General features: G+C 37.0%; 112 protein-coding genes and 3 pseudogenes (2 of these 115 cut by a window edge). 63 read left to right on the top strand and 52 right to left on the bottom strand.

Annotation, left to right across the window (positions count from 1 at the left end):
* The 4 genes from C1A06_RS02950 to C1A06_RS02935 form a co-directional block, all read right to left on the bottom strand.
* Positions 1-51: the start of a sensor histidine kinase gene (locus C1A06_RS02950; protein WP_101688737.1), read on the bottom strand. It extends 1,095 nt beyond the left edge of the window; 51 of the gene's 1,146 nt are visible here — the first part of the coding sequence; the start codon lies at positions 49-51; its stop codon lies beyond the left edge, outside the window.
* Between the two features lie 123 nt (positions 52-174).
* Positions 175-630 carry a GatB/YqeY domain-containing protein gene (locus C1A06_RS02945; RefSeq protein ID WP_101688736.1) on the bottom strand — a complete coding sequence of 152 codons (456 nt, stop codon included), beginning with the start codon at positions 628-630 and terminating at the stop codon, positions 175-177.
* Between the two features lie 100 nt (positions 631-730).
* Positions 731-3,424 carry an outer membrane beta-barrel protein gene (locus C1A06_RS02940; protein WP_101688735.1) on the bottom strand — a complete coding sequence of 898 codons (2,694 nt, stop codon included), beginning with the start codon at positions 3,422-3,424 and terminating at the stop codon, positions 731-733.
* A 93-nt stretch (positions 3,425-3,517) separates the two neighbouring features.
* Positions 3,518-4,639, bottom strand: a complete 1,122-nt coding sequence (locus C1A06_RS02935) for a hypothetical protein (protein WP_101688734.1) — start codon at positions 4,637-4,639, stop codon at positions 3,518-3,520.
* 142 nt (positions 4,640-4,781) lie between these two features.
* Here C1A06_RS02935 and C1A06_RS02930 point away from each other — a divergent pair, with 142 nt between their 5' ends.
* The 4 genes from C1A06_RS02930 to C1A06_RS02915 are packed head-to-tail and all read left to right on the top strand — an operon-like array spanning position 4,782 to position 7,768.
* Positions 4,782-5,324 carry an RNA polymerase sigma factor gene (locus C1A06_RS02930; RefSeq protein WP_101688733.1) on the top strand — a complete coding sequence of 181 codons (543 nt, stop codon included), beginning with the start codon at positions 4,782-4,784 and terminating at the stop codon, positions 5,322-5,324.
* A complete protein-coding gene (locus C1A06_RS02925) occupies positions 5,321-5,839 on the top strand; it encodes a hypothetical protein (RefSeq protein ID WP_101688732.1) in 519 nt (172 codons plus the stop codon). Before C1A06_RS02930 ends, C1A06_RS02925 begins: the two co-directional genes overlap by 4 nt.
* 5 nt (positions 5,840-5,844) lie before the next feature.
* Entirely contained in the window at positions 5,845-7,056 is a 1,212-nt protein-coding gene (locus tag C1A06_RS02920) for a DUF4097 family beta strand repeat-containing protein (RefSeq protein ID WP_145996329.1), read from the top strand.
* A gap of 1 nt (position 7,057) precedes the next feature.
* Positions 7,058-7,768 carry a GIN domain-containing protein gene (locus C1A06_RS02915; protein ID WP_101688730.1) on the top strand — a complete coding sequence of 237 codons (711 nt, stop codon included), beginning with the start codon at positions 7,058-7,060 and terminating at the stop codon, positions 7,766-7,768.
* A 105-nt stretch (positions 7,769-7,873) separates the two neighbouring features.
* Here C1A06_RS02915 and C1A06_RS02910 read toward each other — a convergent pair whose 3' ends face one another.
* Positions 7,874-8,482: a bifunctional nuclease family protein gene (locus C1A06_RS02910; protein ID WP_101688729.1), complete on the bottom strand. Its 609-nt coding sequence runs from the start codon at positions 8,480-8,482 to the stop codon at positions 7,874-7,876.
* 209 nt (positions 8,483-8,691) lie between these two features.
* Here C1A06_RS02910 and C1A06_RS02905 point away from each other — a divergent pair, with 209 nt between their 5' ends.
* Together C1A06_RS02905 and C1A06_RS15000 are read left to right on the top strand one after the other, a co-directional pair.
* Complete coding sequence (locus C1A06_RS02905) at positions 8,692-9,174, top strand: GtrA family protein (RefSeq protein WP_101688728.1); 483 nt, start codon at positions 8,692-8,694, stop codon at positions 9,172-9,174.
* A 168-nt stretch (positions 9,175-9,342) separates the two neighbouring features.
* On the top strand, positions 9,343-10,470 hold the full coding sequence (locus tag C1A06_RS15000) for an NUDIX hydrolase (RefSeq protein WP_145996328.1): 1,128 nt from the start codon (positions 9,343-9,345) through the stop codon (positions 10,468-10,470).
* Positions 10,471-10,477: 7 nt separating this feature from the next.
* Here C1A06_RS15000 and C1A06_RS02895 read toward each other — a convergent pair whose 3' ends face one another.
* A complete protein-coding gene (locus tag C1A06_RS02895; RefSeq protein WP_245871989.1) occupies positions 10,478-11,362 on the bottom strand; it encodes a transporter in 885 nt (294 codons plus the stop codon).
* Positions 11,363-11,431: 69 nt separating this feature from the next.
* Positions 11,432-12,619: a class I SAM-dependent rRNA methyltransferase gene (locus C1A06_RS02890; RefSeq protein ID WP_101688725.1), complete on the bottom strand. Its 1,188-nt coding sequence runs from the start codon at positions 12,617-12,619 to the stop codon at positions 11,432-11,434.
* A gap of 429 nt (positions 12,620-13,048) precedes the next feature.
* Here C1A06_RS02890 and C1A06_RS02885 point away from each other — a divergent pair, with 429 nt between their 5' ends.
* A complete protein-coding gene (locus tag C1A06_RS02885) occupies positions 13,049-13,276 on the top strand; it encodes a DUF2059 domain-containing protein (RefSeq protein ID WP_101688724.1) in 228 nt (75 codons plus the stop codon).
* A gap of 150 nt (positions 13,277-13,426) precedes the next feature.
* Here the strand turns inward: C1A06_RS02885 and C1A06_RS02880 are convergent, their stop codons facing one another.
* Together C1A06_RS02880 and pgeF are read right to left on the bottom strand one after the other, a co-directional pair.
* Complete coding sequence (locus tag C1A06_RS02880; RefSeq protein ID WP_101688868.1) at positions 13,427-15,805, bottom strand: TonB-dependent receptor; 2,379 nt, start codon at positions 15,803-15,805, stop codon at positions 13,427-13,429.
* A 100-nt stretch (positions 15,806-15,905) separates the two neighbouring features.
* Positions 15,906-16,721: a peptidoglycan editing factor PgeF gene (pgeF, locus tag C1A06_RS02875; RefSeq protein WP_101688723.1), complete on the bottom strand. Its 816-nt coding sequence runs from the start codon at positions 16,719-16,721 to the stop codon at positions 15,906-15,908.
* 120 nt (positions 16,722-16,841) lie between these two features.
* On the opposite strand from pgeF, the gene C1A06_RS02870 reads away from it, so the two are divergent.
* From C1A06_RS02870 to C1A06_RS02845, 6 genes and pseudogenes are all read left to right on the top strand, one after another.
* On the top strand, positions 16,842-17,372 hold the full coding sequence (locus C1A06_RS02870) for an SXP/RAL-2 family ANIS5 domain-containing protein (RefSeq protein WP_101688722.1): 531 nt from the start codon (positions 16,842-16,844) through the stop codon (positions 17,370-17,372).
* Positions 17,373-17,525: 153 nt separating this feature from the next.
* Entirely contained in the window at positions 17,526-18,941 is a 1,416-nt protein-coding gene (locus C1A06_RS02865; protein WP_101688721.1) for an FISUMP domain-containing protein, read from the top strand.
* 114 nt (positions 18,942-19,055) lie between these two features.
* Complete coding sequence (locus tag C1A06_RS02860) at positions 19,056-19,289, top strand: putative signal transducing protein (protein ID WP_101688720.1); 234 nt, start codon at positions 19,056-19,058, stop codon at positions 19,287-19,289.
* A 181-nt stretch (positions 19,290-19,470) separates the two neighbouring features.
* Positions 19,471-20,490: a branched-chain amino acid aminotransferase gene (locus C1A06_RS02855; RefSeq protein WP_101688719.1), complete on the top strand. Its 1,020-nt coding sequence runs from the start codon at positions 19,471-19,473 to the stop codon at positions 20,488-20,490.
* A gap of 8 nt (positions 20,491-20,498) precedes the next feature.
* Positions 20,499-21,278: an LPS export ABC transporter ATP-binding protein gene (gene lptB, locus C1A06_RS02850; RefSeq protein ID WP_101688718.1), complete on the top strand. Its 780-nt coding sequence runs from the start codon at positions 20,499-20,501 to the stop codon at positions 21,276-21,278.
* 73 nt (positions 21,279-21,351) lie between these two features.
* A pseudogene (locus C1A06_RS02845) lies at positions 21,352-21,942 on the top strand (GNAT family N-acetyltransferase); the annotation flags it as partial.
* Positions 21,943-22,157: 215 nt separating this feature from the next.
* Here C1A06_RS02845 and C1A06_RS02840 read toward each other — a convergent pair.
* Positions 22,158-22,598, bottom strand: a complete 441-nt coding sequence (locus C1A06_RS02840; RefSeq protein WP_101688716.1) for a hypothetical protein — start codon at positions 22,596-22,598, stop codon at positions 22,158-22,160.
* Positions 22,599-22,622: 24 nt separating this feature from the next.
* On the bottom strand, positions 22,623-22,754 hold the full coding sequence (locus C1A06_RS15285) for a hypothetical protein (RefSeq protein WP_281253915.1): 132 nt from the start codon (positions 22,752-22,754) through the stop codon (positions 22,623-22,625).
* Between the two features lie 461 nt (positions 22,755-23,215).
* Here C1A06_RS15285 and C1A06_RS02835 point away from each other — a divergent pair.
* A pseudogene (locus C1A06_RS02835) lies at positions 23,216-23,359 on the top strand (YoaP domain-containing protein); the annotation flags it as partial.
* Positions 23,360-23,371: 12 nt separating this feature from the next.
* Here the strand turns inward: C1A06_RS02835 and C1A06_RS02830 are convergent.
* The 7 genes and pseudogenes from C1A06_RS02830 to sppA form a co-directional block, all read right to left on the bottom strand.
* Positions 23,372-23,719, bottom strand: a pseudogene (locus tag C1A06_RS02830) (DUF423 domain-containing protein).
* 46 nt (positions 23,720-23,765) lie between these two features.
* The gene (locus tag C1A06_RS02825) at positions 23,766-24,827 is read right to left on the bottom strand and encodes a CDP-glycerol glycerophosphotransferase family protein (protein WP_101688714.1); all 1,062 of its coding nucleotides are present in this window, start codon (positions 24,825-24,827) and stop codon (positions 23,766-23,768) included.
* Between the two features lie 98 nt (positions 24,828-24,925).
* Positions 24,926-26,503: an MAC/perforin domain-containing protein gene (locus tag C1A06_RS02820; protein ID WP_101688713.1), complete on the bottom strand. Its 1,578-nt coding sequence runs from the start codon at positions 26,501-26,503 to the stop codon at positions 24,926-24,928.
* A gap of 204 nt (positions 26,504-26,707) precedes the next feature.
* Positions 26,708-27,523: a purine-nucleoside phosphorylase gene (locus C1A06_RS02815; RefSeq protein WP_101688712.1), complete on the bottom strand. Its 816-nt coding sequence runs from the start codon at positions 27,521-27,523 to the stop codon at positions 26,708-26,710.
* On the bottom strand, positions 27,495-28,583 hold the full coding sequence (gene lpxK / locus C1A06_RS02810; protein ID WP_101688867.1) for a tetraacyldisaccharide 4'-kinase: 1,089 nt from the start codon (positions 28,581-28,583) through the stop codon (positions 27,495-27,497). The genes C1A06_RS02815 and lpxK overlap by 29 nt, the downstream gene beginning before the upstream one ends.
* Before the next feature lie 166 nt (positions 28,584-28,749).
* Positions 28,750-30,246 (bottom strand): catalase, encoded by a 1,497-nt coding sequence (locus tag C1A06_RS02805; RefSeq protein WP_101688711.1) that lies wholly within the window; start codon positions 30,244-30,246, stop codon positions 28,750-28,752.
* Between the two features lie 269 nt (positions 30,247-30,515).
* A complete protein-coding gene (sppA, locus tag C1A06_RS02800; RefSeq protein ID WP_101688710.1) occupies positions 30,516-32,282 on the bottom strand; it encodes a signal peptide peptidase SppA in 1,767 nt (588 codons plus the stop codon).
* Positions 32,283-32,897: 615 nt separating this feature from the next.
* Between sppA and C1A06_RS02795 the strand changes: the two genes are divergently transcribed.
* From C1A06_RS02795 to C1A06_RS02785, 3 genes are all read left to right on the top strand, one after another.
* Positions 32,898-33,272, top strand: a complete 375-nt coding sequence (locus C1A06_RS02795; protein ID WP_101688709.1) for a hypothetical protein — start codon at positions 32,898-32,900, stop codon at positions 33,270-33,272.
* A 68-nt stretch (positions 33,273-33,340) separates the two neighbouring features.
* Positions 33,341-33,829 carry a sigma-70 family RNA polymerase sigma factor gene (locus C1A06_RS02790; RefSeq protein WP_101688708.1) on the top strand — a complete coding sequence of 163 codons (489 nt, stop codon included), beginning with the start codon at positions 33,341-33,343 and terminating at the stop codon, positions 33,827-33,829.
* Positions 33,830-33,840: 11 nt separating this feature from the next.
* Entirely contained in the window at positions 33,841-34,434 is a 594-nt protein-coding gene (locus C1A06_RS02785) for a hypothetical protein (protein ID WP_101688707.1), read from the top strand.
* Between the two features lie 89 nt (positions 34,435-34,523).
* On the opposite strand, the gene C1A06_RS02780 is transcribed toward C1A06_RS02785, so the two are convergent.
* Complete coding sequence (locus C1A06_RS02780) at positions 34,524-36,182, bottom strand: alkaline phosphatase (RefSeq protein ID WP_101688706.1); 1,659 nt, start codon at positions 36,180-36,182, stop codon at positions 34,524-34,526.
* Positions 36,183-36,226: 44 nt separating this feature from the next.
* Positions 36,227-37,201: a tyrosine-protein phosphatase gene (locus C1A06_RS02775; protein ID WP_245871988.1), complete on the bottom strand. Its 975-nt coding sequence runs from the start codon at positions 37,199-37,201 to the stop codon at positions 36,227-36,229.
* Positions 37,202-37,634: 433 nt separating this feature from the next.
* Here C1A06_RS02775 and hpt point away from each other — a divergent pair, with 433 nt between their 5' ends.
* The 5 genes from hpt to C1A06_RS02750 all read left to right on the top strand — a co-directional run bounded on the left by hpt (position 37,635) and on the right by C1A06_RS02750 (position 43,029).
* Positions 37,635-38,171: a hypoxanthine phosphoribosyltransferase gene (gene hpt, locus C1A06_RS02770; RefSeq protein WP_101688704.1), complete on the top strand. Its 537-nt coding sequence runs from the start codon at positions 37,635-37,637 to the stop codon at positions 38,169-38,171.
* Between the two features lie 34 nt (positions 38,172-38,205).
* The gene (locus tag C1A06_RS02765) at positions 38,206-38,784 is read left to right on the top strand and encodes an adenylate kinase (protein WP_101688703.1); all 579 of its coding nucleotides are present in this window, start codon (positions 38,206-38,208) and stop codon (positions 38,782-38,784) included.
* A 27-nt stretch (positions 38,785-38,811) separates the two neighbouring features.
* Positions 38,812-39,984, top strand: a complete 1,173-nt coding sequence (gene obgE, locus C1A06_RS02760) for a GTPase ObgE (RefSeq protein WP_101688702.1) — start codon at positions 38,812-38,814, stop codon at positions 39,982-39,984.
* Between the two features lie 188 nt (positions 39,985-40,172).
* Entirely contained in the window at positions 40,173-42,197 is a 2,025-nt protein-coding gene (locus C1A06_RS02755; RefSeq protein ID WP_159461375.1) for an Ig-like domain-containing protein, read from the top strand.
* 76 nt (positions 42,198-42,273) lie between these two features.
* Complete coding sequence (locus C1A06_RS02750) at positions 42,274-43,029, top strand: DUF3108 domain-containing protein (RefSeq protein ID WP_245871987.1); 756 nt, start codon at positions 42,274-42,276, stop codon at positions 43,027-43,029.
* On the opposite strand, the gene C1A06_RS02745 is transcribed toward C1A06_RS02750, so the two are convergent.
* The 4 genes from C1A06_RS02745 to C1A06_RS02730 are packed head-to-tail and all read right to left on the bottom strand — an operon-like array spanning position 43,030 to position 46,939.
* Entirely contained in the window at positions 43,030-44,208 is a 1,179-nt protein-coding gene (locus C1A06_RS02745) for an endonuclease/exonuclease/phosphatase family protein (protein WP_101688699.1), read from the bottom strand.
* Positions 44,209-44,210: 2 nt separating this feature from the next.
* Positions 44,211-45,350, bottom strand: a complete 1,140-nt coding sequence (locus tag C1A06_RS02740; protein ID WP_101688698.1) for an endonuclease/exonuclease/phosphatase family protein — start codon at positions 45,348-45,350, stop codon at positions 44,211-44,213.
* The gene (locus tag C1A06_RS02735; RefSeq protein WP_101688697.1) at positions 45,334-46,224 is read right to left on the bottom strand and encodes a rhomboid family intramembrane serine protease; all 891 of its coding nucleotides are present in this window, start codon (positions 46,222-46,224) and stop codon (positions 45,334-45,336) included. Before C1A06_RS02735 ends, C1A06_RS02740 begins: the two co-directional genes overlap by 17 nt.
* Entirely contained in the window at positions 46,208-46,939 is a 732-nt protein-coding gene (locus C1A06_RS02730) for a rhomboid family intramembrane serine protease (RefSeq protein ID WP_185116809.1), read from the bottom strand. Before C1A06_RS02730 ends, C1A06_RS02735 begins: the two co-directional genes overlap by 17 nt.
* A gap of 269 nt (positions 46,940-47,208) precedes the next feature.
* On the opposite strand from C1A06_RS02730, the gene C1A06_RS02725 reads away from it, so the two are divergent.
* The gene (locus C1A06_RS02725; protein WP_101688695.1) at positions 47,209-47,475 is read left to right on the top strand and encodes an HU family DNA-binding protein; all 267 of its coding nucleotides are present in this window, start codon (positions 47,209-47,211) and stop codon (positions 47,473-47,475) included.
* Between the two features lie 166 nt (positions 47,476-47,641).
* Positions 47,642-49,435, top strand: coding sequence for an arginine--tRNA ligase (argS, locus tag C1A06_RS02720; RefSeq protein ID WP_101688694.1), 1,794 nt, complete (start codon positions 47,642-47,644; stop codon positions 49,433-49,435).
* A 71-nt stretch (positions 49,436-49,506) separates the two neighbouring features.
* On the opposite strand, the gene C1A06_RS02715 is transcribed toward argS, so the two are convergent.
* The 6 genes from C1A06_RS02715 to C1A06_RS02690 all read right to left on the bottom strand — a co-directional run bounded on the left by C1A06_RS02715 (position 49,507) and on the right by C1A06_RS02690 (position 56,640).
* Positions 49,507-50,286, bottom strand: coding sequence for a radical SAM protein (locus C1A06_RS02715; protein WP_101688693.1), 780 nt, complete (start codon positions 50,284-50,286; stop codon positions 49,507-49,509).
* A gap of 47 nt (positions 50,287-50,333) precedes the next feature.
* Positions 50,334-50,981, bottom strand: a complete 648-nt coding sequence (locus tag C1A06_RS02710) for a hypothetical protein (protein ID WP_145996327.1) — start codon at positions 50,979-50,981, stop codon at positions 50,334-50,336.
* Positions 50,978-51,433, bottom strand: coding sequence for a YqaA family protein (locus C1A06_RS02705; protein ID WP_101688691.1), 456 nt, complete (start codon positions 51,431-51,433; stop codon positions 50,978-50,980). Before C1A06_RS02705 ends, C1A06_RS02710 begins: the two co-directional genes overlap by 4 nt.
* The gene (locus tag C1A06_RS02700; RefSeq protein WP_101688690.1) at positions 51,426-53,087 is read right to left on the bottom strand and encodes a putative glycosyltransferase family protein; all 1,662 of its coding nucleotides are present in this window, start codon (positions 53,085-53,087) and stop codon (positions 51,426-51,428) included. The genes C1A06_RS02705 and C1A06_RS02700 overlap by 8 nt, the downstream gene beginning before the upstream one ends.
* Before the next feature lie 21 nt (positions 53,088-53,108).
* Positions 53,109-55,895 carry a DNA polymerase I gene (gene polA / locus C1A06_RS02695; protein WP_101688689.1) on the bottom strand — a complete coding sequence of 929 codons (2,787 nt, stop codon included), beginning with the start codon at positions 55,893-55,895 and terminating at the stop codon, positions 53,109-53,111.
* Positions 55,896-55,971: 76 nt separating this feature from the next.
* A complete protein-coding gene (locus C1A06_RS02690; RefSeq protein ID WP_101688688.1) occupies positions 55,972-56,640 on the bottom strand; it encodes a hypothetical protein in 669 nt (222 codons plus the stop codon).
* A 100-nt stretch (positions 56,641-56,740) separates the two neighbouring features.
* Here C1A06_RS02690 and C1A06_RS02685 point away from each other — a divergent pair, with 100 nt between their 5' ends.
* Complete coding sequence (locus C1A06_RS02685; protein WP_101688687.1) at positions 56,741-57,712, top strand: polyprenyl synthetase family protein; 972 nt, start codon at positions 56,741-56,743, stop codon at positions 57,710-57,712.
* A gap of 50 nt (positions 57,713-57,762) precedes the next feature.
* On the opposite strand, the gene deoC is transcribed toward C1A06_RS02685, so the two are convergent.
* From deoC to mnmG, 7 genes are all read right to left on the bottom strand, one after another.
* Entirely contained in the window at positions 57,763-58,629 is an 867-nt protein-coding gene (deoC, locus tag C1A06_RS02680) for a deoxyribose-phosphate aldolase (RefSeq protein WP_101688686.1), read from the bottom strand.
* Between the two features lies 1 nt (position 58,630).
* Entirely contained in the window at positions 58,631-58,957 is a 327-nt protein-coding gene (locus C1A06_RS02675) for a nucleotide pyrophosphohydrolase (protein WP_101688685.1), read from the bottom strand.
* On the bottom strand, positions 58,957-59,409 hold the full coding sequence (dtd, locus tag C1A06_RS02670) for a D-aminoacyl-tRNA deacylase (RefSeq protein WP_101688684.1): 453 nt from the start codon (positions 59,407-59,409) through the stop codon (positions 58,957-58,959). The genes C1A06_RS02675 and dtd overlap by 1 nt, the downstream gene beginning before the upstream one ends.
* A gap of 95 nt (positions 59,410-59,504) precedes the next feature.
* Positions 59,505-60,074 carry an HdeD family acid-resistance protein gene (locus C1A06_RS02665; protein WP_101688683.1) on the bottom strand — a complete coding sequence of 190 codons (570 nt, stop codon included), beginning with the start codon at positions 60,072-60,074 and terminating at the stop codon, positions 59,505-59,507.
* 103 nt (positions 60,075-60,177) lie between these two features.
* Positions 60,178-61,983, bottom strand: coding sequence for an excinuclease ABC subunit UvrC (gene uvrC / locus C1A06_RS02660; RefSeq protein WP_101688682.1), 1,806 nt, complete (start codon positions 61,981-61,983; stop codon positions 60,178-60,180).
* 14 nt (positions 61,984-61,997) lie between these two features.
* Positions 61,998-62,546 (bottom strand): adenine phosphoribosyltransferase, encoded by a 549-nt coding sequence (locus C1A06_RS02655; protein WP_245871997.1) that lies wholly within the window; start codon positions 62,544-62,546, stop codon positions 61,998-62,000.
* Positions 62,547-62,638: 92 nt separating this feature from the next.
* The gene (mnmG, locus tag C1A06_RS02650) at positions 62,639-64,513 is read right to left on the bottom strand and encodes a tRNA uridine-5-carboxymethylaminomethyl(34) synthesis enzyme MnmG (RefSeq protein ID WP_101688681.1); all 1,875 of its coding nucleotides are present in this window, start codon (positions 64,511-64,513) and stop codon (positions 62,639-62,641) included.
* Positions 64,514-64,866: 353 nt separating this feature from the next.
* Here mnmG and dapB point away from each other — a divergent pair, with 353 nt between their 5' ends.
* Genes dapB through C1A06_RS02635 form a run of 3 tightly spaced genes read left to right on the top strand, consistent with a single transcriptional unit; the run spans position 64,867 to position 67,739 of the window.
* On the top strand, positions 64,867-65,586 hold the full coding sequence (dapB, locus tag C1A06_RS02645) for a 4-hydroxy-tetrahydrodipicolinate reductase (protein ID WP_101688680.1): 720 nt from the start codon (positions 64,867-64,869) through the stop codon (positions 65,584-65,586).
* Between the two features lie 11 nt (positions 65,587-65,597).
* Positions 65,598-67,076 carry a signal peptidase I gene (gene lepB / locus C1A06_RS02640; protein WP_101688679.1) on the top strand — a complete coding sequence of 493 codons (1,479 nt, stop codon included), beginning with the start codon at positions 65,598-65,600 and terminating at the stop codon, positions 67,074-67,076.
* A gap of 27 nt (positions 67,077-67,103) precedes the next feature.
* Complete coding sequence (locus C1A06_RS02635; protein WP_101688678.1) at positions 67,104-67,739, top strand: WbqC family protein; 636 nt, start codon at positions 67,104-67,106, stop codon at positions 67,737-67,739.
* A gap of 59 nt (positions 67,740-67,798) precedes the next feature.
* Here C1A06_RS02635 and C1A06_RS02630 read toward each other — a convergent pair whose 3' ends face one another.
* The 3 genes from C1A06_RS02630 to C1A06_RS02620 form a co-directional block, all read right to left on the bottom strand.
* Complete coding sequence (locus C1A06_RS02630; protein WP_101688677.1) at positions 67,799-68,800, bottom strand: acyltransferase family protein; 1,002 nt, start codon at positions 68,798-68,800, stop codon at positions 67,799-67,801.
* 225 nt (positions 68,801-69,025) lie between these two features.
* Complete coding sequence (locus tag C1A06_RS02625; RefSeq protein ID WP_101688676.1) at positions 69,026-69,733, bottom strand: hemerythrin domain-containing protein; 708 nt, start codon at positions 69,731-69,733, stop codon at positions 69,026-69,028.
* Between the two features lie 23 nt (positions 69,734-69,756).
* Positions 69,757-70,359: a LuxR C-terminal-related transcriptional regulator gene (locus C1A06_RS02620; protein ID WP_101688675.1), complete on the bottom strand. Its 603-nt coding sequence runs from the start codon at positions 70,357-70,359 to the stop codon at positions 69,757-69,759.
* A gap of 168 nt (positions 70,360-70,527) precedes the next feature.
* Between C1A06_RS02620 and C1A06_RS02615 the strand changes: the two genes are divergently transcribed.
* From C1A06_RS02615 to C1A06_RS02605, 3 genes are all read left to right on the top strand, one after another.
* Positions 70,528-71,430 carry a DUF2156 domain-containing protein gene (locus C1A06_RS02615; protein ID WP_101688674.1) on the top strand — a complete coding sequence of 301 codons (903 nt, stop codon included), beginning with the start codon at positions 70,528-70,530 and terminating at the stop codon, positions 71,428-71,430.
* Positions 71,427-72,284, top strand: coding sequence for a GNAT family N-acetyltransferase (locus C1A06_RS02610; RefSeq protein WP_101688673.1), 858 nt, complete (start codon positions 71,427-71,429; stop codon positions 72,282-72,284). The genes C1A06_RS02615 and C1A06_RS02610 overlap by 4 nt, the downstream gene beginning before the upstream one ends.
* Positions 72,285-72,486: 202 nt before the next feature.
* On the top strand, positions 72,487-73,896 hold the full coding sequence (locus C1A06_RS02605; protein ID WP_245871986.1) for a glycosyltransferase family 39 protein: 1,410 nt from the start codon (positions 72,487-72,489) through the stop codon (positions 73,894-73,896).
* 69 nt (positions 73,897-73,965) lie between these two features.
* On the opposite strand, the gene groL is transcribed toward C1A06_RS02605, so the two are convergent.
* Both groL and C1A06_RS02595 read right to left on the bottom strand, forming a co-directional pair.
* Positions 73,966-75,597, bottom strand: coding sequence for a chaperonin GroEL (groL, locus tag C1A06_RS02600; protein ID WP_101688671.1), 1,632 nt, complete (start codon positions 75,595-75,597; stop codon positions 73,966-73,968).
* A gap of 28 nt (positions 75,598-75,625) precedes the next feature.
* Complete coding sequence (locus C1A06_RS02595; protein WP_101688670.1) at positions 75,626-75,895, bottom strand: co-chaperone GroES; 270 nt, start codon at positions 75,893-75,895, stop codon at positions 75,626-75,628.
* A 490-nt stretch (positions 75,896-76,385) separates the two neighbouring features.
* Here C1A06_RS02595 and C1A06_RS02590 point away from each other — a divergent pair, with 490 nt between their 5' ends.
* Positions 76,386-77,558 (top strand): TlpA disulfide reductase family protein, encoded by a 1,173-nt coding sequence (locus tag C1A06_RS02590; protein ID WP_101688669.1) that lies wholly within the window; start codon positions 76,386-76,388, stop codon positions 77,556-77,558.
* Positions 77,559-77,581: 23 nt separating this feature from the next.
* Positions 77,582-78,631: a TlpA disulfide reductase family protein gene (locus C1A06_RS02585; RefSeq protein ID WP_159461374.1), complete on the top strand. Its 1,050-nt coding sequence runs from the start codon at positions 77,582-77,584 to the stop codon at positions 78,629-78,631.
* A gap of 39 nt (positions 78,632-78,670) precedes the next feature.
* On the opposite strand, the gene C1A06_RS02580 is transcribed toward C1A06_RS02585, so the two are convergent.
* Both C1A06_RS02580 and C1A06_RS02575 read right to left on the bottom strand, forming a co-directional pair.
* Positions 78,671-79,030: a hypothetical protein gene (locus C1A06_RS02580; protein ID WP_101688865.1), complete on the bottom strand. Its 360-nt coding sequence runs from the start codon at positions 79,028-79,030 to the stop codon at positions 78,671-78,673.
* A gap of 10 nt (positions 79,031-79,040) precedes the next feature.
* A complete protein-coding gene (locus C1A06_RS02575; RefSeq protein WP_101688864.1) occupies positions 79,041-79,343 on the bottom strand; it encodes an FtsB family cell division protein in 303 nt (100 codons plus the stop codon).
* Positions 79,344-79,404: 61 nt separating this feature from the next.
* Here C1A06_RS02575 and xerD point away from each other — a divergent pair, with 61 nt between their 5' ends.
* The 4 genes from xerD (at position 79,405) to C1A06_RS02555 (ending at position 82,316) form a co-directional block, all read left to right on the top strand.
* Entirely contained in the window at positions 79,405-80,310 is a 906-nt protein-coding gene (gene xerD / locus C1A06_RS02570) for a site-specific tyrosine recombinase XerD (RefSeq protein WP_101688863.1), read from the top strand.
* Positions 80,311-80,357: 47 nt separating this feature from the next.
* The gene (locus C1A06_RS02565) at positions 80,358-80,903 is read left to right on the top strand and encodes a DUF3332 domain-containing protein (RefSeq protein ID WP_101688667.1); all 546 of its coding nucleotides are present in this window, start codon (positions 80,358-80,360) and stop codon (positions 80,901-80,903) included.
* Positions 80,904-81,180: 277 nt separating this feature from the next.
* Positions 81,181-81,660: a low molecular weight protein-tyrosine-phosphatase gene (locus C1A06_RS02560; RefSeq protein ID WP_185116804.1), complete on the top strand. Its 480-nt coding sequence runs from the start codon at positions 81,181-81,183 to the stop codon at positions 81,658-81,660.
* A 119-nt stretch (positions 81,661-81,779) separates the two neighbouring features.
* A complete protein-coding gene (locus tag C1A06_RS02555; RefSeq protein WP_101688666.1) occupies positions 81,780-82,316 on the top strand; it encodes a hypothetical protein in 537 nt (178 codons plus the stop codon).
* Positions 82,317-82,397: 81 nt separating this feature from the next.
* Here C1A06_RS02555 and C1A06_RS02550 read toward each other — a convergent pair whose 3' ends face one another.
* The 3 genes from C1A06_RS02550 to uvrB form a co-directional block, all read right to left on the bottom strand.
* The gene (locus C1A06_RS02550) at positions 82,398-82,775 is read right to left on the bottom strand and encodes a hypothetical protein (RefSeq protein WP_101688665.1); all 378 of its coding nucleotides are present in this window, start codon (positions 82,773-82,775) and stop codon (positions 82,398-82,400) included.
* 205 nt (positions 82,776-82,980) lie between these two features.
* Positions 82,981-83,931, bottom strand: a complete 951-nt coding sequence (locus C1A06_RS02545) for an NAD(P)-dependent oxidoreductase (RefSeq protein WP_101688664.1) — start codon at positions 83,929-83,931, stop codon at positions 82,981-82,983.
* Positions 83,932-83,950: 19 nt separating this feature from the next.
* Positions 83,951-85,969 carry an excinuclease ABC subunit UvrB gene (uvrB, locus tag C1A06_RS02540; protein WP_101688663.1) on the bottom strand — a complete coding sequence of 673 codons (2,019 nt, stop codon included), beginning with the start codon at positions 85,967-85,969 and terminating at the stop codon, positions 83,951-83,953.
* A 142-nt stretch (positions 85,970-86,111) separates the two neighbouring features.
* Between uvrB and C1A06_RS02535 the strand changes: the two genes are divergently transcribed.
* From C1A06_RS02535 to C1A06_RS02510, 6 genes are all read left to right on the top strand, one after another.
* Positions 86,112-86,843: a lysophospholipid acyltransferase family protein gene (locus C1A06_RS02535; RefSeq protein WP_101688662.1), complete on the top strand. Its 732-nt coding sequence runs from the start codon at positions 86,112-86,114 to the stop codon at positions 86,841-86,843.
* Between the two features lie 87 nt (positions 86,844-86,930).
* Positions 86,931-88,709 (top strand): LysM peptidoglycan-binding domain-containing protein, encoded by a 1,779-nt coding sequence (locus C1A06_RS02530; protein ID WP_101688661.1) that lies wholly within the window; start codon positions 86,931-86,933, stop codon positions 88,707-88,709.
* A gap of 2 nt (positions 88,710-88,711) precedes the next feature.
* Positions 88,712-89,425: a porin family protein gene (locus tag C1A06_RS02525; protein ID WP_101688660.1), complete on the top strand. Its 714-nt coding sequence runs from the start codon at positions 88,712-88,714 to the stop codon at positions 89,423-89,425.
* Positions 89,426-89,437: 12 nt separating this feature from the next.
* The gene (locus tag C1A06_RS02520) at positions 89,438-90,124 is read left to right on the top strand and encodes a hypothetical protein (protein ID WP_101688659.1); all 687 of its coding nucleotides are present in this window, start codon (positions 89,438-89,440) and stop codon (positions 90,122-90,124) included.
* Positions 90,125-90,135: 11 nt separating this feature from the next.
* On the top strand, positions 90,136-90,690 hold the full coding sequence (locus C1A06_RS02515; protein ID WP_101688861.1) for a cob(I)yrinic acid a,c-diamide adenosyltransferase: 555 nt from the start codon (positions 90,136-90,138) through the stop codon (positions 90,688-90,690).
* Between the two features lie 78 nt (positions 90,691-90,768).
* A complete protein-coding gene (locus tag C1A06_RS02510; RefSeq protein ID WP_101688658.1) occupies positions 90,769-90,990 on the top strand; it encodes a DUF2795 domain-containing protein in 222 nt (73 codons plus the stop codon).
* A 91-nt stretch (positions 90,991-91,081) separates the two neighbouring features.
* Here C1A06_RS02510 and C1A06_RS02505 read toward each other — a convergent pair whose 3' ends face one another.
* Positions 91,082-91,759, bottom strand: a complete 678-nt coding sequence (locus C1A06_RS02505; RefSeq protein ID WP_101688657.1) for a hypothetical protein — start codon at positions 91,757-91,759, stop codon at positions 91,082-91,084.
* A 65-nt stretch (positions 91,760-91,824) separates the two neighbouring features.
* Positions 91,825-92,586 (bottom strand): hypothetical protein, encoded by a 762-nt coding sequence (locus tag C1A06_RS02500; protein ID WP_101688656.1) that lies wholly within the window; start codon positions 92,584-92,586, stop codon positions 91,825-91,827.
* Between the two features lie 210 nt (positions 92,587-92,796).
* On the opposite strand from C1A06_RS02500, the gene C1A06_RS02495 reads away from it, so the two are divergent.
* The gene (locus C1A06_RS02495) at positions 92,797-94,716 is read left to right on the top strand and encodes a DUF4139 domain-containing protein (protein WP_101688655.1); all 1,920 of its coding nucleotides are present in this window, start codon (positions 92,797-92,799) and stop codon (positions 94,714-94,716) included.
* A gap of 68 nt (positions 94,717-94,784) precedes the next feature.
* Here C1A06_RS02495 and C1A06_RS02490 read toward each other — a convergent pair whose 3' ends face one another.
* Complete coding sequence (locus tag C1A06_RS02490; RefSeq protein ID WP_245871985.1) at positions 94,785-95,147, bottom strand: DUF493 family protein; 363 nt, start codon at positions 95,145-95,147, stop codon at positions 94,785-94,787.
* Between the two features lie 74 nt (positions 95,148-95,221).
* Here C1A06_RS02490 and C1A06_RS02485 point away from each other — a divergent pair, with 74 nt between their 5' ends.
* Both C1A06_RS02485 and C1A06_RS02480 read left to right on the top strand, forming a co-directional pair.
* Complete coding sequence (locus C1A06_RS02485) at positions 95,222-95,986, top strand: SDR family NAD(P)-dependent oxidoreductase (protein ID WP_101688654.1); 765 nt, start codon at positions 95,222-95,224, stop codon at positions 95,984-95,986.
* Between the two features lie 35 nt (positions 95,987-96,021).
* A complete protein-coding gene (locus tag C1A06_RS02480) occupies positions 96,022-96,600 on the top strand; it encodes a hypothetical protein (protein WP_101688653.1) in 579 nt (192 codons plus the stop codon).
* A gap of 96 nt (positions 96,601-96,696) precedes the next feature.
* Here the strand turns inward: C1A06_RS02480 and C1A06_RS02475 are convergent, their stop codons facing one another.
* Together C1A06_RS02475 and C1A06_RS02470 are read right to left on the bottom strand one after the other, a co-directional pair.
* On the bottom strand, positions 96,697-98,118 hold the full coding sequence (locus C1A06_RS02475) for a TldD/PmbA family protein (protein WP_101688652.1): 1,422 nt from the start codon (positions 98,116-98,118) through the stop codon (positions 96,697-96,699).
* The gene (locus C1A06_RS02470) at positions 98,115-99,500 is read right to left on the bottom strand and encodes an MATE family efflux transporter (RefSeq protein ID WP_101688651.1); all 1,386 of its coding nucleotides are present in this window, start codon (positions 99,498-99,500) and stop codon (positions 98,115-98,117) included. Before C1A06_RS02470 ends, C1A06_RS02475 begins: the two co-directional genes overlap by 4 nt.
* Before the next feature lie 201 nt (positions 99,501-99,701).
* Between C1A06_RS02470 and C1A06_RS02465 the strand changes: the two genes are divergently transcribed.
* From C1A06_RS02465 to C1A06_RS02385, 17 genes are all read left to right on the top strand, one after another.
* Positions 99,702-100,646 carry a glycosyltransferase family 2 protein gene (locus C1A06_RS02465; RefSeq protein WP_101688650.1) on the top strand — a complete coding sequence of 315 codons (945 nt, stop codon included), beginning with the start codon at positions 99,702-99,704 and terminating at the stop codon, positions 100,644-100,646.
* Positions 100,647-100,821: 175 nt separating this feature from the next.
* Complete coding sequence (locus C1A06_RS02460) at positions 100,822-101,172, top strand: NADH-quinone oxidoreductase subunit A (RefSeq protein ID WP_101688649.1); 351 nt, start codon at positions 100,822-100,824, stop codon at positions 101,170-101,172.
* Complete coding sequence (locus tag C1A06_RS02455) at positions 101,163-101,753, top strand: NADH-quinone oxidoreductase subunit B (RefSeq protein WP_101688648.1); 591 nt, start codon at positions 101,163-101,165, stop codon at positions 101,751-101,753. Before C1A06_RS02460 ends, C1A06_RS02455 begins: the two co-directional genes overlap by 10 nt.
* Positions 101,754-101,772: 19 nt before the next feature.
* A complete protein-coding gene (locus C1A06_RS02450; RefSeq protein ID WP_101688647.1) occupies positions 101,773-103,398 on the top strand; it encodes an NADH-quinone oxidoreductase subunit D in 1,626 nt (541 codons plus the stop codon).
* Positions 103,399-103,437: 39 nt separating this feature from the next.
* Positions 103,438-104,550: an NADH-quinone oxidoreductase subunit NuoH gene (nuoH, locus tag C1A06_RS02445; RefSeq protein ID WP_101688646.1), complete on the top strand. Its 1,113-nt coding sequence runs from the start codon at positions 103,438-103,440 to the stop codon at positions 104,548-104,550.
* A gap of 37 nt (positions 104,551-104,587) precedes the next feature.
* Entirely contained in the window at positions 104,588-105,202 is a 615-nt protein-coding gene (locus tag C1A06_RS02440; RefSeq protein WP_101688645.1) for a 4Fe-4S dicluster domain-containing protein, read from the top strand.
* Positions 105,203-105,231: 29 nt separating this feature from the next.
* Positions 105,232-105,735, top strand: coding sequence for an NADH-quinone oxidoreductase subunit J family protein (locus C1A06_RS02435; protein ID WP_101688644.1), 504 nt, complete (start codon positions 105,232-105,234; stop codon positions 105,733-105,735).
* A 26-nt stretch (positions 105,736-105,761) separates the two neighbouring features.
* Entirely contained in the window at positions 105,762-106,079 is a 318-nt protein-coding gene (gene nuoK, locus C1A06_RS02430) for an NADH-quinone oxidoreductase subunit NuoK (RefSeq protein WP_101688643.1), read from the top strand.
* A gap of 26 nt (positions 106,080-106,105) precedes the next feature.
* Positions 106,106-108,064, top strand: a complete 1,959-nt coding sequence (gene nuoL, locus C1A06_RS02425) for an NADH-quinone oxidoreductase subunit L (protein WP_185116803.1) — start codon at positions 106,106-106,108, stop codon at positions 108,062-108,064.
* Between the two features lie 26 nt (positions 108,065-108,090).
* Positions 108,091-109,593 carry a complex I subunit 4 family protein gene (locus tag C1A06_RS02420; RefSeq protein WP_101688641.1) on the top strand — a complete coding sequence of 501 codons (1,503 nt, stop codon included), beginning with the start codon at positions 108,091-108,093 and terminating at the stop codon, positions 109,591-109,593.
* Positions 109,594-109,642: 49 nt separating this feature from the next.
* Positions 109,643-111,076: an NADH-quinone oxidoreductase subunit N gene (locus C1A06_RS02415; RefSeq protein ID WP_101688640.1), complete on the top strand. Its 1,434-nt coding sequence runs from the start codon at positions 109,643-109,645 to the stop codon at positions 111,074-111,076.
* 111 nt (positions 111,077-111,187) lie between these two features.
* A complete protein-coding gene (locus tag C1A06_RS02410) occupies positions 111,188-111,901 on the top strand; it encodes a MotA/TolQ/ExbB proton channel family protein (RefSeq protein ID WP_101688639.1) in 714 nt (237 codons plus the stop codon).
* A gap of 19 nt (positions 111,902-111,920) precedes the next feature.
* The gene (locus C1A06_RS02405; protein WP_101688638.1) at positions 111,921-112,331 is read left to right on the top strand and encodes an ExbD/TolR family protein; all 411 of its coding nucleotides are present in this window, start codon (positions 111,921-111,923) and stop codon (positions 112,329-112,331) included.
* Positions 112,332-112,427: 96 nt separating this feature from the next.
* On the top strand, positions 112,428-112,973 hold the full coding sequence (locus C1A06_RS02400) for an RNA polymerase sigma factor (RefSeq protein ID WP_101688859.1): 546 nt from the start codon (positions 112,428-112,430) through the stop codon (positions 112,971-112,973).
* A gap of 1 nt (position 112,974) precedes the next feature.
* Complete coding sequence (locus tag C1A06_RS02395) at positions 112,975-114,282, top strand: putative outer membrane beta-barrel protein (protein ID WP_101688637.1); 1,308 nt, start codon at positions 112,975-112,977, stop codon at positions 114,280-114,282.
* 38 nt (positions 114,283-114,320) lie between these two features.
* On the top strand, positions 114,321-115,229 hold the full coding sequence (locus C1A06_RS02390) for a hypothetical protein (RefSeq protein WP_101688636.1): 909 nt from the start codon (positions 114,321-114,323) through the stop codon (positions 115,227-115,229).
* 99 nt (positions 115,230-115,328) lie between these two features.
* Positions 115,329-115,343, top strand: the start of a protein-coding gene (locus C1A06_RS02385; protein WP_101688635.1) for a mechanosensitive ion channel domain-containing protein. It continues 501 nt past the right edge of the window; only the first 15 of its 516 coding nucleotides appear in the window; its start codon is at positions 115,329-115,331; the stop codon falls past the right edge of the window.

Raw genomic sequence — 115,343 nt, 5'->3', positions numbered from 1 at the left:
TACAAGGATAAATAAGTATTTAAAAAGTACCTTATTTTCCGATAGTCTCATCCATGAATTCTTTTATCTGTTAATTGATAACGCAAATTAAGTGTAATTCGTATAAAATGCAAAGGCAGAGTACACAAGATTATGTAGCTCTGCCCTATTTATAGAGTATAACTCTTGATGATATTATTTTTCTGACAGCAATTTTTTCACTGTATCCGAGATATCGCGTCCGGCTGCAATACCTGCCAATTTACGAGCTGCTGAACCCATCACTTTACCCATATCAGCCGGAGAGGTAGCTCCTACTTCTTCTATGATCTTACGTACTTCGACAGTAAGTTCTTCGGGTGTTAATTGTTTTGGTAAGTAAACTTCTAAAACAGCAACCTCAGCAAGCTCTTGATCGGCTAATTCGGGGCGACCTTGTCCACGATAAATAGTAGCACTATCCTTACGTTGTTTTACCATTTTCTGGATAATAAGCAATGCTGCGTCGTCAGTCAGGTCATGACTGGCTCCTTTTGCTGTTTTTGCCTCAATAAATTCTTTTTTTATACCACGCAGTGCTTCCAGACGTATTTTGTCTTTTGCGCGCATAGCATCCTTAATATCTTCGCTTACTCGATCAAATAGGTTCATATAATTGCTTTTTTATATTCGTCTCTCAAATTTACACATTATTCTTACAAATAGAGAAAATATGTAAGCAAACATTTAGCAAATGGCCTCTATTCTCTCGTTACATCATGGGATAACCCATCATCGATGGATCCGAGCCGCCTCCACCAAAGCTATTGAAGCGATAACTAAACGTAAGCATCATATACCGGTTTATAGATTTGGTATACGAATCGGAAGAATAATTGCTGTTTGTCGTACGTCTTAGGCTATTCCGATCATTCAATATATCAAATACTTGCAAACGGATAGTTCCTTTCTTATCTTTCAGCAGATTTTTTTCGATATAAGCATTCCATACAAACTCCGATTTCTTGAAATCTTCGCCAAATCCCGCATAATAGTTGAATTGAATATCGCTTCGAATCGAAAAATCGTACGGCAATTTGAACGTCAGGTTATTTGTCAACCTATACGTTGATGTCGATCTGTCATTGGCCTTCGATAGGCTATTTCTAGCCAAATTGTAAGAGTAAGCTCCACTGAGTCGTCCAGTGAATTTCTTATCTTTATAATTGAATGCCAATCCTTCGGTCAGATAAATGCTATTTGTTATAGCTTTCTTTGTATTCGTAAAACCTACATAACGCGTGTAATTTGCATTGGTGTAGGTACTGATCGTTATCTTCTTGTTTTTCAGTGGCGTGTTATACATAAAATAAGCATTCGCACCCATATTTCCATTCACATTCCGATAGCTATTCTCGGTATTTCCTTTTGCGTCTATCAAGGTATAATTGGCAATGCTGTTCAGCGTATAGTCAAACCCTGCCGAAATCATCATAAAACGACCAATCTCGTAATCCGATTTCTGATAATTCAGATTCAATCTATTTGAATAGCTGGGTTTCAGGTCGGGATTACCATAATATTTATTCGATGCATTCAAGATAGTAGTATCGGCAGAAAGTTGATTGGTAGAAGCCTGACTGGTTCGCCCATTATATGTTATATCGAAACTGCTATTATCATTAGGACGATACGAGAATCTTAAATCAGGCGAGTAATTTACTACGTTCTGCTTCACTTCGTCCACCAACGAATCGAGCATCCAGATAGAGCTTCTTGAATATGACGGATCGACACTGAAACCGAGTGTAAGGTCGTATTTTTCGCGTGTACGCTGAAACTCGAGGCTTATACTCTGATTTGTATTTCTATTATCAGTTTCACGTGTATAAGCGCTATCCAGAATTAAATAATCACCATTCAGGTTGGGTTTCCATGTATTACGATCACGATTCATCTTATTGTTATTGATCGAATAAGACAGTCTCAAACGATTATCTTTTCCTAAGGGTTCGATATACGAGAATGTTATTCCGTATGTATCATTCTTGTCATGCGCTTTAGACTGTTGATCGAGGTCTATGGCAGTTGTGTCATTGGTATATTCGGTCAACGAATTATTTGTGCCTTTATCACGTCCTCGCCTGGTGCTGTGCTGCAATGATAAACTTATCGAGCGACCATCTTCGCTGAAACGTCGGCCAAAAGTCAACGAGCTATTGATTGTATGACTTTTCGAACGATTCCAACTATCGTAATTTGCCGAGGTAGTATCTGTCAAATTCTCAACATACGAGATATTTGAACTCCGATTTTGCGATATATTATCTCCCAGCTGTACTGATGAATTTGCATAAATATAAGTCAGCGAATCGATATCCCAACTTAAATTGAAGCCGAAATTAAAACTCTGCTGTTTACTCAGATTTGACGATACACTTTTCGACCAACGATCGCCATCCTCCAGATATGTCTGCATTGTAGATGTTGTAACAGATTGGTTCTGATCGTTTCCGAAACGGCCAAAAGTACCAATCTTCATATCTTTCACCGGTTCGAAATAAATATTCGTTCCTAGATTTTGATTCTTGGATTCTCCATTATCATAGAATCCGGGAAACTCGCTGACATTGCCTAAATTCCCAACTAACGCTGCCTGCGTTTCACCTCGCATATAGTTTGCTACCAGATTGGATGTATATCTTCCACTAGATCCATAGCCGGCTTTTATATTGCCAAAAAGACTTTGTTTCAATTCGTCTTTTACAACCAGATTCAGTGTCTGGTCCTGATCTTGCTCTTTAAAACCGGTAATCTTTGCTGTCTTCGAATCCTCTTTAAAAATCTGCAATTTCTTGATCATATTGGCCGGCAGATTAGCCAAAGCCAAGGGAATATCATTCCCGAAAAATTCTTTACCATCAACCAATATTTTATTAACAGGCTTTCCGTTTGCTGTAATCCTACCTTCATCGTCTACCTCAAGACCCGGTATTTCGTTTATAAGATCACGTAAAACTGCATTCTCTTCCGATGCAAAAGAATTTGCATTGTATTCGATAGTATCTCCTTTGTTGACTATTGAGGGGACTTCAGCTGTGATCACAGCCTCTCCCAGATGAATTACTTTATCCTGAATATAAATTGTGTCGAGCGACAATATCTCATTTTTCAATCCTATCGACACTCGTTTCGAAAAGCCATCGTATCCGACTAACGAAATATCTAAGGCATAATCTCCTTTGGGAGCGCCAATACGAAAATAGCCAATCGTATCGGTCATAATACCATTCAACAGAGTACTATCTGCTACACTGCGCAAAGAAACTACAGCGGAATAAACTGGTTCCTTTGTTTTCTTATCCATAACAACGCCTTCTACATAGCCCGAAGTCGGACTACTTTTCTGAGCAAAAGTAGTTGTCGATATTAGTAGTGTTAGTAATATGAAAAGGTATTTCTTCATTCTTGATTTATGACCGTACTAAGTTAATGCATTTATAGAATAAATGCTCAAACTTGCGAAAATCCACAAATCGAGATGTTAAATCGTACAGATTTATATTTTCTCAACCGATTGTACCAGCTTATTTTTATTCAGCTTAATTCTAAGATTGAAATATTCGTTAGCTGGCTTTTTCTTTGACGAGATGTAAGTTATCTTCTTCTGAACACGAATTTCAACAATATATATTCCTTTGTCATCTACCTTTACAGATAACGATTTAGGGAATATATAAAAACCTTGCGCCTTGATACCTTTCTTATACATGTCATTTTTAAATTCGGAGAATATAGACGTTGTAGTCTTTTTCCTCAGTCCGAAATAACTATCAAGTGTCGGAATCATTAACTTTTTAGCCTTTTCGAATCGATAGCTGGAAATATGATCGGCCAAATCATAAATACGTTTTTCAACATCTTTCAGGTCTTGCCCAGTAACAGCTACCGGTGCAGGTTTTTCCTCAACTACCGGCTTTTCTTCTACCGGTTGTGGCTCACCTGCGGCATAAAGTGCTTGAGCCTGCTCTTTATATTTCCCTGGATAAACCCCCAGATCCGAATTTTCGATATAAAATAAATAAGCGGTCTTAGTTCCTTCAGTTGTAGCTTTCAACCAAGCCAACGAATCAATCTTCTCGCTGATCTCATCCTGATAAGTCGTACCAAGATTTGCTTTCGAATAGCCAATCAGATCGGCAATATTATTGATTGATCGTATTTGTTCCCATTCATCCTTTTCAACCTGATGAAATTCTTCGATCTTTGATTCGGCCTGCGCAGCAAAAGTTCCTTCAGGATATTTGACTAAGTATTTCGAATATGCCAACAAAGTATTTTCTTCAAGCGTATTTTCCCAGATTATTGCTTCAGTCTGATCAAAAGCCTTTGTTTCTACTACGCGACTTGCACTATACCAGCCTATAGCTAGAAGTAGTGCAGCCAAAATAATAAACAATATTGTATTTCGAACTTTCCGAGTTTTTTTCTTCGCCGGAAAAGCTTGATCGATAACATACTCTAGATCTACTTCTTTCGGAATTTCAGTTTCTTCCCCATCTCCTTTTTTATCGTAAAAAGCTTCCGGTAGCTCATCTTGAGCTATCTGCCTACAGTCGTCGCAGAAAGCTTTATCATCTTGAATATCTTTACCACATAGTGGACATTTCTTCTCTTCCATAACTATTATCTAATCCTTATTACAAAGATAACTTTTCGCTTCGTTATATGTACCTTTATAAAAATAAACATTATTAATCGAGATAAGTTGTAACTCTCGATATTTTTTTTCGTCATATATAATGAAACCGAAATAAAAAAGAATGAATTTGGCCGAGACTGAAATAGTCACACGTTGTTGTAAAGGCGAGCGAAATGCTCAGCTCGAGCTATACAGCATGTACAGCCGGCAAATTTATAATAGTTGTTTTAGAATATTGCAAAATCAGATGGATGCCGAGGATGCAATGCAAGAGAGTTTTTTGAAAATTTTTGCCAAAATGGAACAGTACAACGAAAGTGTTCCTCTAGGTGCATGGATAACGCGTATAGCAGTGAATACGTCTATCGACAAACTCAGGCAGAAAAATATTGATTTGGTAGCGATCAATGAAAATATCAAGTATGATATCATCGAGGACGATACTGATGATTGGGAAGCAACGACCGAAATGGTAAAAGCCATAAAACAAGCTATAACTGAGCTACCGGATAACCTTCGAGTTATCATCACGTTATATCTCATTGAAGGCTACGATCATAAAGAGATTTCGGACATACTGAATATTAAAGTAGGTACATCACGTGTACAATATATGAGAGCAAAGCAAAAAGTATTAAACATTTTAGAAACATACAGACAATGAAGAGTATAAGAAATAACAAAGATCTGTTCGATGATATGGAATTGCCAGATGGGCATCTCGAACGATTCGAAGCTCTTCTGCAAAAACAGGATAAGAGCAAACGACGTGCAACGCGAGTACGATTAATCACTACCATAGCATCAATAGCTGCTTGTATAGCTATCGTCATTTTTATAGGGACTAAGTTTAGTCACATGGGGAACGAGTACAGTAATGTTGCTCCTGACTTGATGCAGTCAAAAGAATTTGTCGATCTCAACAATTTCTACAAACATCAAATGGATGAGCAGATCAATAATATTATGTGTAAGCTGGAACATGCCGACAGCGAAACATCGATGGCAATGAAGCGTGATATTGATAAAATAATTGCAGAAAACAGAAAATTCGTCGCAGATATATCTAAAAGCGAAGATCAGGAATTAGCCCTATTTTATGTCACACAACATTACGACCGCAATCTTGAGGTTCTAAACTTTATAAATACCACTTTAGGTTCACATTTTAAATGCTAAACATTATGAAAATATTAAGAATACTTATCATCGCAGCCTTATCTCTTACTCTTCCTCTACAGATGAGTAGTCAAAATAGAGATATAATAGTAACTCCGGACTGGTTAGATTCCTCCGATATATCAATTCTTTCCGAACTAGATAAACTCAAGGACTTAGCGCCACTTTCAGATCTAGCAAATCTAGCAGATCTAGATATTTATAAGGATGTGAATAATCTGCTAAAATCCGAAAACGGCAAGCAAGTTATCGTTGTACAGAGTAACAAATCTGACAAAGAGAGAACTCCGAATAGAATCGAAGAAAAATCGTTTGATAATGTTTCCAAGGTTAATATTTATCAGAACGGAGGAAATGTGACTATAAAAGAGTCCAATAGCCGCAAGATTAACGTCACAATACAATACTTCGATATAAAAATGCAAAAAGCGGAAGCTAATGTTTTCATGAAAAATGGAGAATTGAATATCGAAACTTCAGAATCATCTAGAGAAATGGGATACTACATCAACTATATCATTTCTCTGCCCAAAGGGATCCCGGTAGATGCAAAGCTTAACTATGCAAATATTAGTATAGATAAAGCACAAGCGCTATACAATTTAAGATTATCTTATGGCAATGCATCTATTGCAAATTCAGATAAAGACACACCAAAAGTCACTATAAAATATGGTTCTCTAAAAATGGATAATGCTAAGGATGTATCAGTCGATGCCATGTATTCTAAAATAAGTATTAAAAATAGCAACACTCTGAATTTGAATGGTAAGTATAACTCATTATCACTAGGAAAAGTAAATACAATACACTTCGATAAACAGTCGATGTATAATAAATATCAGATAGAAAGCATCAATAATCTGACCGCAAGCATAAAATACGACAAAATAGAAATTGGAGAATTAGTACAAAACATAGACTTAAAAGCTGCTTACTCAAAAATTAATATTGGAAAGGTTTCATCTAAATCGAAAAACATTACTGTAAATGGGTCCTACTCTACAGTGAGCCTATCATTTGACGAATCAATATCGGCTTCAGTAGAAGCGAACATAAAATATGGCGATTTATTTGTATCGAAGAAATACAATACTAAAACCATATCGGACGAGAGCGATTCGTTCAGCGTTTCGAAAAAGGTATTGATTGGCAATTCATCGCCATCATTATCAGTGAAGGTATCTAATTCTTATTCAAACGTAAATATAAAATAATATGAAATTAAACAAGACAATCCTGCTAATTACCCTCTCTGTATTAGGGATAGCAACAGCTTTTGCACAAGTAAATGAAGACAGAAAAATATCTTCTTTCGACAAGATAAGTATCAGCAGTGGAATACATGTCAAATACGTAGAAAGTAGTAAACTAAGTCTAAAAGTAGAGGCAGAGAATCAGAAAATATTGGATGCCGTTGAAACTTCGATAAATGGTAAAACACTCAATATTGCTGTTAAAAAGAAAACTAATATTAAGACAAATAAAAGTATAACAGTGTATATTTCCTCTCCGTCGCTTAGTGCAATAACAACTTCGAGTGGAAGTAAATTTACGGCCGAAAAAGTCACTGCCAAGAAAGAGCTATCTATATCTACTACATCCGGCTCTTCATGCAATATCCAGTCTATAAATGCTCCGGAAGCAGTTTTTATTGATATTAGCAGTGGAGCTAGTTCTGAGATTGCAAATCTGAAAACTCCGACATTGAATCTATCAACGTCGAGTGGATCTTCAAGTAAACTTACGGCAGTCGATATAGCTAATGACATCAATATATCAAGCAGCAGCGGATCTAGCTCAAAGATAGAAGGCAAAGCTAAAAATGTAAACATAGATGCAACTAGCGGCTCTTCTGTAAATGTGAGAAAGCTGACACACGACACTATTAATATTGCTAAAGACAAAAGCGCATCTGTTAGCAAATAATTGATATAGACATCAACCTATAGGTGATAATTAAATTAAAATAAACAATAAAAAGAGAGGGACTTGTGAAAGCCCCTCTCTTTATGTCTTATCTAAATCTATAGTTCAATTATCCTTGTTATTCAGAGCATCACGAATAATGGATGCCAGCTCGTAGTTTTCCTTAGCAACAGCTTCATCCAAAAGCTTTTCAAGTTCACTCTTGCTCAGCGATGAATAGTCTTGATCTTCGGGCTTTGCAAACCCCATATAACTATCAATTGTATCTTTCGAGCCTTCTTGACTGCGTTTTGCATTTGCTTCGTCAAAAACAACGCTCAGTTCTTGCATTATATCTTCTGTTGTATATATTGGCGATCCAGTACGTAGAGCTATTCCAACTGCATCTGATGTACGTGATTCTATTTCCGTAATATTATCGCCCTGTTTCAATATCAACCGCGAGAAAAATACACCATCACTATATTTATAGATATTTACTTCGATAAGATCGATGGAATAATAGGTAAAAATATTACATATCAAATCGTGTGTCAATGGACGTGGTGGTGTCGATCCTTGCAATTCGAATGCAATAGACTGTGCCTCCGGCGTGCCAACTATTACCATCAGACGACGAAGACCATTTTCTTCAGCCAAAACAAGCCCATAGGCTCCGGTTCTGTTCTGATTGAACGAAAACCCTAAAACCGATAATTTTACTTTATTAATCATTATAATCCTTACGTACAAGCTAATTCTTATTCAAAAATAACGAATAAATTCTCTTTACAGCCCTATTTAGTAAATAAAAAGCATATAACACCATATCCAAATCAAACTAACAACATATAAAACTGCCGTTTATAAAAGGTCGATAGATAGATATTTTATTGTACTTTTGTCAAAAAATTTCAGTTTATCATTTTATCATCATATTTTTAATGCAACTCAACTTTACAGAATTATTACATCGAAAAGGGATCAGAGAACTAATAAAATATGGTATCGTTGGTGTAATAGGACTAGTCATTGATATGGGTATTTACTATCTGCTAGTGCCTAAACTCAACGTCCATTATCCTTTCTCTTACCTTATATCTGGATTGCTAGCTGGAAATATGTCGATAAAAATGATAGATATCCTTGTTTCGAACACCATCAGTCAAACGCTAGCTGTAGTCAATAATTTTGTACTCAATAGCTATTTCACATTCAAAGTTACCGATAGGAAGTTAAAGCGATTCTTAACTTTCGTTTCCATTGCCATCGGTGGAATGTGTATCAGTTCTATGTTACTTACATTGTTTATAGGTGTTTGGGGATTAAACGAAATGTTAGCAAAAACCATATCAATAGTGATAGTTGCAATGATACAATTTGTAATCAATAAGTTTGTAACTTTCAAAGCAGCAAAACAACAATAAAACAATCATCCTAAAAACATATACTTTTTTCAAAACAATAAGACTACATACATTGTTATAATATCAAACTAAAGATAAATGAGATCCTTCTTGATGAATATTATAACCTAAGATGCACGAATACTGTCCGAAAAACAGTTATAATAGAACAAAATCACATATCAACCTATGAATAATAATAGTAATTTTACATTAATTCCTATTATAGCTATATTCCCCTGTATTGTATATACGCTAATGTATTTTTTCGGCATACACCAACCCTATGCCATCTGCACTGCGTTGCTTCTTACTTTGGTTGGCGATCAGATAAACAGACGCGTCCTGAAAGTCAATATATACAACAAGATATTTGGTCTCATTATGCTGAGCTTGACTGTAACCTTGTTATCTTGGTTCTTCACGCAGGATTATATTTCGAATCATCATTTTTGCTTCATTGTATTCGAAATAACAACATTGTTGCTTTTCATGATTCTCAGATCGAGTCGAACACTTATCAAAGTACGCTATCTCAGAAAATGCAATATCGGCCAGAAGCTTCTCTTTCATGGATTTGTCCAGTTAATATCGCTTATAAATTACTTTTTCATCCTGCATATATCAGTCATTATCATATATTTATATTTCAGAAATGCCGGCGCTATAGAGAATCAGTATGTCTGGGATCTTTTTATATTCCGTTTTATACCTCTTCTCGCAATGCTTGCAGCCAGTGCATATGAAATATGGCGTGTAGTATCATTATACAAGAAACTCAATAATGAAGAATGGATACCCATCGTCTCCGAAACGGGAGATATAACCGGTAAGATTGCCAAATCTGTATCGCTCAATATGAAGGACAAATACATGCACCCGGTTGTTCGTATAGCACTGATCTGTGGCGAAAAAGTCTTTATTCAAGAACGTCCTCTTAACGATAAAATCTTCCCCGGAAAGCTGGACTATCCATTCGAAAAATATGTTCTATATGGTCATGTTATGCGTGAATCTGTTCTAAACAGTATCAAAAAGAATCTAGCACAGAACGTGAGTATGGATATCAACTATGTCCTGAAATATCCTTACGAAAATGAGGATACCAAAAGACTGGTTTTTTTCTATACAGCTAGTATTCAGAACGAATCGGATATCAAGCGTACGAAAAAAATGTCAGGCAAATTCTGGACAATTAAACAGATAGAAGAAGTATTTGCCGATGGTAGTTTCTCGGAACACTTCGAGCTTGAGTTCGAATATCTGAAGAATATGATCCTGCTGAAAGACGAGAATTGTCTATTCTGCAAGAGCTAGCCTTCTATCAAGCGATTTTCTTCTCCTTCTTATTCATCTGACGCCAAACCTGATAAGAGTTGATTATATTCTGCCACAAGACATAAGCTCCCGGTGCGATAGACGAAATGGGATTCAGGTAAGTCTGAGCCATCCAAATAGCCAAAATCGTATTTTTCTGCCCCAATCCTTGTCCTCCGGCAACGGTATCTCCGTACTTACGGCCGAAATAACGCCCTGCCACAAACTGAAAAATACAGATCAGCAATGCGATAAGTGCCAATCCTATCAATACAAATTCGTTAGAAGCATCTTGAGCCATAATGAATTTTACGGTGGTAGCCGTAACGATTATAAGAGCCACAGACCAAAGGTAGAACGAGAGTGATTGCGCTTCCTGAACTTTCTTGTGTATCTTGTAGAAGTACTCGTCCAACACAACAGCCAGTATAAGAGGTAAAAGGAGCAACAAAAATACCTTTTGCGAAATAGAAATCAGCGACTGAATAAAAGTCGGATGAGCTGAGCCAACATCAATTATAGAAAAGAATACGGGTGCAACCAAGGCTACAACCACATTACATAAAATACTATATGATGTCAAACTAGCCATATTGCCTCCAAGCATACCCGTAATGACAACAGCCGAAGTGGCCGTAGGTGCCAGCATGCAAATCATAGCCCCTTGCGCTATATACGGATTCAGAGGATTCAGCAATACATACGCACCAATGCTTCCAAAAAGCTGAATAGCTAGCAGAACAAGGTGCATACGGGTTATTTGTATCTCACGCCAAGATATCTTGCTATACGAAATGAATAGCATGATAGCGATAAGATATGGAGTGCAAAAGGACAGATGTTGAAACCAATTGTAACCAACTGCGCCTATACACATAGATATAGGCATCATATACGATTTAATTTTCGCTAATGACATTTTAGTCTTTAAAATAACGGTATCCGTACAGATACCGTCAGGTTATTCTACATAAAGTACCAGTCCTTTCAAATATTCTCCTTCGGGATGGTAAATATTCACCGGGTGATCGGCAGGTTGTGTCAATTGGTGAAGTATACGTACTCTCCTACCCGATTGTGCCGCTGCACTGAATACTGCCAGACGAAATGCGTCTTTGGTAATAGCCTGCGAGCAAGAGAATGTAAACAGAATACCTCCGGGTGCAATGTTTTCGAAGGCAGTTGCATTCAGACGTTTGTAGCCCTGAAGCGCATTTTTAATAGCGCCACGATGTTTGGCAAACGCCGGTGGATCGAGAATTATAAGATCGTACTGATCTTTTCCTATATTTTTCAAATATTTGAAAGCGTCTTCGGCAAATGCTTTGTGACGATCGTCATTCGGGAAATTCAATTCCACATTCTTTTCGGTCATCATGATAGCTTTAGACGAACTATCTACCGAGTGAACCAGTTTTGCTCCTCCGCGCATTGCGTAGAACGAGAAACCTCCGGTATAGCAGAACATATTCAGTACCGAACGTCCTTTCGAATATTTTTCGAGTAACGAACGATTATCACGCTGATCGACAAAAAAGCCTGTCTTCTGACCTTTCAACCAGTCACCATGAAATTTCAAGCCATTCTCAACAACAATATTACTTACGTCCTTCCCTCCTACCAGATATTCATTTTCGGCTCCCAATTCGGCCTTAAACGGCAATGTAGTCTCCGATTTGTAGTAGATATGTTTGATAGTATGGCCCATCACTTGCTGTAGCGCAGTACAAATCTCATTCCGATATTGGTGCATACCTACCGAATGCGATTGCATAACGGCAGTTTCGCCATAGATATCGATTACCAATCCCGGAAGGTTATCACCCTCGCCATGAACTAGACGATATGTATTGTTATTCTCGTTGATCAGACCCAAAGCTTTACGAAGTGTGAAAGCCGCCGATAGACGATCGTTCCAGAATTTCTGGTCGATATCAATATCTTCGAAAGTCAATACACGCACCTCGATACTTCCTATCTGATAATGCCCACGGGCAATAAACTCCCCGGCTGAAGTGTATACCGATACTACTTCGCCCTCTTCGATGTTCTGGTCTTTCGATTGCACTGCTCCCGAAAAGATCCATGGGTGGAATCGTTTTAACGATTCTTCCTTTCGCGGTCTAAGAGTTATTTTCTTATAATTCATTCTGTTTATTTTACTATACTTAAATAATGGCTACAAAATTACACAAAAAATACGATTTAAATCGAGTAATTCACTACTGTAAGCAGTTACAACCTTAAAAAATGTAATAGTACTGATTATCAATTCATATTTAGTTAAAAAGTAACACTTGTGTATAGTTTTACACCATTTCATATTTCATGTATATATTTTTTATAAGTTACTTATTACCTACAGTATAGATAAAATAGATTGAAAATAATATAGTGTCTGAATTCATTCAATACGATATATGGCACTGAATAGTGTATATAAAAATAGCTCTTTGAATAATTTTAAGTTTTTCAGATCAAAAATTAACTAATTATTAAATATCTATACAATTAAATCATCCTATTTTAGGAACATCAATTAAGAACAATTATAAATAATAAAACAAGAAAAACTCTTATGAAGAAAATATTATGTTCACTTGCTGTTGTATTGGCATTAGCATGTTCATCTAGTGTAATGGCTCAAGATGTAAATAAAAAACAAGAGCCGGCAAAATGCTGCACTACTAAAAAGGCTGATAATGCTAAATGCTGTGATTCGAAAAAAGACGCAAAATGTTGCGACTCGAAGAAAGAAGCTAAATGCTGCGATTCGAAAAAGGCAGCTGACTGCAACAAAAAATAAAAGGATATACGTTCGTTTTACAAAAAGAGAGACCAAATGGTCTCTCTTTTTTTCTTTTCATTCCACAAAGGACAGAATCTTTGAGCAAAAATAAGCCCGCAAGTGAGTGTCTTGCGAGCCTACAAACTTTAGAATTATCAATGAATTATTTTAGAGTTTGACAGTCAATGATGCTCCCCAGCGCGCCGGTTTGCCTAACTGTCCGAAGTATTGTTTGCCTGATTCGAACACAAATGTGTTGTATTCGCGATCAAATATATTTTTGCCCCATACATTTAGCGAGAAAGCACCTTTCTCGAGTCCAAGTGTTGCATTGAATGTTCCGTAATATCCTTGCGACATCGAATTCGCTTCGTTCCAATAAACCTCGCCTACTCCCGAATAGTTCATATCCAACGATATGCGATCTACTACCGGACAACGTTTCACATCATAACTTACATTACCCCCAACGCTGAATGTTGATCGAGGAGCAAATGGAATACGATTATCCGAATAATCTACATTCACTTTTTTGCCATTTTCATCAAGTCCGTCAGTAATGTATTCGCGGAATTTAGCATCCACAAAACCATAGTTAGCATATAGATAGAAACCTTCGCATGGACGAGCTTTCATTCCTAATTCGAAACCTCTGCTTCGTGCCTTACCGCCATTAGCAACAATACGCCCTGAGCCAGACTCGACGAACTGAGTCAATTGCACATCCTTGATATCCATCCAGAAAAGCGCATAATTGATCAGCAAACGATTATCGAACAAACCTTGTTGTCCGCCCAATTCGTAGTTCCAGCTGTATTCAGGCTTATAGGTAATACGGTCGTTTACCGGAGTTTTATCCGATTTAGGCAGGTTATCTATAATTCTATCTATCATATGTGCAGGCATACCCATGCTTACTAAACCTGGTAGTTCTGTTGCTACCTGATCGATAGTACGCGCCATCACAGCTTCCTGCAACAGGTCAGCAAACATCTGTATGTTATGTCCTCCGGCTTTGTAACCACGCGATGCCGATGCATAGATATAAGACGCAGGATTAAATTCATATTTAAGAACTGCTTTCGGTAGGAATACGAAATAATCTTCCGAAGCATTACCCGAAATAAGAGTATCCAATACATAAGGCTTAGTTGGCATCATCGGCGGGCCAATGCGCATATCCATATGGGTAACAGCAGGCGAATTGTAAGTTAATTTTGATTTTTCGTAGTCAAGTCTCGCACCTAGTGTAGCAGATAGACCTTTTACAAAAATATCGTTGAAGGTAGACTGATGAAATATTGCCAAACCATGTGTAGGTTGCTTGTAATTGCCATCCAATTTTAATTCTTCATCAGTAAATTTGATATTCATCATCGCCTTATAGTCAGCTGGGATATTCTGATCCATCATTCCCTGCATATACTTCTGAATTCCGTCTTTCATCATATACACCGGTGGTGTTGTATGTTTGTAGTCGTAGAAGCCAAAAGCTCCGGCCGACCATTGATACCACGAGTTGTTAGTCGATTTGATAGTGAATTCCTGACTAACCGAATTTTGACGTTGACGCTGGTTGATTTCGAATATAGCAGCTGCCGTAAGGTCGTTATCCATATTCATATCATCATTCAGATACTGATATCCGGTAGTCGAGTTGATTTCGTATCCTTTACCCGAATAACGCAAAGAAAGTCCATTTGTAAATAGATGACGATTGTAAAATCCTTCCGAGTTCATATCTATTTTACCAGTCTCGAGGCTATGATATGGGAAAGCACCTTGTTTCACAACATCTAGATTTGCCGAATAAGCCAAATACAATCTTGGAGTGATATTCCAAGCAGCTTTAAATCGTGCACCACCATTTTTCAGGTCATCAACATCTTTGCCATTAAATTCATTTTTGAAATAACCATCATTCTGGTTGTAGTATGCACCGAACATAACACCTGCATTCTCATTCAGATTAATATATGTCGATCCTTGCGCTTCCATATATCCATCGCTACCACCTCCGATACGGATGCGGCTTCCTTGATATGTTATTGGCGAATAAGTATATACATTCATGATACCACCCATTGCATTTCGTCCATAAAGCGTTCCTTGCGTACCGCGAAGCACTTCGACACGTTGAATATCGAAAAGTTCGGTATCGAACGAAGTTGTATTGAAATACGGGATATTATCCACATACATACTCACTGTCTGATATCCCGATCTGGCACCTACGCCACGGATATATAGTGGTGCAGTCATTTTAGATCCATAATCGGCTGCAAAGTAATTAGGAATGATTCCACTCAGATCCTTAAACGAATGAACCTGCAATGCTTCTAAGTTTTTCTGCGAAAAGATTGAAACAGCAGCCGGAAGGGTTCTCAGACTATTCGTTTCCTTAGTAGATGATAGTACAACTACATCTTTTTTGAGCTCGGTATACAAAGTATCCGTTGGCTCCGATTTTTCCGGATCGATAGGACCGGCGTACAAAACTGATGATGATAGTAAAAGAGCGATAATCGCCAAAAAAAGTTTATTCATGCTTAACATGTATATATGTTTGTTATATAATCTTATGATTATTACAAAGAAACAGCATTCAAAACTTTTGATCAATCACTAGAAGTAGTGATTTCGACAACTATTTTTTACGGATAAAACCACCCCCTAGCATACGCCCGGAATGAATTGTCTGACGACGCGCAGAAAAGAATCTATCGGGATTGGAGTAAGTACAGATTCCGGCAATTTTTATATTTTTAGTATTTATGCCTGCTTCTACAAGCTGTATCGAATTAGCTTTCCACAGATCAATATGAGCTTTATCTGTTGACGGATTTCGATACGAAATCGTATTCATATCGTAGCCTTCCGACTCGAATATTTCAGCTACTTCATCTCCTACTTCGAACTTTTCGACAGATATTGACGGACCAATTGCAGCCACCATCAACGATGGATCACAACAGAATTCATGTTGCATTTTCTCTATTGTTTTTGCGGCTATATGGGCAACAGTTCCTTTCCATCCCGCATGAATGGCCGCAAATACCCTCTTAATAGGATCATAAATCAAAACCGGAACGCAATCGGCCGTAGTAACCCCAATGCAAACCTCCGGAACATTCGTTATCAGGGCATCTGTATCGCTTAGCTGCCGTAAACGTTCTTCTTTTGAAAGAGATAGAAAAGATTGATCGACAATAAAAACATTTGAGCTATGCGTCTGACGTGGTATAATCAAATTATCGATATCAATACTCATCATATTGCACAGTTCCTCTCTGTTTTGGTATACATGATCAGGATCATCATCCGACGTATTTCCCAGATTCAGAGAACTATACTCGCCAGTACTTACTCCTTTACTACGAGTCGTAAAAAAACTAAACAATTCTGTCTCGTCAGTTAGATTAATGTTTAAATATTCAATGCTATGTGATATTTTATACTTCATTTTAAAATTGTTAAAAATAATCAATAGAATCTAATAGATACAATTGATGAGAATATTTAATAACTTTGCCTTCTCAACTTATACAAATATTTAATAACAAACATTCCAAATCACTAAATTATGAAAAAAATTCTTGTTACTTTATTATTTGGTTTATTTATAACAACAGCCTCAGCACAAACAAAATACGATAATGACGATATATATCAAGGCATTGAGAGAGCTGAAAATTTTCTAGACCTAACACAAAATCAAGTTTCGAAAATAAAAAAACTGAATCGCGAATATGCCCAAAAATTCCGTGCAATAGGCAAAGATCGTAGCATCAGTGGATACGAAAAAGGGCAACGTAAACGTGCTTTAGCGGAGCAAAAACGAAAAGATATTGATAAAATATTAAACAAAACTCAGATAAATAAATGGAACTCGAAGTACGGAAGAGAAGACTTTAAAGATATTGTTTCTGACAAATATGATGATATGCTCGATCGTCTTGAAGATAAATATGACGATATGATCGAAAAAGTAGAAGATAACGATCGCTTGAGTAAATCTGAGAAAAAAGCAAGAATCAAAGAGCTAAAAGCTCAATATAAAGCTGAAAAAGAAAAGCTGAAAGAAAAAGAACGTAGAGCAAAAAACAATTATTAATAGATATAAATACTCAGACCCTAAGGATTTGAGCATTTATTAGAACACAAAAAATATTACAAAACCATCACTTTACTGATTCACGACTGTGGATCAGTAAGTTAATCTATAGTCATTCCAACATATAATTCTTAATTTACATTCTATTTTCTAATGAAAAAAGTATTACTTACAGCTTTTGCTGTTTGTATAACCTATGCATCAGTGCATGCTCAGGTTACAATAGGATCAGATCTTCCTCCAGCTCAAGGAGCTTTATTAGATCTAAAAAATAGTCCTTCATTTTCTACTAAAGGTCTTGGTCTACCACGAGTTGCACTAAAAGCCATAGAAGGCGATCTGGCTCAGACTATGGGCAAAGAAGCCAACACATTAGACCACGATCAGCACGTTGGATTGGTTGTTTACAACATTACGAAAAATGAAGAAAGTATTGAAAAGCGTTTTTGTCCGGGCGTACATGTGTGGAATGGTAAAAAATGGACTCCACTGGTTCCCTATCCTGATATCACGCATGTAGGTAGAAAGCTTATCAAAGTAGAAAATCGAGGTTTTACATATCTTGATCCGAATAATCCTGCAGACAGATGGCCGGCTGGTAAAAGCAATACTGACTATCCACTTGGATACATCGGTACTTTTACTGACAATCGTAAAAACGACACTCAACAAACCTATAACTACACACGATTTTATGTGGGTTATAAAACGATGGACGCGACTTATGAGATCAGCCATAATTACAGCTGTGATCCCAATACAGAAGTTCTGCATACCTATACAGAAACAGTAGTCGAAGAAACGTTCGACGATGGAGTATGGATGACACAAAATCTTAGAGCATTAAAAGATAATGATGGCCGTAGTCTTACTGACTTAAAAGGTACAAACCCAAATGACTACTCGGTATCCAAATACTACCACCCCAATGGGACTCAGAACAGTCAGTATGGAGTTTTATACAATTGGAGGACAGCTATAGGTGTTGGTACATCCACCGGACCAAGTGAGTATCCAGCTACAACAAATGCCGATGAAGGAGGTTCCACGCACAAAGATATAATGTACCGAGGTATATGTCCTGAAGGATGGTATCTACCTAGCGATCAAGAGTGGACAGACTTAGCCAATGGTCTGGCTGCGAAATCCAATTTATTCTCTAGTCTGGCTGCAGGATCGGCAACCGAGGTTGGATATAATATCGACCATCATCCAGAGGCAATTAATGGTGCCGGCTCCAATCTTGGTAGAGTATTCAAGACTACAACAGATATCGCTTCTTACAGTTCGGGAGGTACTTCGAAAACATATAACCAAGGAGGATTTGACTCATATCTGGTAGGTAGTGGAACCGATGTCAGTGGTAATCCAGGTGCCTACAACTATGGTAGAGCTGCATATTTCTGGAGTAGCTCATATAAAGCTCGTTCTAAAGAGACCAATGTTCCGTATGGTTATTTTAGATGGTTTCTTTATAGCAACACATATTATGGAAGTGCAAATTATTTCAGATCCTATCACTCTGCAACAAATTGTTTTTCTGTACGTTGCAAAAGAATTATAGAATAAATTTCAAAATATAATAAAGAAAATCCAGCTCAGTCGAGTTGGATTTTTTGTTTCTTTTTGGAGCATAATGTTCTTTTTCGTAATTTTAGTAACAACCATTTAAATGAATCATTTATGTCAAAATTGGTTACAGTAAAAATAGGAACATATCCCAACGAATTAGCTTTAGTAAAACCTTACCTTGAGGATAATGGAATAATGTGTTTTATTCAGGATGAAAATATAAATCAGATCTATCCCATTGGTGCTTTTGGCGGAGCCAAACTACAAGTAGCAGAAGAAGATGCCGATTTGGCTCGTCAACTTCTCATTCAAGGAGGGTATTCCACTGCTGAAGATTACGAATGAAGTAAAATGCCGAAACAAAAAGCAATTCTTCATTTCCCTGCAACTCTATCTAGCACTATTTAGAGGATAAAAAATTATGCATTAACTATTTTAAAAGATATAATTCGAATGCAACCGACAGCTGTTACATGAAAAATAATATCTTTGTATATATTAAACTTAACGAAAAAATCAGATTGCTATGAATCAAATCGATTGGTCAAATTTGTCGTTCGGTTATATGAAAACCGACTACAATGTTCGCTGTTACTACAAAGACGGTAAATGGAGTGAACCGCAAGAAACAACTTCGGAAGAAGTAAGTTTGCACATGGCTGCAACATGCTTGCACTACGGACAAGAAGCGTTCGAAGGCATGAAAGCTTTCCGTGGAGCAGATGGCAAAACACGTATTTTCCGACTCGAAGAAAACGCAAAACGTCTTCAAGACTCTTGTCGTGGAATTATGATGGCAGAACTTCCGCTCGATTTGTTCGAAAAAGCTATCGTCAAATGTGTTAAGCTAAACGATCGTTTCGTTCCTCCACACGGAACTGGCGCATCGCTGTACATCAGACCCCTGCTTATAGGTACAAGCCCTCAGGTAGGTGTTAGTCCTGCAGTAGAATATACATTTATTGTTTTCGTTACACCCGTAGGCCCTTACTTCAAAGAAGGATTCAAACCTACACCAGTAGCAATACTTCGCGGATACGACCGTGCAGCTCCTCTAGGAACGGGTACTATCAAAGTAGGAGGTAACTACGCTGCAAGTTTGGTTGCAGGCCAAAAAGCAAAAAAAATGGGATATTCGGCAGTACTTTATCTGGATGCTAAAGAAAAGAAATATCTTGACGAATGCGGCCCTGCCAATTTCTACGGAATCAAAGACAATACATATATTACACCGCTTTCAGGATCAATCCTTCCTTCGATAACAAACAAGAGCTTGATGCAATTGGCAGAAGATTTGGGTATGAAAGTAGAACGCCGCCCTATTCCTGAAGAAGAATTGGCAACGTTCGAAGAGGCAGGACAAGTTGGAACTGCTGCTGTTATCAGCCCTATACTTCGTGTTGACGACATCGACGAAAATAAATCGTATCAAATATCGAAAGATGGTAATGCAGGTCCTTGGAGTACTAAATTGTACAATAAGTTGCGTGCTATACAATGGGGCGATGAACCTGATACGCACAACTGGGTGACTATTATCGACTAATAAAACGAATGGAGCAAGAAACTAAACAGATGGTGCTTCGCACCGAAAACCTTGTTAAGAAATATAAAGCAAGAACGGTTGTAAACCATGTTTCCATAGAAGTGAAACAAGGCGAAATCGTAGGGCTTCTGGGACCAAACGGAGCAGGTAAAACAACAACGTTTTACATGACCGTAGGACTTGTGATGCCCAATGAAGGCAAGATTTTTCTTGATGATCAGGAAATAACCAAATTTCCGGTCTATAAACGTGCTCAGAGTGGAATCGGATACCTGGCTCAGGAAGCCTCTATCTTCCGTAAAATGACCGTTGAAGACAATATTCGCGCTGTATTGGAAATGACTAATACAACGAAAGAATATCAGCAGGAAAAATTGGAAAGCCTGATCGATGAATTTGGTTTACACAAAGTACGTAAAAACTTGGGGGACCGCCTATCGGGAGGTGAACGCCGACGTTCGGAAATCGCACGCTGTCTGGCAATCAACCCTAGATTTATCATGCTTGACGAACCCTTTGCCGGTGTCGACCCTATTGCTGTACAGGATATTCAGGAAATCGTAGCAAAACTGAAATACAAAAACATCGGTATTCTTATTACCGACCACAATGTAGACGAGACGCTGAGTATTACCGACCGTGCTTACCTGCTTTTCGAAGGAAAAGTATTGTTTCAAGGTTCTGCCGAAGAATTGGCACACAACGAGGTTGTTCGCGAGAAGTATCTGGGTAAAGATTTCGAGCTCAAACGACGAAATTTCGACTATCTAAATCTCGAAAATCAATAATACAGAAAAGGGGCAGTCAACAACACTGCCTCTTTCTTTTTATACGACAGAATTACACAAATCCAACACATCCATGAACACACAATTTATCACACTCGACAAAGAAAATATTGACAAAGAACATATCTGCTGCGCATTTTCGGACAAGAAATGCACTGAAGGATATAATATGAAGAAAGAATGGCTAAAGACTCAGTTTGATAAAGGATATGTATTTCGCCGATTGGACGAACGTGCCAAAGTTTTCATCGAATATGTGCCTGCCGAGAATGCATGGATGCCAATTGATGCTCCTAATTACTTAGCAATCGGATGTTTTTGGGTATCGGGACAATATAAGGGAAAAGGATATGCGAAAGCATTGCTGCAAACAGCAATAGACGATGCTAAATCGCAGGGGAAGTCGGGATTGGTAACTGTTGTGGGAACAAAGAAATTTCACTTTATGAGCGATACAAAATGGCTTATTCGTCAAGGATTCGAAATTGTGGACAACACAACATCGGAATTCAGTCTTGTAGCACTGAAATTTAATAAAGATGTCGCAAATCCTAAATTCAAAGAAAGTGTAATGAGCAGCGAGTGCGCTATAAAAGAAGGTATTACGGTTTATTATTCAAACCGATGTCCATTTACGGAATATCATGTACATATCTCGTTGAAATAAACTGCTGAGAAGCGTAATCTTCCTCATAATATTATCAAAGTCTGTTTAAATTTACAACAGTTTGTTTACATATTTCATGATAGAAAAAAGAATATTACCTTGACATAAAAAAGAGGCTGTCTCAATAAAATAAAAACTGAGATAGCCTCTTCTAGAATATTCTTATAAATCCAACTTATTTCAGTACCAGATTTTTTTTATATTAGATAAATTTATACGTAACTGATAAAATTATACGTAACTGATAAAATGATATTTTCCTCGCTTGTTGTTTTATGAATAATATAAGCTAAATACCAGGGTTGCATGACTGTAGCAATATTTCTATTTACAGAAATAGTAAGTATATATTTATTATCTGTTATCGAAATTGTTTTCTCAATCCCCGCTATCCCTGAAATGGAAACACCTTTGACTAACAATAAAGTATAGTGTTTAAAATCAACGGCCTTTGCATTGGGGAAATTGGAAAAAACCCTTTGAAATTCAGCCTTATCATTAATTAGTACAGCCTTATCTGTCTCAATATCTAATTCTAATAACGTACCAGTCATGCCTGGTAATTCGTATTCCTGATAAACAAAATCCTTAGATTCGCTATCACAACCACACAAACAAATCAACATAAGTATGGATGATAAAATAATTTTCATAATTTGCTCAATTTATATTAATAATTATAAGCGTCTTTTAGCTTCCAATACGGCATTATACGCATCAACCAATCCGTATCCCACCTCTCTGTTCCATGTACCATTAGGTCTACCGGACACCGTTGTATAAGAATAACCATCAACAATTTTATTCATAAATCAAATTAGATTAAAATAGATTAATAATAGTATTATTTATCAGGTGTACACTTTTCTATATTACAGAAATAATCACAATTTCATAATTGACTTTCAGAAATTCAAATCTATCTATTTATCAGCAATAAAAAAAACATAAAATACGGTAAAACAAATAATTACATGCATTTATTTACAATATGTTTTTTATTCATTAACATTAAATATACTGATATTCAATATCATTTTTTTACCTTACAAAGCAATAACAATTGTTAACAGTACAATAATTAATTAATGTTAATAATCAGTTTAAATTTCTTCGAAAAGCTATAAAACAAATTGGGGAATAGAAGCTACCTTTGCTTGGTTTGATAATGACAGAAAGTTATATAGAAACTATGGAACATCCTTTGAAGCTGCAAAACAGATGGTCAAAATATCTACGAAATTATTGTTGAACCAAATTTAAACAGGCACTTAAACTTGAAAACTTGGAACAAGCACAGCAACCCCCTACTCCAGCTACAATATTCAGCCTATTCTATAACGGAAAATTCATCACTACCGATATCAGTGCTTGTACGGATAGCAGATTCGATAAGGTTGTATTAAAGCAGTAGAAGCTATTAGATTCAGAATTTATACTTCACAAAATAAACTATCAGCAAAGCCCATCCTGCTATCATAAACAATCCTCCAAGAGGTGTTACCGGACCGAGAAAACGTAAGTTTATACCCCAATGCTGAGCAAACGACAAAAAGTAGATACTGAAAGAGAATAGAAATGTCCCGATCATCAGACATGCAACCTACCATTTTTCGATAGGTGTTGTAAACGAAAGAAATAATCCCAATACAAGCAACACTATGGCATGATAAACTTGATAACGTACACCTATTTCGAAGCTTGCCAGCTTGTCTGCACTCAATATTTTCTTAAAGGCATGCGAACCTAATGCACCCAATATGATTGCAAGCATACCATAGGTACTGGCAATAATCAATGTAAACTGTTTCATGATAAACTTATTTTTTCAGTGAATACTTTGGACCAAATAGATAATATCCGGCTTTTTTACGCATTTTGAGCTTGCGTATTAAACCGGGATTTTTTTTCTTAATCTTTCCTTGATAGTTCAAGATAAAATCATCTACAGCATCTAAAACACGAGCCGAATTTTGTCCATCGCGATGAGATTCATGATACAAAGTATATTCTTCAATCGCTTTCATCAAATAGGTAGGACGGGTTAATGCTTTTTCTATAGCTGGACAAACTTCTTCTTCATGCTGAACATCTATCAAATGAGGTCCCGGATTGGTATTTCGGAAAGTCACAACGGGCTTATCTAGCAATTCAGCTTCAATTATGATAGATGAACTATCGCACAACATAACATCTATACCTCGGAACGTATCAGCACCTTCGTTGACGGGCAGGTATTTTACGTTATCGAATTCTGTAGTCAGATTCTTATACTTGTTTATCATTTCTTCATCATCAAATTTTGGATGAAAGGTTACAATCCAATCCCAAGGTTTGGTTTGTATCATCTCACGAATCGTATCGTACAGCGCATAGACTGATGTTATGCCTTTAGTAAAAGTAGATGAATAGAGAATGACCGGTTTTTCTCGCGGTTTTTCGGGTGTTCCGTCAAAGAAAGGATCTACTTTTACCCAACCAGTTTCATATACTTTGAAACTTCCGTATTTTTTCTCTTCTTCCTTATAAGGTAAAGTTGTACTTGGCCCTTGCGAGCAGTAAATATCAAACCACCCACGAATAGTAAAATGGTCGTCTTTCTTATTAGCCCGTTTGTTGAGAGCATAACCATGCGAAACATGAACTTTTATACCAGGAAAAAAGTCATAAATATGATTTCCAGGAGCGAATACAGCAATCGGATTGTATTCTATTACATCTTTGATAGTATGCAATTGTAATTCATCCTCACGGAGCCAATTTTCACATTCAGGTTCGAGAAACCAAGCTACTTCTCCACCACTTTTTCGTATTTCGTCTTGTAAAGGGCGTAAAATTGAAAATGAATAATTCAACGATGCAAAAAAGAGATATCTCTTCATACTTAGTTTACCTATTTAACTATAACAAAGATAATATAAAAAGGTTGTCACAAGTATAGTGACAACCTTTCATAAAGGTAATATTTTCAACTAAAATATCAATTACATAAAACATATCCTTGGACAGATTTTTGTTCGCCATTATCAAAATAATAGCCTAGTTTAGTATATTCCTTTGCCTCTGTGTATGAAGTTGTAAGCCATGTATTACTATTAGATTTTTTATGTAGGCGATATAATGGTACTGTTCCTAAGTCTTTATTTTTTAAGATATAACCTTGAATAGATTTTTGTTCGCCGCCGTCAAAATAATAACCTTTCTTAGTATATTCTTTTGCCTCTGTATATGAAGTTGTAAACCATGTATTGCTATTAGATTTTTTATGTAATCGATATAATGGTACTGTTCCTGGGTATTGTTTTTTAAATACATAACCTTGAATAGATTTTTGCTCGCCGCCGTCAAAATAATAGCCTTTCTTAGTATATTCTTTTGCCTCTGTGTATGAAGTTGTAAACCATGTATTGCTATTAGATTTTTTATGTAATCGATATAATAGTGCAACTTCTAGTACTTCTATTTTCTTACTATCGATATAACGTTCTACAGCCGCTTTTAACATAGCTTTTTTTGATGGATCTGTCACTAGTTCATATATTGGATATGTACGATTCCAATTCAAATTAATTAAAACTGAATTAACATCTGTTACAGTCTCTGCCCATTTTCCAGGATTACTATTAACTGTAAAATTTGCATCTACTAAATTTGCTGTTGTAAAACTGTAGGATGAACCATGAGTAGAACCTCCCCAACATCTAATTTGAGAATCTGATAAAGAGTTTTTAAGAATTGTTTGTTTAAAAGTTTCTTTAGATAAATCCATACCAAGATTCAATCCAATTTTAGACAGACCAAACTTAGCCCCAGCTTCAACTATCTCTTTCTTTCTGGTAGAAGAAGACTCTTCAATAATAATAGTCCTAAAGTAATTTCTATAAAATCCACCAATTTCAATATCCATCATTAAATGGGTTCCATAGTTTCTCACTATTTGATCTGCTTTTGCTGCTGTTAAGTTTTCCAATTTGTCTAAAAATTGAGGCGTAAGATATTTTCTTATTATTTCTAATTCTGTATCAATAAGAAAACTTTTTTGTTTCTTTACAACATCAGCGTTAGCAAAAGCATATTTTGACGAATATGAATATTTATTTTCTTGTTCCCTTCCATATTTCACAGAAGCAGAAAATAAACCTTCCAACGATTTCTTTGTTGATGCATCATTTTTCTTCAAATCATCAAATAGACCCTCACTAGCAACAGAACCATTAAAATTTGTTTTGGTTATTATATTTTCAATATAAGTAGTAGCATCACTTCCAACAAATACTCTTTCATATATAGCTGTTGATGAAGAGGGCTGATAATATACCTTAGGATTAGACTTCTCTTTTTCTAATAGTTCTTCAACATCTACAATTTTAAATTTGACTGAGTTTTCACCTACATATGGTTCAGTAATATCATAACCATAACCTAAAACATCATACTTACCATCTCCAGCAGACTTTGTTGTAGGTAACTCTACATTTTCTGCAATATCCTCAATAATGCTATCTTGAGAACAAGAAAAAAATCCAATTAATAATAAAACGTAAAATAATTTTTTCATACTTCTTTCACTTTGGTTTTAAAAATATTTAAATTTAATAATTAAAATGCAAATATATATTAAAAAAATCGTATAATCAAATACATATAGTAAATAAACCTTTAATTAAAAGATATATATTTTACAATTTGACAGTAAGACTAATAAAAAAGGTTGCCTTAGCTCTCTAAGACAACCTCTATATTCAAATTATAATAAGTCGTATTATTTCAATTGATTTATCACTTCTTTGATGATAAATGCCATTTTAGGCTGTGCTATCTTGGCAGCTTCCTGTACTTCTTCATGCGATACTTCTACAATCTTGCCAATGATACCCAAATCGGTAATGATAGAGAAAGCCAATACTTTCATCTTAGCATGATTTGCAACGATCACTTCGGGAACAGTAGACATACCTACAGCATCGCCACCAATGATACGGAAATAATTGTATTCGGCTGGCGTTTCGAAAGTAGGTCCAGATGTTCCTACGTATACACCACGCTGAAGTTTGATATTGTTTTCGTTAGCTATTTCGATAGCCATTTTGCTCAATTCTTTGTTATAAGCTTCGCTCATATCCGGGAAACGAACTCCCATACGCTCGTCGTTCTTTCCTCGAAGCGGATGTTCAGGGAACAGATTGATATGATCTTCTATAAGCATAATATCGCCTATATCGAATGTATTGTTCATACCTCCTGCAGCATTCGATACGAATAGGTATTCAACTCCTAATGCTTTGAATACGCGTACGGGAAATGTTACTTGTTTCATATCGTATCCTTCGTAATAGTGGAAACGTCCTTGCATAGCAATAACTTTTTTGTTTCCTAATTGCCCGAAGATAAGTTTTCCGCTGTGCCCTTCTACTGTAGATACCGGAAAGTTAGGTATATCTTTATATGAGATCTCTTGATCGATGTCGATAGCATTGGCCAATTCGCCCAAACCAGTACCTAAAATAATTGCAATATTTGGTACTATTCCAACCTTATTCTTAATGAATTCAGCTGTTTCTTGAATTTTCTCTAACATGATTTAAAATTTTATCATTAAACAATTCCTTATTTTCTATAAAAGAAACTTCGATAGGCAAACTGTACATAGCTTTTGCCAAACCGGGATCAATATCTTTTCTTCCGATCAGACGCGCTGCATCCTTTTCGGTCACTACAATAATTTTATTATCGGTCGGTATCGCTTCGAAGCGGTATTTGATATCTTTTATATCCTTCGAACCAAATGAGTGGTGATCGGGATAGGTCATTTCTTCTATCTTATTCGTGTATTTTTTCAATTCACGTATTATCGTCATAGGCGAAGCTATTCCTGTAACCAGTAAGACAGTTTTACCTCTCAGATCTGATAGATTCAGTATTTTATTTTCATTCGGAAATACAGCTCGCAATTTATCGTATTTGAAATTCGTAAAAAACAAAGTCTGATAAGGAAACAAATCCAAGTCATGTGTCATTATACGAATCTGAATTGGCTGCATCTCATCTGGACATTTTGTAGCAATAATAATACTGGCACGATATGCATTACCAAATGGTTCGCGCAAACTACCTGCAGGAAGCAATTTATCAGTATTCATAGGGCGATTGTAGTCCGTCAGTAAAACAGTCAGCGATGGTTTCACATAACGATGTTGAAATGCATCGTCAAGGACAATTACCTGAGGCGGATTTTTCAACTTCAAAAGCTTTTTTATACCTCTGCGTCGATCGCCATCTACAGCCAAATGAATTTCGGGAAATTTCTGTTTTATCTGAAAAGGCTCATCTCCTATTTTGCGACTGGTCGAATTTTCATCAGCTAGAATATATCCATTTGAACTCCGTCCATAGCCACGGCTCAGAACTGCTACCCTATAACCATTATCGAGCAAAAGCTTTACTATATATTCCGTATGAGGTGTTTTACCAGTACCCCCTACTGTTATATTTCCTACACAGATAATCGGAACATCGTATTCTTTTTGTTCCAAAATCTTCCAATCGAATAACTTATTACGCAAATACACAACCGAGCCGTATACCCAAGAGACAGGTAACAGCCACTTTCTTATTTTAACGGTTGGTTTATTTAGCATCATCTAATTACTCTAAAAAATCAAAATACAAATAGGGATACTATACCCCAATTTAGTAGTTTGCAATAAAAATAGTAATTATTTTCTGTGCTATGCTCTATTTTAACGAAAAAGAGTTACCTATATCGTAATAGGCAACTCTTTATATTTCAAAACAAGCTATTTGTTATTTCAAATAATCATCCGTTTTTTGTTTTTCTACTTCTTTCAGAACTTTATTAATATCGATATTCAGTTCTTTGGCTATACCTTCACCACATTTTGGATCGGCTTGATAGAAACGTGCAATACCTCTTACTTGAATTTCTTCAGGAACACCTGCCATTGCGCGAGCAACGTTTCCATGTAAGCGATCTTTTTCGTCTTGCGGAATCAATCGATACAAATCTCCTGCTTGAGTGTAATAATCTTTATCATCGCGATGATTGTAGTGATAAGCATCTCCTTCCAGTTTCAATGCCGGTTCTTTATATTCAGCATGATCAACCGGACCTCCAAAGCTGTTTGGCTGATAGTTTACCGATCCGCCACCATTGTCATCAAAACGCATTCCACCATCACGATGGTAGTTATGCATAGGGCATTTAGGAGCATTTACAGGAAGACTTCCTGAGTTCACACCCAAACGATAACGTGCAGCATCTGCATAAGCAAACAGACGTCCTTGAAGCATTTTATCTGGCGAGAATCCGATTCCCGGAACAATATTTCCCGGATTGAAAGCTGATTGCTCAACTGTTGCAAAATAGTTTTCAGGATTTTTATTCAATTCCATGATACCTACTTCGATTAGAGGATATGTTTTTTGGCTCCATACTTTCGTCAAATCGAATGCATTGAATCCGCAAGTTTTAGCTTCGGCTTCAGGCATAATTTGCACACAAAGTTTCCATTTAGGGAAATCGCCTTTTTCGATATGCTCGAATAGGTCACGTTGTGAGTATTCACGATCGTTAGCTACAATTTCGGCTGCTTCCTGATCTGTAAAGTTAGCAATACCCTGCATTGTTTTGAAATGAAATTTCACCCAGAAACGTTCATTCTTATCGTTTATAAAACTGTAAGTATGACTACCAAAACCATGCATTTGACGATAGTTTTGAGGAATACCTCTATCGCTCATCAAAATCATTACTTGGTGAATAGTTTCAGGCGAATAACTCCAGAAATCCCACGCAGCTGTTGCACTGCGAAGATTTGTTTTTGGATCACGTTTTTGTGTATGAATGAAATCAGGGAATTTAACAGCATCGCGGATAAAAAATACTGGAGTATTGTTACCTACCAGATCCCAGTTACCTTCGTCTGTATAGAATTTCATAGCAAATCCGCGAACATCGCGCTCAGTATCAGCAGCACCTTTTTCGCCGGCTACAGTAGAAAAACGAATAAATAATTCAGTCTGTTTTCCTACTTTCGAGAATACAGATGCTTTTGTGTATTTAGTAATATCGTTTGTGATAGTCAACGTACCGAATGCACCCGATCCTTTAGCATGAACAACTCTTTCAGGGATACGCTCACGATTGAAATGAGCTAATTTCTCGGTCAACCACACATCTTGCATTAATGTTGGACCATGAGGACCTGCTGTCATCGAATTCTGATTATCAGCTATCGGTCTACCCGACTCAGATGTCAATTTCTTTTTGTTTTCTTCCATAATGTATATATTTTATTAATAATGATTGTATACTCTATTATTGCTGATGCAATTAATTTTGAATAAAGATATGATTTAAAAGGGTAACTTATATACAAAATTAATATTATTGTTATATAATAGATTTAGGCTATTTCTTATATTTCATATTATTGCTCTTTAAATATAAAAAATAGGTATCAGATAAGCTAATAATTTAGAATAATTTTACATTAAAAAAAGGGCAAACTTAATGTCTGCCCTTTTCGATAAATTATTATGTAATTAGCTTAATCTATAGCTATTGTATATGGAATACGTGCTTGAATAACATTAAACTTTTGATCTTTTATCTCTTTGATTTGAGAGAAAGTAGCATAATCATCGCCTAAGTATTCTTTCATAATACGTGTTGAAACACTTTCTTTTTTATCCATCAATAAGCTTTCGAAGAAATCAACTTTAGCTGGATAATTAGCTAATTTGTAATCTTTCAATTCAGCCAATTTAGCTGCTTCAGCAATAGCTGTATCAATACCACCTATAGCATCGACCAAACCAATTTCAAGAGCTTGATTACCCGTCCAAACACGGCCTTCTGCAATTTGAGCAATTGAATCTTTAGCTACTTGACGACCATCGGCACAACGTGTAAGGAATAAATCATAACCTTGATTGATATAAGCTTGTAATAATGCCTTTTCCTTATCATTCATTGCACGCATACCATTACCGAAATCGGCAAATTCATTTGTTTTTACAACATCAAAAGTTAAACCAACTTTGTCAGTTAATAAACCTTTGAAGTTAGGGAACATACCAAATATACCAATAGAACCAGTCAGAGTATTAGGCTGTGCAATAATTTTTGAAGCATTACATGAAATATAATAACCTCCCGATGCTGCATAGTCGCCCATAGAAACTACTACTGGTTTTTCAGCTTTCAAGTCGCTTACAGCCTTCCATATTCTTTCTGATGCACTTGCACTTCCTCCACCCGAATTGACACGGAAAACAACTGCTTTTACTTTTTCGTCTTTTCTTAGTTTCTCTAATTCTTTGACAAAACGTCCGTCAGTAATACCATCTTTACCCGATCCATCAGTAATAGAACCTTCTGCATAAAGTACTGCAATCACATCCTCTGCCTTGCTAGGTTTTACATAATCTACAGTAGTCATATCTTTCAATGAAGCCATACGAACGTCTTTTTCTTTTTCAACTTTCAATAGACTCATTAAATATTTATTGATATCAGTTTCGTACATTAATGTATCAGCAAGATTCTTTTCGATATTGAATTCTGCTGTTTGGAATAGAGGCATTTGATCAGCAAGATTATTTAATTCTTCCACCGAAATATTACGAGATTCAGAAATATCTTTCAAAATAGTATTCCATACATCACCTGTATAAGCTGTTAGCTGCTCACGATTAGCATCACTCATTTTATCTAGAATATAAGGCTCAACCGCAGATTTGAAAGTACCTACTTTGAATACTTGCATTTCAATACCTAATTTATCAAAAGTACCTTTGTAGAAAGTAGGTTGTACAGAAAGACCATGCAAATCAAGCATTCCTTTGTTATTTAGAATAACTTTATCGGCAACCGATGACAGATAATATGCTCCTTGCATATAAATATCACCATATGAAATAATAAATTTTCCGCTTTCTTTGAAATCCTTCAATGCATCACGTATTTCTTTGAGGGAAGCAGTAGAAGCTGAAAATGAACCTACTTTAATATAAATACCTTTAATTTTATCATTTTCCTTTGCTTTTTTGATAGAAGCTAATACATCATCAAGTCCGATTTGATTTGTACTTTCTCCCAAAATTAATTCCATTAACGGATTTTCTTCAATTACTCTATCTTGTAAAACACCGTTTAATTCGAGTTTGAAAACCGTATTATCTTTCAAACTAAATTTAGGTTCTGATCCCATAGACATTGCTACCAGAGAAACGATAGTAATAAAGAAAAATATACCTAAAACGATACCACATCCAATAATGGATGCAAAGACTGACTTCAGAAATTTTTTCATGCTTTAAATATTTAAATTATTGTTTTATCTTTTAAATCTAATTTTTTCGAAACTCGTACAATCCTAATAAAAAGAAAGATACAAACGTTGTTAATAAAGTGTTGAAAAACTGTTGATAATAATTCAATACTTTTTGGTAAATAAATTTTGAAATACGCTTACAATTTATAACCAAATCTCATTTTAAATAAATACAATTAATAAGACGCAATTTATACCTGATTTATCACAGGCTTATTCACAATAATTGAAAGATACTTCATTAAGAATTTTTCAACATTGATAGTTATTAACATCAAATTAATAAAGTTTGTATTTCCAGTCAAAATCAGAAATATAGCTATTTTAAAACTGTTAATATCTATGTTATTGAGTGACAATAGAAATTTAATAACGTAAAAAGCAAATAAACATAAAAAATTTAATCAACACAATTAACAGCCTATTATAACTACAATAAGTTTTTTTAAAATTGAATAAATAAATAATAATAGCATATGAAAACTTGATTTCGGTTTTTGTTGTGAAATACGTAATTTTGTATTGTCGAATTAGAACAGAAACTACTCATCGAACTTGGAAATTATATAGCCATTAAATATAAAATCTGATACAATGAAAATAGCTTTTTTATCTCATATTCGAAAGATAATTTATGACCGATACAGATGGAAAAAGCTTAAGCGCGAAATATATTTTAGCGATGGATCGTTAAGGGATATTTATGTACTGAATATTTCTGAATCGGATTGGCGAAAATGGATAAGACATGTAAACGAAAATTATAAGTTAGAATGGTTTAATGGACTTGCTCAGAAAAGTGAAAATTTGATTAATGAACAGATTGCAATAGATTATTTGAATCGGAAACATGATTTATGTTCATCAGTTTCAATATATCTAGGTAAAATACAGCTTAATTGTCATTTCTTTAATCCTACTGAAATTGTTTTATTGAAAGAAAATAAGACTAGTTATAACATTCTATAATAATTTCTTTCTGAAATGCCATTATTTCATATTCTTGTCGACTAATAGATAAAACAATAGTAATAAGCATGAATACTGTCGATCAAGAAAAAGAATTTATAGAATTAATCTGCCAAAATGAAAGGTTGATTTATAAAGTATGTTCTTTCTATGCTTCTGATGATTTGCCTTTGGCTGATCTTTATCAAGAATCGGTTATAAATCTTTGGACAGGTTATCCTAAATTTCGTGGGGAAAGTAGTGTTTCAACTTGGATTTATAGAGTAGTACTCAATACTTGCATATCAGGTCTTCGTAAAGAAAAACGTACGCCAAAAGGAATATCTGTAGCCGGATTGAATGAAGTTTTGCCCGATCTTAAGGATATGACCGAAGAAATTAATGAAATGTATCGATTGATTAATCGGTTGAAGACAGTGGAAAAGGCTATTGTTTTGCTTTGGCTCGAAGAAAAAACGTATCAGGAGATAGCTGATATAATGGGATTGACTGTATGTAATGTGGCCACAAAACTGAAGCGATCTAAAATCAAACTTAAAGAAATGTCGAATCGTTAAAACGTTGAATTATGGAAATGGATGAATTGAAAAATATGTGGTCTATGATGGACGAAAAGCTTAACAAGCAGGAAATACTGAATAATAATATTATCAGAGAAACTTTGAAATCGAAATCTACTAAATATTTGAGTTTATTGATAAACTATAATTATTTCGCACTAATATTATGTTTAGTAGGTATTATTTTGATTATTAGTAGATTGACTACAATGTATTTTGGCATTTACAAAACTATAATATTTATTTTAGCTATTATTTTTTTAGTGATGGGGTTTGTATTAACTACCAGGAATGTTTTGATACTCCAAAAAATAGATTTTACTAAAAAAATAAGTGAAAATATACGATTGACTCGCTCTTTAAAATTAGCGTTCAAACAGTCTTCTATTTATGGATATATAGGAGCTATTATTTTAATTTTATCTGTAGTTATTGCTCTTATTATAGATGATAATATGGAAGTATGGAGATGGGCTTTAATAATTGGCGTTGTGATTATGGGATTAGTATTGTGTGTATGGGAATATAAAAGAATATATAAAGCTAGTATTAATTCAATATTAGAGAGTTTTGAAAAACTAAAAGAACTTGAAGAAAAATAAAGCAACATGTTGTTATTTATTATATTAAAATAAACAAAAAAAATAGGGGCTTGTGAAAGTCCCTATTTTTATATATCTAAAAGAATATTTTAGTTCAATTTATCGGCCAGATCTGCAGGTAGGTAGAATGTATCGTTTTTGTCAACATAAACAGTTACCGAACCTAAATCGAATTGAGTTTTATTCAAATAAGCAATAGACTTATAAGCTGGAATTTCGAGTGTTTTCTTGCCTTTTTTGACAACTAATACTGGAAATTCAGGATCTTTTTTATCGATGTTAATAATAATTCCTTGGCCTTTGAAAACATCGGTATGTTTTGCGAATATTTTCTCTGTCATTTCATTTATAGGAGTCTGTAATCCACTTACGCTATACAGATATTTGAAAATATCGATATTCGTGTTCATACCCATCGGAACGTCTCCTTTTGGATGATAAGCAGCCAAAAATACTTCTTCGCCGGTGTGACCACCCGAGGTGAATCCCCAATATGTACGCGAGTTCATTATTTTGATAATTTCAGAACGTAAATTTAAGCTTTTACTTACTTCCATATAATTATCTACTTCATGACCTTTACCTCTTTTCAGATTATTTACTTCTTCATCGGTAAGTTCTATACCTGTATATTCTTTGAATACGGGTTTGATATTTTCGATACTAGTTTCATTTAATATAGTCTCCATTCCCGATGCTGTTCTTTTAAATTTTGAGAAATCTTTCAAGAATTGATCTATAGTCATTTTATCGTAGCCTACAGGCAATGATCTGCGACCCATTGTAAATCCGCTATTGCCATGATCGGGAAGAACAATAACAGTAGTTTCTCCATTCTTTTTAGCGTAGTCAATAGCTACTTGAACGGCTTTGTCGAAAGCCAGATATTCAGTTACCATACCAAAAGCATCATTAGCATGAGCTGCCCAGTCTATTTGACTGCCTTCTACCATCAGGAAGAAACCATTTTCGTTTGTTGACAGTTTTTCGATTGCTTTCTGAGTCATTTGGGCTATTGAAGGAATTTCGTTTGCATTGCGATCAATATCGTATGGCATACTTGTCTTTCCGAACAATGCCCATAGTTTGTTTCCGTTGTGAGACATGAATGCTTTGTAATCGTCAGTTATATAATCGACACCGGTATTTTTAAGATGATTTATCATATCATCAGTCATGATTGAAGTACCACCTCCGAAAACTACATCCATATTTTGATATACCATCTGCGAACCAATCTGATTGTATTTACTTCTTTTGTAGTGATGTGACGAACAATCGGCAGGTGTAGCATGTGGAAATTCGGCTGTAACTACCAATCCAGTTGCTTTTTTCTTTTCAATTTTTGAAGCTTCAAGTATTGTTGTCAATGGTTGATATGCTTTTGCCGGATCAACATACAGAAGATCGTTTTCGGGATCAGCAGGAGGATATATTGATACATTGCCAGTTTGCTGTGGCATACCTGTCATATAAGCTGATGTGGTAGGGGCTGAATCGCCGATAGGAGCGTTTGACGAGTGCGTTTTTACAGTTCCGCAAAGATAAGGATCGATAGCTAGATTTTCCCCTCCCAATTTATTATATATCTGATACCAGCGAGCAGTAGATACCACTCCAATAGAACATCCGTCTGGAATCATTAAAATTACATTTTTAGTTGGGCGTACCTCTTTTTTGTAAGATTGGGCAAAGCTGATGCTTGTTGCCAAAATACAAATAAAGAACATTGAAATTTTTCTTTTCATGATTGTATATGATTTAATTTAAAATGATTAGTCTATGAAATGAATTAGTACAAATACATTTGTTTCATTTTATCTACGTCTACTTCGAGCACATTTTTCAGATAATTATCTATGCTAATATGGTCTTTTTTAATTTGTTCCAATCCTGCTTTTATATAGTTAGGTCTAACTTCGAATAAAGCTGCCATGTTAGGATATTGTTTTTTCATCGGAGCATATTTATCAGCTAAATAATAATTCGATGCTAAATAATCGTCAATTATAGTTTTTTCGTCAACACCTAAAGCATATAATATCAAAGCAGCAGCCATGCCTGTACGATCTTTTCCTGCCGAACAGTGAAACATCAATGGAATATCGCTATCGGACTGTATAAGTGCAAAAAACTCTTTATATTTATTTATTATTGTGCTATCAGTAACTAGGCTTACATTTAGATTCATCATAAATTGCTCCATTTCTTTTTCAGAAAGCGAAAACAATTGTTCGTATGTTGATATATTTCCAGGTTCGATGCTCAAACTTATATTTTTCTTGAGCGATTCTGGATTCTTATCCGGAGCTTTTTCTATTTCTTGTCCCGATCTGAAATCTACGATCGTATTCATAGGAATTGAAGCAAGATAATTCAAATCATTTTCGGTCAAGTGATTCAAATCGTCAGATCTGAATAGTTTACCCCATTTGGTATATTTTCCTTCTTTTGTTTTGAATCCTCCCAGATCTCGGAAGTTATATCCTCCTTCCATTGGTAGATGTCTTTCGCTCAGAAGAATAGTTCCTTCATCGTTCTTGAATATAAAGTATTGGCGATTTGTATTATTATTAGATTCTATATTAAAAATACCTGCTTTCTCCCCTATCAGTAAAGGTTTTGAAAAATCTATACTATCGGGTTTATCTCCAGCGAATAATTTCCAATTAGAATCTTCTTTTACTGTAAGTTTTACGGCTTTGGTTTGTTTATCTCTTTCTATGAAAACCATATTTCTCATATCTTTTCCAGAATAGTACTCCATTTTATTATTTGTTTGATTACATGATGACAATAGTAATAGAATAACAGAATGAATAATTAATATGTGTATTCTTGATTTCATTTTCTTTCTAGATTTTGTCTATCAGCAAAAGTAATTAAATTTTATCTATTGATTATTTTACACTATAGTCTTTTGTTTTTGTTATATTTTGAATTGTTTTAAAAAATAAGTTTTATGTTTCGAATACTATCGTTCTTTGGCTTTGTTTCCAGCTGTTAAGTTCTTGTTACCAGTCAATATGCTAATAGATAGCCTATTCGTTTTAAAGGTTAATTTTATATTAAAACATTTATGTTTCTGTTTATTTTAAAGAAATATAAACGTAAATACTGCAATTTAATAATATATAATTACCGATATTCGAGCTATTTATAGTACTTTTGCAAACCTATTACAATAATTTAAAATTCTGATGAAAACAGTCAAAATAAAAGATAAAGAATTTACTAGCTTTATTCCCGAAGCTGAAATTCTGAAAGCAGTAGACATCGTAGCCGAACGAATGAATAAAGATCTGGAAGGTAAAGATCCATTATTTGTTTGTGTACTGAACGGATCATTCATGTTCGCATCCGATCTGATGAAACGTCTTACTATTCCATGCGAAATTTCTTTTGTTCGCACATCGTCATATAGTGGTACTGCTACAACTGGTGAAGTGAAAATGCTTTATGGTTTGCATGAAAGCATCGAAGGTCGTACAGTTGTAATTGTTGAAGATATAATTGATACAGGTAATACTATGGTTCAACTGCTAAAACAATTCAAAGCATTGAATCCAAAAGAATTATTGGTTTCTACCCTACTCTTCAAACCTGAAGCTTTGCAACATGATATCAAAGTTGATTATGTAGCACTGAATATCCCATCTGATTTTATTGTTGGATATGGACTTGACTATGATGGTTACGGACGTAATCTGGCAGATATTTATAAATTGAAAGAATAATATATAATAACCACATAAATAAAAATATTCAATCATGCTTAACATTGTTATTTTCGGAGCACCAGGTTCTGGTAAAGGTACACAAAGTGAAAACCTTATAAAAAAATATAACCTAGCTCATATTTCAACAGGGGACGTACTTCGTAACGAAATGAAAAATGGTACCGATCTTGGTAAATTGGCTGAAGGATATATCTCAAAAGGACAACTTGTTCCGGATGATGTAGTTATCGGTATGTTAGCTAACGTGCTTGACGAAAAAATCAAAGCTGGTGCTAAAGGTGTTATTTTCGACGGTTTTCCACGTACAATTCCGCAAGGAGAAGCTTTGGACGCAATGCTAAAAGAACGTGGCGAAGAAGTTTCGGCTGTAGTTAGTCTTAATGTTGAAGAAGAAGAATTGATCAACCGTCTTATCAAACGCGGTCAGGATTCAGGTCGTTCGGATGATAACTACGAAACAATTAAAGCTCGTTTGGACGTTTATAACAACCAAACATCACCACTGAAAGCTCATTACGAAAAATCGGGCAAATTGCACGCTATTCATGGAATGGGTACAGTAGAAGAAATATTTGAAAAAATAGCCAAAGCTATTGATTCGATAAAATAAAATTTAAAAAAGAAAGAAAACTTAGATATGGCTGATTCGAATTTTATTGACTACGTCAAGATTTATTGTCGATCGGGAAAGGGTGGGCGAGGCTCAACTCACTTCCGTCGCGAAAAATACATCCCGAAAGGAGGTCCCGATGGAGGAGATGGAGGAGACGGAGGCCATATTATACTTCGTGCTAACCGCAATTATTGGACACTTCTTCACCTTAAGTACGAGCGTCACATCTTGGCCGAGCATGGCGAAAGCGGTTCGCGTCGCAAATCGTCAGGCAAGAGTGGAGACTCGAGAGTAATTGAAGTTCCGCTTGGAACAGTTGCATATGATGCCGAAACAGGTGAATATCTTTGCGATGTAACTGAAGACGGACAAGAAGTAATTTTATTGAAAGGTGGTCGTGGAGGAAAAGGTAATACTTATTTCAAGACTTCTACCAATCAGGCTCCTCGCTATGCACAGCCGGGCGAACCTTACGAAGAACGCCGCATTATTCTCGAGCTTAAAATATTAGCTGACGTTGGTTTAGTTGGTTTCCCTAATGCAGGAAAATCTACTTTGCTATCAGTTATGACGGCTGCTAAGCCTAAGATAGCTAATTATCCGTTTACTACTTTGCAACCAAATCTTGGTATTGTAAGTTATCGCGACTTCAAATCATTTGCTATTGCAGATATACCAGGTATCATTGAAGGTGCAAGTGAAGGTAAAGGGTTAGGACTACGATTTTTACGACATATCGAGCGTAACTCGTTATTGTTATTTATGGTTCCGGCCGATACAGAAGATATTAAGAAAGAGTATAATATCTTGCTGAATGAGTTGGGTCAATATAACCCCGAATTGCTTGATAAACGTCGTGTATTAGCTATTTCTAAAGCCGATACAATAGATCAAGAGTTAGAAGAAATGCTTAGTGCTGATCTTCCTGATGTACCACATATCTTTATTTCATCTATTGCCGAGCAAAATCTTCAGCAATTGAAAGATTTGCTTTGGAATGAGTTGAATGCTGATGGTGAATACAAAAAAACATTTGATATATCACATCGCAATCTCGATATCAAAACTGTCGAATTTGAGGAAGAAGACTATATTCCTGAAGATGATTATGACGACGATGATTATTGGGATGATGAAGAAGATCCAGATTTTGATCCTGAATTCTATTACGAAGAAGGGTTAGAAGACGAAGAATAATAGATTTTCTATATTAAAAATATAAATAAAGATCAGTATGGTACTACTGATCTTTATTTGTTTTTAGATAAGTAGGTCCTTGTCTAATTGAATGAACATAAACTTTTTAAGCTATTTTATAAGCCTTCGGCTCTATTTGTTGGCAAAACATTGTATTTTTGCTCCTTGAATGCCGAAATATGACTGTGATGAAAGAATTATTGAAACGATATATATTAATTTTTGGAATACCTGCTACAATACTGCTTATTGCAGCTTGTGCTAATATGGCAAGTCCTACTGGTGGAGCCTATGATTTGGATCCGCCAAAAGTAGTTAAATCATCCCCAGGATTTAATGTAACGAATTATACAAAAAATCGTATTGAATTGGAATTTGATGAGAATGTTGTTATAAATAAGCCAAGTGAAAAAGTAATCGTTACTCCGCCACAGCAACGTAATCCGATCATTCGCTCAGTTAATCGTAAAGTACGTGTCGAACTTCAGGATACTTTGCTCGATAATACAACATATACGATTGACTTTACGGATGCCATTCGCGATAACAATGAAGGTAACATACTCGAAAACTTCTCATATTCGTTTTCTACAGGTGATAAAATCGACTCATTAGCTATTTCGGGGAGAGTTGTCAATGCTGAAGATTTAGAACCTCTAAAAGGGATATTTGTAGGTCTTCATTCTAATCTTAACGATACAGCTTTTACGAAAATAAAATTCGAGCGTATATCGAAAACTAACGAAAAAGGAGAATTTACAATTCGTGGAGTAGGAGAGGGACGATATCGTGTATTTGCATTGGATGACAATACGCGTAAATATATGTATCTGAATATGGGATCAGCGGTTGCTTTTTGGGATTCTATCGTAGAGCCGTATTCTGTTCCTGCTGTTCGTCAAGATTCTGTATTCAAGAAAGATAAAAAAACAGGTTTCAATATTTACGATACGATAGTTGATGTCAATTATACACGTTTTATGCCTGATGATTTGGTTTTACGGGCATTTGTATCGAACGTAAAACGGAAATACCTTCAAAATGTAGATCGTAAAGAAAACCGTCTGTATGTACATTTTGGTGCACCAACCGAATTGCCTATTCTGGAACCACTATCATTCAGTGCCGATAAAGATTGGTATGTGCTAGAACGTTATGCCACTAACGATACTCTTACTTATTGGATAAAAGACAAAGATATTCTAGCTATTGATACATTGTCTTTCCGTATGAGCTATTTACAGACCGACTCATTGAATCAGGATCATTGGATATCAGAAGTAGTAAAATTCGCTGAACGTGGCAGAAAGAAGGATAAAGAAGATAAAAAGAGGAAGAAGAAAGACGACGAAGAACCTGAAATTGTTTTCTTAAATATGCAAAGCGACATATCGGCTTCTTGGGATATATATTCCGATATCAATTTCGAATTCGACGAGCCTCTTATAACTGATTTTGCAGAAAAAATTAAACTGGAAAAACTCATTGATACTACTTTCACCGAAGTAGATAATTTCATGATAACTATAGATTCGCTCAATCCACGTAAATATTCTTTGCGATACAGATGGAATTATGACGAAGAATATCAAATATCGCTGGATTCGGCCAGCCTCATTGGTTATTCGGGATTGTGGAATAATAAATATTCTCAGAAATTCCGTATAAAGACAAAAGATCAGTACGGAGAGATAGCAATTGCACTGCCTGGTATAGGCGATTTGCCTGCTTATGTCGAATTAGTTGACGTCTCGGATAAACCTTATCGTAAAATCAGAGTCAAAAGAGAAATGGTTCTCTTCAAGAATGTGATTCCGGGAGAATATTTTGCTCGTCTGGTAGTCGATACGAACAATAACTATAAATGGGATACTGGTAATTATTTCGAAAATAAGCAACCCGAATTAGTATTCTATTGTGATAAGAAGTTCACTATTCGTGCTAACTGGCAAAATGATGAGAATTGGCCTATCGATGTTTCTGAAAAGAATGCAACGAAACCTCTTGAGGTTACTAAAAACAAACCTGAGACAAAGAAAAATAAACAACAAGAGCTGGAAGAACGAGACCGCCAAAAAGATGAAGAAGAAAGACGTATGCGCGAAGAAGGTAAAAATTTAGGAACCGGAGGTAGCTCGCGTTACGGAGACAGAGATTATAATTACAACAACAATAACAATATTGGTTCGGGAGGCTCGAATTATAGATATTAACTAGACTTACAAAATTATGGTGAAAGGTTATTTATCAGCAATTTTTACAATTGCTATTATGCTTTGCAGCATAAATATGTCTGCACAATTATGTTCTAATACTAATACAGCCTTCAAAGAAGGAGAAGTCTTGACTTATGATCTGTATTTCAAGTATGGGATACTTAATTCCCGTGCCGGTATATCGACAATAAGTACACAAGCAGTCACATTTGATTTGAAAAGTGCCTATAAAGTTACATTGATAGCCAATTCCGAAGGTGTTGCTTCCAAGGTTTACAATGTAAGTGATACTTTATCGAGCATATTTACAAAAGATCTTCGACCTTTGAAATATCAAAAGCATGCTCACGAGGGCGGAGATTACACTAAAGAAGTTGCGACATACAAATACTCGCCAAACGAGATTAAAATCAATACAAAGCGCTGGAAAGACGGTACTGATCGTTTTAATGTGGACCATACATCCAAGACCTGTATTTACGATATGGTAAGTATAGTTCCATATGCACGGAATTTGGATTATGCCAAAATGAAAAAAGGAGATGCTGTAAAGATCGAATTTTTATCGGGCAAGCGAAAAGTTAACATGGAAATAGAGCATGCCGGCACTGAGAAGATAAAAGCTAATAATGGAAAAAAATACAATTGTATTAAATTAGTATTGAGTATCAGTGACGATGCTTTTGCAAATAAGGAAGAATCGATGAAAGTTTATCTTACAAACGATCTTAACCGTATGCCGGTTCGGATAGATACTAAGCTTAAACACGGTTCAACACGTGCTATGCTGAAGGATTATAAAGGCAATCGTTATCCAATAAAGGATTAATCAGTCGGTTTTTTCTTCTCTGAATTGCAGATAGCTGAAAAGAGGGTAGTGGTCTGAGAAAATAACTTTCTCTACATCTGCATTGTAGGCTTTTATATCTTTGCTGTGCATGATGTAATCGATGCGGAACCAAAACATATCTTTGTGGTACGAAATTCCTTGTCCAAAGCCCGTATCAGCATACGAATCTCTTAATTTATCCCCTCTGATTGTTTTATAGACATAGGATATAGGTGTATCGTTGAAATCGCCACAAAGTATTATTGGTTGATTGCCGAGTGAATCTATTACTTGAGCAACTATTTCAGCTTCTTTTGCACGTTTCAGATATGCAGATCCCAGACGTTGATGTATATTTTGCGAAACGGTGTCTAACATGTTGAAATCGCCCGAACCTACAAAGTCCTTATAAAGACGCTTGTCTTCAGGTGTTATACGATTCGATTCGAGATGTACGTTTATCAGATTTACCCACTTATCCTTTATTTTTATCTTATAAATTGCTACACCGTTAAATTCGCTTTCAATTTTAATTTCCTCGGTCTTTTTGATCGGAAATTTCGAATAACAAGCCACTCCGAAGGAATAGATACCTTCGGCCTTACCGAAACGAACTACCGACCTGTAAGGATAATCTGATAGAATTTTGTCGATCTCGGTAATAGAAATAACTCCGGTGGTATCGTAGGGAATATTATTGATTACGACCTCTTGCATGCAAATAATATCTGCATTCGAATTGGCAATGTATTCGAATATAGGCTTATCACGGGCTTGCTCATCGCGATCCCAATTGAATCCCATAACATTGTATGTCATTATTTTAATGCAATCTTCGGGAATTGTTTTCGCTTTTCGGTGAATTGGGAAATATACAGTTATTCCTCCCCACGATATGCCTAATGATACGATGCAGAATAGTGCCCATTTCCATTTCAAGAATACAATCCACAAGATTAGAAAAGCAACGTTGATAGTAAATAGAATGATAAATCCAAGTCCCAGGTAGGTTGGAATAAGGCTTTTTGCAGGTTCTACGTACCAAGCCATGAAAGCTAGTAGCAGAAGTATGAAAAAGAATACATTGATAGCAAAAAGTATATTGATAGTAGTTCGTCCAATAAAGCGGCGAGCTTTATGTATCTTTTCTATGATCGTTAATTCCCTGAATATTGACATTATTATTCTACATCATCTTTAAATTGCAAATAAGTCATAATAGGGTAGTGATCAGAGTATTTTACATTCCCTACGGTACAGTTATATGATTTCATCTCGTCGGAATGCATGATGTAGTCAATGCGAAACCAGAATTTATTCTCATGATAAGTGATGCCTTGCCCTAGTCCTGTGGCAGCATAAGCATCTGTCATATAGCCTTTTATAGTATTGTAGGTATATGAAATTGGTGTATCGTTAAAGTCGCCACATACGATAGTAGCATCAAGTTTGTTCGATCTGATATAACCGGCAATGTAATCTGCTTGTTTTTCGCGTTTAGCATAAGCAGTTCCCATGCGTTCTTTGATGTTATGAGTTACTTCATTGAAAGTCTCTGCATCTTTCGATACTGATAGATTGTGATATAATTGTTTGTCAGCAGCGGTTATTTTATTTGATTCCAAGTGATTATTTATCAATAATACTTTCTTCCCTTTTACGTCTAGGTGATATGCTACCGATCCGTTGAAAGAACTCTGAAAGAACTTCAATCGCTCTGTTTTTTTAATTGGATATTTCGAATAACATGCTACACCATATGCTATTCCACCACTTCCAAACCTTGTAATTGAGTGATAAGGATAATTTTTTAGCTTTTTCTTTATTTCAGCTTCTGAAATCAATTTACCCTTTTTCGATTTGCTGGCATTGAATTCTTGCAGGCATATTATATCTGCATTTTGTTCGCGTATGTAGTCGAATATAGGATTCTGACGCGCTTCTTCGCCTTCAAGCCAATTGAAGCTTCTTACATTGTAAGAAAGCACCTTTATGCAGTTTTCGGGAACATCTTTAGTCTTGAAATGAATAGGGTAGTAGGTTAGGATTGGTTTCCAGCAAAGAACAAATACTATAATGTTCACCAAAACGAATTTCCATCGTCTGAAAATAATCCAAAATATTAGATAGCAGATGTTTATTATGAATATTATTGGAAATCCGAGTCCAAGAAATGAGAAAATAGAAGTCTTGCTAGGTGGAACTGTCCATGCAAGCATAGACATGAGTAGTAAGGCCATTACTACTATATTAGAGATGAAAATAGCAACACTGAGTGCTATTGTTGTTATCTTGAAAAAACTTTTAATTTTTGCTAGCATCGAATAAGCGTTTTTTCTCTTCAGCAGTAAGGCTGCTGTACCCTGATTTTTTTATTTTGTCAAGAATATCATCTATTTCCTGCGTATTCTTCTTTTTACGTTCGTTGTATTCGTAATCTTTCTCTCTGTCATTCTTTACTTTAACCTTCATTTTAGCCTTTTTAGGATGAGGTTTCGAAAGATTGGCTACCCAGTCGATAATACGTGTAATCCAGCGCGTAATATCTTTTCCTTTGCGGTATTGAATGGCATAGATATATCCTAAGATTGCCCCTCCAATATGTGCTACGTGGCCTCCAGGATTACTGGGATTATCTAACGACATAAAGTCGATGATAAACAAAAAGATAGCGATATATACAATCTTGACTGGTCCCAAAAGTAGTAAGCCTATCTTTGCATTTGGATTGTAGAAAGCAACTGCAAAGATTATTGCCATGACCGATGCCGAAGCTCCAATCAGTATTGAAGGACGCATACCCTGAAATAACGGGATCGTATTATAAGCCAACATATATAACAATGCTCCGGCAATTCCTCCCAAGACATACAGACTTCCAAGACTTTTCGAGTTGAAATAGGTGAGATATATCTGTCCAAACCAGTAAAGCATCAGCATATTAAAAAGAATGTGGAGCAACCCTTCATGCACAAACATGTAAGTGATGATTGTCCAAGGACGAATCAGCAGATGCGAAAAGCTGTCAGGAACTCCAATATATTCGGTCAAGTCGAATCCCTGAATCAGAAACAATTTGGTTATTACCCAATATACAGATAGAATGACGAATACAGCTACATTTATTGTAATGAGCTGTATCAGTATATCTTTCTGTTTGAATCTGTATTTTAAGCTATCAAAAAAAGTTCCCATTTCTACGTGCTTTACTTCTCCAATACATTATGATAAAAAGTCCGGTAATAAGACCACCCAAGTGGGCAAAGTGTGCTACATTATCGTTCGGATTGTTAGAAAGTCCCATAAATAGCTCTAATGCTCCGTAGCCTATTACAAACCATTTTGCTTTGATGGGAATTGGAATAGGAATCATTATCAGCTCGACATTAGGAAATAACATACCAAAAGCAACAAGAATTCCGAATACAGCACCCGACGCACCTACCATACTCCATAAATTACGTAGTATATTTAGTTCTGCAGCGCTAGGGTCAGTGAAGTTTTTTCCTTCTCTAAGTATTTCAGCACCTTGAGTCAGAACACCATTTAATAATTCGGGAGAGAGGCTTGCTTCAAGATTTTGTATTTGAATAAAAGCAATTAGTAATTGAACTAACGCTGCACCAATACCCGTAAGCATATAATAGGTCAAGAATCGTTTAGGTCCCCATACTGATTCAAGAGTACGTCCGAACATGAAAACAGCAAACATATTGAAAAACATATGCGTAAAATCGGCATGTGCGAACATGCTGGTTATAATCTGATGCGGATAAAAGTACTCAGATGTGAAGTAATAAAGGCCTAAATAATGATTGATATCAACGATATCGGCAAGCAAGAAAGTAGCAAACCAAACAATGACATTGATGATCAAAATATTGCGTGTTACGATAGGGATCGAACCCATGAATCCGGAGTTGTTTTGTAGCATATACCGATATGTCTTTTCTGTTATAGATGTGCAAAAATACGATATTTTTGCCTCAGATAATATCAAAGCTGCTCATATTACCTAAAATTATGACTTAATAGCGATGTTTTACAGTTTTTTCTTATTGATTATTAAATAAAAAAACATATATTTGAGATTGTTAAATACAAGAGAAAGACATTATTACACAGAAACACAACATTTAAGTTACATATATGTTTAATTAAATTCATTTCATTTTTACTATGAACAAAACAGAATTAATCAACGCAATTGCTGAAAAATCAGGATTGAGTAAAGTGGATTCTAAAAAAGCACTAGAAGCTTTTATGGAATCAGTAACTGAAGAAGTAAAAGCAGGTGGAAAAGTTGCTTTAGTAGGTTTCGGAACATTCTCAGTTACTCAAAAATCTGCTCGTAAAGGTATTAACCCTCGTACGAAAGCTGTTATCAATATCCCTGCTAAGAAGTCTGTAAAATTCAAAGCCGGATCAGAACTATCTGCTTTGTAATTGATTACACAATACAGCAAAAAAGCAATGACAGAGATATTCAAATAAAGAGTATCTCTGTTTTCTATTTTATAAAAAGCAGATTATCTTGACGAAAAGGCATCGGGATAGAAGGTTTTTGTTAATTTTGTAGTCCGAAACAGAAATATAATTTATTAACGAAGAAATGAAACTCGAAGCTAAACTTCAACAATCGGTACAGAAAGCCATTGAATCATTATACGGGCAAGTAGTTGCCTTGGAACAAATCCAGATTTCGAAGACTAAAAAAGAATTTGAAGGTCACTTTACACTTGTAGTATTCCCTTTTCTGAGAATTTCTAAAAAAGGACCTGAGCAAACAGCGCAGGAAATAGGAGAATATCTGGAAAAGAATGAAGCGTCGGTATCTGCGTTCAATGTGATCAAGGGATTCTTGAATCTTACAATTGCATCCGAGTGCTGGGTAGAATTGTTGAATGATATAAATGCCGATGCCAATTACGGGATTGTGGCCGAACAGCCGGATGCTCCTTTGGCAATGATCGAGTATTCGTCTCCGAATACAAACAAACCATTACACCTTGGTCATGTGCGTAATAATCTGTTAGGATATGCTTTGGCAGAAGTGTTGAAAGCAAACGGATTGAAAGTAATTAAAACGAATTTGGTAAACGACCGTGGTATCCATATCTGTAAGTCGATGTTAGCTTGGGAAAAATGGGGTAATGGAGAAACTCCTGAATCGAGCGGTAAAAAAGGAGACCATCTTGTAGGTGATTACTATGTTAGCTTCGACAAACATTATAAAGCAGAATTGGCTGAATTACAGGCTAAAGGCTTATCGAAGGAAGAAGCAGAAGCTAAATCAGAATTGATGGCCGAAGCTCGCGAAATGCTTCGTAAGTGGGAAGCTGGCGATACACATGTTGTTGAGTTGTGGAATATGATGAACTCGTGGGTTTATGCCGGATTCGATGAAACTTATAAGAAAATGGGTGTCGATTTCGATAAGATCTATTATGAGTCTCAAACCTATATGGAAGGTAAAGACGTGGTAATGGGAGGTCTTGAAAAGGGTGTTTTCTTCCGCAAAGAAGATGGCTCTGTTTGGGCAGACCTAACTGGTGATGGATTGGATCAAAAACTTCTTCTACGTTCCGATGGCACTTCGGTTTACATGACTCAGGATATAGGTACAGCTAAAATTCGTTTCGACGATTTCCCTATCGACAAAATGATTTATGTAGTTGGTAACGAGCAAAATTATCACTTCCAAGTACTTTCTATTCTATTGGATAAGTTAGGCTTTGAATTTGGAAAAGGTCTTCTTCACTTTTCTTACGGAATGGTTGAGTTGCCAGAAGGTAAGATGAAGTCGCGTGAAGGGACTGTCGTAGATGCCGATGATTTGATTGACGAAATGGTTGCTTCGGCAAAAGAAATTTCACAAGAACTTGGTAAACTAGATAATTGCTCGGAAGAAGAGGCTGATAATATTTCGAGAATAGTAGGTACCGGAGCATTGAAATACTTCATTTTGAAAGTTGATCCGAAGAAGAATATGACTTTCAATCCGAAAGAATCAATAGACTTCAATGGTAATACTGGTCCATTTATTCAATATACATACGCACGTATCCGTTCGGTATTGCGTAAAGCTACAGATCTTGGACTTGTTGTTCCGACGTCTCTGACATTGACAGCAGAACTTTCAACAAAAGAAGAAGGATTGGTGCAGAGTGTAGCTGATTACGCTGCAACGGTTCAGCAGGCAGGTAAAGAATACAATCCAGCATTGATTGCTAACTATGTATACGATTTAGTAAAAGAGTACAACCAGTTCTATCATGATTTCTCTATTCTGAAAGAAGAAAATGAAGAATTGAAAATATTCCGCTTGATGCTTTCGGCCAATGTAGCCAAAGTCGTTAAGAGCGCAATGTCTCTTCTTGGAATTGATGTTCCTGAAAGAATGTAATAATAGCGTTATAATATAAAAAAGGCACTTACTACAATCTGGTAAGTGCCTTTTTGTATTGTATTATATGTTTATCCTGCAACTACAACTTTGTAGCCAATTTCTTCTACACGATTACCAATTTTTCGCAACTCTTCTACTGGGACTTTTATTAAGCTTTTTGACGGAGTTTCTCTGTCGAGCGAATAAATCATCACTTCGCGAGGATTACTCGATTTTATCGCCTCTAACCATGCCGAAATTTCATCTTCGGTGGTATTGTCGAATTCTATTCCGTTATCGCTACCTCTGAGGAACATTGTCTGAAGGATAAACTTTCCGTCAAATTGTTTGAAAAGTTCGATTTGTTTTTCAATGCTATATGACGGACTGTTAGGGCGATCGACTACGCGAACAGTTTCTATTTTGGCCGAATCGAGCTTTAGTATATTATTATCTATCTTCCGTAAAGCATCCACAACGCTCTTTTTACCGATATTCATAGCATTGGATAGTACGCTGATCTTTGCAGTAGGATAATATTTATCACGAAGTTCAATCGTATCGTCAATGATTCCGGCGAATTCGGGATGCATTGTAGGCTCGCCATTTCCTGAAAAAGTAATTACATCAATGGCTGTATTTGTTTCTATCAATCGAATTAGTTTGTCTTCAAGAGCAGCTTTCACATTTGCACGATCAGGCAATTTCGTTTTTGTTTTGAAATCCTTATTGAATCCGCACTCGCAGTATAAACAGTCGAACGAACATAATTTACCATCGTAGGGTAGGAGATTCATACCTAGCGAAGAGCCTAATCTGCGGCTATGAATTGGGCCGAAAACGATTTCGTGAAACAAGATTGTAGCCATTTTGTTCTGATATTTTTTAGAATAAGAGTAAAGTTAGTAAGAATTACTTAGAATGCTTTGGATATAGGTGCTAATATTTTCCCTTTCCACCATATGGTATTGTTCGTGTTATCTTTGAAATTAAATTCAAAAACAGCTTTTAAAGTGTCCTTCTCCAGAAGTCTTTTATCGATTATAATACTGTTATTTTTATCAAGCGTTACTTTGAAGTCAATCTCAGGATTGATACTTGTCAAATTTATACTTGGATGACATTTGTTATCTATAATAGAGATATGTAGCGAAGCATGACTAGAAACGTTCATTAGTGTTGCTGCTCCATATTCATTTGTAGCTATTTGCCTTACTTCGATAAAGTTTGTTTCGTAAAATTGAGGAGCATTACTCGTACACTCAATTGTATGGTACTGATGCGTAGTATCTACTAATTGGTAGTATTCAGATAAATATTCATTTTTAATTTCCCCGTTCTCATCCATCATCCTTTCTATTTCTGGGTATGTTATTCCGTCTTGGATTGGTTGATTATATTGGTTTATAATGATATATTCAGCATAGCTCCATTGACTAGCGAATGAAAAATCCTGTTCGGATAAGTCTGCCCATCTTATATTTACTTTATCTGTTGCCGTAGTACAAGATGATGAAATGATCAGAAATAATACTATAAATTTAAGGTAATAAATTGTTTTCATACCAACCATTTGATTCCGTACATTGTACCATACATAAGTAAAGCATATCGTAAGAATTTACCTGCAAACATCGTAACATTTACAATAAGTACATTTGCTCGCATAAAGCCCAATGCCAGACATATTACATCGCCTATTACCGGAACAAAACTGAAAAATGCCATTGCAGCACCTTTACCCTTAAGCCAGTTATGCATTTTTTCGATTTTGCTTCGTGGAACTTTCAAGTACTTTTCAATCCATCTGATTTTGCCTAATTTGCCTAAATAGTAGTTTGTCATTCCGCCTAACCAGTTCCCTATCGATGCCACAATGAGGCACGTGTATGGTTCTAGACCCATGGCAATGAGGGTTACAAATACTATTTCGGAACCTATTGGCAAGATTGTAGCAGCCAGAAATGCTGCTATGAAAAGACCTACATATCCATATTCTACTAATCCGTCAAGCATATTTTCTTCTTCGTGAATAGACGATAAATATAATTAGCCCGATTATACTTATGATGCTCAGATACAAACCTATTGTTTGTATTAATGTTCCTTCGTAAAATACCTTTATATGACCAGATGATGGAACATTAATTTCTACCAATCCGGTTTCGCTTTCAGTGATTTGAAGTTTATTATTATCCTGATAAGCGGCGTATCCTTTGTAGTAAATAAGGGGTAGTTCTAATACGTCTTTATCCGAATTCAGGATTATGTCGAAGCTGGTTATACTTTTATTGCGGCTGAAGTTAAGTATCTCAGATTGTTGCTGTGAAATGATGGTATCTCCCCTTTCAGCAAGATATTCGACTGACGGCACAGCGTCAGGTATATATTCACGTCCAGCTAGGAAGTAATAGTTATCTATTGTAGGCTCTGCATTCAGATTGTTCCAACGAACAGCTTTGTACAGCTCGGCATCGTTGACTATCATAAATGATGTGGTAAAAACAATAATAGCTAATGCAGCTAGAGCACGTCTCGTATTGCTTAAAGCAAGAGACAGATAATAACCTCCCGCTACAGCAAAGAAGAAGCACGAAAACTCAAGCAATCGCCATGGAAATTGTATGAAGTCTAGGAGTGTAAATGGAAAATATTGCCATGGAAATAGTACTGATGTCATGAATATATAGACTAATCCAACTATTACCATCGTATCGGCAAAGCGAAGTAGTGTAGTTTTTTTCGATACAAATAATCTGACACATACTGCAGCTGATAGTAAAAGGCTTACCCCTGGAATAAATATTTGACGAGCCTGTACACCTCCCGTGTACATTCCCCAGATTACCCAGTTGATTCCGAATTTTGCTGTCGCTGGTTTTCCCGTCAGTTCGCGAGCCTGATAATAGAATGTATCTGACAACATCTGTTCAAGCATCGGGAAGACGTAGTATGCTGTTATTAGAACGGTTGAAAAGGCAGCAATACCCAAATATAGTATGCGTTTAGGTTCTTTTCGAAGGTATTTATTATATGTAATCAAGAAGATTATTACTGTTAGAAGAGTCAGTACGGTGGAAATTACGTGCGTGAAAATCAGTAAACTAAAGCCTATAGCTATGATATACCACTTTTTGTAATCTCCTTTTACGATGTGGTATAATCCCAGAAATACGATAGGTATAAACGTAAAAGAGATTGTCTCGCCCAAAGCAGCTCTGTGATACATATCCAGCAAGCGATAGAAGCAGAATGTGTACAAAATACTGGCTATTGAGGCAGCCAGATTATTCTCGAAAATCTTCCTTACAGCTATGTATGTAAACAATCCACACAGAATAGTAATGACAAATAGTATTGTGTTATATGCAGTCAAAGTACTAGTTACTAGTCCCAATAAAGCGAATGGAATGAGTATTACATCGCAATAGAAAGCCTTCGTGAAGTATCCGTATCCATCTATGACTTTATAATCGAGGTAGTAGGGGAAAGTGCCTTCTTTTATCGCGTCCATCAGTGCTTCCAATCGCATGATGTGGAAGTAATAATCTTGTCCGGCGTGCATTGGTAGGTATGCATATACCATGATAGCCGATATGGCGGTTAGCAATATGGCAAATAAAGCAAAGTGCTGTTTGTCGCTAAACCTGATTTTATCGATAAAACTCATACTATGTGTAGTTTAGGCTGTTTAATGTGCTTCTAACCAGTTTTTTCCTATTCCAAAGTCTGCTCTCAGAGGTACATCCATCGTATAAGCCGATTCCATTTCTTCGACTACAATTTGTTGTACTCTCTCTACTTCGTCTGGACATACATTGAAATTCAACTCATCATGAACCTGCAGAATCATTTTTGATTTCAAATTCTCTTTTTCGAAACGTTCGAAAATACGATTCATAGCTACTTTTATTATATCTGCGGCACTACCCTGTATAGGAGCGTTTATTGCATTTCGTTCGGCATATCCGCGTACCACTGCATTTCGTGAATTGATGTCCGGAAGGAATCGTTTGCGTCCTAAAATAGTCTCTACGTAACCTTTTTCCTGAGCCACTTTAATGCTTTCGTCCATATATTCTTTCACCTGAGGGAATGATTCGAAATAACCATCTATCAGCATTTTTGCTTCTCCACGAGGAATGGTTAATCTTTCGGAAAGTCCGAATACCGAGATACCATATATGATGCCAAAATTGGCAGTCTTAGCTTTACGGCGCATATCAGAATCAACTTCTTCGATAGGTACTTTGTATATTTTGGCTGCAGTTGCTGCGTGGATATCTGCTCCGCTACGGAATGCTTCGATCATGTGTTGATCTTTGCTCAGATGAGCCATAATCCGAAGTTCGATCTGCGAGTAGTCGGCCGAAAAGAATAAACATCCTTCATCGGGAATAAATGCCCTTCGAATCTCGCGTCCAAGATCTTCACGAATAGGAATGTTTTGGAGATTCGGATTACTAGAGCTTAGGCGGCCAGTAGAAGTTACAGTCTGGTTATAAGAAGTATGTACTTTTCCGTCAGTCTTACTAATCAATGCTGGAAGTGCATCTACGTAAGTGCTAAGCAGTTTCTTAAGCCCACGATATTCCAAAATTTTAGCAACTATAGGGTGGGAGTCTTTCATGCTTTCCAGAACTTCTTCACTAGTTACATATTGGCCAGTCTTCGTCTTTTTGGGCTTGTCTACTATTTTGAGCTGATCGAATAAAACTTCACCGACTTGTTTTGCCGAATTAATATTGAATTCGACTTTCGAAAGTTCGAAAATTTCGGTTTCGATGTTTATCAATTGCTGTGTCAGTTTCGCCGAAAATTCTTTCAGAGCTTCCGAGTCCAGTCTTACTCCAGTATATTCCATATCGGCAAGAACATAGACAAGAGGTTGCTCTATATTATAGAGTAAGTCGCTCAGACCTTGTTTTTCTATTTCTTTTTCGAGGATAGTTTTTAATTTGAGAGTAATGTCGGCATCTTCGCAAGCGTAGTCTTTCACTTGTGCCGGACTTAGGCTTGCCATCGATAGCTGATTCTTTCCTTTGCTTCCTATCAGTTCGTCAATTCGGATGGTACGATAGTTGAGATAATTCTCGGCCATGTAATCCATGTTGTGACGAAGTTCGGGATTAATAAGATAATGGGCGATCATCGTGTCGAAAAGTTTCCCTTTGACTTTGATGCCGTATTTTTTGAGGACGACAATATCATATTTTATATTTTGTCCTATTTTCAGAATTTTTTCGTTTTCGAAAAATTTTCTGAATAGCTCGACTCTGTTTTTTGCTTTTTCAAAATTTTGCTCGACAGGTATGTAATATGCTTCGCCTTCGACGAAAGAAAACGACATTCCGACCAAATTGCACTCAATAGGGTCAATACCCGTAGTTTCGGTATCAAATGAGCAAAATTTCAGATCAGATATTTTTGCTGCAAATTTGGCTATTTCTTCTTCATTATCAATTAGATAATAATTGTGAGGGACGTCTTTTAACTCGCTGAGAGTTGAATAAATATTTTCGTTTGAAGAGTTGTCCGCAAATTCTGCAAAGAGATTGCCTTGAATTGGCCCCTGATTTTGAATTTTCGGTTTGGAAGGAGAATCGGTTTTGGCATTATTTAACACTCTGGTCAAAAGTGTACGAAATTCCAATTCTTCGAAAATTGTTTGCATTTTTTCTGCATCCGGATTTTTTCGTTCAAATTCCGAAGCATTAAATTCTAGAGGCACATCAATTTTAATTGTTGCCAAATATTTTGAAAAAAGAATCTGTTCGCGATTATTTTCTAATTTTTCTTTTAGAGCTCCTTTTATATTTTGAGTGTTATCGAGTATCTTTTCAATCGAGCCATATTCGCTTAATAATTTTTGAGCAGTTTTTTGTCCAACTCCCGGGCAACCCGGAATATTATCGGATGTGTCACCCATCAAACCTAAAAGATCGATCATCTGAGTAGGAGAGGAGAGACCGTATTTTTCCATGATAGCATTCGCATCCAATTTATCGAAACCTGTTCCCATAAATTTTGGCTTCAGCATGAAGATGTGCTCACTTGTCAGCTGACCATAATCTTTATCGGAAGTCATCATGTATACCTCGAAAGATTCTTTCTCGGCAAGTTTCGAGATAGTGCCGATTACGTCATCGGCTTCATAACGCGGAATCTCAAGCATCTTGATGTTGTATGCATCAAGAATGTCTTTAATAATAGGTACTGCGGCACGTATATCTTCGGGTGTTTCCTCGCGTTGAGCTTTGTATTGTTCGTATTCTTCGTGTCGAAAAGTTCCACCGGGAGGATCGAATGCAACAGCAATATGTGTCGGAGCTTCTTTTTTAAGGACTTCCTCAAGCGTGTTGACAAAGCCAAAAGCTGCCGATGTATTTACTCCTTTCGAGTTGATACGAGGGTTTTTGATGAATGCATAATATGCACGATATATGAATGCGTAAGCGTCTATTAATATTAGTTTCATTATGGAAAATTGATTGTAAATGAAGCTTGTAAAAATAGCGAAAAATGCTGGTATACTAAAATTTGTTTCCTCTGTATCAGAATTTATATGTCAGACCACCCATAATCGTGCCGGACCATCTTGCAATCTTATCATTATCGCTATCGTAGCGTCCTGAATGGAATTTGAAATTATTAGTCAGACTATATGCTCCACCTCCTGTAATAACGATTCCTACTCGTTCAATATTGAAACATAAGCGAATATTTGCATCCAGAGTTACCATTAACTTTGCATGAGGGTAGTATTGCCTATTCTTCGATTTTTGTTCGTAGCTATGTTGTTTGCTATAATGGCTATTGGCAATATATCCAAATGATGGGCCCAAATTGATTTCGAAATTTAATGGTATTTGTCCAAGTATAGAATATAGTATACTTTCTCCAAATGAATCATTTATATTATTTGAATTGTAAGGATCGTACTCAGTTTTGCTGCTTCCAGTCCTAAATGATGCGTATGTGGGAATTTTCATTCCCCAGCCTGCATTCATAAACTCTGATCCGTATATAATCGCTCCCGATCTAATACCGATATTAGGAGTTAAGAAACGCGCATAGTCTATATTATATGTAACAACGTTGTCATCTTCCCAGAATGTTGATCCTATATTTACTCCCATCTCGTTATCGAAATATTCATATTGTGCTTTCAGGTTTAAACAAACTGAAAGTGTAGTTAATGTTATTAAAATTACTTTTTTCATCTTTAGGTCTCGCGTTTAGTTATATTTTTGGCAAAGTTATATGTTTTTGAGGGTATCTAATCTGATATTATTTGTAAATTTGCGTCTTAATAATCTAATCATGAGTAAAGGACTAGTCATTTCGGATCTGATAAAAGGTGAGTTGAATCAATTTACAGCTTACTATCGTAATTCGATTTCTTCTGAAAACCCGCGCATTCAAGAAATAATTGATCATATTATGAATTCGCAGGGTAAACATATTCGCCCCCTGCTATTGTTGCTTTCTGCGAAGGCATGTGGTGAGGTGAATCAGGTTACTTATGATACAGCTATCACGGTAGAGTTAATTCATACAGCTTCTTTGATCCATGATGATGTAGTAGATGAATCGAAATTGAGACGTGGAAAACCTTCTGTTAATGCTATTTTTGACAATAAAATGGCTGTTTTGGTAGGCGACTATTTCCTTTCTACTTCCTTGATAAAAGCTGCATTGATCGGTAATCTTGAGATCATTACATATGTTTCTCAGCTGGGTAGGGTGCTGGCAGATGGTGAATTGAATCAGCTTTATCTTGTAAAGAAATCAATAGTCAATAAAGATGAATATTTTGAAGTAATCAAAAAGAAAACTGCTTCTTTGATTTCGACATGTATGCGTCTTGGGGCAATATCGGTCGGAGCTTCTCGTGAAGTATCAGAGGAGTTTGCCAGATTGGGCGAGATTGTTGGGATGTGTTTCCAGATGCGTGATGATATATTCGATTATTTCAGCGATGATGTGGGTAAGCCTACTGGTAATGATATTCGTGAAGGTAAAATTACTCTTCCTTTGCTGCATGCAATAGAGGTGGCTGCTGAAGAAGATGGAAAAAGAATATTAGATATTATCGAAGCAGATGATTTTAGCGATCAAAACGTAGAAATGCTGATCAATTATGCCAAAGATCATGGTGGAATCGAATATACTTATTCGGTGATTGATGAGTATAAGACCGAGGCAGAATCATTGCTCTACAAGATAGAGAATGAAGCTGTACGAGCTGAAATAAAATCTGTTTTAGATTACATCGTAGAAAGAAAATATTAAAATAAAAAAAGACTAACTTTTGGTTAGTCTTTTTCTTTATATCGTAATCTTTAATCTATATCGTTCATTAGATTCGAAATCAATCGGCTGGCTCCAATTCTGAAATATTCGCTATTCATATATTCTTCGCCCATTATCTCTTTCACTAGGGTATAGTATTTTACAGCTTCTTCTGTTGTTGCAATACCTCCCGATGCTTTGAATCCTACGCGACGTCCAGTCTTAGCTTCGTATTCTTTGATAGTTGTACACATTACGTAGGTTGCTTCTAAAGTAGCACCTGGATAACCTTTTCCGGTCGATGTTTTCAAGAAATCAGCACCCGAATATAAGGCTAGGATAGAGGCTTTTCTTATTTTTTCTGCACTTACAAGTGCACCGCTTTCAAGGATCACTTTAAGATGTGCATCGCGACAAGCATCTTTTTGTTCCATGATTTCTTCGCATACTTCCTCGTAGTTTTCTTCAAGGAATGCACCTACATTTAGAACGATATCTATCTCGTCAGCACCAGTTGCAATAGCCATTGCTGTTTCAGCTATTTTTACTTCCGTAAAGGTTTGCGAAGCCGGGAATCCACCCGATACACACGCAATATTTACATTTGCTGTCAATGCTTCTTTTACAACGGGAACCATATTAGGGAATACGCAGATGGCAGCAACGTTTTTCATGTCGGCTCTTGATCCTTCAAAATCGTTTACTTTTTCTGTTAGTTGCCATACACTTTCGCGTGTATCTGTTGTATTCAACGCTGTATTGTCGATGCAAGAATAGATTGTTTTATAAACTTCCTGATTGTTATTTGCTGCAAATCCTTTCTCAACTATTTCGTTCACTTTCGCTGTGATATCTGCGTCATTCAGCTTCAGATTATACTGATTCAAAGCTTCCTGATACTTTGTTTTTTCGTCCATCTTATTTTAGTTTTTCGTTGTTTAAATGCCTTGTTTTATCTCGATTAGTTTTTTTTTCAATATTCTTTTGCAATGCTTCTGTAAGATTTACTCCGGTCTGATTTGCCAGACATAGTAAAACCCATAGTACATCTGCCATTTCATCGCCTAGATCTTTGTTTAGATCCGATTTTTTGAATGACTGATCGCCATACGTACGAGCCATTATTCTTGCCAATTCTCCGACTTCTTCTGTGAGAATAGTCATATTTGTCAGTTCGTTGAAATATCTGACACCGTAAGTTTTGATCCAGTTGTCAACTTCTTCCTGAGCTTGTTGTATTGTCATTATTCTTTGTTTTTCGAGTCAATCCAGATTGTCACCGGGCCATCGTTAATCAGTTGTACTTTCATGTCGGCTCCAAACTCGCCCGTTTGTACATTCTGCCCGATTTTATCGCTTAGAGCTTTGCAAAATTGCTCATATAGCGGTATTGCTATGTTTGGTTTCGAAGCCTTGATATAAGATGGTCTGTTACCCTTCTTGGTAGATGCGTGCAGAGTAAATTGCGATACCACCAATGCTTGCGCATTGCTATCTATGGCAGAAATGTTCATTACTCCGTTTTCATCGTCAAAAATACGAAGATTGGCTATTTTAGCGGTTAGCCACTCAATATCTTCTTCTGTATCTGCATCTTCAATGCCAACCAACACTAGGAGGCCATATCCGATTTTCGATTTTACTTTATTATCTATTGTTACAGATGCTTGCGAAACGCGTTGTATAAGAGCTCTCATTAATATCCGGTATAAAATAAAGCCATATCTTTTGATTAGATATGACTTTAAAGGTACAAAATTATTAATTATTCAGTATTAAAATCTATTCTTGCTTAATTTTCTAGGTTGTTTTTAATTGATTTAAGAACAAATCCCAGATAGATACGGAAAATACCATAGATAATGAATGAAATTGCTGCTAAGCTAACTATAAATGTACCTCCGAATGCTGGGCTTATTATGAATATAATAGAGAATATTACTCCAAGTATCGCTGCAACCAAAAGCCATCCCCAACCTTTTATTCCCGATTTTTGTACTTCGATGGAGGATCCTATTGACCATATTGAACGGAACATAATCCAGAAACCTACTAAATAGATCATCAGAATGATGGTTAGTCCTGGTGCTGATAGTAGAACAATACCTATAAACAGATCAATAAGACCGCTGGCAAGATTCCATCCCCATCCGGTCAGATTTTTGCGATTTGTTATCGAAAATACTGTTTCTAATAATCCACTGAAAATAAATCCCCATGCAAATAATATTGCCAGAGTTAATAATGAGTTTAGAGGTTTTGCGATAAAAAGTATGCCTAAGGCTATTGCAAGTAGTCCTATCAATACCGATAGCCACCAATTTTTTGCAATTTTACAGTTTGAGTCTTTTAATTCTTTCATATCTCTTAATTTTATTGTTACTGTTAAAGTTACAAAATATTGAGATTATTATAAACTCATTAAAGCCCTTAAATTTGAGTGGGGTAGGTTGTTTTAGGAAAGATTAATTATTGGATTTAAAGTGTTCCCAGATGATTTTGGCCTTTTGTTGTCCAACAACTTCAGCAATTTCTTCTAATGTGCTCAATTTAATACGCTTTATGCTCTTAAAGTGCTTAAGTAGAGCTGTTTTTGTCTTTTCGCCTATACCTTTTATATGATCTAATTCGGATTCAACCTGTTTTTTACTTCTTTGTTTGCGATGAAAATTCAATCCGAATCTGTGTGCTTCATCTCTCATGTGAAGTATAACTTTCATTGATTCGGAGTTTTTATCAAGATATAGAGGAATTGGATCTTCGGGAAAATATATTTCTTCCAATCGTTCTGCTAATCCTACTATGGCTATTTTTCCATATAAGTCCAACTCTTTTAATGTTTCGCAAGCTACGGACAACTGCCCTTTTCCTCCGTCGACTACTATAAGTTGGGGTAGGGAAGCTCCTTCTTCCAGCATTCTGTGATAGCGTCTGTAAATGATTTCTCGCATCGTAGAGAAATCGTCTGGGCCTTCCACTGTCTTGACATTGAAATGGCGATACATGGATTTTGCGGGCTTGCCTTTTATGAAGACTACGCAAGCAGATACCGGATTGGTTCCTTGGATATTGGAGTTGTCGAAGCATTCGATATGCATAGGAAGCTCTTTTAGGTGTAAATCCTTTTGTATCTCTTTGATTACACGTGTGTTACGTTGTTCTGGATTTAATGTTTCTGCTTTTTTAAGCTTGTCTATCTTATATTGTTTTACATTTTGAATAGATAGCTTAAGAAGTTTTGCTTTATCTCCGCGTTGTGGAATAGTAAATTCTACTTTTTCGAGTTTTAATGATGGAATAAATGGTACAACTACCTCTTTAGCAGTCGATTCGTATCTTTCACGCATCTCGATGATCGCTATTCCAAGGATATCTTCCTTGTCTTCTTCTATTTTCTTACTGTATTCGAATGTATAGGCCTTCACAATAGCGCCATTGTTTACACTCATGTAGTTGATATATGCTGCTGAGTCATCTTCCTCGTAACCGTATATATCTATATTGTAGTTTACATTGGTAACTACTGTCGATTTTTGTTTGAATCCTTCTAGTATTTTATATTTCTCTTTTAGTTCGTGCGCCTTTTCGAAGTTCTGTTCCTCGGCAAACTGCATCATTTGTTTGTAGATTTTATCTAAAACAATCGATGTATTACCTTTAAGAATCTCTTTTATATTCTCGATATTTTCCAGATATTCATCTTCGGTTTGCAAGCCAATGCAGGGTCCTTTGCATCTTTTTATATGATATTCGAGGCAAGGTTTATACTTTCCATCTTCTATTTCTTTTGGAAGAAGTGCAAGTTTGCAAGTTCGAAGTGGATATATTTTGTGTAGAGTTTGGAGCATTATTTTTAGCCCTGCTCCGTTAGAGTAGGGGCCAAAGTATAACGACCCATTTCTAATGATATTTCGAGTTTGTTCAACGCGAGGAAAAAACTCTTTTCGAATAACGATTGATGCGTATGTTTTATCATCTTTCAACCTGATATTATATCTTGGCTGAAGTTGTTTGATAAGGTTATTTTCTAAGAGTAGGGTATCTTCTTCGGTATCGACAACGATGTATTTTATATCACGAATCTTACGAACTAATATTCGTGTTTTGGGAGATCGATCGTGATTTTTGTTGAAGTAAGAAGATACTCTTCTCTTTAGATTCTTTGCTTTTCCAACATAAATTATCTCGCCTTTTTCATCATAATATTGATAACAACCCGGTGTTTCGGGGATGTTTTTTATAATGTTTTTTAGGTTTTCCTGATAATCCATGAATATGATTTAACTTAAATATTATACTTAATTAGAGCCTCGATTTCTACGTCAGCTGGAAATAACTCACGACCTTTTAACTCTTCCAGTTCGATGATGAAGTTTACGTAAACTTTCTTTACTCCCATTCTTTTTACCAGTTTGTATGCTGCCAACATTGTTCCACCTGTTGCCAGTAAATCATCATGAAGTAGTACGACATCTTCTTCGTTGAGGGCATCTTTGTGGATTTGAATTTTGTCTATTCCATACTCTTTTTCGTAAGACTCTTCAAGAGTTTCAGCGGGTAGTTTTCCAGGTTTACGGATTGGAATAAATCCTGCATCTAATCCGAGTGCCATGATTGGCCCCATAATTAATCCGCGCGATTCAATGCCTACAACTTTTGTTATTCCTTTTTCTTTGTATAAGTCTATCAAAAGTTCCGAAAGCATTGATAGGCTTTTGTTTGTTTTGAATAGGGGAGTAACATCTTTGAATTGAATTCCCGGTATTGGAAAGTCAGGTATGTTTCTTACGGTTGATCTTAGATGAGCAATTTTTTCTTCGAATTCTTTAGTCATGATATTTCGTTGTTTCTTTAGTTTATTTTGAAGTTGTTTCACGTGGAACATGGCTTGTTGTCTGTATATGTTTCACGTGAAACAAAGAGATCTTATCTACCCAAAAGTACTAATAAAATCGATATGTCGTTAGGAGATATGCCAGGTATTCTACTTGCCTGTGCAATTGTCTCTGGATTTATTTTTGATAGCTTTTGTCTGGCTTCGGTAGATAGAGCTTGAATTTCTTCGTAGTTGAATCTGTCCTTAATACGAATATTTTCGAGACGACTGATTTTGTCTGCAATCAGCTTTTCTCTTTTTATATATCCATCATACTTTATTAAGATTTCCGAAGCCTCAATAATCTCTTCTTTTCTATTTCGAATCTTATCTAACTCTTCTCTGAAAGCAGGTACAAACTTAGCTATATTTTCTATCGAAACCTGAGGACGTGTGATCACATCTTTTAGTTTCATTTTTTGTTTTAAAGGAGAAGTTCCTAGTGATTCCAAACCTTCGTTTATATACTCAGGTTTTAAAGAATAGTCTGCTGCGAAATCAATAATTCGATCAATCTGTTCTTTCTTCTGATTAAGAAGATTCATGCGATCTTCTTTCACCAAACCGATTTTGTAACCCATTTCGGTCAATCGCATATCTGCATCGTCTTGTCTCAAAAGAATGCGATATTCTGCTCGTGACGTAAACATACGATAAGGTTCGTCGACACCTTTTGTTACTAAGTCGTCAATTAGAACTCCGATATATGCTTCGTCGCGTTTCAGTACAAATTCTTCTCCGCCATGTGCATTGATGTGCGCATTTATTCCGGCTATCAAACCTTGTCCGCCAGCTTCCTCATATCCGGTAGTTCCGTTTACTTGTCCGGCGAAGAATAGATTTTTGATTAGCTTAGTTTCTAGTGTATGCTTTAATTGTGTCGGGTCGAAAAAGTCATACTCTATTGCATAGCCCGGACGGAAGATGTGTACATCTCGGAAAGCAGGAACTTTTTGCAGAGCTTTAATTTGAATGTCGAGTGGGAGAGAAGATGAAAATCCATTTAGATAATATTCATGAGTAGTTTCTCCCTCGGGTTCTAAGAATAGTTGATGAGCATTCTTTTCGGCAAACGTTACAATTTTTGTTTCTACACTTGGGCAATATCGTGGACCTATACTTTGAATTTGTCCGTTGTATAGAGGAGAATCTACCAATCCATTTTTTAGGATTTCGTGGACTTCTTCATTCGTATATGTCATCCAGCAGCTAAGTTGTTTTAGCGGGCGAGGCTTGAAGTCGAGATAAGAGAATTTATGAAAATCGTCTTCTCCTTTTTGCTCGTCCATGATGCTGAAGTCAACGCTGCGTCCATCGATCCTTACCGGAGTTCCAGTCTTCATTCGGTCGGTTTTAAATCCTGCATCGCGAAGTTGTTCCGTAATCCCTGTTGTTGCAGGTTCAGATACACGGCCTCCTCCTAGTTGAACTTTGCCGACATGCATCAGACCATTCATGAAAGTTCCGGTTGTAAGTATAACCGTTTTTGCTGAAAATGTAACGCCGAATGCAGTTACTACACCGGTCACGGTTTTATCTTCAATAACGAACGATTTCACCGTATCTTGCCACATGTATAGGTTGTCGGTGTTTTCGATTATATCACGCCATTTTGCGATAAATTGGGCACGATCACTCTGCGCTCTTGGGCTCCACATTGCAGGACCTTTAGATCTGTTCAGCATGCGGAATTGGATAGCCGTATAGTCTGTGACTATCCCCATCTGACCTCCCAATGCATCTATCTCGCGCACAATCTGGCCTTTAGCAATCCCACCGACAGCGGGATTACAGCTCATTTGTGCTATTTTATTCATATCCATTGTTATCAATAGGGTCTTAGAACCCATATTGGCAGCGGCAGCAGCGGCTTCGCAGCCGGCATGGCCTGCACCGATAACAATTACGTCGTACTTAAAATTCATTCTTTATTTTACTAATCTGTTGTTATGTTTCTGTATATCAATTAGATATCTTGTTTTGTTGTGACAAGATGAACTCTCTTTTATGTCTATTCGATTAGAAATCAAATAATTAATTATTGCATTTGTGTTCTGTGCTTCATTGCGAACACAAAACTACAAAGTTACTAAAACCTTGTCAAATGAAAATCTAAATTGTAATATGACCTACAATAAATTAGATTTTTTTATGAAGGTGGCTTAAAGCTATATCCCTATGAGAATAAGAAATTTATGTATATTTGTAACTTTGCACAAAAGCGAATACACTTGTTATAACAAAATTATTTATAAATAGTTTACTATAAGAATATTATATGAAAATTGCATTAATCGGTTACGGAAAGATGGGACACGAAATTGAAGCTATAGCTCGTCAGAGAGGGCACGAAATAGTTTCGATAGTAGATATAAACAACGCTGACACGGCTTTTGACACGGCCGAGTTTAAAAGTGCCGACGTTGCAATTGAGTTTTCTACGCCACATTCGGCTATAGATAATTATCGTAAATGTTTCGCTGCTGGTGTAGCCGTTGTTGCAGGAACTACGGGTTGGCTCGAACACATGCCCGAAGTAAAAAAAGCTTGCGAAGAAAATGGAAAAACATTCTTTTATGCATCTAATTATAGTATAGGGGTAAATATCTTTTTTGCGGTAAATAAATATCTGGCAAAATTGATGAATGATCTCCCCGGATATGATGTTAAAATGGAAGAAGTGCATCATATTCATAAAATGGATGCTCCTAGCGGAACAGCGATTACTTTGGCAGAAGGTATTTTCGAAAATATTGAACGCAAAGATCGTTGGGTATTGGAGAAAGAAGAGAAGCCTACCGATTTAGCTATCCATTGCATCCGCGAGGGAGAAGTTCCGGGAATACACGAAATCGTTTACGAATCGGAAGCCGATATAATCAGCATCAAACATGATGCAAAAAGCCGTAAAGGATTTGCTCTCGGAGCGGTGATGGCTGCCGAATTTACGAATGGTAAAAAAGGATTTTTAGGAATGAGCGATATGCTTAAATTTTAAAATAAAAAGAAATGACTGACTACAAACAACAAGATTCGGAAAAGACCTCTAAATCGAAACCAAGTTTCAGACAATGGTTTTGGGGTATATTTGCCTGCTTGGCTACTATTGCATTCGTTATCTGGACGGGTTATTATGCAGTATTGATCTTAATTCCGGTCTTCATCGATATCTATATTACGAAATTCATTCCTTGGGGAAAATGGAAAGAATCGAAAAATCCGGTTGTAAAGAAGATTTTGGATTGGGTTGATGCCATTTTGTTTGCTTTGGTCGCAGTATATGTGATCATGACTTTCTTTTTTCAGAATTACCAGATACCTACTTCTTCGCTCGAAAAATCGCTTTTGGTTGGCGACTTCTTGTGTGTGAATAAGATGGTATATGGAGCTCGATCGCCGATGACTCCGCTTTCGTTTCCTCTGATGCAGCATACTGTGCCTATTTTCGGAGGAAAATCGTATTTCGAGAATCCTAAATTAGAATATAAACGCTTTAAAGGTTTACGTTCGGTTGAACGATATGATATCGTTGTTTTCAACTATCCATCAGGAGATACAGTAGCCTTGAATATGCAAAATCAAGACTACTATGATTTAGTTGACAGATATGGCTGGCAAAGAGTGAACTCGGAAGAGGCTACTTTTGGTAAGATTGTTTATCGTCCGGTCGATCGCCGTGAGAATTACGTAAAACGATGCGTTGGTTTACCTGGAGATATTTTGGAAATCAGAAATGATTCTACTTTTATCAATGGTAAACTATTGGATAATCCTGAATATATGCAGCTGATGTATTGCGTGCAAACTGATGGGACACCTATTTCTACTACTGTGTTTGATGAATTAGGAATCAGTAAAGATGATCAAGCTGATATATCCGTTCAAGACAGTATATCATTGACTAAATCTCGCTTAAACTCGAATATACCTAAAGGAAGCTTGTTATATATGAGTGTAAATATGACTAAGGAAATGCTTATGAAGATGCAGGCAAAACCTTTTGTTCAAAAAATATATACATATAGTGAGTATTACGAGGATCTGAAACTCTTAAATCCGGAGAGAATAGATAACGTTCAAAAAGTATACCCAATAACCTATTATAGAAGAATCCCGCTAGGTAATTACCCGGCAACATGGATTCCGAAGAAAGGCGAAACTCTTTATTTTGACGATCATGTCGATTATAAAGTGGCGGCTTACGGACGTTGTATAAAGAATTACGAAGGGAACGATTTCGAATATCGTGATGGTAAAGTTTATATCAATGGATCGGAAGCTACTTCTTATACTTTCAAATATGATTACTACTTTATGATGGGTGATAATCGCGATAAATCGGCAGATTCTCGTTTGTGGGGCTTTGTTCCCGAAGATCATATCGTAGGTTCGCCAATGTTCATCTGGTTGTCGTTTGATAAGGATAAAAAAGGATTCGGTAGTATCCGTTGGGAGCGTATTTTTACGAATGGAAATAAGAATAAATAAAGCTTTTAAAAAGTCTTAGACTGGAGAATGGATTTTTATTTATCAACAGCATACTTGGCTCCGGTGCAGTATTATTCAAAGATACTCGCCGGAGACCGTATTTTTATAGAGCGATGCGAAAACTATGTGAAGCAAAGCTATCGTAATCGTTGCAACATCGTTTCGGCAAATGGTGTAATTCCTCTGTCGATACCCGTGGAACATAATTCGGGAGTGAAAATTCTATCGAAAGATGTTCGTATTGCCGATCATGGCAATTGGCAGCACATGCATTGGAATGCTATAATCTCAGCATACAACTCGACTCCCTTTTTCGAGTATTATCAGGATGATTTTGCACCTTTCTACCATAAGAAGTACGACTTTCTTTTCGATTTCAACGAGGAATTGAGAGAGCTTATTTCTACTTTGATTGGGTTGAATATGGAAAAGCTCAGTTATACCCACGAATATAAAACTGATTTCAGCCCAAATGAAGCCGATTTTCGCAGTTTAATTCATCCTAAGAAGGATTGGGTGGAACAGGATCAGAATTTTGCTGTAAATCGCTATTATCAGGTTTTTGAGCAACGATTCGGCTTTGTTCCTAATATGAGTATTATTGATTTGCTTTTCAATATGGGGAATGAAAGTATCTTGGTTTTGCAGGATTCAATTACATAGCTCTTTGTTAATTTCAGTGGTATCAGCATATCAAACAGAAAGTCTGTCAGATATGCTTTTTAATTCCTTACAGTTTTAGTTACCTGGAAAATGAAGAAGGTCATTATCCCGAAAGTAAATCCTACTGCTAGTAGTGAATCGGTGCGAATATTGAAATGATACATCATGAGTAGCCATACATTGCTAAGAACAATGTATATCACTGCGTTTGAACTGATACTGACTAATACCTTATTAGGTTCTCCAATAGATCCCAATTTCTTAAAAATCAGAAAGAGTAGATATACGGGGAATGCTGCTAGTGTAAGCCATAATGTGTCAGGAGGAAATCGATTTATAGGTGCACCTAGTAATATTGCAATGAAAGATATAGCTGTAATTATTACGCTAGCCCAGAAAATGTTCTTATTAAAGACAATTTTGTTTTTAGCTAGATAAGCTCCAAATAGAAAGTATGGAAAATATTGAAGTACCGGAAAGCTGAAAAAACGATCACTACCGATAAATATACCTAGAAAATTTGGTATATGCTGGTATGGTATTGCGAAAGGTGATAAAAAGCAGATAGCTGTGAAAAGCAGTAGAATGTACGGACGATCAATTAACTTGATAATTAATGGCCCTGCAATATACGATATAATTGCTATTCCTGCATAAGCGAGTAAGAATTCTGACAATGGAGGTATAGTCTGAAAACATAAAATAGACAGAAGAGATTCGGCTGTAACGCTCCAATTATGTCCGTAAAATAGCAATGTAGAAGCTCCGGCACAGATATAATACATCAGGAGTATTTTGACTGAACCTTTTAATATGCGCTTTTTCTTATTAGCATAGTCTTTGAAATATACTATCTGATAAGAAAAGCCAAAACAAAATATAAATGCTCTAAATATAATCAATCGACATAGATCTATATACAAATTGTCGATTGTACCTGGAGTATTATATGTCAGGCCAATTGTATGAGATAAAATCATACCCAACAAGAGTGTCGCTTTTAGGTAGTCTATCGATAATTCTCTTTTCTTTAAAGGATTGCTTGAGTTTGTTATCGTCAAAGCTGTGAAATTTTAACGCAGCAAAGATAGTAAAATTACATATATTGTATCTCTCTATTTATTTCTTTTATATTGGGTAGGCTTTTCCTAGAGGTCTTAGTGTTATGATATATAAGTAAGTTTATCAATATTCAAAGATATATGACATGAGGAAAAGTACTAATAAATGCGATTTTTAGTAATATTCTTATCAAATAAAAATAACGTGAAAAGTGTATACAAGTGTTACTTTTTCAACTCACACTCTATGTGTCGAACACGAGGAATGACTAGTTCATCTTCGATGTAGGTGTGTACTGCAAGATCTTCTTCACTGATGTATAGATCCATCAAGAGATTCGTAAGTAGTAGTTGATCTCCTTTCTCGGATGGAATGTATTTAAGTAATATCTGCTTCAACTCATCCATCTTGCCTTCTATGTCATCGTGTCTGTCTTTGAATACATCAATTGTGTAATCTTCTTGGTATAATTGTTTGTTCAGGAGAGAACGGATGTATGGAAATACGACTTCATCTTCGTAAGTCATATGTTCGTATACATCGTTACTGTATCTGTCGAAGAAGCGTAAAATCATTTCGCTTATATTCTGATCTGAGCTATCCAAAAGGTTTTTTAGCTTACGACGAAGATTCGGGAGTTGTATATTGATGAAATGGTTGTGTGACATTTCCAAATAGTCGAGGAAAGGCTTCAGAGGAAGGCTTTCAAATGCTTCTTCAACATTCAGGGTTGATTTGTTTGATTGGAAGTTAGCCAGAAAAATAAAGCAGTCTGCATCGAATCCGTTTGCTTCACATACAGCTTTTATGCTTTTATCTCCGAATCCCAACGAGATATTCAGACGGTGAAGTAGTTGTAGCAAGTGATAGTCGGCATCGATAAGATCCGACATCTTCATATTTTTATTGAAAACTATAGTTACGTTCTTCATTTTGTTTAATACTTAATCGGTTCTTAATCTTGGTATTTGATCTCAGATATATCAACCAATTTGTTGATGATTGCATATATAATAAGTCCCGAAGCACTGTGTATCTTAAGTTTGCGTGACATATTACGACGATGCGTAATGACGGTATGTATTGAAATGTTGTGGTAATCGGCAATTTCTTTGTTGCTCATGCCTTTAACAACACTTACAAGAATTTCTTTCTCACGATCGCTTAGTTCTTCGGTATCCGACTGCTTTGCATCTTTATTAAGTGCCTCTTGGAGTATGTCGTCAATTTTTGATTCCGAATCGTTGATCCTCAATATGGCGTCGTAAGAGCGATAGAACTTTTCGTCAATTAGGTTATAGACCAAAGCAATGATAGTCATATCTTTTTCAAGATTGAATTGCTGGCGTATGTCTGATCTATTGGCGTGACCAAAAAGCATCGGATTGATAACCAGAGCATCGGGCTGAGCCATATTGAGCTGGTGATTGAGATCTTCCATCTCTTTTAGCTCGATGACTTTCGATACGATAGATGATTGAGAGAGTACATACACCAATCCTTTACGGATGATATATGATGGTTCGGCTACCGCTATTACATTCTTTTTGTTCAGCATCTAGTGTTGTTATATAGAATCATTCTTAATTATGCAAATTACGTGATAATTATTGGTTTATGCAAGATATATACAAATTTTAGGGGCTATAAAAAGTTTCTATACTAATTACAGACTGTGTGTTTTTGTTGTAGCTTTGTAGCTAAAAGAAAGGAAATTACAATATTTATGATAGATTTCAAAACGATTACGCTATCCGATAAAGCTACATTTGATGTTTGCTTGCAAGGAAATAGATACCGTACATGCGATTTTTGCTTTGCAAATTTATATGCTTGGAGAGAGCGTTTTCGCACAGAATACACAATAATCAAAGAAACGCTATTTCTCCGTCTTAAAGAGCTTGACGGGCAGATTTATTATATGATGCCCATTGGTAGAATGGGGCTGAAAGAAGCTTTCGATCTGATAAGATCCGATGCAGAAGAGCGAAGAATACCCTTTCAGATGAAGGGCATTTCGCAGTGGATGTTTAACGATATAGACGCTGCTATGCCTGGCGAATATGAATATATTCATGATAGAGATAACGATGAGTATGTTTATCTGTCAGAAAAGCTGATCACGTTGAGTGGAAAAAAACTTCAGAGTAAGCGTAATCATATAAATCGTTTTCAGAAGGATAATCCCGATTGGCATTATTTTCCTTTAACATCGCAGACTGACTATCAAGAATGTTTGTATATGCTTGACGAATGGGAATCTACCGATAAAGCTAACGCAGACAAGTCTATTCGCTATGATTATATTGCGACAAAAGAAATGTTGGATAATTTCGAATATCTGGGGCTTCGAGGAGGAGCAATTCGTGTCAATGGCAAGATTGTGGCATTTACAGTTGGCGAGCCTTTGAATGAAGATTACTTTGTTGTTCATGTTGAAAAAGCTTTTGGCGAAATTAATGGAGCCTATACTATAATCAATCAGCAATTTATAGCGAATGAAGCTTCCGAATTTAAATATATCAACCGAGAGGAAGATATGGGGCTTGAAAACCTTCGTAAAGCGAAAGAGTCATATTACCCCGAATTCCTTCTTCACGAGGGTATTCTAAAGATCAAAAATCGATGATTGTATTTTCAGACAGATCCTTAACACCGACAGTCCGTTCTATATGGAAGACTGTTTTTGAAGACTCGGACGAATATATCGATCTGTTCTTTTCGCGTCAATATAAGCCTGAAAATACGCTCATATATTTTGAGGAAAATACCCCTGTTGCAGCTTTGCAAATGGTAGAATATTCCATTTCTTTTTATGGAGAGATCATCCCTTTTTACTATCTGGTAGGTCTTTCTACGTTACCTGAATATCGAGGTAAAGGATATATGGGCGAACTGATTACGCGTGCCCATAAAGTGATGCAAAAACGTGGTATTCACTTGTCTGTATTGGTTCCAGCTGAAGAGTCGTTGTTTGCATATTATGAAAGATTTGGTTATCAACAGATTTCGGAAGAAAGAGATGCCCCTCTAGACTTGAAAGAACATTTGGTTTGTTGCGAGGATTGGGAAACAATATATAATGATTTTGATGTAATCTACAATGAACGAGATTTCTGTGTACAGAAATCATTCTGTGATTTTATAACTATTGTAGATGAACTAAACCTTGCCGAGAGGAATGGAGATCCTTTGCCTAAGACTAATCTAGCCTCCATGGCTAAAATAATCGATATAGACTATTTTTTGAGCTTGTATGCTTTAGGAAATCCTGATAAAGAGGTTGTAATCCGAATAATAGATAGAGATACTTATCGCATAGCAAATGGTCGAATAATAGAAACTAGTAGAGAACCCGATCTAATAGTAGATGAAAGTCAATTGTGTGGTTTATTGTTTGGCTTCAGAACCGAAGGCTTGGAACCAAAGATTTATAACCTGTTCCCGCAGCGTCAAGTTATCATCAATTTAATGCTTGAGTAAGTTCGGGTAAAGTCCTTTATTCGGGGAACTTACTATAATAATGGATCGACTTTGAAATGTTTTTTATACTTTTGGTCGTAATTAACTAGTATCGACTTGAATGAGAACTACCAATAGAATAAGAGCATCTTTACAAGAGAATAAGTACCCTTTAATTTTATTGCTAATCTATAGCATTTTGGCTGTGTTTTTCTGCTCCAAGATGTCTCCCTTATATCCTATAAACGAGTGGTCGGATATCAATCTATACTTCAATATTGGTAAGGCTATAGCAAATGGTAAAGTACTTTATCTAGAGGTCTTTGATCATAAAGGTCCGATGATCTTCTTTTTGTATGCAGTGGGCTATCTTATATCGAACGACTCTTTTTTAGGTATGTTTATTATAGAGAGTTTAGCATGGATAACACTTAGCTTTACTGCTTATTACACAGCTCTATTATTTCTGGATAAGGGTTATTCTTTCTTGGTAGCCATTGCTTTTCTTCCGTTGTTCATGTCACATACCGAGCAGGGAGGTTCGGCAGAAGAATTTATAGCCGTATGTATAGGGATTAGTTTGTATTTGTTTATACGATTTTACAAGGATCCTCGCGAGCATAACTATCGTTATATGTTTGTTCATGGCATAATGTGGGGAATTGTACTTCTGACCAAATTTACGCTTACAATATTCTGGATTCCAATGCTATTGGCTATAGGTCTTATTTTGATACAAAATAAAGAGTATAAGAATCTAGTTATTAATATCGCTGTTTTCTTGTTTGGAGGCTTAGTCGTTGTTGTTCCAATATTTCTATACTTTGTAGCTACAGATTCTATGGCTAATGCTATAGAGGCGTATATCACGGTGAATATGACTCAGGCTGAAACCTCGGATTCGATTTTGGTTAATCTTATTGTCCGTTTCTATCAGCGACTTCGTTTCGAGACGATAGAATTCTCTATTTTGCTTTTGGGAGCTATTGCCTTTCCGTTGATATTCATTCGTAATATTATTGCGAAAATAGGGCTCGTATTGGGCTTTCTGTCATTGTTCGCAGTGGTGTTTATGATCAACTATTTCTTCTATTATTCTATCCCATACTATATATACGGAATACTGGGTCTGATAGTAATTGCCTATTATCTGAAGAGGTATATTCAGATTCGTTTTGCTTGGCATCTGGCTGCATTCTTCCTGTTTGTAGGATTGTCTGTATCAATAGGAGAGAAGAACTACTTCCGTTTAATATCTAGAGAGCTTCAACGTAAAGATTCGCCTCGAGGAGTAATGTTCCAATTTGCGGATGTCGTTTCGAAGGAGAAGAATCCTACACTATTGAATACTTCGTTGGATGAGGCGAATGCCATATTCACGTTGGCCAATATTGTTCCTAATGTACGATATTTTCTGACGCCCAATTTATCTTATGCTCAATATCCCAAGATGCGTGACGAGCAGGAGAAGTATATAGAGAATAGGGAGGTTCAGTTTGTTGTGCTGAGTTCGAAGGCTCGTAATTATGAGCATTTCAGTTCCTTTGCTCCTTTGCACGAGAATTATGAACTAGTTGACACATATACCGAATACAGCTATACTGACTTTTACTTGTATAAACTGAAGGAGTGAGTTGATTAAGCCAAAATAGAAAAAGGGTATCAAATCGATACCCTTTTTCTGTATTATGTGGATTGCGAATTACATCATTCCACCCATTCCGCCGCCCATAGGCATTGCTGGAGCTGGATTTTCTTCTTTCTTATCAGCAATGATGCATTCTGTTGTCAAGAACATACCTGCGATAGAAGCTGCATTCTCAAGAGCAACACGAGTAACTTTAGCTGGGTCGATAACACCTGCAGCATTTAAGTTTTCGTAGATGTCAAGACGAGCATTGTAACCGAAGTCGCCTTTGCCTTCACGTACTTTTTGTACAGCTACTGCACCTTCTTTTCCACCATTGCTTACGATCTGGCGAAGAGGTTCTTCGATAGCGCGTTTGATGATTTCGATACCTGTTGTTTCGTCATCGTTTTCGCCTTTTAATCCTTCTAGTGAATCGATAGCACGAATGTATGCTACACCACCTCCAGGAACTGTTCCTTCTTCGATAGCAGCACGAGTTGCAGATAGAGCATCGTCAACACGATCTTTTTTCTCTTTCATTTCAACTTCTGATGGAGCACCTACGTAAAGAACTGCTACACCACCTGCCAATTTAGCAAGACGTTCTTGAAGTTTTTCGCGATCGTAATCCGATGTTGTTTTCTCGATTTGAGCTTTGATTTGACCTACACGAGCTGCGATAGCGTCTTTGTCGCCAGCACCGTTTACGATAGTTGTATTGTCTTTGTTGATAGTTATTTTATCAGCTGTACCTAGCATTTCGATAGTAGCAGCTTCAAGTTTGATGCCTTTTTCTTCCGAAATTACGATACCGCCTGTAAGTGTAGCGATATCTTCAAGCATTTCTTTACGGCGATCACCGAATCCAGGAGCTTTAACAGCAGCAATTTTCAAACCTGCACGTAGACGGTTTACTACCAATGTAGTCAATGCTTCAGAGTCGATATCTTCGGCAATGATCAATAGTGAACGGCCTGATTTAAGAGCAGCTTCAAGGATTGGAAGGATATCTTTCAATACAGAGATTTTTTTGTCGTAGATCAAGATATATGGGTTTTCTAGATCTGCTTCCATTTTCTCAGTATTAGTTACGAAGTATGGAGAAATGTAACCACGATCGAATTGCATACCTTCAACTATATCAACATAAGTTTCAGTTCCTTTAGCTTCTTCAACTGTGATAACACCTTCTTTTTTCACTTTGCCCATTGCCTCTGCAATCAGTTTACCGATTGTTTCGTCGCCGTTAGCCGAGATTTTTGCAACGTGTTCTATTTTTTCAAGATTGTCGCCAACTTCAACTGCTTGAGCTTTGATGTTTTCTACAACTTTAGCAACAGCTTTGTCGATACCGCGTTTCAAATCCATTGGGTTTGCACCTGCAGTAACGTTTTTCAAACCTACGCTGATGATTGATTGAGCAAGTACAGTTGCTGTAGTTGTTCCGTCACCTGCATCGTCGTTTGTTTTCGAAGCAACTTCTTTTACTAGTTGAGCACCCATGTTTTGGAATGCTTCTTCCAATTCGATTTCTTTAGCTACCGAAACACCATCTTTAGTGATGTGCGGAGCGCCGAATTTCTTTTCGATAATTACATTACGACCCTTTGGTCCTAGTGTTACTTTTACTGCATTAGCCAACGCGTCAACACCTTTTTTTAGTTCGTCGCGAGCATCTATATTGAATTTAATTTCTTTTGCCATGATTGTATGTTGTTTTTTGAGGTTAGACTTAGATAATTGCTAAAATATCAGATTGACGCATGATTAAGAATTTCTCGCCATCCAATTCGATTTCAGTTCCGGCATATTTACCAAAAAGAACCTGATCCTGAGGTTTAACAACCATTTCTTCATCTTTTGTTCCGTTTCCTACTGCTACAACTTCGCCTTTCAACGGTTTTTCCTTAGCTGTGTCCGGAATAATAATCCCTCCTACTGTTTTTTCTTCTGCTGCAGCAGGCTTGATAAGCACTCTGTCTGCTAATGGTTTAATGTTCATAATTGTTAATTTTTTGAGTTGTATTTTATGTTTTAATTTATTTGAAAATATTACGTAAAGTTCATATGCGAAATGTATGCCAAAAATCAATGCCCTTTGTTATCTGTCAAAAATGCAGAAAATATGATTTTACTATAAATCGCCAACTGACATTCTGTCCACTGATTATTCATTTTATAATGCATCTCGTATTGATTTTATGTTCATCGCTTAATGGTCTGTAGATCAGTTGTATTTTTGTTAAAAAGTAACACTTGTGTACAGTTTTTATAAATGTTTTATTTTGTCACGTTCCGTGTATTACTTTTCTAGTATTGATAAAGATTCAATAATTTAATCGATGGGATAAATCTCTCGATTTTGCTGAAATATAAATACTTGTAAACATTTTTTTAGCAATAATACCAATATATTATCGTTTTAAATTAAATAACCTTACAAGTTATTGTACATTTGTGTGTATAATAACAATTCAGATAAATAAGCTTTTATGAAGAAATCATTTTTCTTATCGTTTACTTTAGCCGCGTTGCTACTTGCCACATCGTGTGGCAATTCATCCAAGACCGAAATTGCAGGAAGTGTAACTTCTAAATATCTCGAAGGTAAATCTGTATATCTCTACTCGATGCTTCTCGACAGTATGGTATCTAAAGGCCCGATTTTGAAAGATTCGTCTGTCGTAAAGGAAGGAAAATTTGTGTTTAACGTATCATTGGATGCTGATCCGTCTTTGGGATTGGTAAGCTTCAATAAAGATAATACTCCACAAGACTCGCTGGTTGTTGCGCCTCAGGCTTTCCTTATTCTTGAAAAAGGCAAAGTCACTTTATCTATCGACAGCAATAAAGTTGTGCTTGGTGGTACCGATAGAAATGTTAGATTGAACGAAGTTCATCATGCTGTAAATAACCAATTGCTTGATATAAATGATGAGATAATAAAAGCCGGTAATAATCTGAGCCTTGTTCCTTTGGACACAGATGGCAAAGATGTTCAGGAAAGAATGAGAGATATCTCGAAAGATACAAAGAAAAAGATGTATGCTTTCTTGAAAGACAATATGAATAACGAAGTTGGAACAATGCTGTTTTGGGATATGGCTCAGGATCTTTCATCGAGACAAAAATTGGATTTAATTGCTTTGGGCGATACTTCTTTCCAAAAACGTCAAGAGGTATTGGATGCAAAACAATATCTTGGAGGTTTGCTCGAACGCGAAAATAGAATATTAGGATCGAACTATAAGGAAGCTGCTTTGTTAAATATAAAAGGCCAGACCGAAAACTTGTCAAAATATTTGGGTAAAGGAAAGTATACACTTCTATTCTTTTGGAATACACAAAGTCCGGTTTGCCTTCAACAAATGGCATATTTGAGCACTGTGTATGCAGCTAATAAAGATAAGAATTTCGATATTGTTGGCATTTCGCTCGAGAGAGACAAGAAGAACTTTGACGAAGTAATGGTTCAGCTTGCAGCTATCAAGGAGCTTAATAATGTTACTTGGGTACAATTGTTCGATCAGACGCATGCAGCAGTAGCTGCTTACGAGATTGCAGAAGTACCATATACGTTGCTTTACGATGCCGAGGGAAAAGCTATAGGTGTAAACTTACCTCCATTTGAATTGGAAGAAAAATTAGAAGAAGTTTTAAATTAAGACCAATATTAAATTATATGATTATGAAGAAATTAGTCTTTTCTACTATCGCATTAGCGCTTATCGCTACGTCGTGTGCCGATAAGAATGCGTATACTATTTCAGGAACAATAGAGGCACCTGACAATACTGTTGTGTATCTTAATACTGTTGAACTGTCAAAATCAGAAATTAATGATGGTTTACAGCTCGATAGTGCTATTGTTACAGAAGGCAAGTTCGAAATAAAAGGATCAGCTAAGAAAATTGAGTATGCTTCATTGACAGCTGATGGCAAAAGAACCTTCGTTCTTCTAGAACCGGGTACATTGACTGCAAACGTTGATAATGCTTTGGATAATAATCTAAAAGTATATTATGCAGAATTGGACACATTGAAAAAGCAAATCAATGATTTGCGTCAACAAATGAGCGATGCTAATGGTAAAGAAGATGTGATTGCCGAATTGAGAGAAAAAGGAGAAGGCATGTATCAGAAACTAAACGAAGTATCTAAAAATTTCATTACAACAAATGCTGAGAACATTGCAGGAGTACTTGCTTTTGCCAATTCTGCCAGCTCGTTTAGTGCAATAGAGCAAAAAGAAATATTGGACAAGCTAAACACGGCAGCAAAAGAATTCGAACCAATACAGAAAATTGCGAGAACAGCAATCGGTGCTCAATTTCTTGATCTGAAAGCTAAAGATCCGGCAGGTAATGATATTGCCTTGGCTGACTTTGCTGGTAAAGGAAAAGTTGTTCTAGTTGATTTCTGGGCATCATGGTGTCCTCCATGTCGTGCCGATATGCCTGAATTGGTGAAAATGTACGAAGAATATAAAGGCAAAGATTTCGAAATAGTGGGAATTTCTCTAGATAGAGAGCATGAAGCTTGGGTAAAAGGCATTGAAGAGTTGAATATCACATGGCCACAAATATCTGATATTAAATTCTGGGATAGCGAGCTATCAGCAGCTTATGGTGTAAGATCAATTCCTCATACAGTTCTTATCGATAAAGATGGAACCATCGTAGCCAGAGGTCTTCGTGGTGAAGAACTTGCGGCTAAAGTAGCCGAATTGGTGAAATAAGATATCGGAATAAAAAACTATAGAAATAGCGGAGAGAACTTATTTGTTTTCTTCGCTTTTTTCTTGCTCGTATGCGCGGGGCAACATGATAGAACAATAGAGCGTAAGAACAGCGGCTATAAGTAGAGTGACTACCCATTCGTGCATATTGACAAACATCAGATAGGCAGATACTACCATAAAGAGCACCGCAAAAATCTGTATGTTATATAATCTTCTGCCTCTTATGCTTTTTCCCGGATATTTGGTTGTGAATACGCACGCGCCGAAACCAACGACTCCGACTATCATTGCATATTTAGCTGCAATTACCGAAAATGAATAAAGGATGGCTGCAAAAATGATGAGCAATGCCGATATTTGAAAGATTGTATTCTTTACCTTAGGATTAATTTTCATGCTATAAGTTTTATTCGACGACAAAAATATCTTCATCAGATTTTTTCATCATAAAGCGTTCGCGAGCAAATTTTTCGATATCTGCCTGATTCGATTTCAACTGCTCAAGACGTTCTTTATCCTGAACGGTTTTGTTCCGATAATATTCGATTTGATTATTCAGTTCACGGATTTCGAGGTCGTATCCCAAACGCGAAAATATATTACTGTCGCTAATAATAAAGGCCAAAATAAGTAGTGCTGCAATTGTGATTAACTGCAACTTCGAATATCTGTGTATCAAGTAAAAACCGATACGTCTTAAATATTTCATTTTGTTTGAAGCTTTACTATTTGTCACAAAGATATATATTTGCATGAATAAATTGACACAGATGAATGTTAAAGATGATATAGTACGTAAGTACCGCAGTTACCTACTTTTAGAACGATCGCTATCGCCAAACTCGATTGAGGCATATATGGACGATTTGGCTAAACTAGTGAACTATATCGAAGGCGATAACCTGGTTCTTAGAGAAATAAAACTGGACGACCTTCAGCAATTTGTGGCTCAGCTGTACGATTTGGGAATTGCTCCCCGATCGGTTGGCAGGGTGATATCCGGTATAAAATCTTTTTTCAATTTTCTTCTTCTCGATGGCTATATTGATGCCGATCCGTCGGAATTGCTCGAGACTCCTAAAATAGGGGTAAAACTGCCAACTGTATTATCGTTGGACGAAATCGAAATGTTGCTAGGTATTATTGACTTATCGACCAAAGAAGGACAACGAAACAGGGCAATAATAGAGGTATTGTATAGTTGCGGATTGCGAATATCGGAACTGATAACGCTACGCTTCTCGAATATGTTCCTAGATGAGGGCTTCATCAAAGTAGAGGGGAAAGGGAGTAAGCAGCGACTGGTACCTATATCTGAAACGGCCATCCGCGAAATCCGGAACTACCTCTTTTATCGAAATGAGATGGAGCCCAAGAAAGGACATGAAGATATCGTCTTTCTTAGCAATCGTGGCACAGCAATTTCGCGAATTATGGTATTTCATTTCATTAAACAATATGCCGAAGAAGCGGGAATCAAAAAGAATATCAGTCCGCATACTTTCCGTCATTCATTTGCGACTCATTTGCTCGAAGGAGGGGCCAATATACGTGCTATCCAGCTAATGTTGGGACATGAAAAGATTACTACAACAGAAATTTATACACATCTTGATCGGGAGTTCCTTCGTCAGGAAATAATTGAACATCATCCACGAAATAAGAGGACTTTCTGAAAATTTGTTATATTTGCGTATTACTAAACTATAAATGAACATTTATTATGAGAAAAACATTTTTATCAATTTCGGCATTAGCATTGGCTAGCTGCTTCTTTTTCTCTTCGTGCATAGGTTCTTTCAATTTGTCAAACAAATTGTTGTCATGGAACCAAGGCATCGATAGCAAATTTGTGAACGAAGTGGTATTCTTGGCTCTATGGATTGTGCCTGTTTACGAAGTGTGTATGTTGGCTGACATACTAGTTATCAACTCTATCGAATTTTGGACTGGAAACAATCCGGTAGAAGCTGGTGTTGTGAAAAAAGTACAAGGTAAGGATGGTATCTACATGGTAGAAACTATGGAAAACGGTTACAACATCACAAACGAAAAGGGCGAAGAAGTTGAGTTGGTTTATGACAAAGCAACAGATACTTGGAGTGCAGTAGCTGCTGGCGAATCTCACAAACTTTTCAAGTTTGAAGATGATAACAGCGTAACAGCTTACATGCCAAATGGTGAAGAAAAACGTGTTGAATTGTCGGCTCAAGGAACTCTTGCGTTCAAACAATCAATCACTGAAGCTATGTTCTACGCAGCTAAATAATTAAGCTACACACAAGAATAAAAGGCGTATTGCTCTCGGGCAGTACGCCTTTCTTTTTTGCCAGATTGTTAAAAAGTAACACTTGTGTACAGATTTTACGTTATTCTTATTCTGTTGTTTTTAGCTTACAAATTATTTCATCTTGTCAAAGAACTTTATTGTATAGATAAAGATATGTCGATAATATTGGAAAATGTTGCTTCGTGCGTAAGTTCCCATGATTTTTACTGATCGAAGCTTATTCCTATATTTGCAAATCATTTTAAATAAGTATCCTATGAAAGAATATAAAGTGCTGTTCGTTTGCCTCGGGAATATATGCCGTTCTCCGGCAGGAGAGGGGATATTCAAAAAGTTGGTAAAAGAAGAAGGCCTTGATAAGTATATAAAGGTAGATTCGGCCGGAACATCCGGATATCACGATGGCGAGCTGCCTGATCATCGTATGCGCCGTCATGGAGCTAGACGGGGTTATATGTTCGATTCATTGTCGCGCAAATTTACTGCTCGCGATTTCGATAATTTCGATATTATCCTCGCCATGGACGATAGCAATTACTACAATATAATGGCTTTGGCTACGGATATCGAGTCGGAAAAGAAAGTACATCGAATGGTCGATTTTTCGAGAAAGTATGTACACGATCATGTTCCCGATCCCTATTATTCGGGGGCTGATGGCTTCGAGCTTGTTCTCGATTTGCTAGAAGATGCCTGCCGAGGGTTGCTTGATGATATAAAAGGAGGGAAACTATAAACAGTTTTCCTTCTTTTTTTAACATTTTCCGATTGTTTCGTTGCGCTGTAAACCATATATTTGAGAATCAATCAAAAATAACGAAGACCTAAATTTTTTAATACCTAAAAACCATTACTATGAAAAAACTATTTTTATTTCTGCTCATTCTCCCTTTTGTGTTCGTTTCATGTGGCAGCGACGACGATGATGTGGATTACTCTGCCGATATTGTAGGTACATGGGATTTCAGTGAAGTTCTGTCAATGGGATTCGAAACAAATAATAAGGAAGTCAACAAAGCTATAAAAGAAGCTTATAAAAACGTAGATTGGAGTCAAGTTGACTTTGGACAAGAAATATACGGATATCTGAGATATTCTGATGATGGTACATATGAAGGGGATGGAGCAGGTTCTTATGAAAAAGGGACTTACAGACTGGATGGTAAAGTCCTATTGCAAACACCAGAAGGAAAGTCAACGGAGAAATATACTATTAGTATTAGAAATAATGTAATGCAACAATCGGCAGATCTATCAGGTGAAGCCTTGCAGAATTTGATCAATACGATTGCCGAAAATGATCCTGATTTTACAGATATGTTAGAAGAAATGGAAAGTTATAAAGTTAAAATAACAAGAATAACAATGTCAGTTGAGTTCAGAAAGAGATAACCCCGTTTTCTTGTATAATATAAAAGGCCGCTAATTCGAATTAGTGGCCTTTCTATATCAGAAAGTGCTTGATGACTTTACTTATTCTTCTTCCAATTCTATATTGATATAAGTATTATCCCAATTGTTCATTTGTCCTGTTCCATAATCGACAATAAATCCAGGCCAGAAGAGAATATTCCACAACGAGGTTGTGTTGAAAGAAGATTCTAACATGAATGGGAAATTTCTATAGCCATCTTTCTTAGCTATAAGTTGTTTGTCTTTAATTGATTTTTTGACGGGGACTGTTACTGATTTATTATTGCCTATTTCTGCAATCTTTATATTGCTGGCAGTGTCATAAATCTTTGTGCCTTCCATTCCAGAGAATGTTATATTCTGTCTTGAGTTGGTAAATAATGTAGCGCACGATGATAGAGATAGTGCTACAATTAATAGTACAGCAATTTTTTTCATAAATATTGGGTCTAAATTTTAATTTATGCGAAAATATAAAATTTTGTTAATATTCACCAATCTTGTGTTGATGTTTTTACTATAGATATGAAATGCGTATCTCGTAATAATATTTGCCTGATAAGGAGTGCCTAATGAAATTCATCACAAAACAACGCCGCTAAGATTTCTTAGCGGCGTTGTTATATTGATATTGAGTTTTATGTCAATTCACCTTGTTTATTTTTCCTCCCGAGAAGAAGTTGAGTATGTTTTTAGCCACTTCTTCCTCCATTTTAATGCGGTCTTCATAAGTTTGAGTTCCTGCATGAGGAGTGAGAATTACGTTCTCAAACTGTTTCAATTCTTCCGGTATTTTGGGCTCATTTTCGAATACATCCAAACCGGCAGCATAAATTTCCTTGTTGTGCAATGCGCGGATCAAAGCTTGCTCGTCAACCAAGCTTCCACGTGCAGTATTAACCAGTATTGCAGTCGGTTTCATCGCCTTGAATTGTTCATCACTCATCAAATGATAGGTTTCCGATGTTGCGGGCGCGTTTAGCGAGATAACATCCGATTCTCGGAGCAATGTATCAAAATCTACATATCGAGCGTTGTATTGCTTTTCTATTGCTTCGTCCAGCCTGCGGCGATTATGGTATATAATCTTCATTCCGGAGGCAATGGCACGTCTGGCAACTGCTTGTCCAATTCGGCCCATTCCGTAGATCCCAAGTGTACGTCCGTAAATGGATGTACCTAGGTTATCGAAGATTCCCCAGCTGATTCTCTCGTCCGAGTGTAATTTGTTGTTGTAAAAACCTACACGGCGTGCAGTAGCTACAATCAGAGCAAAAGCCAGTTCGGCCGTAGGTTCCAGAACCGAATAGGGCGTATTGGTTACGGTTACGCCTTTTTGTGCAGCATATTCAGTATCTATCGTATTGTATCCGACTCCGAAATTGGCAATCAGTTTCAGGTTTTTGCCTGCATCTATGATTTCTTTGTCGGTTCGGAATGTGAAATTCGGGACTAAAACATCAATGTCTTCAATTCTTTCGAGAACTTCTTCCTTGTTGAAGTGGCTTTTTTCGGGATAAATAATCTCAAACTTGCCTTCCAATGACTTGAAACCTTCTCTCAGAAAGTTATGTCCCATCAATATTTTTTTCATAATTAGGTCTTTTAAGTAATTAAGTTTTCTTTTTCAACATATTTTCGAGGTGGATTACCAGATCGCGATATTGGGCAGCTTCCAGAAATTCGAGTTTCTTGGCAGCTTCGGCCATTTGTTTCTTAGCCTTTTCAATTTTCTTTTCGATCTCGCTTTTACTCATGTATTCAGGCCCTTTTTCGGCTACCTGACGTTCTGTTTGTGGGATGCCATAAGTCACTCCCGTAGGTTCCAGGTCTTCTTTTGAGAAATCAAAGCCGGTGGCTTTAGCTTTCTTGATCTGTTTCGGTACAATGCCGTGATCTTTGTTGTATGCCATCTGTATCTCACGCCGACGTGCCGATTCGTCCATCGTTTTCCGCATACTATCTGTGATCTTATCAGCATAAAATATTACCAATCCGTTTACGTTACGGGCTGCACGACCGGCAGCCTGAGTCAGCGATCGGTGCGAACGCAAGAAGCCTTCTTTGTCAGTATCCAGAATTGCCACTAACGAAACTTCTGGTAAATCCAATCCTTCGCGAAGCAGGTTGACACCAACCAAAACATCGAAAGTTCCTTCACGAAGCTCTCCCATAATGCGAACTCTGTCCAGAGTATCTACATCCGAGTGGATATAGCTTGTCTTTACGCCGTTGTTTATCAGGTAATTCGTCAATTCTTCGGCCATGCGTTTCGTAAGAGTTAGTACCAATACGCGCTCATCTTTTTCGATACGTTGCTGTATTTCCTCCATCAGGTCGTCGATTTGGTTGAGGCTTGGACGAACCTCGATAGGAGGATCTAACAATCCGGTCGGGCGAATCAGCTGTTCAACTACCACACCTTCCGATTTCATCAGTTCGTAATCGGCAGGAGTAGCGCTCACGAAAAGTATTTGCGATACCAACGACTCGAATTCTTCGAACTTCAAAGGCCTGTTGTCTAACGCTGCTGGAAGTCGGAATCCATATTCAACGAGGTTTCCCTTACGCGAATGGTCACCGCCATACATAGCACGTATCTGAGGAATAGTTACGTGACTTTCGTCCACAACCATCAGAAAATCTTTAGGAAAGAAGTCAAGCAAGCAGAAAGGGCGAGTTCCAGGTTTACGATTATCAAAATAACGCGAGTAGTTCTCTATTCCCGAACAATAACCAACTTCTCGGAGCATTTCCATATCGTACGTCACACGCTCATAAAGTCGCTTAGCTTCGAGCGGTTTGCCGATCGATTGGAAGAATTCGACCTGATGACCGAGGTCAATCTCGATCTCGGCAATTGCTCGCATCATACGTTCTTTTGTCGTGACGAAAAGGTTAGCCGGATAGATGCGATATTCTTGGAACGATTCTACTCGTACTCCAGATATAGGGTCGACCGATTCTATACGATCAATTTCATCTCCCCAGAAAGTTACTCGAATGACTAGTTCGCCATAAGCAAGATAAATATCCACAGTATCGCCTTTCACGCGGAAATTTCCGGCGTTGAAATCGACTTGATTACGCGAATAGAGTGAATCGACCAGCGAACGAAGAAATTTATCGCGTCCAATTTTCTGGCCTTGTTTTATTGTTACGGTTGTTGCCTGAAAGTCATCGGGGTTACCGATACCATAGAGGCACGATACTGATGAAACTACAATTACGTCTCGCCGGCCTGATAGTAGAGCAGTTGTTGTTTTGAGACGCAATTTTTCGATTTCATCGTTTATCGAGAGGTCTTTTTCGATGTATGTATTTGTAGAAGGTATGTAAGCTTCGGGTTGATAATAATCGTAATATGAAACAAAATACTCGACAGCATTTTCAGGGAAAAATGCCTTGAACTCGCTATATAGCTGCGCAGCCAGAGTCTTGTTGTGACTCAGAATCAGAGCAGGACGATTCAATTCTTTGATCACATTGGCTACCGTAAAAGTTTTGCCCGAGCCCGTAACACCAAGTAGTGTCTGAGCCGGAACTCCGCTTTCGACGCCCTCTACAAGAGAACTGATAGCCTGGGGCTGATCGCCCATTGGTTTGAAATCCGATATTAATTTGAAATCCATTTATAAATCAAGCGTATAAACTATCAAAGATATCATAAATAAATTATTTATTTTGATGTTTGTCAGTCTTTGATGATCGAATAAAGCGAATATATTGGCAAAATTGGTATTTTTGTAGTTGTGTAGAAATAATTCCTCTGAGATGAAAAAAGTACTTTGCATTTTATACGAAGTTTTTATTTTTATTCCGATTTTTGTTTTGGCTACGATTGTGACAGCAGTCACAGTCATGATTGGCTGTATGGTTGGTGATAGTAAGTTTTGGGGCTATTATCCTCCTAAATATTGGTCGAAACTGGCTTGTCGACTGGCCTTGAATAAAATCAATGTAGTTCATAAAGGTAAACTTGATAAAGATCAGTCATACGTATTTGTGCCGAATCATCAGGGTGCATTCGATATTTTCTTGATTTATGGTTATCTTGGACATAATATAAAATGGGTTCAGAAGCAAGAGTTGAGAAAGATCCCTTTTGTGGGCAAGGCTTCGGAAATTGCAGGACATGTGTTTGTAGATCAATCCAGCCTGAAATCGATGAAAGAAACAATTGCCAAAGCCGAAGCTCAGTTGGGTGATGGGGTGTCGATGACAATTTTTCCTGAAGGAGCTCGTACATCGACCGGAAAAATGGGAAGATTCAAGCGAGGAGCTTTTATTATAGCTAAAGAAATGGGGCTACCGGTAGTACCGGTTACGGTTAACGGACCATTTGATGTGATGAAAATGCATACATACATTTTCAATCCCGGACGCCTCGAACTTATTATACACGAACCAATTCCTACTGAAGGAATATCTGACGATGAAATACCTGATTTGATGAATCGTTGCCGTGAAATTGTTCACGACAGCCTTTGGGAAAAGTACAAGTAAGGATTGTCAATTTACTTGAAATAGTGTTATCAGATCTGGTAAGTACCTGATTTTTTTATACTTTTGTGCGCATTACAACTAAGGAATATGAAGATAAGAAATTTAATGTATTCGTGCTTTCTGTTTGCTGCAATCAGTTGTGGCTCGTTGACACAGACTAGCAAAGCATTGGCTCAAACAACACAGACCCAATCTAATGGCTTTATAACCCATACAGTTACATCGGGTGAGACTGTGTATTCGCTATCTAAGAAGTACAATGTCCTGATGCAGGATATTTATGACTACAATCCCGAAGCTAAGCAAGGAATTAAAGGTGGCGAAAAATTACAAATTCCGGTAAAGAAAGATGTAGTATCAACTAACTCCGATAAAAGTGGATTCGGATCGCCGTATCTTGAATATAAAGTATCGAAAGGCGAAACCATTTTCAGTATAGCTCGTAACAACGAAGTTGCGGAAGAAACTTTGCACAGCTTAAATCCAGATCTTAAAAATGGTCTGAAGGAAGGAATGGTTCTAAAAATTCCTCGTAAACAAATTCAGCCTATTCGTGATAAACAGATCGAAACAGTCATCAATCTTGAAGAAGCTAAAAAAGCCTCAAACGCATCGGATCGTGAGCATGTAGTAGCTAAGGGCGAAACCTTGTATGGAATCAGTAAGAGCTATGGAGTAGGGATTGATGCATTGTATGCGAAAAATCCATCTCTATCGGAAGGACTGAAAACCGGAATGACTTTGATCATACCTCAAAGTAATGTAGATAGACCTATCTCACCCATCAATCCGATTGCAAAAGCAGTACGGGTAGGAATTTTATTCCCATTCTTGGATAATAAGGCTACTGTTCAGAAAGAAAAATTAGTCGAATTTTACGAAGGATTCCTACTGGCTGTTCATGACCTGAAAAAGGATGGAGTAAATATTGATGTATCTACTTTTGATACTGGTTTAGAAAAAGACATCAAGCGTCTGGTTAGTATACTTGGAACATCAGAATTAGCAAACTTGGATGTGCTTATAGGTGGAACTTCGCAAGAGCAAATCGATATCTTGACTGACTTCTCGAACCAGACAGGAGTACGCTATGTTATTCCTTTTGGTGGTTTGAAAAAGAATACGATCCAAGGCAATAGAAATGTTTATCAATATGTAACTTCACTTTCTTCGTTGTTTAATCCGATAGCAAAAACCTTCTCTCAGAAATTCCGAGGTAATAATGTAATCTTTGTAGAAGAGATAGGCTCGGATAACAATAAGAAAGCATTTGTCGCAGAATTGAAAAAAGAGTTGACAAGTAGCGGAATAACATATAAAGAATTGCGCGAAAGTGTAAGCCTTGCTGAGGAATTGAAAAGAGTAGTCAGTTCTAACGTAAACAATATTGTGATACCTACATCGGCGTCTAGCGCTTCATTGCAACGAATAGTTCGTGCGATGGATGGCTCGGAAGATGGCATTCGTTTCAGTTTATTTGGTTATCCCGAATGGCAGACATATCATAATTTGTACAATACACTTCATAAATACGACGCTACTATCTATACTACGTTCTATCTGAACGAAGGCGAGAGAAAAGTACAATCGGTAATGAGCCAGTACCGTAAATGGTATAATAAAGCCGTTGCCTGGTCATTCCCTCGATATGCATTCTTAGGATACGATATGGGTACCTTCTTTATCTCGGGGATCAATAAAGAAGCAAGAAACTTTGATGCGCGAGTTTCATCGTTACGGATACCTACTTTACAGTCGGCAATGTATTTTACACGAGATAATGACGAGTCGGGATTCGTTAACAACGGATTCTATTTTGTACGTTTCAAGACAGATATTTCAATCGAAAAAACAGAATATAAATAAGGATGATAAAAAGAATCATATCAAGCTTACTTTTTGCGCTTCTACTTGTCTCGGCAAGTGCACAGCAGAAAGATTTTAAACCTTATTGGAATGTCGGAGTGGGTTTTGGACCGACCTTTAGTTCGGTCGATTTTGCGCGTACCAATGCGTCTACCGGAAATGCTATACCTACATCAATGATGACTCAGTTTGCGGGAGGTGTCGCTGTTCGTTATGTAACTGAAAAGCACCTTGGATTCATCGCCGAGTTGAATGTCAGTCAAATGGGATGGGAACAGAGTTTCAAAGAAGAAAGTCTTAAGAATGAAGGTCTGGCCCATAGCCGTAAATTGACTTATATCGAGCTTCCTATTTTGACACATATCTATTTTGGAGATAAGATTCGTTTCGTAGTTAATCTTGGGCCTAAAATAGCTTATCTTGCCAGTCAGAAAAACGAACTGAATGATGCTTTAGCAAATTATCTGTCGAGTGGTAAAGCTCCTGATAAAATGGTTACGCACCAATATTACAACGATGTAGAGCGTAAGTTTGACTATGGGATCATGGGGGGATTAGGTATGGAGTTTCAAACCAAATTCGGCAATTTCATGCTCGAAGGGCGTTATTATTTCGGTTTGGCCGATATGTATAGAAATAGCAAATCGGATTACTTTTCCCGATCGGCAAATCGAGTATTCTCAGCTAAGTTAACTTATTATGTGAAACTGTTCTAGTATACCGTCTCTATGGGTCGTATATACAGACTGCCGCGCAAAGGCATATACTTTATACAAAAAATACGCCGTCATCGTGGACATGGGATTCATTCGCCTTTTGTCTTCGATCTGATCAATAATGTAATCGAGGAGAAAACTCCTTACTACGCATATGAGGATATTAAAGAATATCTATTATCTTGCAGAAATGTTCCTTGCAAAATAGATAAACTGCACAAATTATCTTTCAAGCTGATAAACTGCTTTGGAGCAAAGCAAATATTGGAATTGGGTGCTGGTAATGGTATAAATACATTATTCATGACCGCAGTATCTTCTTCCGTTAAATGCCAAGCTGTGGAAACAGATGAAAATAAATATAATTTGGCACATGAATTGTATTCATCTGGCTGGGACAGAGAGATAGCTCTTAAGAAGTCCTATTCAGGATTATCTGACTTTATGCCAGATTGCGTATATATAAATTTGAACAATTTTGGAGAACTGACACAAGCACACATCGATGAAATAAACAACGTGATGCATTCCGGAAGTTTTATAATTGTTGAAGGCATTCGAACAAATAGGATGAATAAGCTGTTATGGAATAAGATAAAAGATATGGACGGCCGTACGGTAGCTCTCGATTTATTCAACATTGGTATTATTTTTTTCAATCCCAAGCTTTACAGATGGGAATATAAAATTAGTTTTTAGTTATGGAAAATATTAAGAAAAGCGGTATATATACAAAAACCGGAGACAAAGGACAGACGTCGCTTGTCGGAGGTATGCGAGTTGCTAAATCGCATGTACGTCTTGATGCGTACGGAACAATTGATGAGTTGAACTCGTTTGTAGGTTCATTGAGATGTGTTATAACAGAAGAAAATGATACAGAATTCCTATCATTCATTCAACACAAACTATTTACAGTAGGATCATATCTTGCAACCGAAACGGAAGCTATATCGCCTAAGGCTGCAAGTATTATTACGGAAGAGAATATTGCTTCGATCGAGCGTCAGATGGACGAAATTGACAGCAAACTTCCAAGAATACGCCAATTCATTCTTCCGGGAGGAAGCGAAGCTGCAGCTCGTGCACATATATGCCGTTCGGTATGTCGTAGAGCTGAGCGTTGTATGCATCGCGTGAAAGCTGAATATCCGGTTGAGGATCGTATTATGATCTTCGTAAATCGCCTGTCAGACTACTTTTTCTTATTGGCTCGTAAAGAGGCAAATAAAAATGGAGTAGAAATATTCTGGAAACAGGACTGATATTCCAAATATTATTATATTTTTGCGAAAAACAATATAGAAACAATAATATAAACTTAAATATAACAGAGAATTACCATGTACTGGACATTAGAACTAGCATCAAAGCTTGAGGATGCACCTTGGCCTGCAACTAAAGACGAACTTATCGATTTTGCTCAACGTTCGGGAGCGCCTTTAGAAGTAATTGAAAATCTTCAGGAGTTGGAAGACGAAGAAGAGATATTTGACACAATCGAAGATATTTGGCCGGATTATCCGAGCAAAGAAGACTTCTTCTTTAACGAAGACGAGTATTGATGCACAAAAGCTTAAACAGAAAGGTTGGAACAGAAAAGTTCTGACCTTTTTTGTTCCAACAAAAATAGAATAGTAATTTTTTTAGTTGAATTCAGTAATCATATCTAAAGGTTACATTTTTTCCGTCTGTCAGATATGTCCTATTGTCTTCGTTATTAAATTTTTCATTGAGTTTTTCCTTAATATCTTCTGACTTGTAATTATAATGTCTTTTATTCAAGAATCCGACCGAGCGTATTGTAGGATGATCGAGTATAGGATTCAGATTACCATCTCGGATTGTCGTATTTACAAAACGAAAGTCTATTAGGTGAGGAAAATTATCGAGAAAACCAAGATTGTCTATTGGTGCACAGTCATTCAAGTATAATACCCTAAGGTGTTTCAATTGTAATAGTTCTTCTGTAAATTCAAATTTCTTGGATTGATTGATATGTAAGAACATTAGAGAACCTTTGATTCCAGCTATACCTCTGTCGTTGAGTAGTTTTAAGCAATAGTGTAATTCTAACCTCTTTAAATTTTTATACTTTGCTATTCCCGATAAATCATTAATATTAGCTAAGTTGAGTTCTATAAATAATAACTTGTCCGATTTAGGTAAGCTGTCAAAAGCTTCAAGTTTTTTCTTAAGGTGCCAAATAATTGCATATTCGGAATTAAGGAAAGCATCGGTGTCTAATTCGAATTTCTTCACTCCAAAGTCTGCTTGAAAAAACTTACCTTCTTGTAGTTTGTCAAATGCTATAGTATTAAATCTCCAGTCCATTATTTAATAAGTTTATTTACTCTAAAAATAATTCTAACTTTGTCATGTTGAGAATCCCTATTGACTTAATTCGTTCTAACAATGATGCAGCTACTTTTATCCGAGCATGGAAAAGCTTTATGTATTTCGTTCGAATTTAGAAAGTTAATTTCTTTAATTTTCGTAAGATCCTCTTCTTTAAAACTAGATTCATCAAGAAATATTCCATCTATTATGTAAAAAGGATTATTTCCTATTTGCACATCAGGAAATAGAGAGATAGCTAGATGATTTAGATAAAATTTGATAACATTGTCAACGTTATTAAATGAAATTCTATTTCTACCATTGAATGATATGTATTTTATATCATTCAGATCACCCCATCCTTCACGTTTGAATTTGTAAGTTATTAGATGATTCGTTTTACAGGAACAAACAGAACCATAACCATGAGCAATAATATTTAGGATACTATCATTGAACATTGAAACATCACATAGATACTCATGACAACTATTGCCCCATGTATTGGCTTTAATAATTAGAGAACTGTCATTCATATTGATATATAGTATCTCGTCTCGTCCTAAAGAGCAAATTTTGGAGATATTTTGTTTATTGACAGAATCAAGAAGTAGTCCATGCGATCTGATAATTTGCTGATTATCTGTTCCGGGTAGAATACATGTTCCAGACAGAACCTTATTTTTAAGAGGAAAATTGAAAACTATGGAGTCAATATTGAGTCCGATATTATCTGTATTTTTTGATTCTATAACAGTTGAGTTCTGTGCGTAGCCAGGAATTACAATAATAAACAAGATGAATATAATTAATTTATTCATAGTAAGTATTATATGATGAAAGCTAAGGTAATGAAATTTAATTGAGATAAGAGGTGTTTCTCGTTAAAAAGTAACACTTGTGTACAGTTTTTTATCTGTTTCAAGTTTGTATATTTCCCGTATTTCAAAGAACCTTTTTAGGTAGAGATAAAGTTATTACCGAAAAACTATTAACTTTAGCTATCACAATAATTCAAAACGCCAATTACTATGAAAATCAAAATGCTGTTATCTTTTTTGATAATAATATCCTCGTTGTCGATGAAGGCTCAGGATACGAAAGAGCAAAAGATAAAAACTGAAGTTTCCGAAGCTACAGTATTTATCAATGGAGCGCAGGTTCTTCGTAAAAAGACAATTTACATCCCTGCGGGTAAATCGACTCTCAAGTTTACCGATCTGTCGCCTTATGTTGATGCCAAAAGCATTCAGATAAAGCTTGCCGGCGATGCAATGGTTTTAGGAGTAAATTATCAGACAAATACCGAAGAAGTCATTAAAAAGGTATCGGCCGAAAAAGAAAATGAACTAGATAAAAGGCTCGAAGAAGTGACTCGACAACTTGTGGCAGCTAAAACCTCGAAAGAGTTGATTCAGGATGAAATAGCTTTCCTGAATGAGAATAAGAAGATAGGAGGAGCGAATACGGGTATCAGTCTTTTGACATTGAAAGAAACAGCCAACTATTATCGTGAGCGAATGACCGCACTAAAGACCCAACAGAATGAGATATCAAAAAAAATAAGTCAGCTTGAATTCGAGCAGCGGATGATAAACAATTCGTATACGCTAGAGGGTGGTGATAAGCCGATGCCTAAAGGGGAAGTAGTGGTAGAGATTGATGCAAAGCGAGCAGCAAACGTAAATGTAGAACTGACATATTATGTACGCAATGCCAGTTGGTTCCCAAGTTACGATATACGGAGTACAAGTATCGACAAGCCTATCGAGCTTATTTATAAAGCGAATATTCTGCAAAACACGAAAGAAGATTGGAATAATGTGAAATTGAGTATTTCATCAGCCAATCCAAATTTGGGTACAGTTGCTCCGCGCCTGCGTACCTATTTCTTGGATTATAATGTTGCTCCGCCAAAGTACGATGTCAATATTGACGATAACGAGATAAAAGGAGCTGTTTACGATACAAGTGGCGAGCCACTGATTGGGGTTTCGGTGATGATAAAAGGTACAACCATAGGAACTGTTACCGATGTAGATGGTAAGTTCGCACTCGCGATCCCTAACAATGCTCGAGAGGTTGAGTTTAGTTATGTGGGATTCAATAAAAAGATATTGCCTATTTCCCGTTCGTTTATGAGTGTCCAATTGGAAGAAAGCCAGCAGATGCTCGAAGAGGCAGTTGTCGTTGGATATGGCTCGCATTTACAGAGAGCTTTAGCCGGTTCTGTTGCTGGTGTTAATGTTGAAAAACCTAAAGAATCTTCGGTCATAATAAGAGGTATGAGCTCTTTACCCGCTCGTCAGGATATAGCTATGCCTACCGAGGTAGTTGAGAATCAAACAGCCGTTGAGTTCGATGTCAAAATACCTTACACAATCAAATCCGATAATAAGAATACGATTGTTGAAGTTGAGCGTTATGCGCTTCCTGCCGATTACGAATACTATGTAGTACCTAAGGTTAGTAAGAATGTCTTCCTATTGGCCAATATTACCGATTGGAATCAGTATAATCTGCTGGAAGGCGAAGCAAACATATTCTTCGAGAATACATATATCGGAAAAACAATTATCGATACACGTAGTGTAACTGATACTTTGAGTGTATCCTTAGGTCAGGATAAGAGTATTCTTGTGAAGCGTGAAGCAGTCAAAGAAAACACTTCGAAGAAATTTCTGAGCAACAAACGTGAGGATACAAAATCATGGAAAATAGATATTCGAAACAATAAAAATCAGCCGATCAATCTTACGGTACTCGATCAGGTTCCGGTTTCACGCCGAGATGAAATTGAAGTTATGGTAGAAGATCAGTCTAAAGGGTTGATTAATAAAGAAACGGGTGAAGTGAAATGGAATCTGAAAATGAAACCTTCCGACAAGAAAGAATTAAACTTGCGGTATAAAGTAAGATATCCGAGTGGTAGAAACCTCTATATCGAATAATAATAAAACGATAAATCCCCAACAAGATCTTTGTTGGGGATTTATTTTGTCCTATCCTTAAGGAGATATTATAGCATTACTATTCCTTCTATGCTGGCAGCCTGACGATAATAGATTATTACATCATCAGCATCGTTTACAGCTGTTTTTATTGTTAAGCTGGTGTATTTACCGTTCTTGCTGTCGCGCGATGAGATATTGGCTTCTGCATTTTCGTAAATGGCATGCAATTTGGCAATAGTTGCCTGTTCGGCAGGAACTATAAATTTAAAGATGTAATTGGTAGGAAACGTGTGCGTCAACATCAATTTCTCTTTAAAATTCACATAAAAATCATCAGCCTGAAGATTTTTATCATTTTCTATAACTTCAAATTTCTTTTCCATATCAATTCCTTGACAACTATTATACCAAATATTTAGATGTGCCATGATGGCAGTTGCTATCGCTTTTTTTCGTAAATTCGTCTAACTAGTACTTAACTCAACCTAAAACCAAAGTTTTTATGGCACTATTTGATTTGAAAGGACGGGTTGCTCTGGTTACAGGGGCTTCGTCGGGATTAGGATCGCGCTTCGCCAGAGTGTTGGCAGATCAGGGCGCTGATGTAATTGTTGTAGCTCGCAGACTCGAAAGACTGGAGCAATTAGCAAAAGAAATTGAATCGAAAGGAGCTCGATGCTTAGCACTGAAGTGCGATGCCACAGTCGAGGCTGAGGTGGTGGATACGGTGAAGAAAGCTATCAGCCATTTCGGAAAGATAGATATCCTTGTCAATAATGCCGGAATAGCTCTGGGCGGAAATGCGGAAAATGTCAGTCTGGATGATTTCAAAAAAGTGATGGATGTTAATATCAACGGCGTGTTCACTTTTGCCCGCGAAGTAGGGAAGAATATGATTGATAACAGATATGGGCGAATTATAAATGTAGCCTCGATGTATGGTATGGTTGGCAATAAATTTAGTGCCGCATTGTCATACCATTCGTCTAAAGGGGCAGTTGTCAACTTCGCTCGTGGATTGGCGGCTGAATGGGCAAAATACAACATTACGGTAAATAATATCGGTCCGGGATTTTTTGACTCCGAAATGACCGGCGATTTTATTAATAGCGATGCGTTTACTAACTTTGTCAAGAATATGACATGTCTGGAACGCGCCGGACGCCCTGAAGAACTAGACACAGCTCTTGTCTTTTTGGCAGCTGATGGCTCTAGTTACATAACCGGACAAACCATATTTGTTGACGGAGGTTGGACGGCTATTTAGTGAAAGTTTGCACATAACACGAAATAAAATACAAAATGAAGAAACTACTATTTATATCAATTCTGGCTTTGTTACCTTTCTTTGCGTCGGCTCAGAAAATTGATTATAGCACAGTCGATGACTTTACGGGAAAGACCGTTATTCGAACTAATTGGACAAGATTTGAAGCAAAGACTCCATCTAGTGTTAAGGTAGGGAGTCGAAAAATATTTAATAGCTACTTTATGTTCCGTTACGAAGAAGGTCATGTATATCTTCATGTAGAGTGGATAGGGAGTGTCATGACAATGAAAAAGGGATCCGAATTTCAGCTTAAGTTGAAAGATGGCAGTGTCTCAACTATAACGGCTGTTGATGATTTTATAGCTAATACTGATGTATATACAGCTGTTAATTTCTTCAAATCTGAAGATGACATTGGCAGTAAAAATATTCTTCATACTGTTTATGAAGGTGATTTGTCTCAATTGTCGGAATTGAATCTACCTGAAAAATTACGAATCAGCTCAGTTTATGGTTCTGAGGTTTTCGACATTGACTCAAAAAATGCCCGTCGATTGGCAAAAGCATATAAGTTAATTTCGGATGAGATTAAAAAGAGTGAATCAAAATAACTCATAGACGGGGTAGCAATTCATTTTGTATAAAAGAATAATAGCCAATAACTGATCGCTCAGCTGTTGGCTATTTTATTTTACGATTGGTGTGCTTTATTCTCCGCCGACAGTCAATTTTCTGACCAATACCGATGGCAATCCTTGTCCAACGGGTATTCCTTGTCCGTCCTTGCCGCATGTCCACGATCCTTCGTCAATCTTCAGATTGTTTCCAACCATCGTTATGTCAGCCAGAGCTTTCGGCCCATTTCCGATGATGTTGATGTCTTTTATCGGCTGAGTTAATTTGCCATTTTCGATGAGGTAACCGGTTTTTACGAAGAAAGTAAAATCTCCGGCTCCAATCTGCACTTGCCCATTGGTGAAATTGTCGACATAAATTCCTTCTTTCACCGATGCAATGATATCTTCTTCTCTGTCCGATCCATTCTCCATGTATGTTACACGCATTCGTGGCATCGGAGCATAGCGAAACGATTGGCGTCGTCCGTTTCCGGTTGGATTGACTCCATAATGTTTGGCACTGATTCGGTCGTGAAGATAGCTTTCGAGGACTCCATCTTTAACGATATATGTACGTTGGCTCTCTATTCCTTCGTCATCGAAGTTGATACTACCACGAGTATTATCGATCAATCCGTCGTCGACAACATTGATCTGCGTATCGCATATCTTCTTGCCCAACTGATCGCTGAAAATAGATGTCCGTTTACGGTTGAAATCGGCTTCGAAAGCATGTCCAATAGCCTCGTGAAGCAAGATTCCCGATCCGCCTGCACCCATAACGACGGGCATTTCTCCGCCTTTAGGCTTTATGGCTTCAAACATCAGTCGCGTTTGCTTTACAGCTTCCTGAGCCAGAGTCTCAATCAGATCGTCTGACAGAAATTCGAACCCTTTGCGATATGCGCGCGAAGCGTATCCGCTTTCTATTTTGCCATCTCGTTGCATGACACACGATCCGTACATCAGACACATAGGGCGATAATCCCATGTTAGCGTTCCTTCCGAGTTGAAGAATAAAATATATGATGTAGAGTCGTTGAGGCTGACCGATGCTTTTATTACATTCTCGTCTAGCTCGAATATACGGTTGTTCAGTTGTTGTACAAAATCTTTTTTGTCAGCTACCGAAACATCCAGCCATTCGCGTTGTATGCGGTATCTGTTTGTGAATACGGTATCTTTTATCTCTACGGGATTCTGCTTTTTCGTTGATGTTGCTATTGATGCGGCCGTTCGTGCAGCTGTGAGCAAGCTTTGCAGATCGGTGTTTTCCACGAAAGCATAACCAGTTTGATCGCCAGCGATGACACGTATTCCCACTCCGAAATCTATATTAGAAGCTGTGCGGTTTACCTGATTATCGCTTAGGGAAATGGAATTGCTGAATGTATTTTCGAAAAATAAATCGGCATAATCGCCGCCTTTACTCATGGCTTCGGCTATCACTTTCAGCAGATCTTCGCGACTTACGGCGAAATGTTTTAGTATATCTTCGATCGATTTTATCATTGTTGAGGAGAAATTACGTGATTAGCCTCCATTTTCTTGAATTGCTTGATTTGCATAGCAAACAAAATACCGGTAAGAACTGTGGCCAAAACATCGGCTAGTGGTAGCGATGCCCATACACCATTCAGTTCGAAGATTGGAGGTAGAATGAACAATGCCGGAATAAGGAATATAAATTGGCGGGTAAGGCTTAGGAATATTGATTTTCCAGCCATGCCGATACATTGGAAAAAGTTCGTGATTACAATCTGAAAGCCGACAAGAGGTAGCGCAACTGTAATAATGCGTAAAGCTTTTACCGAAGCGTCTGCCAATTCTGCACTCGGGTTGAAGACTTGTACCGATAGTTGAGGAATCAGCATTCCCAGAATAAGTCCGATGGCACCAATACTTACTCCGACTTTGATTGTATAGTTTAGAGCTTCTTTTACACGGGAAATCTTTCTCGCGCCATAGTTGTAACCTACAATAGGTTGCATACCTTGTGTCAGACCGACCATTACCATGATGATAATCATAACAAGTGTATTTGCGATAGCGTAAGCTTCGATAGCTACATTACCGCCGTATTCTCTGAGCTGATTATTTACAAGAAATACTACCGTCGATGATGCGACTTGTATCATAAACGGAGACAATCCGATGCTGGCAACCGACCATATTATTTTCCAGTCCATTTTCATATTCGAAGGACGTAGACGTAGCATGCTGTTTCGATTCATAAAGTGATGCATTACGAAGCATAGCCCGATAAACATGGATATGATTGTTGCGATGGCTGCTCCCTTGATACCCATTTTGAACCAGAAGAGAAAAATCGGAGCAATTATTATGTTTGCTACTACACCTATTAGCATTGTGTACATTGCTTTTTTGGGGTAGCCCGATGCACGCATCATACTGTTGAAGTTGAAGCACATTGCAAGAAATATATATCCCGGCAGCAAATATGCCATAAATTCGTGTGCATAAGGATAGGTTTCTTCTGTTGCACCGATCAGGTGTAAAATGGGTTCCAGAAATATATAAAGCAATACTACTGTTGTTCCGGTAAGAATAAGTGTCATCAGAAAAGATGTACCGATGATTTTTTCGGCAGTTTCCTTATCTCCTTTTCCCAGAAAAATCGATATTCTACTGGCCGAACCGGCACCTACTAGCATACCTACAGCCGCAGTTATATTCATCAGTGGCAGTGCAATTCCAAGTCCGCCGATCGCATGATCTCCCAATCCGGGAGTATGACCGATGTATACACGGTCGATAATATTGTAGAGAGCATTTACCATAGTTCCTACAATGGCAGGAATGGCATATTGCCAGATAAGCTTACTTATCTTTTTGTTCTCCAGTTCGTTGATGTTAGCTGTATTATTTCTCATTCTTAGGGCTTTATTTTCCAGAAGGTCTTCTATGTGTAAGAAGAAAAACAGGATCCGCAAAGTTACAATTCTATTTTCTATTGACGAAATAAGAGAGCTTTCTTTCTTACGCTCTCTTTTAACGTTCAGATTTACTTTAGAATGTTTGTGTTATCATAAAAAAGGTTATTTTTGTGGGATATTACTATACAAAACTGTTCTATGGATAAAATTTCAATAATAGTTCCATGTTATAACGAAGAGGAAGCACTTCCTCATTTATACGATGCCCTGAAAAACTTAATGACGACAATGTCTGATCAGGAATTTGAAATAATTCTTGTGAACGATGGATCGAAAGATAAAACTATACAATTGATGCGTAAGTATTCCGAGATGGATCTACGTGTACGCTTTGTCTCATTCTCACGCAATTTTGGTAAAGAAGCAGCAATATTTGCAGGACTTAAGGCAGCTACGGGCAATTATGTATCGCTAATGGATGCCGATTTGCAAGATCCTCCATATTTATTGGACGAAATGTATACGTTTTTGAAAGAAAATGAAGAATACGACTGTGTCGCAACACGTCGTGTAGATAGAAAGGGAGAACCCGTAATCAGATCATATTTTGCTCGCAAGTTCTATAAGATAATGAATAAGATATCGGATACCGAAATGGTTGATGGGGCTCGCGACTTTCGTCTTATGAGTCGTCAAATGGTAGATTCGATATTGGAATTGTCGGAATATAACCGTTTTTCGAAAGGTATATTTGGTTGGGTAGGGTATAAGACTCATTGGATTGCCTTCGAAAATGTAGAGCGTATAGCCGGCGAAACAAAATGGTCTTTCTGGGGACTGATGATGTATTCTTTCGAAGGAATTGTTGCATTCTCAGTGCGTCCGTTGTATATAGCCTCTTTGTTGGGAATATTGTTTTGTTTCATAGCCTTCGTCATCATTTGTGTTGTCATAGTGAAAACACTGATCTGGGATGATCCTGTTCAGGGTTATCCGTCGCTGATGTGTGCTATCTTTTTCATAGGAGGAGTACAGCTCTTCTGTCTCGGAATCTTAGGCCAGTACTTGTCTAAGACCTATCTCGAGACCAAGAGACGCCCAGTGTATGTAGTTAAAGAAACAGACAAGAATAGCAAAGTGTAACCTTGAGTTGACATTTTTATACATTTTTTGTTTGTTTGATCAAAATAAAAAAGTATTTTTGTGCAGCCTTAAATTAGGTATGTTTACTTAACTTGTTCAAATTGATTTTAAATACTTTATAACTAGTAAGTTATTTATAATTATAATTCGGTGTCAAAACCTTTAATGTAGATATATGGACTCTACTCTTGTAATTACAGTACTCTTTACCGGAATGTTTCTGGTATGTGCCGGTTTGGGCGCAGCCTTGCTATTATCGCCGCAATCATTCAATGCTCAGAAGGGTGAACCTTATGAGTGTGGTGTTCCCACAAAAGGTACATCTTGGATGCAATTTAGAGTAGGATACTATTTGTATGCTATTCTTTATCTGATGTTCGATGTTGAGGCAATATTTTTATTCCCTTGGGCAACGGTAGTTCGCGAACTGGGAATGGCAGGTGTTATTAGTGTATCATTCTTCTTATTATTTTTAGGCCTAGGTCTGGCTTATGCTTGGAGGAAAGGAGCGTTAGAATGGAAGTAAAAAATGTTTATATAAAAGGTATTCCTCACGAGGAATTTAAAGATAATGAGTACCTTGAAAAGTACGTTGAAGAACTGCGTGAGAACGGAGTTCCATGCGTTGTAGGGAAACTTGACGATTTGATAAACTGGGGTAGATCGAACTCGATCTGGCCTTTGGCGTTTGCTACCAGCTGTTGTGGTATCGAGTTTATGGCTGCTGCTGCTGCTCGTCACGACCTTGCCCGTTTCGGGATGGAGGTGACGCGTAATAGTCCCCGTCAGGCCGACTGTATTGTGGTTGCCGGAACTATCGTTCATAAAATGGCTCCACTGTTGAAACGTGTTTACGATCAGATGGCCGAACCAAAATACGTAGTTGCTATGGGTAGCTGTGCTATTTCCGGAGGTCCGTTTGTTGACTCGTATCATGTTGTGAAAGGTATTGATGAGTTTCTTCCGGTTGATGTGTATATCCCTGGATGTCCTCCTCGTCCTGAAGCACTATTCTATGGTTTGATGCAGTTGCAGCGTAAGATCAAACTTGAAAGATTCCTTTTCAAGGTTGATAAACCAAAAGCGAAAAAAAATAATACGAAATAACTTTTGATTGAACAGCTAAATGGAAGAAATCAAAAAAGTCATACTAAATACTGTACCCGAAGCAGTAGTAGAAGAAAAGCAAAAACTGACTGTAACAGTTGAGCCTGATAAACTACATGCTTTGGCTAAAGAACTGAAAGAAAACCCTTCTACAAAGTTCGATTATTTGGTGCAATTGACAGGTGCAGACTGGGGTGAGAAATTAGGTGTAATCTATCTACTTTCTTCGTCAGAAGATTTATCACGCGAGGTGGTACTAAAAACCGGAGTTGCTGATAGAGAAAATCCGCTACTTTATTCGGTTACAGATTTATGGGGAACGGCCGATTTTAATGAACGCGAAGTTTATGCCATGTTCGGTATCCGTTTCATCAATCATCCGGATATGCGTAAAATATTCCTTAACCAAGATTGGGATGGATATCCGCTTCGTAAGGATTATAATGACAGCCCAGCATTGAATCCTGTAAACCTTACAAGTAAAGAGATCATAGACAGATCTTATTCGCTGAAAGAAACAGCATCAGGATTGAAAGAAGAGTGGTATAACATCTTCGAAAAAGATGACTATGTTATCAACATAGGACCACAACACCCTTCTACGCATGGTGTTATGCACTTCCGTATGTCGCTTGAAGGAGAGATAATCTCAAAAATAGATCCACACTCAGGATATATTCACCGAGGAATCGAAAAACTAAGTGAAAAACTAACTTACCCTCAAATATTACATTTCACAGATCGTCTTGACTATTTATCGGCTCACATCAACCGCCATGCATTGTGTATGTGTGTTGAAAAAGCAGCTGAAATAGAAGTGCCATTGCGTGCACAACACATTCGTGTTATCATGGACGAGTTGACTCGTATTGCATCTCACCTTCTATCATGGGGTACAATGTGTATGGATATGGGTGCTACGACAGCCTTTATCTATGGTATGCGCGAGCGTGAATTGGTACTTGATATATTCGAAAAATCATCGGGAGGACGCTTCTTGCCTAACTACAATGTAATAGGTGGAGTGATGTTCGATGTGCACGAAGATTTCGAAAAAGATATAAAAGAATTCATTCCATTCATGCGTGAGCAATTGAAAATGTATCACAAACTGTTTACTGGTAATGTGATTGCTCAAGGACGTATGAATAAAATCGGTATGTTGACTCGCGAAGATGCTATATCGTATGCAGTTTCAGGACCGGTAGGACGTGGATCTGGTTTTGCGTGCGATGTGCGTAAACATGCTCCATATTCGTTATATGGTCAGTTGAAATTTGATGAAATTGTAAGAGACGGAAACGACTCGTTTGCACGATACATGAACCGTCTTGATGAAATAGAACAATCGATGCGAATCATTGAGCAATTGCTTCCTCTTCCAGAAGGAGACTTCCTTGCTAAAACGAAAGCCATTATCAAACTTCCGGAGGGAGAATACTTCCAACGTGTTGAGGCGGCTCGTGGTGAATTCGGTGTATTTATCGAAAGCCGTGGCGATAAAGTTCCTTATCGTCTGCACTTCCGATCTCCATCTATGACGCTTGTCGAAGTAATGCCTATCATCTGTAAAGGTGAGAAACTATCAGACTTTATCGCCATCGGAGGTTCTATGGACTATGTAATTCCGGATATCGACCGATAAAATAGAATGTATTAACTAAGATATAATATAACAATAGATATGTCGTTATTATTTACCCTCGAATTAACCGGCCTTTTAGAGCTATTGAATGACACACTATACGAACATCTTCCACGTGCTGGAGCTATTGCTGTTCAATGTGTTCTGATAGGTTTGGCTTTACTTACGGCCTATGCAGTTATTGCATTGATTCTGATCTATGTTGAACGTAAGATTACAGCGTTTTTTCAGAGCCGTCTTGGTCCTAACCGTGTAGGTAAGTACGGTTTGATACAGAGTCTTGCCGACATGATCAAGATCTTGCTGAAAGAGATTATCTATGTCAATAAAGTTGATAAATTCCTATTCTACCTGGCTCCATTTTTTGTGATCGGAGCTTCGATGATGACTTTCGGAGCACTTCCTTTCGGTAAAGGTCTACAAGCAGTGGACTTAAATATCGGTGTGTTCTATCTGATTGCAGTATCATCACTAGGTATCATTGGAGTACTATTGGCAGGATGGGCAAGTAACAATAAATTCTCGATGATTGGTGCAATGCGAAGCGGTGCTCAGTTTATCAGTTATGAGCTATCAGCTGCATTGTCATTAATGACTATCGTAGTATTAATGGGTACAATGCAATTATCGGAGATAGTAGAACAACAACACTATCTACATCAGTGGACAATTTTCAACGGACATATTCCAGCTATCATCGCATTTGTAATTTATCTGATATCGGGACACGCCGAAACAAATCGTGGACCATTCGACCTTCCTGAAGCAGAGTCAGAATTGACAGCAGGTTATCATACTGAGTATTCTGGTCTTCAATTCGGTTTCTTCTACTTGGCCGAATATCTGAATATGTTCATCATTGCAGGTATCGGAACAACAGTATTCCTTGGAGGATGGCAAGCTATCCAAATTCCGGGATGGGAGGGATTCAATGCTGTTATGACTGCTATACCATCTTATGTTTGGTTCTTTGCAAAAGCATCAGCACTAGTATTGCTGAGCCTTTGGGTACGTTGGACATTCCCACGTTTGCGCATCGACCAGCTGTTGAACTTAGAATGGAAATATATGTTGCCGATCAATATGGTTAACCTGATCCTGATGGTAATCGTAGTTGTTTGCGGATTAACACTGACTGATATCTTCAGTTAAATAATAGAAGAATAAACAGATATAATTAAGATATAAAATGACTGTTGGACAATATTTCTCGGGTCTATTTAAAGGCATTAAGTCGCTCTTGACAGGGATGACTGTTACGGGACGTGAGTTGTTTGCTAAAAAAGTAACTCAGCAATACCCTGAAAACAGAAAGACTCTTGTTATACCAGAACGTTTCAGAGGTAACTTGATAATGCCTCACGACGAAAATAACGAACACGCTTGTACAGCATGTGGTATTTGCCAGATGAACTGTCCGAATGGGACTATCACAGTGAAATCGATGATGATTGAAACAGAAGAAGGCAAAAAGAAGAAAATACTAGATGAATACTACTACAATCTGGGTACATGTACATTTTGTAACCTATGTGTATTGACTTGTCCTTCGGATGCTATCAAATTTGATGGCGATTTCGAGAACTCGGTATTCACAAGAGCTAAATTGACACACAAGCTGAATAACGAAGGCTCGAAACTTCGTGAAAAGAAAAAAGCAGCTCCGGCTCCGAAACCTGCAGCTCCGGCTGAAAAAGCTGAAACTAAGCCTGCAGGACCTGCTAAAGAAGAAGTGAAAACTGAAGAAGCAGCTAAACCTGTTGAGGAGAAAAAGGCAGCTGAAGATAAAAACGTAAACGAATAAATAACGATAGCGATTATATCAAAGATATTATGACAACAGAACAAATAGTATTCTCGATTTTAGCAGTTATCATTACCGGCTTTTCACTATTGGCGGTAACAACACAACGTATAATCCGATCGGCTGTGTATCTGCTATTCGTACTGCTTGCAACAGCAGGTGTGTACCTATTGCTCGGATATCAGTTTCTTGCAGCAACACAAGTTATCGTATACGGAGGTGGAGTAATGGTGTTATTCATCTTCTCTATATTCCTGACACACGATCCGGGTAAAGTGATTGAATTCGAAAAACCAAAAAGAATGGTTATCTCGGGGCTCATAGCATTGGCCGGACTAGGTATCTGCGGACATGTAATTTACCACAACGTGAACAAATTATTCCGCTTTATACCGCAGACTCTGGATATGAAAGAAATCGGTCTGACGCTGATGGGTACCGGTAAATACCAATACATGTTGCCTTTCGAAGCAGTGAGTTTGTTGTTGCTGGCATGTATCATCGGAGCATTGATGATTGCTCGCAAAAAATAATAAAAGAAAAGCTTAAAATATAGATTATGAACAATATACCTGTAGAAGCTTATTTAGCTGTAAGTACAATCATGTTTTTTATAGGAGTTTACGGATTCCTGTCTCGTAAAAATATGATCATGGTTCTGATTTCTGTCGAACTGATGCTCAACGCTGCCGATATCAATTTCGCGGTATTCAACCGTCTGTTGTATCCGGGTCAGCTCGAAGGCTTATTCTTTGCTCTGTTTGCTATAGCAATTGCAGCAGCCGAAACGGCAGTAGCTATCGCTATCGTCATCAACATCTATCGCCATTATAAGAGCATCTATGTTGATGAGAACATAACTGAAATGAAAAACTAAAATTATAAAGGTAAGAGTTAATAGATATGGATCAATTTAGTTACTCGATACTAATCCTTGCAATACCGGCTGTGATGTTTCTTATTCTCGGTCTGGGTGGTAAGTATATGAAACCCGTAGTTGCGGGAGTTTTAGGAACAATCGGACTGTCGGTCATGGCTATCTTGGCTTATATGACAGCATACGACTACTTCTTTGTTGTAGGTCGTGCAGCCGATGGCGCTTATCTGCCAATCATAAATAACTTAGTAGACTCGTGGTTGCCATTCTACAAAGACTTGAAAATTAGTCTTGGAATGTACCTTGACCCAATTTCGGTAATGATGCTTGTAGTCATCACTACTGTATCGTTGATGGTTCATATATATAGTTTAGGCTATATGCATGGCGAAAAAGGTTTCCAACGCTACTATGCATTCCTATCGTTGTTTAGTTTCTCGATGTTAGGACTAGTTGTTGCAACCAACATTTTCCAAATGTACATATTCTGGGAGCTTGTAGGAGTATCTTCATTCCTATTGATCAGCTTCTATTATATGAAACCTTCGGCAGTAGCTGCAGCCAAGAAAGCGTTTATCGTAACGCGTTTCGCTGACTTCTTCTTCCTTGTAGGTATCCTGATCTTATCGTTCTACTCAGGAACATTCGATTTCGCAACTCTTACCGATCCTAACGCAGCATTTATAGGAACAATTGCCGGACAATCGTTCTTAGGATGGTCGGTACTATCTTGGGCATTGATCCTTATATTTATGGGTGGTGCCGGAAAATCTGCAATGATGCCGTTCCACATCTGGTTGCCGGATGCGATGGAAGGTCCGACGCCTGCTTCAGCGTTGATCCACGCTGCAACGATGGTTGTTGCCGGAGTATTCTTGGTAGCACGTCTATTTCCTCTATTCAATATCGACTTAGGTACTGACGCAATACATGCAATTGATATTGTGGCTTGGGTAGGTGCAATAACTGCTCTGTTTGCTGCAGTTGTAGCATGTACACAAACCGATATCAAACGCGTATTGGCGTTCTCAACTATATCTCAGATTGCGTTCATGATCACAGCTCTTGGAGTTTCAGGATTTGGTGGTCACGAAGGATTAGGATATATGGCTTCAATGTTCCACCTATTCACACATGCATTCTTCAAAGCATTACTATTCTTAGGTGCAGGAGCAATTATCCATGCAGTTCACAGCAACGAGATGAAAGACATGGGAGGTCTTTGGAAAAAACTTCCGATCACATTCATCACATTCGGTATAGCATGGTTGGCTATTGCAGGTATTCCTCCGTTCTCTGGATTCTGGAGTAAGGACGAAATCCTTGCAGCAGCTATGGAAAATAACTTCCCAATCTATTGCATATTGACAGTTTCGGCTGCACTGACAGCATTCTATATGTCACGCTTGTTCTTCCGTATATTCTTCTACGATAACAATAAGAAATACGAGCACGAACCGCACGAAGCTAGTCCGGTGATGACTATTCCATTGATTATTCTTGCAATATTCGCATTCGGAGCAGGATTTATTCCATTCGGAGAATTCGTAACTTCAGATGGTAAAGAATATCACATTCATGTAAATATGACAGTAGCTGCAGTAAGTACAATTATCTCGATTCTGGGAATAGCTGTTGCTTATGTGATGTACTTCAAGAAAAATGCACTACCTGATAAAGTTGAAAAAGCATTCGGTCGCTTCTACACATGGGCTCTTCACAAATTCTATTGGGATGAACTATGGTTGTTTGTGACTCGCAAAATAATATTCAATTGCATATCTCGTCCAATCGCATGGTTTGATAAGAAATTCGTTGACGGATTTATGGATTCGTTGGCAACCGTAACTCAAGCTGCTGCCGATAAGATCAAAGGATACCAATCGGGACGTTTGCAACAATATGCTGCCATGTATATCTTGGGAGTACTGATTCTTGTTGTCGGATTTGCATTTGCAATCGTGAGTTTTATAGTTAAGTATTAATCAGGCAAAGCTAAAAATATAAAGAGATGACTTTTCTTTCATTATTTGTACTAGTTCCCGTAGTCATGTTGCTGGCATTTATTCCTTGCCGCGACATTAAACAAGTACGCACCGTAGCGGTCGTAGGGGCGCTTATCGAAATGGCACTATCATTAGTGTTGCTATATATGTTCTTCCAAGAAAGAGGGGCAGGTAATACGGCAGATATGCTATTCACTTATAAAGCAATGTGGTTCGAATCACTGAATATCACATATTCTATCGGAGTTGATGGTATATCGGTTCTGATGCTACTACTTACAGCTGTAATCGTACTGACAGGTACCTTTGCCTCATGGAATATAAATCCGATACCGCGTGATTTCTTCATCTGGTTGACACTCCTTTCAATAGGAGTTTACGGATTCTTTATTTCACTTGATCTATTCACGATGTTCTTCTTCTACGAGATCGCATTGATTCCGATGTATTTGTTGATCGGTATCTGGGGATCGGGACGTAAAGAATACTCGGCAATGAAGCTTACGTTGATGTTGATGGGTGGATCTGCTTTCCTTTTTGTAGGGATACTTGGTATGTACTTCTGCTCGCCAATGGTTCCGGTTGATATCAACGGTGTAACAACAATGATGCACACATTCGATATTCAAGAGATTCTGAAAGGCGGAATAGATGCAGGAGCACAATATTGGATATTCCCACTTACATTCGTAGGATTTGGTGTGCTAGGAGCTATGTTCCCATTCCATACTTGGTCGCCTGATGGTCACGCCGCAGCACCAACAGCAGTATCTATGCTTCACGCAGGGGTATTGATGAAGCTTGGAGGTTATGGTTGTTTCCGTGTAGCAATTCACTTGATGCCAGAGGCAGCTAACGAATTGGGATGGATTTTCCTTGTACTGACAGGTATTAGTGTTATTTACGGAGCATTGGGAGCTATCTCTCAAACAGACTTGAAATTTATCAATGCATATTCTTCGGTTAGTCACTGTGGACTTGTATTGTTTGCAATATTGATGTTGAACCAAACGGCAACTACCGGTGCTGTGATGCAAATGTTATCGCATGGTTTGATGACAGCCCTATTCTTCGCCTTGATTGGTATGATTTATGGACGTACTCATACACGTGATATTCGCGAATTGGGAGGTTTGATGAAGATTATGCCATTCTTGAGTGTGTCTTATGTGATTGCCGGTATGGCTTCGCTAGGACTACCGGGATTGAGCGGTTTCGTTGCAGAGATGACAATTTTTGTTGGATCGTTCGAACACCCAGATATGTTCCACCGCGTATTTACTATCGTTGCAATATCTTCTATCGTTGCAACTGCAGTTTATATCTTGAAAGTGGTTGGAAAGATTCTTTACGGACCAGTACAAGATCCTCATCACTTGGAATTGACTGATGCTGTATGGCACGAGCGTGTAGCTGTTATAGGTTTGATCGTTTGTGTTGCCGGAATGGGTCTTTTCCCAGGATGGATTTCAAATATGGTTAGCGAATGTTTGACATATTTGGCATAACAAGATAAATAGGAAACAAGAGTAAAAACATTGTAATTAAATATATAAGATGGATTTGAGTAATTATTTGTTTATGAAGCATGAGTTATCACTCGTCGTAGTATTCCTCATTCTGATTATCTACGATCTGTTTGCTTCAGACAATGCTAAGAAGTTCTATTTCCCATTTGCCTGTTTGGTATTTTTGGCTCATACAGTATTCTGTTTCTTCGTGAAGGACGATGTCGAAGCATTCCACGGAATGTACGTAACAGGTCCGGCATATCAGTTGATAAAAAACATACTGAACGTAGGAACATTCATCATTATACTACAAGCTCGTGAGTGGTTGGCAAAACCAGATGCGATTGTAAAACGAGGAGAGTTCTTTATGATCACGATACTGACATTATTCGGTATGTATCTGATGATCTCGGCAGGACACTTCCTATTGTTCTATATCGGACTAGAAACAGCTTCACTTCCATTGGCTGCATTAGTAGCATTCAACAAAAAGAGCTTGAAATCGTCAGAAGCGGCTGCTAAATATTTGTTCAACGCTATATTCTCGTCAGCAGTAATGATATTCGGTATATCGTTGTTATACGGAGCTTGCGGAACATTGTATTTTGCAGATATGTCATCGGTGCTTTATTCAGGTCCGTTAATGATCATGGCAATGATTTTCTTCATGTCAGGTCTATTCTTCAAAATATCTCTTGTCCCATTCCACCAATGGGCACCTGATACATACGAAGGAGCACCTACAACAGTTACTCTTTACTTGTCTACAATATCAAAAGGAGCAGCAGTATTTGCTTTGATGGCAATTCTGTATAAAGTATTCCCAGTGATGTCAGAAACATGGCAAGCAATCATCTGGATTCTTACATTGTTGACCATTACTATCGGTAACTTATTTGCACTTCGTCAAGATAACTTCAAACGATTCTTAGCTTACTCGTCAATTTCTCAAGCCGGATTTATCATGCTTGGTTTGTTCTCGGGAACTCAGATGGGTATGACATCTACTATCTACTATGTGCTAGTATATGTATTCTCTAATGCAGCTACATTCGGAATTATCTCGGCTGTTGAGAATAAGACAGGTAAGATGAATATCTCGGATTATAACGGTTTCTATAAAACAAATCCGGCATTGACATGGGCAATGACTATCGCGATGTTCTCGCTAGGTGGTATTCCTCCTACAGCAGGGTTCTTTAGTAAAATGTTCGTGTTTACGGCAGCATTGCAAGATGTAAATCCGCTTAACATAGTATTGGTCGTATTGGCATTCTTGAATACAATCATTTCACTATACTACTATCTGATGGTTGTAAAAGCAATGTTTATCAATAAGAATAATAATCCAATTGAAAAACTATCAACTGATAGCTATTTGAAATTATCTATCGTAATAGCAATGATCGGTATTATTGTTGTCGGAATGGCATCATGTATCCATACATATATTGATAGTGCAAGCTTTGGAATATTTTAAGGAAAATAAATAATATATAATAAAATAAAAAATCAGCACGAACTTCGCTTGAAAAAGCTTTGTTTGTGCTGATTTTTGTTGTGAAATTCGAAAACTAAATATTAAACAAATATGAACCTATTGACATTATTGCAAGCCACAACTACTGTTGCCGAAATCTCAGCCGATTCGTTAAGTACACAGCCAGTTGTCGAAGAGAGCTACTTTTCATTGGTACTAAAAGGAGGATGGATATTATTGCCAATATTCCTACTGTCGTTACTAGCTATCTATATAATTATTAATAAATGGCTACAATTAAGCCGTATTACAAAACGTGACTCTATTTGGCTATCACGAGTAACAGAACTAGTGAATGAAGGTAAAATAGACAAAGCTATCAAAGTATCGGCCGAAAGACCATATGCTTCAGCTAAAGTAGTTATCGCTGGATTGAAAGAGGTTGACAATCCGATGGAAGATATTGATAAAGCTATGGAAGTAGAAGCTGGTCAGCAAATGGTAGAGCTGGAAAGTCAAATGACTTATCTGGGCGTAACCGCTTCAATTGCACCTATGCTAGGATTCTTGGGTACAATCTTCGGAGTAATCAAGATATTTTATGATATTGCCAAAACAAATGACTTGGCTATCGATACGATATCTACAGGTCTGTATCAGAAAATGATTTGCTCGGGAGCAGGTCTATTGGTCGGTATCATAGCATACGCTGGTTATACTATTTTGAATAGCCGTATTGATAAAGCTGTAGCAACTATTGAAAAAGATTCTAACGAAGTACTTAAAGCTGTTAGACAATATAAAAAGACGAAACCAACAGTATAAGGTTTAAAAACAGAAGAAAATGAAGATTCAACGCAAAAAGAGTAGAGCGGCCGAAGTATATACTGCTTCGCTCAACGATATTATGTTCTTCTTGCTACTGTTTTTCCTTATCATATCGACATTGGTTACTCCGGCTGCAATTAAAGTATTATTGCCAAATGCTTCGTCATCAGAACAAGTGGTAACCAAGAAAAATATAAATCTTTCAGTAACTGCCGATTTGCGTTACTATATCGATAATCAGGAAATAAGTAAAGAAGAAATTGAACCTGCGTTAGCAGCTCGTATGGCTAACAAAAAAGAAAATGAAGAATTGAATGTCCTGTTACAAGCCGATCGAAATCTTAGTCTTCAAGATGTGGTTGATGTAATAGATATAGGTAATAAGGTGAAAATAAGAATGATCTTATTCACTCAGAAACCTAAATAGATTAGATTAAAAGGATAATTATATATATTTTTGAAATAAAATGATGAGATGTGCAACGTTTCATCATTTTATGCATCTAATATATTGAAGCATATTATGAACGAAGAGCAATTGATAGCTGGCTGCCAGAAGCAAGACCGGATAGCTCAAAAAGCACTCTACGAAAAGTATTCGAGGTTGCTATTTGGGATATGCTTGCGCTATTGCCCCGATGTGTCTTCTGCTCAGGATCTTCTTCAGGATGGCTTCATAAAAGTATTTACGAGCATTCAGTCTTTTCAGGGGAAAGGATCGTTCGAAGGATGGCTCAAGCGTATATTTGTAAATCTGGCATTGGAAAATATACGTAAAGACAAAAAGATTCTTCAGTTTACGGATGATATTCAGAACTATTCGGATAGTAATGAGTTGACTGATGATGACGATATAAGTTTGATACCCGAGAAAGAGCTACTTAACATGATACAAGAATTGCCTAAAGGGTATGCAGCAGTATTTAACTTGTACGCAATAGAAGATTATTCTCATAAAGAGATTGCCGAACTGTTGAATATAAATGAAAGTACATCACGTTCTCAATATGTAAGAGCAAGGCAAATACTGCAGCAAAGAGTAAAACAATACATTAAAGATAATAATTGAAGTGACTAGAGGTGAAGATAAAATAAAGGATCTGTTTTCCGACAAGCTGAAAGACTTTCAGCCGGAAATCCCTGCATCGTTATGGGCTGGGATTGAAGACTCTTTGTCTGAGCAACAAATAGTCGCAGAGCCTGCGAAAAAGAGATTCTCTCTACGTACAGTAGTTAGTATTGTTGCGGCAGCGGCAGCTATTGTTGGAGCTATCTTTGTTGTAGATAATATGTTCGAAAAACCTGGTAATATAGCAAATAAAGAGATTGCTCAAGTATTTGATACGCCAAGAATCGACGATCATATAGAAGGCCATAAAGTAGATACCGAAGCGCAATTAGCTCAGAATAATGCAGTAGAACCAGCAAGGACTCATGTTCGAACAGCAAAATTATTCAGTTCTGAAAAAGAGGATACTGCGGTTGATACTAATGCTGATGGCATAAGTGTATATACAGACTCTTCGAAAGAAGATCAAACAGAATTTGAAGTTAAGGATAAGCCCGTTACTCGCCAAGCAGACATACAAGAAGAGCCAGCTCGCAAGATAACATCTGATGAAGCCGTAAATATTCTGAAAGCGCAAAATAATCAGTTGACAGATGAGAAGCCTATGATAGAGAAGAAGAAACGTGGAGTTGATAATTTTGCTCTAGGTTTATCTTCAAGTGCCAATGTCCTTAGTTCGAGCCACAGTCAACGGGGTTCATCTACGTTCAAAGTATCACCAGCTACAGAAGATGATATTAATATAATCTCTCTATACTCTGGAGAGAATACTAGTAAAATGGAACATGATCAGCCCGTATCTTTCGGACTGACAGTTAGTAAAGGTATTGCCCCTAATCTGAGTATCGAAACAGGTGTAGTGTATACATTTTTATCTTCGACTATTAAAACAACCGGAGCATATGAGATGCGCGAAAAGCAAAAATTTCACTATCTTGGTGTGCCGCTAAATCTGAACTATACATTTTTGCGTCACAAGCGATTTTCTTCTTATGTCTCAGCTGGAGCTATGATACAGAAAGATATAAAAGGGACTCATAAAGGAGGATTGCAGAATAGTAAAGAAAAAAGTGGAACGATGGCTCAAGTGCTGAACTCGATAGAGATGTCGAAAAATATAAAACAAGATAATCCTCAATTCTCAGTGCAGACTTCTGTTGGTATATCGTATCGTATATACAATGGATTGGCAGTACAAGCTAGAGTAGGAGGAGCATATTACTTTGATGCATCGAACGAATATCGTACAATTTATTCAGACAGAGATTTTCAACTTGATCTGAATCTAGGGCTTAAATGGGAATTCTAAAAAAGAAACTAATCATTAAAAATTAATTTATAAATAAGATGAAAATCACAAAATTATTAACAGTTGGTATAATGTCAGCACTGATGTTGACATCTTGCTTAGGAGATTCGGATAGTAAAATTTCCGGCGAAGCTTTTGCATTTAAAGGTATATGGGGCGAAGATCTAAGATCATCCTTGAGATTAGGAAATGCATATGGCCTCTATGGTGGATATAAAATTCTAGATGAAAGCAATAAAGTTTTAGATGGAGATTTTGCTGAAATATCTTATACTCTTACGAATCCTTCGAATGGTATTAATGAGGCTGATAATCTAACAATAAAGAAGAAATATCTTGAAGACGAGCAAAATAGAGTTAATATTCTAGCAGAAGGAGAAACGCTGGATGAGGGTGAAATATATTTGTCAAATGTTGCTATTGGTGCATTTGCTCGCGACCAATTCTTAGGTGATCGTTGGTTGTTTGCCTTCTCACCAGTTGAATCTAAAGAAGCATCAGATGCTTATATCTATTTTTATTACGATAAGAATAGACAAGTAGTAGGATCTACAGAGCAAGATGAATATGGTAGACCGCTAGAAGATGTACCAGTTGAAAAGAATCAAGTTGTAATTGATATAAGAGTATACAAAACTAATAGAACTGGTAGTTCTGCATTTTTGGCTAAAAGTGCTACAACAAATAGATTTGTAGCTAATTTGCAGAATTTTAGATATTTTATAGAAGGCTCAAATATTATTGATGTAGAAAAGGCAAAAGAACAAAATTATTTAGATCAATACGACCAGAATCAAGTGGCTATTTTGTTCCGTTATATTCAAGAGAAAGATAATAAAGATAAGAATGGAAAAATATATGTAGAACGTTATTTAGGAACTACAAATATTATGAATTCAGCAACTAGTTCTGTATTTTATAGTATGTCATTTTCTTCACTTAATTGATTTGTAGAAGAACAATAGATATAAAGAGGGAGCTATAGCTCTCTCTTTTGCTTTTTAGCTCTAAATTTATCACCTTTGTAATACTTTAAAGTATTTGGTATGACTGTATTTTTA

It is taken from the genome of Dysgonomonas massiliensis, from assembly GCF_900240225.1.
GTDB classification, from domain to species: Bacteria; Bacteroidota; Bacteroidia; order Bacteroidales; family Dysgonomonadaceae; genus Dysgonomonas; species Dysgonomonas massiliensis.
This window is presented reverse-complemented; position numbering and strand designations above follow the sequence as displayed.

Excerpts from the sequence above, each read along its gene's own strand:
- C1A06_RS02930 (WP_101688733.1), top strand. The coding sequence starts at position 4,782 with ATGAATTTGGCCGAGACTGAAATAGTCACACGTTGTTGTAAAGGCGAG.
- lepB (WP_101688679.1), top strand. The coding sequence starts at position 65,598 with ATGACTGACTACAAACAACAAGATTCGGAAAAGACCTCTAAATCGAAA.
- C1A06_RS02590 (WP_101688669.1), top strand. The coding sequence starts at position 76,386 with ATGAAGAAATCATTTTTCTTATCGTTTACTTTAGCCGCGTTGCTACTT.
- lptB (WP_101688718.1), top strand. The coding sequence starts at position 20,499 with ATGGAGCAAGAAACTAAACAGATGGTGCTTCGCACCGAAAACCTTGTT.
- C1A06_RS02655 (WP_245871997.1), bottom strand. The coding sequence starts at position 62,546 with ATGACTAAAGAATTCGAAGAAAAAATTGCTCATCTAAGATCAACCGTA.
- C1A06_RS02870 (WP_101688722.1), top strand. The coding sequence starts at position 16,842 with ATGAAAAAAATTCTTGTTACTTTATTATTTGGTTTATTTATAACAACA.
- C1A06_RS02595 (WP_101688670.1), bottom strand. The coding sequence starts at position 75,895 with ATGAACATTAAACCATTAGCAGACAGAGTGCTTATCAAGCCTGCTGCA.
- C1A06_RS02520 (WP_101688659.1), top strand. The coding sequence starts at position 89,438 with ATGGGTCGTATATACAGACTGCCGCGCAAAGGCATATACTTTATACAA.
- nuoL (WP_185116803.1), top strand. The coding sequence starts at position 106,106 with ATGGATCAATTTAGTTACTCGATACTAATCCTTGCAATACCGGCTGTG.
- C1A06_RS02435 (WP_101688644.1), top strand. The coding sequence starts at position 105,232 with ATGACAACAGAACAAATAGTATTCTCGATTTTAGCAGTTATCATTACC.
- C1A06_RS02530 (WP_101688661.1), top strand. The coding sequence starts at position 86,931 with ATGAAGATAAGAAATTTAATGTATTCGTGCTTTCTGTTTGCTGCAATC.
- pgeF (WP_101688723.1), bottom strand. The coding sequence starts at position 16,721 with ATGAAGTATAAAATATCACATAGCATTGAATATTTAAACATTAATCTA.
- C1A06_RS02820 (WP_101688713.1), bottom strand. The coding sequence starts at position 26,503 with ATGAAAAAATTATTTTACGTTTTATTATTAATTGGATTTTTTTCTTGT.
- C1A06_RS02910 (WP_101688729.1), bottom strand. The coding sequence starts at position 8,482 with ATGATTAATAAAGTAAAATTATCGGTTTTAGGGTTTTCGTTCAATCAG.
- C1A06_RS15285 (WP_281253915.1), bottom strand. The coding sequence starts at position 22,754 with ATGAATAAAATTGTTGATGGTTATTCTTATACAACGGTGTCCGGTAGA.
- C1A06_RS02635 (WP_101688678.1), top strand. The coding sequence starts at position 67,104 with ATGGATTTTTATTTATCAACAGCATACTTGGCTCCGGTGCAGTATTAT.
- C1A06_RS02555 (WP_101688666.1), top strand. The coding sequence starts at position 81,780 with ATGAAAAAACTATTTTTATTTCTGCTCATTCTCCCTTTTGTGTTCGTT.
- xerD (WP_101688863.1), top strand. The coding sequence starts at position 79,405 with ATGAATGTTAAAGATGATATAGTACGTAAGTACCGCAGTTACCTACTT.
- C1A06_RS02805 (WP_101688711.1), bottom strand. The coding sequence starts at position 30,246 with ATGGAAGAAAACAAAAAGAAATTGACATCTGAGTCGGGTAGACCGATA.
- C1A06_RS02480 (WP_101688653.1), top strand. The coding sequence starts at position 96,022 with ATGAAGAAACTACTATTTATATCAATTCTGGCTTTGTTACCTTTCTTT.
- C1A06_RS02735 (WP_101688697.1), bottom strand. The coding sequence starts at position 46,224 with ATGGGAACTTTTTTTGATAGCTTAAAATACAGATTCAAACAGAAAGAT.
- C1A06_RS02490 (WP_245871985.1), bottom strand. The coding sequence starts at position 95,147 with ATGGCACATCTAAATATTTGGTATAATAGTTGTCAAGGAATTGATATG.
- C1A06_RS02410 (WP_101688639.1), top strand. The coding sequence starts at position 111,188 with ATGAACCTATTGACATTATTGCAAGCCACAACTACTGTTGCCGAAATC.
- C1A06_RS02710 (WP_145996327.1), bottom strand. The coding sequence starts at position 50,981 with ATGAAAACAATTTATTACCTTAAATTTATAGTATTATTTCTGATCATT.
- C1A06_RS02815 (WP_101688712.1), bottom strand. The coding sequence starts at position 27,523 with ATGTTAGAGAAAATTCAAGAAACAGCTGAATTCATTAAGAATAAGGTT.
- C1A06_RS02905 (WP_101688728.1), top strand. The coding sequence starts at position 8,692 with ATGCAACTCAACTTTACAGAATTATTACATCGAAAAGGGATCAGAGAA.
- C1A06_RS02485 (WP_101688654.1), top strand. The coding sequence starts at position 95,222 with ATGGCACTATTTGATTTGAAAGGACGGGTTGCTCTGGTTACAGGGGCT.
- C1A06_RS02400 (WP_101688859.1), top strand. The coding sequence starts at position 112,428 with ATGAACGAAGAGCAATTGATAGCTGGCTGCCAGAAGCAAGACCGGATA.
- C1A06_RS02740 (WP_101688698.1), bottom strand. The coding sequence starts at position 45,350 with ATGCTAGCAAAAATTAAAAGTTTTTTCAAGATAACAACAATAGCACTC.
- C1A06_RS02560 (WP_185116804.1), top strand. The coding sequence starts at position 81,181 with ATGAAAGAATATAAAGTGCTGTTCGTTTGCCTCGGGAATATATGCCGT.
- C1A06_RS02855 (WP_101688719.1), top strand. The coding sequence starts at position 19,471 with ATGAATCAAATCGATTGGTCAAATTTGTCGTTCGGTTATATGAAAACC.
- C1A06_RS02750 (WP_245871987.1), top strand. The coding sequence starts at position 42,274 with ATGTCTGCACAATTATGTTCTAATACTAATACAGCCTTCAAAGAAGGA.
- mnmG (WP_101688681.1), bottom strand. The coding sequence starts at position 64,513 with ATGAATTTTAAGTACGACGTAATTGTTATCGGTGCAGGCCATGCCGGC.
- C1A06_RS02790 (WP_101688708.1), top strand. The coding sequence starts at position 33,341 with ATGAATACTGTCGATCAAGAAAAAGAATTTATAGAATTAATCTGCCAA.
- C1A06_RS02450 (WP_101688647.1), top strand. The coding sequence starts at position 101,773 with ATGGAAGAAATCAAAAAAGTCATACTAAATACTGTACCCGAAGCAGTA.
- C1A06_RS02895 (WP_245871989.1), bottom strand. The coding sequence starts at position 11,362 with ATGATGCCTATATCTATGTGTATAGGCGCAGTTGGTTACAATTGGTTT.
- C1A06_RS02690 (WP_101688688.1), bottom strand. The coding sequence starts at position 56,640 with ATGAAAAAAGTAATTTTAATAACATTAACTACACTTTCAGTTTGTTTA.
- groL (WP_101688671.1), bottom strand. The coding sequence starts at position 75,597 with ATGGCAAAAGAAATTAAATTCAATATAGATGCTCGCGACGAACTAAAA.
- C1A06_RS02405 (WP_101688638.1), top strand. The coding sequence starts at position 111,921 with ATGAAGATTCAACGCAAAAAGAGTAGAGCGGCCGAAGTATATACTGCT.
- C1A06_RS02920 (WP_145996329.1), top strand. The coding sequence starts at position 5,845 with ATGAAAATATTAAGAATACTTATCATCGCAGCCTTATCTCTTACTCTT.
- C1A06_RS02620 (WP_101688675.1), bottom strand. The coding sequence starts at position 70,359 with ATGCTGAACAAAAAGAATGTAATAGCGGTAGCCGAACCATCATATATC.
- argS (WP_101688694.1), top strand. The coding sequence starts at position 47,642 with ATGAAACTCGAAGCTAAACTTCAACAATCGGTACAGAAAGCCATTGAA.
- C1A06_RS02470 (WP_101688651.1), bottom strand. The coding sequence starts at position 99,500 with ATGAGAAATAATACAGCTAACATCAACGAACTGGAGAACAAAAAGATA.
- nuoK (WP_101688643.1), top strand. The coding sequence starts at position 105,762 with ATGAACAATATACCTGTAGAAGCTTATTTAGCTGTAAGTACAATCATG.
- C1A06_RS02585 (WP_159461374.1), top strand. The coding sequence starts at position 77,582 with ATGAAGAAATTAGTCTTTTCTACTATCGCATTAGCGCTTATCGCTACG.
- lpxK (WP_101688867.1), bottom strand. The coding sequence starts at position 28,583 with ATGCTAAATAAACCAACCGTTAAAATAAGAAAGTGGCTGTTACCTGTC.
- C1A06_RS02880 (WP_101688868.1), bottom strand. The coding sequence starts at position 15,805 with ATGAATAAACTTTTTTTGGCGATTATCGCTCTTTTACTATCATCATCA.
- C1A06_RS02755 (WP_159461375.1), top strand. The coding sequence starts at position 40,173 with ATGAAAGAATTATTGAAACGATATATATTAATTTTTGGAATACCTGCT.
- C1A06_RS02580 (WP_101688865.1), bottom strand. The coding sequence starts at position 79,030 with ATGAAAATTAATCCTAAGGTAAAGAATACAATCTTTCAAATATCGGCA.
- C1A06_RS02885 (WP_101688724.1), top strand. The coding sequence starts at position 13,049 with ATGAAGAAAATATTATGTTCACTTGCTGTTGTATTGGCATTAGCATGT.
- C1A06_RS02795 (WP_101688709.1), top strand. The coding sequence starts at position 32,898 with ATGAAAATAGCTTTTTTATCTCATATTCGAAAGATAATTTATGACCGA.
- C1A06_RS02890 (WP_101688725.1), bottom strand. The coding sequence starts at position 12,619 with ATGAATTATAAGAAAATAACTCTTAGACCGCGAAAGGAAGAATCGTTA.
- C1A06_RS02460 (WP_101688649.1), top strand. The coding sequence starts at position 100,822 with ATGGACTCTACTCTTGTAATTACAGTACTCTTTACCGGAATGTTTCTG.
- C1A06_RS02390 (WP_101688636.1), top strand. The coding sequence starts at position 114,321 with ATGAAAATCACAAAATTATTAACAGTTGGTATAATGTCAGCACTGATG.
- C1A06_RS02605 (WP_245871986.1), top strand. The coding sequence starts at position 72,487 with ATGTCTCCCTTATATCCTATAAACGAGTGGTCGGATATCAATCTATAC.
- C1A06_RS02715 (WP_101688693.1), bottom strand. The coding sequence starts at position 50,286 with ATGGCTACAATCTTGTTTCACGAAATCGTTTTCGGCCCAATTCATAGC.
- C1A06_RS02440 (WP_101688645.1), top strand. The coding sequence starts at position 104,588 with ATGACTGTTGGACAATATTTCTCGGGTCTATTTAAAGGCATTAAGTCG.
- C1A06_RS02575 (WP_101688864.1), bottom strand. The coding sequence starts at position 79,343 with ATGAAATATTTAAGACGTATCGGTTTTTACTTGATACACAGATATTCG.
- C1A06_RS02475 (WP_101688652.1), bottom strand. The coding sequence starts at position 98,118 with ATGATAAAATCGATCGAAGATATACTAAAACATTTCGCCGTAAGTCGC.
- dapB (WP_101688680.1), top strand. The coding sequence starts at position 64,867 with ATGAAAATTGCATTAATCGGTTACGGAAAGATGGGACACGAAATTGAA.
- C1A06_RS02775 (WP_245871988.1), bottom strand. The coding sequence starts at position 37,201 with ATGGAGTACTATTCTGGAAAAGATATGAGAAATATGGTTTTCATAGAA.
- C1A06_RS02415 (WP_101688640.1), top strand. The coding sequence starts at position 109,643 with ATGGATTTGAGTAATTATTTGTTTATGAAGCATGAGTTATCACTCGTC.
- C1A06_RS02915 (WP_101688730.1), top strand. The coding sequence starts at position 7,058 with ATGAAATTAAACAAGACAATCCTGCTAATTACCCTCTCTGTATTAGGG.
- C1A06_RS02745 (WP_101688699.1), bottom strand. The coding sequence starts at position 44,208 with ATGTCAATATTCAGGGAATTAACGATCATAGAAAAGATACATAAAGCT.
- C1A06_RS02925 (WP_101688732.1), top strand. The coding sequence starts at position 5,321 with ATGAAGAGTATAAGAAATAACAAAGATCTGTTCGATGATATGGAATTG.
- C1A06_RS02505 (WP_101688657.1), bottom strand. The coding sequence starts at position 91,759 with ATGGACTGGAGATTTAATACTATAGCATTTGACAAACTACAAGAAGGT.
- C1A06_RS02420 (WP_101688641.1), top strand. The coding sequence starts at position 108,091 with ATGACTTTTCTTTCATTATTTGTACTAGTTCCCGTAGTCATGTTGCTG.
- C1A06_RS02840 (WP_101688716.1), bottom strand. The coding sequence starts at position 22,598 with ATGAAAATTATTTTATCATCCATACTTATGTTGATTTGTTTGTGTGGT.
- C1A06_RS02565 (WP_101688667.1), top strand. The coding sequence starts at position 80,358 with ATGAGAAAAACATTTTTATCAATTTCGGCATTAGCATTGGCTAGCTGC.
- C1A06_RS02825 (WP_101688714.1), bottom strand. The coding sequence starts at position 24,827 with ATGAAGAGATATCTCTTTTTTGCATCGTTGAATTATTCATTTTCAATT.
- C1A06_RS02615 (WP_101688674.1), top strand. The coding sequence starts at position 70,528 with ATGATAGATTTCAAAACGATTACGCTATCCGATAAAGCTACATTTGAT.
- C1A06_RS02455 (WP_101688648.1), top strand. The coding sequence starts at position 101,163 with ATGGAAGTAAAAAATGTTTATATAAAAGGTATTCCTCACGAGGAATTT.
- C1A06_RS02525 (WP_101688660.1), top strand. The coding sequence starts at position 88,712 with ATGATAAAAAGAATCATATCAAGCTTACTTTTTGCGCTTCTACTTGTC.
- nuoH (WP_101688646.1), top strand. The coding sequence starts at position 103,438 with ATGTCGTTATTATTTACCCTCGAATTAACCGGCCTTTTAGAGCTATTG.
- sppA (WP_101688710.1), bottom strand. The coding sequence starts at position 32,282 with ATGAAAAAATTTCTGAAGTCAGTCTTTGCATCCATTATTGGATGTGGT.
- C1A06_RS02550 (WP_101688665.1), bottom strand. The coding sequence starts at position 82,775 with ATGAAAAAAATTGCTGTACTATTAATTGTAGCACTATCTCTATCATCG.
- C1A06_RS02780 (WP_101688706.1), bottom strand. The coding sequence starts at position 36,182 with ATGAAAAGAAAAATTTCAATGTTCTTTATTTGTATTTTGGCAACAAGC.
- C1A06_RS02785 (WP_101688707.1), top strand. The coding sequence starts at position 33,841 with ATGGAAATGGATGAATTGAAAAATATGTGGTCTATGATGGACGAAAAG.
- C1A06_RS02935 (WP_101688734.1), bottom strand. The coding sequence starts at position 4,639 with ATGGAAGAGAAGAAATGTCCACTATGTGGTAAAGATATTCAAGATGAT.
- C1A06_RS02665 (WP_101688683.1), bottom strand. The coding sequence starts at position 60,074 with ATGAAAGAATTAAAAGACTCAAACTGTAAAATTGCAAAAAATTGGTGG.
- dtd (WP_101688684.1), bottom strand. The coding sequence starts at position 59,409 with ATGAGAGCTCTTATACAACGCGTTTCGCAAGCATCTGTAACAATAGAT.
- C1A06_RS02495 (WP_101688655.1), top strand. The coding sequence starts at position 92,797 with ATGAAAATCAAAATGCTGTTATCTTTTTTGATAATAATATCCTCGTTG.
- C1A06_RS02860 (WP_101688720.1), top strand. The coding sequence starts at position 19,056 with ATGTCAAAATTGGTTACAGTAAAAATAGGAACATATCCCAACGAATTA.
- polA (WP_101688689.1), bottom strand. The coding sequence starts at position 55,895 with ATGAAACTAATATTAATAGACGCTTACGCATTCATATATCGTGCATAT.
- C1A06_RS02765 (WP_101688703.1), top strand. The coding sequence starts at position 38,206 with ATGCTTAACATTGTTATTTTCGGAGCACCAGGTTCTGGTAAAGGTACA.
- C1A06_RS02725 (WP_101688695.1), top strand. The coding sequence starts at position 47,209 with ATGAACAAAACAGAATTAATCAACGCAATTGCTGAAAAATCAGGATTG.
- C1A06_RS02865 (WP_101688721.1), top strand. The coding sequence starts at position 17,526 with ATGAAAAAAGTATTACTTACAGCTTTTGCTGTTTGTATAACCTATGCA.
- C1A06_RS15000 (WP_145996328.1), top strand. The coding sequence starts at position 9,343 with ATGAATAATAATAGTAATTTTACATTAATTCCTATTATAGCTATATTC.
- C1A06_RS02535 (WP_101688662.1), top strand. The coding sequence starts at position 86,112 with ATGAAAAAAGTACTTTGCATTTTATACGAAGTTTTTATTTTTATTCCG.
- C1A06_RS02705 (WP_101688691.1), bottom strand. The coding sequence starts at position 51,433 with ATGCTTGACGGATTAGTAGAATATGGATATGTAGGTCTTTTCATAGCA.
- obgE (WP_101688702.1), top strand. The coding sequence starts at position 38,812 with ATGGCTGATTCGAATTTTATTGACTACGTCAAGATTTATTGTCGATCG.
- C1A06_RS02510 (WP_101688658.1), top strand. The coding sequence starts at position 90,769 with ATGTACTGGACATTAGAACTAGCATCAAAGCTTGAGGATGCACCTTGG.
- C1A06_RS02945 (WP_101688736.1), bottom strand. The coding sequence starts at position 630 with ATGAACCTATTTGATCGAGTAAGCGAAGATATTAAGGATGCTATGCGC.
- C1A06_RS02465 (WP_101688650.1), top strand. The coding sequence starts at position 99,702 with ATGGATAAAATTTCAATAATAGTTCCATGTTATAACGAAGAGGAAGCA.
- C1A06_RS02500 (WP_101688656.1), bottom strand. The coding sequence starts at position 92,586 with ATGAATAAATTAATTATATTCATCTTGTTTATTATTGTAATTCCTGGC.
- uvrC (WP_101688682.1), bottom strand. The coding sequence starts at position 61,983 with ATGGATTATCAGGAAAACCTAAAAAACATTATAAAAAACATCCCCGAA.
- C1A06_RS02700 (WP_101688690.1), bottom strand. The coding sequence starts at position 53,087 with ATGAGTTTTATCGATAAAATCAGGTTTAGCGACAAACAGCACTTTGCT.
- C1A06_RS02625 (WP_101688676.1), bottom strand. The coding sequence starts at position 69,733 with ATGAAGAACGTAACTATAGTTTTCAATAAAAATATGAAGATGTCGGAT.
- C1A06_RS02675 (WP_101688685.1), bottom strand. The coding sequence starts at position 58,957 with ATGACAATACAACAAGCTCAGGAAGAAGTTGACAACTGGATCAAAACT.
- deoC (WP_101688686.1), bottom strand. The coding sequence starts at position 58,629 with ATGGACGAAAAAACAAAGTATCAGGAAGCTTTGAATCAGTATAATCTG.
- C1A06_RS02730 (WP_185116809.1), bottom strand. The coding sequence starts at position 46,939 with ATGGGTTCGATCCCTATCGTAACACGCAATATTTTGATCATCAATGTC.
- hpt (WP_101688704.1), top strand. The coding sequence starts at position 37,635 with ATGAAAACAGTCAAAATAAAAGATAAAGAATTTACTAGCTTTATTCCC.
- C1A06_RS02685 (WP_101688687.1), top strand. The coding sequence starts at position 56,741 with ATGAGTAAAGGACTAGTCATTTCGGATCTGATAAAAGGTGAGTTGAAT.
- uvrB (WP_101688663.1), bottom strand. The coding sequence starts at position 85,969 with ATGGATTTCAAATTAATATCGGATTTCAAACCAATGGGCGATCAGCCC.
- C1A06_RS02545 (WP_101688664.1), bottom strand. The coding sequence starts at position 83,931 with ATGAAAAAAATATTGATGGGACATAACTTTCTGAGAGAAGGTTTCAAG.
- C1A06_RS02940 (WP_101688735.1), bottom strand. The coding sequence starts at position 3,424 with ATGAAGAAATACCTTTTCATATTACTAACACTACTAATATCGACAACT.
- C1A06_RS02610 (WP_101688673.1), top strand. The coding sequence starts at position 71,427 with ATGATTGTATTTTCAGACAGATCCTTAACACCGACAGTCCGTTCTATA.